Here is a 94283-nt window from a genome sequence, read left to right on the forward strand (position 1 = left end):
CCAGCACGGCGAGCGGCAGCACGACGAGGACGGCGACGGTGACGAGCACGCCCCCCAGCAGCGCCCACTGCCCGGCCCCGCGCGGGCGGCGCGCGGTGCGGGAGGCGTCCACCAGCCGCAGCGCCGTCTCGCGCCGCCGTACCGTCCAGGCGTGCACGGCGAGGATGGTGCAGACCGCGGCGAACTGGATCAGCGTCAGCACGGCGGCCGTGGACAGGTCGAAGATCTGCGAGGTCTGCCGGTAGATCTCCACCTCCAGGGTGGAGAAGGCGGGCCCGCCGAGGATCTGGACGACGCCGAAGGAGGTGAAGGTGAACAGGAACACCATCAGCGCGGCGGCGGCCACGGCGGGGGCGAGCGCCGGCAGGGTGACCCGTCGCCAGGCCCGCAGCGGGGAGGCGCCGAGCATCCGCGCGGCCTCCTCCTGGCGCGGGTCGAGCTGCGCCCACAGTCCGCCGACGGTGCGTACGACGACGGCGTAGTTGAAGAAGACGTGCGCGAGCAGGATGGCCCACACCGTGGTGTCCAGCCGGACGCCCCACAGCTCGTCGAGCAGTCCGCCCCGCCCGACGAGCGCTAGGAACGCGGTGCCCACCACGACCGTCGGCAGCACGAACGGCACGGTCACCACGGCCCGCAGCACCTGCTTGCCGGGAAAGTCGAGGCGGGCGAAGACGTACGCGCCGGGCAGGGCGATCAGCAGGGTGAGCGCGGTGGACGCGAGCGCCTGCCAGGTGGTGAACCACAGCACGTGCCGGACGTCGGACTGGGCCAGCACGTCCCCGATCCGCCCGAACCGCCAGACCCCGTCGACCTCCAGACCGCGCGCGACGATCGCGGCGACGGGGTAGGCGAAGAAGACCGCGAAGAACGCGACGGGGCCGGCCATCAGGGCCAGCCGCGCCGCGCTCCCGCGCCGCCGGGTGCCGGCGGCGCGGGCGGCCTCGGTCGCTTCGGTCGCTTCGGTCACTTCAGGAGGAGCGAGGTCCACGACTTGACCCACTGGTCGCGGTTGTCGGCGATCTTCTCCGGGTCCAGGGTCTGCGGGTTCTCGGCCTGCGGGCCGTACTTCACGAACTCCGGCGGGACCTGGGCCGCCTCGCGCACCGGGTGGACGAACATGTTCAGCGGCATGTCGTCCTGGAACTCCTTGCTGATCAGGAAGTCGAGCAGCGCCTTGCCGCCCTCGGGGTTCTTCGCGTTGCTCAGCAGGCCCGCGTACTCGACCTGGCGGAAGCAGGTGCCGGTGGCGACGCCCGTGGGCGCGGTGTCCGGCTTCGGGTCGGCGTAGATCACCTCGGCGGGGGGCGAGGAGGCGTAGGAGACGACGAGCGGGCGGTCGCCCTTCGCCTTCTTGCCGCCGGACGAGCCGGAGAACTCCTCGTTGTACGCCTGCTCCCAGCTGTCGACGACCTTGACGCCGTTCGCCTTCAGCTTCTTCCAGTACCCCTCCCAGCCGTCGTCGCCGTACCTGGCGGCGGTGCCCAGCAGGAAGCCGAGGCCGGGCGAGGAGCTGCCGGCGTCCTCCGTGACGAGGAGGTTCTTGTACGCGGGCTTGGCGAGGTCGTCGAAGGAGTCGGGCGGGGTCAGCTTGTGCTCGCTGAAGTACGCCTTGTCGTAGTTGACGCAGATGTCACCGGTGTCGATGGGCGTGACGCGGTGCCTGTCCTGGTCGACCCGGTACTCGGGAAGGATCATGTCGGAGCCCTTGGGCTCGTACGGCTGGAACAGGCCGTTGTCGAGCGCGCGGGACAGCAGCGTGTTGTCGACGCCGAAGAAGACGTCGCCCTGCGGGTTGTCCTTGGTGAGGATGGCCTTGTTGACGGCCTGTCCGGCGTCGCCGTCCTCGAGGACCTTGACCTTGTAGCCGGAGCTCTTCTCGAAGTCCGCGATGACGTTCTTGGACGCGGCCCACGAGTCGTGGCTGACGAGGGTCACGGTCTTGGAACCGCCGGCCCCCTGGTCGTCGCCGTCGGACGACGATCCGCAGGCGGCCAGGCCGCCGACGAGGCCGAGCCCGACGGCCAGGGCACTGACCTTCTTGGTGATGCTCACGGAATTCCTCCTGGGTCACCAGGAGAAGACGCGGCCCTGCCCGGGACCCCTGACGAGGTCCCGGGCAGGGCGCAACAGCTCGAGTGATGACCGATCTCCCTACCCAGAATGACCTGGGCCAGGTTCGGAGGGTCTGCGGCCGGTGCCGCACTCTCAGCGCTGTGGCGCTCCCCTGTCGGAATATGAAGATGTCTGAAAACGAGGACGTACGCCGGTCAGATTACCGCTCGCTCGCGGCGAGCTGACCACACGCCCCGTCGATCTCCTGTCCACGGGTGTCCCGGATGGTCACCGGCACACCGTGCGCCTCGATCGCCGCGACGAACGCCTTCTCGTCCTCGGGCCGCGAGGCGGTCCACTTCGAGCCCGGCGTCGGGTTGAGCGGGATGAGGTTGACGTGCACCGGCTTGCCCTTGAGCAGCCGTCCGAGCCGGTCGCCGCGCCACGCCTGGTCGTTGATGTCGCGGATCAGCGCGTACTCGATGGACAGCCGGCGACCGGACTTCGCCGCGTACTCGAAGCCGGCGTCGAGGACCTCGCGCACCTTCCACCGCGTGTTCACGGGGACGAGGGTGTCGCGCAGCTCGTCGTCGGGGGCGTGCAGGGAGATGGCGAGGCGGCACTTGAAGCCCTCGTCGGCGAACCGGTGGATCGCCGGGACCAGACCGACCGTGGAGACGGTGATGCCGCGCTGGGACAGTCCCAGCCCGTCGGGCTCGGGATCGGTGAGGCGGCGGATGGCTCCGACGACCCGGTTGTAGTTGGCGAGGGGCTCGCCCATGCCCATGAAGACGATGTTGCTCAGCCGCGCGGGGCCGCCGGGGACCTCGCCGTCCCTGAGCGCCCGCATGCCGTCGACGATCTGGTGCACGATCTCGGCGGTGGACAGGTTCCGGTCCAGCCCGGCCTGTCCGGTGGCGCAGAAGGGGCAGTTCATGCCGCAGCCCGCCTGGGAGCTGATGCACATGGTCACCCGGTCCGGGTAGCGCATGAGCACGGACTCGACGAGCGTCCCGTCGAACAGCTTCCACAGCGTCTTGCGGGTGGTGCCCTGGTCGGTCGACAGGTGCCGGACGACCGACATCAGGTCGGGCAGCAGCGCGTCCCGCAGCCCCTGGCGCGAACCGGCGGGGATGTCGGTCCACTGCTCGGGGTCGTGGGCGTACCGCGCGAAGTAGTGCTGCGAGAGCTGCTTCGCGCGGAACGGCTTCTCACCGATCGCGGCGACGGCCTCCTTGCGCTCGGCGGGCGTGAGATCGGCGAGATGCCTCGGCGGCTTCTTGGCTCCGCGCGGGGCGACGAATGTGAGTTCTCCGGGCTTAGGCATGACCTTCCCAGTGTCGCAGATCCACCGGGATGGCCCGGCCGCCCTCGGAACAGGCCCGTGATCAGGACGACCACGTCGCTCACATAGGTTTTCGTGCGGTACCACGCCCCGCAGTACCGCCGCGGCCGACGCCGGCCCTTCTGGCCGGGGAGCGCCTCGCACCGGCGGCAGGGCGGCTCCCCGTGGTACCTGCCGTCGTCCCCCAGCCCCGCCCGTGCCCTGAGGGGACCCTGGGCCCCGGCGTCCGACAAGCGACCGGGCCCTCGTCCCGCAGGAGGACGAGGGCCCGGCGCGGTCGTGCGCGAGGGTCAGCCCGAGCCGACGAAGATCACCAGCAGCAGCCACACCACCGGCGCCGTCGGCAGGAGAGAGTCCAGGCGGTCCATGATGCCGCCGTGGCCCGGCAGCAGCGTGCCCATGTCCTTGATGCCCAGGTCCCGCTTGATCATGGACTCGCCGAGGTCGCCCAGCGTGGCGCTGACCGCGACCGCGAGACCCAGCAGCAGGCCCTGCCACCAGGAACCGCCGTCGATCAGGAACTGCATGCACAGCGCGCCCGCCGCCATCGCGAAGGCCACCGCTCCGAGCAGGCCCTCACGGGTCTTGCCGGGGCTGATGCGCGGGGCGAGCTTGGTCCTGCCGAAGCGCCAGCCGACGGCGTACGCGCCGGTGTCGCTGACGACCGTCAGCAGCAGGAAGGTCAGGACGCGCCAGGGGCCGTCGTCGGCCGCCAGCATCATGGCGACGAACGTGGCCAGGAAGGGTACGTAGAAGGCCGCGAACAGGCCCGCCGTGACGTCCTTGAGGTAGCCCTCCGGCGGTTCGGTCATCCGCCACACGAGGACCGCCAGCGCCGTGAGCGCCATGACGACCCACGCGCCCTCGGCTCCGCGCACGTACCCGGCGACGACCATCGCCGCGCCGCCGGTCGCGAGCGGCACGAGGGGCGCCTTGATGTCCTTGCGCTCCTGGAGCCGCGTGGTCAGCTCCCACAGACCCACCACGACGGCTATCGCGATGACACCGACGAAGACGGCCTTGACGACGAACAGCGACGCGATGATCACCGCGCCGAGCCCGACGCCGACCCCTATCGCGGCGCCCAGGTCGCGCCCCGCGCTCTTCTTCTGCGGCTGCGGCTGCGCCGGCTGCTGGGCGTCGGGCATGGGCTCCGGATTCTGCGGCACCGCCGCATACGGCTGCGCCGACGGGGTCTCGCCGCGATACGTGTCGTCGCGGAACGGCTCGTCTCGGAACAGGGGGCCGCTCAGCCGAGCGGCCCCCTGGTCGCCATCCTGGTCTCCGCCGTGTTCGGGTACGTCGGGCACGATGGGCATGGGGCGAGTCTGCTGCGCGTTGTGCGCATCGTACGCGGGACCCGCCGGGGCCGTCCCCTGGGCAGGACCCTGGTCGGACGGCCCCCAGTACCCGGCTTGTGGCGGCGCTCCCCAGGAAGAGTCGTTCATCAGACCTCGAGCAGTTCGGCTTCCTTGTGCTTCAGGAGCTCGTCCACCTGGGCGACGTACTTGGCCGTGGTGTCGTCGAGCTCCTTCTCCGCGCGGCGGCCCTCGTCCTCGCCGACCTCGCCGTCCTTGACCATCTTGTCGATGGTGTCCTTGGCCTTGCGGCGCACGGAGCGGATGGACACCTTGGCGTCCTCGGCCTTGCCCTTGGCGACCTTGATGTAGTCGCGGCGGCGCTCCTCGGTGAGCTCGGGGAACACCACCCGGATGATGTTGCCGTCGTTGCTGGGGTTGACGCCCAGGTCGGAGTCGCGGATCGCCTGCTCGATGTTGCGCAGGGCGCTCTTGTCGAACGGCGTCACCACGGCCATGCGCGGCTCGGGCACGGAGAACGAGGCCAGCTGGTTGATCGGCGTCAGCGCGCCGTAGTAGTCGGCCACGATCTTGTTGAACATCGCCGGGTGCGCACGGCCGGTGCGGATCGCGGCGAAGTCCTCCTTGGCGACCACGACGGCCTTCTCCATCTTCTCCTCGGCCTCGAGGAGGGTCTCTTCGATCACCACTTGCTCCTGCGTGTCTTGAGTAGGCCCGGCGGCGGATCCTGTCGGAGCCGGGCCGGCTGCGTCGCGTCTTCTTCCTGCACGGTTCCCGACCGGCGGGACATTGTCCATCCCCCGGCCCGGCCCCGTCCCGTCCGTCCCCCGGACAGGTGGCGTCCGCGGGCAGGGGGTGTTCTTTGGTCAGTCCCGGTTTCCTTGGTCACCCACCAGCGTGCCGATCTTCTCACCCTTGACGGCGCGGGCGATATTGCCCTCCTTCAGCAGTTCGAAGACCACGATCGGGAGGTCGTTGTCGCGGCAGAGGGTGATGGCCGTGGCGTCGGCGACCTTCAGGTCGCGGGTGATGACCTCGCCGTAGCCGAGCGCGTCGAACTTCACGGCGTCCGGGTTGGTCTTCGGGTCGGAGTCGTAGACCCCGTCCACGCCGTTCTTGCCCATGAGCAGCGCCTCGGCGTCGATCTCGAGGGCGCGCTGGGCGGCGGTGGTGTCGGTGGAGAAGTACGGCATGCCCATGCCGGCGCCGAAGATGACCACGCGGCCCTTCTCCAGGTGACGCACGGCGCGCAGCGGGATGTAGGGCTCGGCGACCTGGCCCATGGTGATGGCGGTCTGCACGCGGCAGTCGACGCCCTCCTTCTCCAGGAAGTCCTGGAGGGCCAGGCAGTTCATCACGGTGCCGAGCATGCCCATGTAGTCGGAGCGGGCGCGGTCCATGCCGCGCACCTGCAGTTCGGCGCCGCGGAAGAAGTTGCCGCCGCCGATGACGACGGCGATCTGCGCTCCGTCGCGGACGACGGCTGCGATCTCACGGGCGATGGCGTGCACCACGTCGGGGTCGACGCCCAGGCCCCCACCGCCGGAGAATGCCTCTCCGGACAGCTTCAGCATGAAGCGGCCGCGTACTTTGCCGTCGTCGCTCTTCTCGGCCTTGGTGGTCATGGAGATCTCGCCTCTTTTACGTGGTTCACACATACGAAGGAGGCCATTGCCGGTGGATGGTTCGCATCCCGTGCGCGGCAATGGCCTCCTCGTCAGTTCTGCTGTCGTCCGCCGCCACGCGCGTCTGCCCGGAGGCGGACGGCGGCGGCACGGACGACTGCTGTCGACCCTACCGGGGTCGCGCGTCCGTCGCGGTACGGACTCAGATGCCGACCTTGATGCGCGTGAAGCGCTTCAGGGTGACACCGGCCTCGTCCAGCACCTTCTGGACGGACTTCTTGTTGTCGAGCGCGTAGGGCTGGCCCAGCAGCGTGGCGTCCTTGAAGAAGCCGTTGAGGCGACCCTCGACGATCTTCGGCAGGGCGGCCTCGGGCTTGCCCTCGGCGCGGGTGGTCTCCTCGGCGACGCGGCGCTCGGACTCGACGACCTCGGCCGGGACGTCCTCCTTGGAGAGGTACTTCGGCGCGAAGGCGGCGATGTGCTGGGCGACGCCCTTGGCGATCTCGGCGTTCGGCTTGTCCAGCTCGACGAGGACACCGATCTGCGGGGGCAGGTCGGGCATCGTGCGGTGCATGTACGCGGTCACGAAGCCGCCGGAGAACTGCGCGAAGCGGTCCAGGACGATCTTCTCGCCGAGGTTGGCGTTGGCCTCGTCCACGAACGCCTGGACGGTCTTGCCGGGCTCGATCTCGGAGGCGAGCAGGGCCTCGATGTCGGCCGGGGAGGCCTTGGCGACGTGCTCGGCGATGGCCGTGGCGACGTTCTGGAACTTCTCGCCCTTGGCGACGAAGTCCGTCTCGCACTTCAGCTCGACGAGGACGCCCGAGGTGTTGTCGTCGGCGATGATCGAGACGACGGCGCCGTTCTCGGCAGAGCGGCCCTCGCGCTTGGCGACGCCCTTCTGGCCCTTGATGCGGAGCGCCTCGACGGCCTTCTCGACGTTGCCCTCGGCCTCGTCCAGCGCCTTCTTGCAGTCCATCATGCCGGCGCCGGTGAGCTCACGAAGCTTCTTGACGTCGGCGGCGGTGTAGTTCGCCATGATTCCGGAATCTCTCTCGAAGTCTGAGGATCTACGGGCCGGACGGCGGGGACTGGTGTGGTCCCCGCCGTCCGGCACCCGAAGGTGGTGAGGGGTCAGGCCTGCTCGGCGTCCGCGGCAGGGGCCTCGGCGGCGGCCTCGGCTGCAGGGGCCTCGGCAGCGGCCTCGGCCGGAGCCTCGGCGGGCTTCTCCGCCTCGTCGGCCTTCTTCTCGCCCTCGAGCAGGTCACGCTCCCACGCGGCCAGCGGCTCGCCCGCGGCCTTGTCGCCCTTGCCCTCGGTGGCGGCACCGGAGCGGGCGATGAGGCCCTCGGCGACGGCGTCGGCGATCACACGGGTGAGCAGGGTGACGGAACGGATCGCGTCGTCGTTGCCCGGGATCTTGTAGTCGACCTCGTCGGGGTCGCAGTTGGTGTCGAGGATGGCGACGACCGGGATGTTGAGCTTCCGGGCCTCGCCGACCGCGATGTGCTCCTTCTTGGTGTCCACGATCCAGACGGCGCTGGGCACCTTCTGCATCTCGCGGATACCGCCGAGGGTCTTCTCCAGCTTGGCCTTCTCGCGGGAGAGGACCAGCAGCTCCTTCTTGGTGAGGCCGGAGGCGGCCACGTCCTCGAAGTCGATCTGCTCGAGCTCCTTCAGGCGCTGCAGGCGCTTGTAGACGGTCGAGAAGTTGGTGAGCATGCCGCCCAGCCAGCGCTGGTTGACGTAGGGCATGCCGACGCGGGTGGCCTGCTCGGCGATGGCCTCCTGCGCCTGCTTCTTCGTGCCGACGAACATGACCGTGCCGCCGTGGGCGACGGTCTCCTTGACGAACTCGTAGGCGCGGTCGATGTACGACAGCGACTGGAGCAGGTCGATGATGTAGATGCCGTTGCGCTCGGTGAAGATGAAGCGCTTCATCTTCGGGTTCCAGCGACGGGTCTGGTGACCGAAGTGGACGCCGCTCTCCAGCAGCTCCCGCATCGTGACGACGGCCATGGCCGTATCTCCTTGATTTTCTCGGTTGTGCCGCGGAAGCCGGACGGCTCCCGCGCCTGACGCCCGCGATGCGCCGTGCCACTGGGGACCGAGGGGCGCTGCCACGAGCCTGGGGCTTCGTGTCGGGGCGTGCGAAGTCGACCCGGTCACCCGGGTCGCCATCAGAAGTGTACGGGACCCGAGGGGCGACGGGTGACGCAGCTGTCCACAATCGGCGAGTGGTCCACAGGTCCGGGCGGCGGGCGGCCCCGGTGCGGGACGGTTCCCGTATGCGAGCGAGGCGATGTGCGGGTGTGTGTGCGTGGGTGGCGATGCTGCCGGCCGTCATGGCCCCGGGGCCGCCGCGACCGGAGCGGCCGGCACCGCCGGTGACGCCGGCGGCGGTCTCCGTGGCGGCCCCCCGGCGGGATCCGGGCCCCGCAGTGCCGGCCGTCGCCCGGTTCTGGCCGGTCGGCACCCGGCCCACGGTCCTGCGGGGCTGGGAGCCCCCGGCGACGCCGTACGGCCCGGGGCACCGCGGCGTGGATCTCGCCGTGCCGGCCGGGGCCCCGGCGCGGGCGGTCGCCGCGGGGAGGGTGTCCTTCGCGGGGCGGGTCGCGGGCAGGGGCGTCGTCTCGCTGGAACTGACGGGGACGGGCGGTCCGCCGCTGCGGACGACGTACGAGCCGGTGCGGGCGTCGGTGCACGAGGGCGACGAGGTCGCCGCGGGCGAGCCGCTGGGCACGGTGGAGCCGACGGGGCCCCACTGCTCGGCGTGTCTGCACTGGGGAGTGCTGAGAGGAGACGTCTACCTGAACCCGCTCGCGCTGCTGCCGCCGTGGCTGCTCGGTGCGGGCCCGTCGAGACTGCTGCCGGTGCTGGGAGTCCCCCTCCCCACCGGACCGCGGCCACAGGCGCCTGCCCCGTGCCCGAACGGGCCCGGAAGGTGCTCCGAGGAAGGTGAGGCCGGGCACCGCGGTCCCTCCGGAGCGGCCCCGTGACGCACGATCGCACCCGGCCGGGACGCGCCGCCGGGCGCCCGGTGCGCGCCGGGTCCCGGGCGGTCAGCCCCGGACGCCTCGCAGCGCCATGGAGACGGCCGCCTCCGTGATCACCGCCGGCTCCTCGGCCGCACCGAGCTCGATCCGCCGCACCGCCGCGTCCACGACTCCCTGGAGCAGCATCGCCGCCAGCCGCGGCTGTCCGTGTCCCATCTCGCCCAGCGCCTCGACGATCATCGCGACCAGGCCGCCGTGCGCCGCCCGGATCTTCTCGCGGGCGCCGGCGTCCAGTTCGCTCGCGGAGATGGCCACCACGGCCCGGTGCCGCCGGTCCCCGACCAGGTCGAGCTGCCGGCGCACATACGCCTCGATCTTGCCCTCGGGTGTCGTCTCACGCTCCATCGCCGCCTCGACCTCCTCGGCCCAGACGGGGAAGTCGACGGCGCACAGCTCCTCGACGACCGCCGCACGCGACCGGAAGTACTCGTAGACGGACGAACGGGCAAGCCCCGTCCGCTCGGCGAGGGCGGGGAAGGTCAGCGCCTCCGTCCCGCCGTCGGACAGCAGGGAGCGTGCCGCGTCCAGCAGGGCGGCACGCTGCATCGACCGGTGCTCGGCCACGGAGGCCGCTCGAATCCTTGGCACGTCACCACTTTACGGAGGCGTTCGCCCGTACGGGAGTCACCCACCCGGCCGCGTACCCGCGGCCCCGGCCGTCGGCGCGGTCGGACGGGGGCCGCGGGGCAGGTCAGCGGCCGAACGCCGCCAGCTTCGCACGCAGCTGCAGTACGGACTTGGTGTGGATCTGGCTGACCCTGCTCTCGGTCACGCCCAGCACGTTGCCGATCTCGGCGAGGGTGAGCCCCTCGTAGTAGTACAGGGTGACGACGGTCTTCTCCCGTTCGGGCAACGTGTTGATCGCCCGCGCCAGGAACCGCCGCAGTTCCCGGTCCTCGGCGACCTCCACCGGGTTGTCGGCGGCCGTGTCCTCCAGGGTGTCCATGAGGCTGAGCCGGCCCCCGCCCTCGCCCCCGGCGTGCAGCAGCTCCTCCAGGGCCACGACGTTGGCCAGCGACAACTGGCTGAAGACCGCATGGAGGTCCTCCACCGCGATCCCCATCTCGCCGGCCACCTCGCCCTCCGACGGGGTCCGCCGCAGCCGCGCCTCCAGCGTCGCGTAGGCCCGCTCCACGCTCCGCGCCTTCTGCCGCACGGAGCGCGGGATCCAGTCCAGCGCGCGCAGCTCGTCGATCATCGCGCCCCGGATCCGGGTGATCGCGTACGTCTCGAACTTGATCTCCCGGTCGACGTCGAACTTCTCGATGGCGTCGATCAGCCCGAACACCCCGGAGGAGACGAAGTCCGCCTGCTCGACGTTGGGCGGGAGTCCCACGCTCACCCGGCCCGCCACGTACTTCACCAGGGGCGAGTAGTGCAGGATCAGCTGTTCCCGCAGCCGCTCGTCCCCCGTCGCCTTGTACGACCGCCACAGCTCGTCGAGCGTCGAGGGGGCGGGCGGTCGCACGCTGCCACCGTCGCGGGCGGCTGGGGGGAGCGCCGCCCGGTCGGACCCGGAGGTGTGCTGGGGCATTCGTCGCCTTGTGCCGTTCTGCCGTGATGTGGTGTGCCTGGGGTGAGGCCGTCGGTCTGCTGTCTGGTTGTCGCCGTTGTCGCCTGTCCGCGCGGGGGGCATCGTGAGCGTAGCGTGACTGGGCTGTCGCGGTGTGCGAAGGACGGCCGGGGGGTCGTACGCAGATACGTTCCGCTGGACGCCCCACAGGGGGGACGCCGATCGCTCAGCGTGGTCATTCGAGTCCCCCAACTGCGGGAATCCCCAAGGGCATCGGGCTTCCCCCGGACGGACGAACACGCTCGGTCAGCACGGGCTCCGGCCGCCACGGACCGAGATCATCGCCTGGCGTGTCAACTTCCAGCCGTCGCCATGTCGTTCGACGTAACCCAGTGCTCGAAGCTCGTACAGTCTCGCGACCGCGTCGTCCTCGGTGGTCTGTGCGCGGCGCGCGACGTCGGCCGCCACCGCCGTCCCCCGCGCCGGGAGCCCGGCCAGCACCTGCCGGGCCCGGGGTTCCAGCAGGTCGGTGGGCAGCACCGGGCCCCGCCGGTCGGGGGCCAGCTCGCCCATGTCGCCGACCAGTTCGACGACCTCCGCGGCGTCGGTGACGAGTACGGCGTCGCCGCGCAGCAGCTCGTGCACCCCCGCGGAGAGCCCGCTGGTGGCCGGCCCGGGCACCCCCATGGTGTGCCGGCCCAGACGCTGCGCCGCCCGCGCCGTGACCAGCGAGCCGCTGCGCAGGGCTGCCTCGACGACGACGGTGCCCCGGGTGAGCGCGGCGATCACGCGGTTGCGCAGGACGAATCTGCTCGGTGTCGGGTGATCGCCCGGCGGCAGCTCCCCGACGACCAGCCCCTGCTCCGCGATCCTGGTGATCAGCCGGGTGTGCCCGGGCGGGTAGGGGCGGTCGACGCCGCAGGCGAGGACGGCCGCGGTGGCGCCGCCCGCGCCGAGGGCACCCCGGTGGGCGGCGCCGTCGACGCCGTAGGCTCCGCCGGACACCACGACCCAGCCGCGTTCGGCGAGGCCGGCGGCGAGGGCTGCCGCCATGTGGGCGCCGTACTCGGTGCAGGCGCGGGCGCCCACGACCGCCACCGACCGCAGCGCCCACATGCGCAGGCTGGGCCGGCCGCGCACCCACAGTCCGAGGGGCCGTGCGTCCCCCAGGTCGTCGAGTTGCCGGGGCCATTCGGCACCGCCGGGCACCACGAACCGCACCCCGGCCGTCCGGGCGGCGGCGAGGTCCCCGGACGGGTCGGCCCGAGCGGCCCGCGCGCAGAGCCCGGCCCACCGTTTTCCGCTCACCCCCGGCAGGGCGCGCCCGCCCTCCCGCAGCCGCCGCACCACCTCCGCGGCCCCGCGCTCCCGCACCCACCGTCCGCCGGTCTCGTCGCCGGGCTCGAGGACCCGGGTGAGGAAGACCCGTCCGAGCAGCTCGCCCTCCACGGCCTCGCCGCCCACCCGTTCCCCCCGGCCCGCGCCGCCCTCGCCGGCCCCCGTGCTCCCGCCGCCGTTCCCGACCACGCCGTCGTCCTCCCGGCCGGCCCAGCCGCTCCCGGCCGCCCCCTCTCCCCCGGTCACGTCAGTGTCCCCAGTTCCATGGGAACGCCGCGCGGCACCCCCGTGCGGAGCTGGAGCGCCAGGGCGACGTCCCTCGCGTCGGGCCGGTCGTGGCCGACGAGGTCCGCGACGGTCCAGGCCACGCGCAGGACCCGGTCGAGGCCCCGTGCGGTGAGCGCACCCCGTTCGAGGCAGCGTTCCGCGTCGTCCAGCGCGCCGGGTGCGGGGTGCCAGCGGCTGCGCAGCTCCCGTCCGGGCACCTCGCTGTTCGAGCGCCACGGAGTGCCGGCGAGGCGGGCGGCGGCCCGTTCACGCGCCCCGCGCACCCGGTCGGCGACCGTCGCGGTGGAGTCGCCCCGGGCGCCGTGCCCCGCGAGCTGCCTGCGCGTGACCCGGTCCACCTCGACGCGGAGGTCGACCCGGTCGAGCAGCGGGCCGGACAGTCTGGCCTGGTAGCGGCGGATCGACGCGGGCGAGCACTCGCACAGGTCGTCCTTCCGCGAGAAGCGCCCGCACGGACAGGGATTGGCGGCCAGCACCATCAGGAAGCGCGCCGGGAACCGCACCACGCCCGCGCTGCGCGCGATGACGACGTGCCCGGACTCCAGCGGCTGGCGCAGCGCGTCGAGGGCATGGCTGCTGAACTCGGGGGTCTCGTCGAGGAACAGGACGCCTCGGTGCGCGAGCGACACGGCGCCGGGCCGGCCCACGCCGGGGCCGCCGCCGACGAGGGCCTGCATCGTGGCGGAGTGGTGCGGCGCGCAGTAGGGGGCGACGTCGATGAGGGGTTTGCCCGGCGGCAGCAGGCCCGCCACCGAGTGCACCGCGGTGACCTCCAGCGACGCCTCCCGGTCCAGCCGGGGCAGGACGGCGGGCAGCCGCTCGGCGAGCATGGTCTTGCCGGCACCGGGCGGCCCCTCCAGGAAGAGGTGGTGTCCGCCGGCCGCCGCGACCTCCACCGCCGTACGGGCCGAGGTCTGGCCGACGACGTCGGCGAGGTCGTGGCCGTGGTCGTGCTGGGCCGCGCCCGAGCCGGGCATCCCCGTGGCCGCGCCCGTGCCGGGCACGCGCAGGCCGGCCATGAGCGGGTCGGGTCCGCCCCGCCGGTCCTGGTCCTCCTCCGGCACGGGTTCGTCGGCGAGGACGGCGATCAGCTGGCGCAGGCTGCGCACGCCGAGGACGGAGACGCCGGGCACCAGGGACGCCTCGGCGGCGGCGCACTCGGGCACGACCACCTGCTCGTACCCGGCCTCCGCCGCGGCCAGGACCGCCGGCAGGATGCCGCGCACCGGCCGCACCCGTCCGTCCAGGCCCAGCTCGCCGATCATCAGGATGTCGGCCAGCATCCGCGGATCGATCCGCTCGGCCGCGCCGAGCACGGCTGCCGCGACCGCGAGGTCGAAGCCGCTGCCGCTCTTGGGCACCGAGGCCGGGCTGAGCCCCACCGTCAGCTTCTTCTGCGGCCACTGGGCGCCCGAGTTCACCACCGCCGCCCGGACCCGGTCCCGGCTCTCGGTCAGGCTCTTGTCCGGCAACCCCACCAGCGTGAAGGCCGCCACGCCCGGTTCGAGGTCGGCCTGGACCTCGACCACCACGCCTTCGACGCCGACCAGCGCCACGGAGCACGTACGCGCGAACCCCATCACGCCACCCCCCGCGCGTGCTCGACGACGGGCGCGCCGCGCCGCGGCAGGAGCACGCCCACCAGGTCGATGCGGACGCCGCCGGGCGGGGCTCCCCCGTGGGCCTGGATCCAGCGCTCGGCGAGCCGGTGCAGCCGCTCCGCCTTGTCGGGGGTCACCGCGGCCATCGGGTGCTCGAAAGCGCCGCCCCTGCGGGTCTTGACCTCGCAGACGACCAGGACGTCCCCGTCCCGGGCGACGATGTCGATCTCACCCGTCCTGCCGCAGCGCCAGTTGCGTTCCAGGACCGTCAGTCCGGCCTCACCCAGCCGGCGGGCGGCGAGCGTCTCGCCGTACCTGCCCAGCGCACCTCGTGCGTTCATGTCGGCACCACCTCCGGCGCCAACGATCACGCAGACGTGACGGTCCCGTGACACACGGTGAACTACTCACCGGTTGTGGAAAACTCCGTCACCCGCCGGGAAGCTCCAGGTCGCTCTTGTTGAGCTCCTCGATGTTCACGTCCTTGAACGTCAACACCCGTACCTGCTTCACGAAGCGGGCCGGTCGGTACATGTCCCACACCCAGGCATCGGCCATGGAGACCTCGAAGAACACCTCGCCCTGGACCGAGTGCACCTGCATCTCGTAGTCGTTGGTGAGGTAGAAGCGCCGCTCGGTCTCGATCACGTATTTGAACAGACCGACGACATCGCGGTACTCCCGGTAGAGCTTGAGCTCCATCTCGGTCTCGTACTTCTCGAGGTCCTCGGCGCTCATGGCATGTTCCCCTTCAGCCGTGCGATCCCCCCATTGTGCGCCAGTCCCGTGCTCCCCTAGACGATTTCGGTGTCCAGGATCACCGGTCCGGCCGGGGGACCTTCGTCGAGCAGCGTGCGCAGCAGCTCGGCGAGTCTGGTCGGATACACCGTCTCATGTGCGCGGGCCAGTTCCCGACACGTCCACCAGCGCGCTCCGGCGACGCTGCGCCGCTCCAGCTCGGTCAGGCCGGCGGCCTCGATCGTGGTCTGGGCGGTGCGGGCCAGGTAGTACCACTCGTCCTGGTCCCAGCGGCGGCCCGCGAACAGGAAGGAGCACCGGCGCCGCCACAGCACGGGGCCGAGTTCGATGTCGGTGATGCCGGTCTCCTCCTCGAGTTCCCGCCGGGCGGCCTCCTCGCGGGTCTCGTCGCCCTCCACGCCGCCGCCGGGGGTGAACCACCAGTCGTCGGCCGGGTCGTCCGGTTCGTGGCCGTGCAGCAGCAGGATGCGGTCCTCGGGGTCGAGCAGCACCACCCGGGCGACCTTGCGCAGCCCGCCCTCGTAGGTCTCCCGGCCCGCCGGCGCCTCAGCGGCCACCGGTGGGCTCCGTCCCGGCCCGGGCGCGGGAGGCGGCGGCCCGCTTGGCGATCGGGCCGTACGCGGCGCCGCCGAGGATCAGGACGGCTCCGGCGATCACCAGTGCGACGACCGTGCGCAGCGGGCCCGGCGAGGAGAGGCCGCCCAGCGTCTCGAAGCCCGTCGGCCGCTCCAGCATGCCGTTCATGGGCCACACCACGGCGTCCACGCGGGCGTCCACGGCGCCGTGCGACACCGTGCCGCCCGCCGCGTCGGTGAGGTGGGCGGTGGAGTCCACGGAGTTGTCGCGCTCGTCGCCGAGCAGGAACAGGCGTCCCTCGGGGACGGTCACGGTCGGGAAGGCACTGATCTCGGCCGGCGTGCCGGCGGGCAGGTAGGGCTCGTCGATCGCCTTGCCGTTGACCTTGAGCCTGCCCTCCTGGCAGCAGGAGACGGTGTCCCCGCCGACGGCGACCACGCGCTTGACCATGGGGGCGTCGGCCCAGGTCGCGTCCTTGAAGACGACGACGTCGCCGCGGCGGACGTCCGTGCCGTCGATCCGCTGCGCGAGCACCCGGTCACCGGCGTGGATCGTCGGCGTCATGGAGCTGGTCGGCACGGTGTAGGGCCGGTAGACCACCGCTCCCCAGGCGAACCCGCCGAGGAACAGCACCAGGCCCAGCGCCACGGCGATGCCGGACAGCCGCTGCCCGGCCCTGCCGGCCGCCGGGGCCTTGCTCGCGCCGCCGCCGTGCGGGGCCGTACGTGTCGTGCTCTCGCCACCCATGGATCCGCACCCTACCGGGCGGTACCCGAACGGGGCAGCCCCTCCCGGCGCCGGAGACGGGCCGGCCCGGAGGGACGGGATCCGCGGTGCTTCAGCGGGTCTCGGCGGGGGCGGTCCGCCTGCGGCGCCACCAGACGACCGGGAGGACACCCGCGAGGGCGAGGCCCTCGGGGGCGACCGTGAGCGCCGCGGCGGCCGACGGCGGGTTCTTCAGGCCGTCCTGGTCGAAGGTCTCCGGCACCGGCAGGGTGTCCCAGTGGTTGACCGGCCAGGCGACCACGATGGCGCGGCCGACGACCTCCTTCACGGGGACCATGCCGCCGTGCTTGTCCGACTGGTTGTAGCGGGAGTCCGCGGAGTTCTGCCGGTGGTCGCCCATGACCCAGATGGAGCCCTCGGGGACCTTCACCTTGAACCGGCCGCCCTGGTCGTCGTCGCTGCACGGCGTGTTGCCGGGGTAGACGTACGGCTCATTGAGCGCCATGCCGTTGACCTTGAGCGGGCCCGTGCCGTTGCACTCGACCGTGTCGCCGCCGACTCCGATGACGCGCTTGATCAGGTCCTTCTCGTCCGCGGACGGCATCAGGCCGATCCAGCTGAGGACCGTCTGCAGCGCGTTCGGCTCGGGCGCCGGCTCGCCCGCCAGCCACTGGTCGGGGTCGTGGAAGACGACGACCTCGCCGCGCTCGGGCTCCGAGCCGAACCAGGGGGTGAGCTTGTCGACCAGAACCCGGTCACCCTCCGTGAGGGTGTTCTGCATCGATGCGGACGGGATCGAGAACGCCTGCACCAGGAAGGTCTTGATCAGCAGCGCGAGCACCAGCGCGATGCCGATGAGGATCGGCAGTTCCTTCCAGAAGGAACGCTGCTTCTTGGCCGCGGAACGTGCCGTGGGCGGAGTCCCGCCCACTCCTTCGTCCTCGGTCCCGTTCTGTTCGTCCGTCACCTTGCCGTCCTCGGCCGTCCCGGAGTCGTGCGCGAAGGCCTGGGCGCCGTCCGGGGGCGGGCCTGCCGCTTCCGTGGGGCGCCCCGGACGTTCCTCGCCGTCGTGACCGGACCGTGCGCCAACCGCCACATCCCCCACGCCAACTCCTTACTCTCTGCCACCGCCTGCCCCGTGCACGGCGCAGGCCCACCACTCCCATAACGAGCGGGAGTTCCGCAGGGGTCGGGAGTTGAATCATCGTGTTCGGATCGTCGGGGGCAACCCTATGCGACAGCGCGGAGGCAGCGGCCGAACCGGAGGCCGAGTCGGGCACGGACGCGTACGTTTTCGGTTCGTCCAGGGTGGCCCAGTGACCGAACGGCCAGGCGATCACCCTGGCCCGCCCCACCACCTCGTCCTCGGAGACCGTTCCGTGGTCGGTGTCCTGGTGGACGCGGGAGTCGGCGGAGTTGGACCGGTGGTCGCCCATCACCCACAGCCGTCCCTCGGGCACGGTGACGTCGAACGGCGTCGTGGAGGGGACGTCGCCGGGGTACAGGTAGTCCTCGTCCAGGGGGACGCCGTTGACCGTGATCCGCCCCTGGGTGTCGCAGCACTCGACGTGGTCCCCGCCGACGCCGACGACCCGCTTGATGAGGTCCTTCTCGTCGTCGGACGGCAGCAGGCCGATGAAGGCGAGGCCCTCCTTGACCTGCTTGACGACGACGGGGGCGTCCTTCTTGGCGGTCTGCTCGCCCTGGAGCCAGCCGCCGGGGTCGCGGAAGACGACGACGTCCCCGCGCTCCGGCCTGGAGCCGAACCAGGGGGTGAGCTTGTCGACCAGGACGCGGTCGCCGATCCGGATCGTCTGCTCCATCGAGCCCGACGGGATGACGAAGGCCTGGACGAGGAAGGTCTTCAGGACCAGTGCGATGAGGACGGCGACGCCGATGAGGAGCGGTATCTCCTTGACGGCACTGCGTCTGCGGCGCCGCTTGACCTTGCGCTGGAGCTTGCGGCGCTCGGCACGGGTCCGGCCGCCGGACGGGGCGGTGGCGCGCCGGGACCCGGTGGGCAGGAGGTCCTCCGTGGGACTGCTGGGCGCCCCGCGCGGCTTCCCCCGGCTACCCATCGGCGCCCTCGGCGGCCGGCGCCGGTGCGGGCACGCGCGTGTAGGCGTCCGGACGGCCGAGGTGGGTGGCGTGCCCGAAGGGCCAGACGATCCAGTCGGCACGGCCGATCACCTCGCCCACCGGGACCATGCCGCCGCCCGGTGAGCCCAGGTGGTCGCGCGAGTCGCTGGAGTCGCCGCGGTGGTCACCGAGGACGAAGAGGGTGCCGTCGGGCACGACGACGTCGAAGGCCACCGTGGAGGGACGGTCGCCGGGGTACAGGAAGGCCGACTCGTCGACCGGACGGTCGTTCACCCGGACCCTCCCCTCCTCGTCGCAGCACACCACATGGTCCCCGCCCACACCGACGACGCGTTTGATGTAGTCGCCGTGCCCGAACGACCCGGTGCCGTCGAACACGACGATGTCGCCCCGCTGCGGCCGGTCCCCGAAACGGTACGCCAACTTGTTCACGAGGACCCGGTCACCGATCCTCAATCCGCGCTCCATGGACCCGCTGGGGATCTGGAACGGCCGCAGCACGAAGGTGCTGAGCAGCAGCAGGGACATCAGGAGGGCGAGGAGGGCGACGGTGATCCGCCCGCCCGGTACCCGGTCGGCGATCCACGCCGAGAACGCGGAACGCGACCGGTCCTCCGGGCCCTCCGGGTCCGAGGTCTGCTCGGCGCCGGAAGGACGGGAGGAGCGGTCGCGCTCCGTGGGCTGTGCTTCGGTGTCCATCGGAGCCAGATGTTATCCGGCTCCGCCATGGACCTCGGAGTGCGCTCAGCTCTCGCGCTTCTCCTTGATCTTCGCGGCCTTGCCGCGCAGCTCGCGCAGGTAGTACAGCTTGGCGCGGCGGACGTCACCGCGGGTGACGAGCTCGATCTTCTCCACGATCGGGGTGTGCACCGGGAAGGTGCGCTCGACGCCGACGGAGAAGGAGACCTTGCGGACCGTGAAGGTCTCGCGCACGCCGGCACCCTGGCGGCGGATGACCACGCCCTTGAACTGCTGCACGCGGGAGCGGTTGCCCTCGATGACGCGGACGTGCACGTTGACGGTGTCGCCGGGGCGGAAGGCCGGGATGTCGCTGCGCAGCGACGCGGCGTCGACGGTGTCGAGCAGGTGAGACATTTCGTCTGCTTTCCTCGCTGATGCCACAGGTCATCAACGGAAACTAGGTGTGTCGGAATCGGGGCTGTGCGGGTCGGGACGGGCGTCGTGTCCCCCTGTGGCAGGGGCGCGCTCCGGACGGACGCACAACAGCGCCCTATTGTTCCACGCCCGGCGTCCTGCGCCAAAATCGGCCGTACGGTTCTCCGTCCGGGTCGGGTTCCCAGCCCAGGATCGAGAGCATCTCGCGGTCCTTCTTGTCGAAGGCCGCGGGCTCGCACCGCTCGATGAGGTCGGGCCGGTTGGCCGTGGTGCGCCGCAGGGCCTCGTCGCGGCGCCAGCGGGCGATCCTGCCGTGGTGGCCGCTGAGCAGTACGTCCGGGATGCCGCGTCCGCGCCACAGGGGCGGCTTGGTGTGGACGGGGCCCTCCAGGAGGCTCGCCATGGCGCCGGGGGCGAAGGAGTCGTCGCGGTGCGACTCGGCGTTGCCGAGGACGCCGGGCAGCAGCCGTGCCACGGCCTCGGTGATGACGAGGACGGCCGCCTCGCCGCCGGCGAGGACGTAGTCGCCGATGGACACCTCGTGGACGGGCATCCTGGTCGCGTACTCGTCGACGACGCGGCGGTCGATGCCCTCGTAGCGGGCGGGCGTGAAGATCAGCCACGGGCGCTCGGAGAGGTGGACGGCGAGTTCCTGGGTGAAGGGCCGGCCGCTGGGCGTCGGCACGATGAGGGCGGGCTCGCCGGAGCCCGTCTCGTAGCCGTCGGCCAGGACGGAGTCCAGCGCGTCGCCCCACGGCTCGGTCTTCATCACCATGCCGGGGCCGCCGCCGTACGGGGTGTCGTCGACGGTGTTGTGCCGGTCGTAGGTCCAGTCGCGCAGGTCGTGCACACGGACGTCGAGCTGCCCCCGCGCGCGTGCCTTGCCGACGAGGGAGACGTTCAGCGGGTCGAGGTACTCGGGGAAGATCGTGACGACGTCGAGCCTCATGCGCCGGCGTCCTCACCGCGGGAGGAGGCGATCTCGGCCCGGTCGTCGATCAGTCCCGGCGGGGGGTCGATGACCGCGCGCTGCTCCTCGAGGTCGATCTCGGTGACGATCTCGGACACGAACGGCACGTAGACCTCGCTGCCGTCGGGGCGCTCCACGACGAACAGGTCCTGGGTGGGCAGGTGGGAGATCTCGGTGATGCGGCCGACCTCGGTGCCGTCCTCGGTCACCACGTCGAGGTCGATCAGCTGGTGGTCGTAGTACTCGTCCTCCTCCTCGGGCAGCTCGTCGGGGTCGACGTCGGCGATGAGGAGGGTGTTGCGCAGCGCCTCGGCGGCGGTGCGGTCGCTCACACCGGCGAAGCGCAGCAGGAGGCGGCCGCTGTGGACCCGTCCGGTCTCGATGGTGAGCGGTCCGACGGAGGCGGGGTCGGTGGTCAGTACGGCACCGGGCCCGAGCCGCAGTTCCGGCTCGTCGGTGCGGACCTCGACGGTGACCTCGCCCTTGATCCCGTGGGCGCGGCCGATGCGCGCGACTACCAGCTGCACTGTGCTTGATCTCCTGTCATACGACTGCGGGCCGGGGACGGCCCAGTGGCCTTCCCCGGCCCGAGCCGGTGCTGCGTTGCGAAGCGTCAGCGGACGTGGTCCACGTCGACGAGGTCGACGCGGACGCCGCGGCCGCCGATGGCGCCCACGACGGTGCGCAGAGCGCGTGCGGTGCGGCCGTTGCGGCCGATCACCTTGCCGAGGTCGTCCGGGTGCACCCGGACCTCGAGCACACGCCCGCGACGCAGGTCGCGCGAGGCGACCTGCACATCGTCAGGGTTGTCGACGATGCCCTTCACGAGGTGCTCGAGAGCCTCCTCGAGCATGCTCAGGCCTCGGTCGACTCGGACTCGGCCGCGGCCTCGTCCTTCTTGTCGGCCTTCTTCTTCGGGGTGATGGCCTCGCCCTTGCCCTCGTCGTCGCCACCGAGCGCCTCGAAGGACGGACGGGCCGACTTCTCGGCCGGCTGCAGCAGCGGCGCCGGGGCGGGCTCGCCCTTGAACTTCTGCCAGTCGCCGGTCTTCTTCAGGATGGCGAGCACGGGCTCGGTCGGCTGGGCGCCGACACCGAGCCAGTACGCCACGCGCTCGGCGTCGACCTCCATCACCGACGGGTTGTACGTCGGGTGGTACTTGCCGATCTCCTCGATGGCCCGGCCGTCACGGCGGGTACGGGAGTCGGCGACGACGATGCGGTAGTGAGGCGAACGGATCTTGCCCAGACGCTTCAGCTTGATCTTGACTGCCACGGGAGTGGGTTCTCCTGGATTGACGTGGTTGGGCACGGCGAGAGAGCCGCGTGGGGTTGCGGTACCCGAGTGCCCGACGGACGCGTCAGCCGGAGGAGAGAGGGGTCCTGTTCGGCTGTCGAGTACAGCTAGCCATTCTGCCACACCCCGTCGGCCCTCCCGACCGGGGGCACTGCTCCACGGGCCGGCCGCCACGAGCGGCCGGATCGTCAGCCCGCCGCCGCGCCCACCGCCTCCGCGATGCGGAACGGCTTGCCGCAGCCGCCGCACACGATCGGGGCCTGCGCCAGGACCGACGGGACGACGCGCACGTTGCGGCCGCAGTCGCAGACCGCCTTCACCCGCACCCCGCCCCCGGAGGAACCGTGGCGCGCGGCCGGGCCGCGGAAGCTGCGGGCCGTGTCGGTCGCGGTGGCGGCGGTGTGGGCCTTCAGCGCGCGCTGGAGGCGCTCGATCGTCGGGCGGTAGCGGCGCTTCGCCTCGGGGGTGAGCGTGACCAGCGAGAAGCCGCTGCTGGGATGCGGCTCCTCGGGGTGGTCCAGGCCCAGCTCCTCGGCGATCGCGAGGAATCGTCGGTTGTGGTAGCGGCCGGCGCGGGAGGTGTCGCGTACTCCGCGCGCGGCGGCGATGCCGTGGACTGCCTCGTGAAGCAGTCGTTCGAAGGAGAGCTCGTGCCCGCAGGCGGACGACGACTCTCCGATCAGGGACTCGGGCGCGGCAAGATCGGGCAGCTCGGAGTGGTGCCGCTGAATGTCGGCCCACGCCTGCGCCAGCTCTGCGGCGAGAACAGGTGGTGTCGTGCTCACGTAATGACAACGAGCCGGGGTGCCGCTGTGTTCCTATTCCGGGGCATCCCAAATAATTTGCACGTACCCGTCAGTTGCCGCTGATGCGTCCCGACGAGGGCGGGTGCGCTGATCTGCGGAGAAGCGTCACAGCTCGTACCAAGCTGGTGCGTAGTCCGGCGTACGCGCCGGCGCGTGACCCCCGTCCACGCGCCGGGGTGCGTGGGGCTCGCGGACGCGCAAGGGGCGTTTCGGCCGCCGTCGGAACGGAAGGACACCGTCTGGGCGGGCGCGTCGACGGACGTGACGTTACCGGGTCGGCCGGCGGCGTGCGGCACCGCCCCGCCCCACGGCCGTTCCCGGCGCCGGGGGACGGCCGCGGGGACCGCCGGCCCTGGCCGAAAGGGCCTCCGCGGCACAGCCGCCACCCGTTGTCATCACCGACCGACACGATCAGGCCATCCGCCGCCGAGCCCGGGAAGGGGCCACCGGGCGTACCGCGCGGCCGGGCGCACGTTGCCGGGAAGTGAAATCTCGCCACTCGGACGGGGATCGGGCAAACCGGTCCTCGCTACCACTGGACGCCGCGGCGAGCCCGGAGTTACCTGACATACGGGGGGAGTGCGAGCGCACTGCACGGGGGCCATGGAATCGGGCACATCGGCAACGTTCGGCGATTGGGGCACTTTCCTATGACACCTACGCTCGTGCGGCAGCACTCATCCCACGCGAGGGCGACGCCCGGCGTGGACCTGGATGCACGCGCGCGTGACTGGTCCGAGATACAGGAGCGGATGCTCGTACCGCTCTACGAGGCCGTCTACGAGCGACTGGACGTCGGCGGCGGCACACGGATGCTGGGACTGGGCTGCGGTTCCGGGCTGGCCCTGCTGATGGCCGCCTCGCGGGGCGCGGCCGTGACCGGCGTCGACTCCGGCTCCCCGGAGCTCCTGGCCCTCGCACGGCGGCGGCTGCTGCCCGAGGCGCCCGCGGCACAGGACGCACACGTGCGCGCGGACGCCCGGATCGTCGACGGAGCCCCCCGCGACGCGCGGGATCCGTCGGCGCCCGCGTTCACCCTGGTGACCGCCTTCGAACCCATCGGATGCCTCGCGGGCGACTCGGAGGGCCTGGGCGAGCTGCTGGCGGAGGCGACGCCGCTCGCCGCACGGGGAGCGGCCGTGGTGCTGGCCGGCTGGGGCCCGCCGGAACGGTGCGCCACGACGTCCGTGCTGCGGGTGGCCACCAAGCTGGCGGATCCGCTGCGCAGCGCGGGCAGCTGGCGCCCGGCGCTGCGCGACGACCTGGAGGAGGTCGCCCACCGGACCGGACTCGCCCCGGACGGATCCGGCCGCGTGGCGTGCGCGTTCGGGTACGCCGACGTCGACAGCGCGGTGCGCGGGCTGCTGTCGACAGGGCTGTTCGACGCGGCGATCGCCGCCACCGACCGGGAACAGGTGGACAAGGAGCTGGCCGAGGCCCTGCACCCCCACCGGCGGCCGGACGGGACGGTGTGGATGCCGAACGTGTTCCGGTACCTCGTCGCCCGCACGCGCTGACGGCCCCACCGCGGCTCGCCCCGCCCGTCCCCGCCCCGGGCCCCACCGCGTGCGGGGGCGGGGCGGGGGCTCAGGCCCGCGGGTCGTCCTTCGTCAGCCGGGTGATCCCGGCGATCCGGTAGGCGTCCGCCTCGTCCAGCGTCTCGTTGGCCAGCAGCGCCTCGGCGAGGGCGTCGAGCTGCCCGCGGTGGTCGCGCAGCTTGCGGACGGCCTCCGCGTAGCACTCGTCGACGACCCGGCGCATCTCGTCGTCGATGGCGTCCAGGGTGCCCGGGGCGGCGGCCAGCCCGTAGGCCTGCTGGGCGTCGCCGGGCAGCGCGGAAAGCCGGCCGACCTGTTCGCTCATGCCCCAGCGGCCGACCATGCCGCGCGCGATCCGGGTGACCTGTTCGAGGTCGCTCTCCGAGCCGGTGGTGATCACGTCGTACACGACGTGCTCGGCCGCCATCCCGCCGAGCGCGCCGATGATCCGGCCGCGCAGGTACTCCTCCGTGTACGCGTACTTGTCCGCGTCCGGTGTCGACAGCGTCACGCCGAGCGCCCGCCCGCGCGGCACGATGGTGATCTTGCGTACGGGGTCGGCGCCCGGCTGCAGCATGCCCAGCAGGGCGTGCCCGCTCTCGTGGTAGGCGGTGCGCCGGCGCTCCTCCTCGGGCATCACCAGCGGGCGTTCGGCGCCGAGCTGGACCTTCTCCAGGGCCTCGGAGAGGTTCGCCTGCGTCACCCGGTCCTGCTTGCGCTTGACCGCGAGGAGGGCCGCCTCGTTGGCGAGGTTGGCCAGTTCGGCGCCCGTCATCCCCGGTGTCGTGCGGGCGACCTGGGCCAGGTCGACGTCCGGGGCGAGCGGGATCTCGCGGGTGTGGATCTCCAGGATGGCCTCCCGGCCGCCCCGGTCGGGGGGCGAGACGCTCACCACCCGGTCGAAGCGGCCCGGACGGGTCAGGGCCGGGTCCAGGATGTCGGCGCGGTTGGTGGCGGCGATGACGACGACGCCCTCGGCGCCCGAGAAGCCGTCCATCTCCGTGAGGATCTGGTTCAGGGTCTGTTCGCGCTCGTCGTGGCCGCCCATGCCGGAGCCGCCGCCCCGGGCCCGGCCGATGGTGTCGATCTCGTCGATGAAGATGATCGACGGCGCCACCTTCCGGGCCTCGGCGAACAGCTCCCGCACCCGGGAGGCGCCCACACCCACGATCATCTCGATGAACTCGGACGCGGACGCCGAGAAGAACGGCACCCCCGCCTCACCGGCCACCGCGCGCGCGAGCAGCGTCTTTCCGGTGCCGGGCGGGCCGGTCAACAGGACGCCCCGGGGCATCTTGGCGCCCATCCGCCGGTAGGCGCCGGGGTTCTTCAGGAAGTCGACGACGTCGTTGAGCTCGCCCGCCACCTCGTCGATGCCGGCCACGTCGGCGAAGGTGGTGCGCGGTTTGCCCGCCTCCAGCTCGACCGGTCTGGGCGGCGCCTTGCGGCCGAGCATGCCGCCCGCGCCGCCCATCGCCCCGCGCATCCTCCGCGCGATGACGACCCACAGGACGACCAGGATCAGCATCGGGGCCAGCGAGATCAGCAGGTTGGCCAGGAAGCTGCGGTGCTGGACGACCGGCTCGGCCGTGACGGTCACGTCGTTCTCGGTCAGAGCCGCCCAGAGCCGGTCGTCCGCGAAGGTCGGCCGCTCGGTCGTGAACTTGGTGTAGGTCCCCTTGCCCTCGGGATTGTCCCGGGCCTTCTTCAGCTGGCCCTGGATCGCGTCGCCCTTGGCGTAGATCTTGCTGACGTTGCCCTCGTCGACCTGCTTGCTGAACTCGGTGTAGGAGATCGTCGGCTCGTCGCCCTCGTTGAAGAACGACAGCACCAGGTTGGTGACGAGGTAGACGACCAGCGCGGCGAGGATCAGGTTCCACCAGCCGCCGCGGATCCGCCGTCCGCCGGACGGCGGCTTCGGCGGCTCGTCGGGCGTGCCCTCGGTGCGCCAGGGCGGCTCGGGGGCCTTGCGCGGCGGAGAGGGGTTGGTCATACCGGGACGTTACGACAGGAAAGCCGTGCGGGCATGTGCGTGTACGACGCCGGGGGCGTCCCCCACGACAAGGGGCGCCCCCGGCGGCGTACGACGGTGCGGTCCGTCAGCCCATGAACTTCTTGAACTCGTCCGGCAGCTCGAAGTCCTGCCCGCCCTGCTGCGGCAGCCCGAAGGCGCCCCCGCCCTGTGCGGCGGCGGCGCGCCGGGCGGCCTCCTCCTGCTCCTGCTGCTTGCGCTTCATCGGGTTGCCGGAGCGCTGCTTGCCCTTGGCTTTCTTCTGCTGCTTCTTCTGCCGGCCGGGGCCGCCGCCCATGCCGGGGATCCCCGGCATACCGGGCATGCCGCCGCCCTGGGCCATGCGGGACATCATCTTGCGGGCCTCGAAGAACCGCTCGACCAGGCCCTTCACCGCGCTGACGTCGACACCGGAACCCTTGGCGATACGGGCGCGGCGCGAGCCGTTGATGATCGTCGGGTCCTGACGCTCGGCCGGGGTCATCGACTTGATGATGGCGGCCGTGCGGTCGACGTCCCGCTCGTCGAGGTTGTTGATCTGGTCCTTGATCTGGCCCATGCCGGGCAGCATGCCGAGCAGCTTGGAGATGCTGCCCATCTTTCTGACCTGCTCCATCTGGGCCAGGAAGTCGTCCAGGGTGAAGTCCTGGCCCTTCTTGGACGCCAGCTTGGAGGCCATCTTCTCGGCCTCTTCCTGGCTGAACGTCTTCTCCGCCTGCTCGATCAGGGTGAGCAGGTCACCCATGTCGAGGATGCGGGAGGCCATCCGGTCCGGGTGGAAGGCGTCGAAGTCGTCGAGCTTCTCGCCGTTGGAGGCGAACATGATCGGCTTGCCGGTCACCGAGGCGATCGACAGGGCCGCGCCACCACGGGCGTCGCCGTCGAGCTTGGACAGCACGACGCCGTCGAAGCCGACGCCGTCGCGGAAGGCCTCGGCGGTGTTGACGGCGTCCTGACCGATCATCGCGTCGACGACGAAGAGGATCTCGTCGGGCGAGACGGCGTCGCGGATGTCCGCGGCCTGCTGCATCAGCTCCTGGTCGATGCCGAGGCGGCCGGCGGTGTCCACGATCACGATGTCGTGGACCTTGGTCCTGGCGAACTCGATGGAGTCCTGGGCGACCTTGACCGGGTCGCCGACGCCGTTGCCCGGCTCGGGCGCGTAGACCGCGACGCCGGCGCGCTCGGCGACGACGCTCAGCTGGTTGACGGCGTTGGGGCGCTGGAGGTCACAGGCGACGAGGAGCGGGGAGTGCCCCTGGTCCTTAAGCCACTTGCCGAGCTTGCCCGCGAGGGTGGTCTTACCGGCGCCCTGCAGACCCGCGAGCATGATCACGGTCGGCGGCTGCTTGGCGAAGCGCAGACGGCGGGTCTCGCCGCCGAGGATGGTGACCAGTTCCTCGTTGACGATCTTGAGGACCTGCTGGGCGGGGTTGAGCGCCTTGGAGACCTCGGAGCCCAGCGAGCGTTCCTTGACCTGCTTGATGAAGGCACGCACGACGGGCAGGGCCACGTCGGCTTCGAGGAGCGCGATGCGGATCTCACGTGCCGTGGCGTCGATGTCCGCCTCGGAGAGCCGTCCCTTGCCGCGCAGGTTCTTGAAAGTCGCTGAGAGGCGATCGGAGAGAGTATCGAACACGGCGGCGTCGGTCCTCGGGGTCGGTGGCAGTCTGAGCGTCTTCCAGGGTATCCGGCTCCGCAAGCCGTTCGTCCCCACCCGCCGCATTCCCGCGGGCGGGGAGGGCGGCCGTCACCCCCGCAGCGCCTCCTCGAGTCCCCGCGCCGTGGACGCCGCCTCCTCGCTCGCCAGGGGAGCGCCCTCACCGGTGGTGACGTAGAAGGCGTCCACCGCGTTGGAGCCCAACGTCGACACGTGCGCGCTCCGCACCCGCACCCCCGCCCCCTCCAGCGCCCGCCCGATGCGGAACAGCAGGCCGGGCGCGTCCTGGGCGCGGACCTCGATCACCGTGGCGTGGCGGGACGCGGCCGGCTCGACGCTCACCCGGGGCGGGGGCGGGAGCACGCCCCGGCGGCGCGGGTGGGCGGCGTCCCGCTCGGCGAGGCGGCCCGCGACGTCCAGGGTGCCGTCCAGGGCGCGGACCAGGTCGGCGCGCAGCCGGGCGGCCTGGGGCAGGGAGCCGTACTCGGCGGCGACCCGCCAGGTCAGCAGCAGGACGGAGCCCTCGACGCCGTCCGGCAACGGCAGGGAGCGCAGCTCGGCCGTGCGGACGGTCAGGCGGTGCACGGCCAGGACACCGGCGACGGCGGGGAGGACGCCCGCCTGGTCGGGCACGGCGATGAGCAGTTCCACGCCGAGGGGCTCCTGCTCGGCGGCCGGCGGCTCGGCCTGGGCCCGCAGGGACAGCACCGGGCCGCCCGTGCGGAACGCCTCGACGGCGAGCCGTTCCTGTTCGGCGGTGGGCGCGGGGGCCTCGGGTTCCTCCAGCGGCTCCCCGGCGAGGACCGCCGAGACGCGTTTGACCAGGTCGGCGACGAGGGAGGCGCGCCAGGCCGACCAGGCGGCCGGTCCGGTGGCCAGGGCGTCCGCCTCGGTCAGGGCGTGCAGCAGCTCCAGGGTGCCCTGGGTGCCGACCGCCCCGGCGACCGCGTGCACGGTGGCCGGGTCGTCCAGATCGCGCCGGGTGGCCGTCTCGACGAGCAGCAGGTGGTGGCGTACGAGGGTGGCGAGGACGTCGGCGTCCGCCCGGTCGAAGCCGATGCGGGTGGCCATGTCCCGCGCGATGGTCTCCCCCGTCACCGAGTGGTCGCCCGGCCAGCCCTTGCCGATGTCGTGCAGCAGCGCGGCGACCAGGAGCAGGTCGGGCCGGTGCACGCGGCGGGTGAGCGCGGAGGCGCGGACGGCGGTCTCGATGAGGTGCCGGTCGACGGTCCACAGGTGCACGGCGTTGCGCTGCGGGCGGCAGCGCACCCGCTCCCAGTCGGGCAGCAGCCGGGTGACCAGCCCCTCGGCCTCCAGGGCCTCCCACACGTCCACGGTGGGCCGGCCGGAGCCCAGCAGCGTCACCAGCTGTTCGCGCGCCTCCGCGGGCCAGGGCGCGGGCAGCGGGCGCGCGGTGGCCGCCAGGCGCCGCACGGCGTGCGGGGAGAGCGGGAGTCCGGCCTGCGCGGCGGCGGCCGCGGCGCGCAGCGGGAGGACGGGATCGCGTTCGGGTCGTGCGGTGCGGGCGAGCACCGCCTCGCCGTCCTGCTCGACGACGCCCTCGGCGAGCGGGGAGCGCTCGACGGCCTGCTTGCCGCCCAGCATGGCGCGCAGGCGGGGCCGCACGGACCGCGCGCGCAGCACGCGCCCCACCTCCCGCCAGGTGACGTCGCCGGCGTACGAGACGAGGCGTGCCGCCTCGTAGACCTGCCGCAGCAGCGCGTCGGCGTCCAGCAGGCCCAGCCCGGCCGCCACCTGGTCCTGCTCCTGGAGGGCCAGCCGGTCGGTCGCCCGGCCCGTCGCCAGGTGGAGCGCGTCGCGCACGTCGAGCAGGCGGCGCCGGGCGTCGGCGAGGCCCTCGCGGGGGGCGTCGGCGAGCCAGGAGGCGGCGACGGCGCGCAGGGCGGTGGCGTCGCGCAGGCCGCCGCGGGCCTCCTTGAGGTCGGGTTCGAGCAGGTACCGCAGCTCGCCCTGGCGTTCGGCGCGCTCGGCACAGAGTTCCCGGAGCTCGGGAAGGCGCCTGGGGGCCTGGTTGCGCCAGTCGGCGAGGACGGCGGTGCGCAGGGAGGCGGTCAGTCCCGGGTCGCCCGCGAGATGGCGGGCGTCCAGCAGGCCCAGGTGGACCTTCAGGTCCTCGCCCGCCGTCCTCCGGGCCTCCTGGGGCGTGCGCACGGAATGGTCGAGGGCGAGCCCCAGGTCCCACACGGGGTACCAGAGGCGGTCGGCGAGGGCGGCGACCGCCTTGTCGTCGCCGCCGTCGTGCAGCAGGAGCAGGTCCAGGTCGCTGCGCGGGGACAGCTCGCCGCGTCCGTAGCCGCCGACGGCGACCAGCGAGACCCCCGCGCGCCCCTCGGCGCCCGTGCCGAAGAGGCCCGCCAGCCAGCCGTCGGTCAGTGAGGCGAGGGCCGCACGGCGCGGCGGCCCGGGCTGCTCCCCCTCGGTGAGGAGGCGCAGCCGGGCCGCCGCGTAGCCGCCGGGTCCCGCGTCCTCTGCTTCGTTCGTCGGCTCCGTGCGCGTCACCCGGCGGCTCCTGTTCCGTCGTCCTGGTTCAGAGCGCGTCGGGGCCGCGCTCGCCGGTGCGGACCCGTACGGCCGTGTCGACCGGGACCGACCAGACCTTCCCGTCGCCGATCTTGCCGGTCCGGGCGGCCTTGACGACGACCTCGATCAGCTGGTCGGCGTCGTCGTCCTCGACCAGTACCTCGATGCGGATCTTGGGTACCAGGTCGACGGTGTACTCGGCGCCGCGGTAGACCTCGGTGTGGCCGCGCTGGCGGCCGTAGCCGCTGGCCTCGGTGACGGTGAGGCCGTGGACTCCGAAGGCCTGGAGGGCCTCCTTGATCTCGTCGAGCCGGTGCGGCTTGACGACGGCGGTGATGAGCTTCATGCGTCCACCTTCTTGCTCGGGGCCTCGGCGGCCGGTGCGGCGGTCCGGGCGGCGCCGCCGCCGGCGCCGCTGAAGTCGTATGCGGTCTCGGCGTGCTCGGCCCGGTCGATGCCGCTCACCTCGTCGTCCTCGGGGACCCGCATGCCGATCGTCCTGTCCAGGGCGAACGCCAGGGCCGCGGAGACGACCAGGGAGTAGGCGAGGACGGCGAAGACGCCGGCGCACTGCTTCCAGAACTGGTCCAGCCCGCCCCCGTAGAACAGGCCCTGGACGTCGGACTGGCCCTTGCCGCTGGCGAAGAGGCCGACGAGCAGGGAGCCGGCGATGCCGCCGACGAGGTGGACGCCGACCACGTCGAGGGAGTCGTCGTAGCCGAACCTGTACTTCAGGCCGACGGCCATGGCGCACAGCACACCGGCGACGGCGCCGACGGCGATCGCGCCGAGCGGGGAGACGGCGCCGCCGGCCGGGGTGATGGCGACCAGGCCCGCGACGGCGCCGGAGGCGGCGCCCAGCGTGGTGAAGGCGCCGTGGCGGATCTTCTCGTAGGCGAGCCAGGCCAGCATGGCCGCGCCGGTGGCGACCTGGGTGTTGACGAACATCAGCGCGCCGACGCCGTCGTCGTTGCCGAGCCACGAGCCGGCGTTGAAGCCGAACCAGCCGAACCACAGCAGGCCCGCGCCGAGCATGACCAGCGGCAGGCTGTGCGGGCGCATCGGGTCCTTCTTGAAGCCGATCCGCTTGCCGATGACGAGGATCACGCCGAGCGCCGCGGCACCGGCGTTGATGTGCACGGCCGTGCCGCCGGCGAAGTCGATCACGCCCAGTTCGAAGGCCCAGCCGCCCGCGCCCCAGACCCAGTGGGCGACCGGGAAGTAGACGACGGTGGCCCACAGGGTGATGAACAGGGCCCAGGCCGTGAACTTCACGCGGTCCGCGAGGGCGCCGCTGATGAGCGCGGGGGTGAGCACGGCGAACATCATCTGGAAGACCAGGAAGACGAAGACGGGGATGGTGTAGCCGTCCCACAGCTCGGTCAGGCCGATGTCGCTGAGGCCGACCCAGTCGGAGTTCCAGCCGATGACGCTCCCGGAGTCGGTCCCGAAGGCCATGGAGAAGCCGTACAGCACCCACAGCACGGTGACGACGCCGAGACTGATGAAGCTCATCATCAGCATGTTCAGGGTGCTCTTGACGCGGACCATGCCCCCGTAGAAGAAGGCGAGGGCCGGGGTCATGAGCATCACCAGGGCGGAGCAGATGAGCATGAAGCCCGTGTTGGCGGCGGAGAGCTGTGTCTCCGCGGCGAGCGTGATGGCTGGAGCCATCGGCGTCTCCTCGTCGTTGTACGGCCCCGTGCGGGCGAAGCCTGGGCGGCGTGAGGGGTGGGCCGGTTATGCGCCATGAGATTGGCGCAGCGCCGTTTCGTTGGGTGCCCCACGTTGTTTCGCCGCCGTGACGAAGGCGCCGTGCGTGTTACGCGTGGGTGAACCGCCGGTTCGCGGGCCGGATCGCCGATACCGTGACGCGGCCTCCCCGATGATCACCGCAACCACCAATTGAGCAACCCCGACGGCGAGCAACCGGGTCCGCGAGAGCGGCGCCGGCTTAGGCGCAAAAAGGAGTGCCGGCCGCGGCGGCCTTCCGAGTGACCTGGCATGGGGGAGCCGAGTCGGGCAGTTCGGGAGGGCCGGCCGCGGCCGGGGTCTGTGGGCGGTCAGACCGCTTCGGCGGTCTCGGGCAGTTCGGCGGCGAGCCGTGCGGTGAGGTCCGTGACCTCCGCCAGGTCGCCGAAATCGCGTACGGCCGTGTCGACGGTCTTGCGGATGCGGGTGTTGACGCGTTCGGAGCGGACCTTCTTGGCGATGGCCATGGCCTCGGTGGCGAGCACGGTGCTCTCCTCGGGCTCGCGCCGCAGCAGGTGCACGGTGGCCATGCCGATCAGGTTGAGCGCGTAGGAACGCTGGTGTTCCTCGTCCTTGGAGAAGAGCTCCACGGCCCGCCGCATCAGCGGCTCGGCCAGGGAGGCGTAGGTGGGGCTGCGGCCGGCCACGTAGGCGAGGTCGCGGAAGGAGTGGCTGTTCTCGCCGTACAGCTCGGCCTCGGAGAAGAAGCGGATCCAGTCGGGGTCCGGCTCGTCCCACTCGTCGGCCTCGGTGAAGGTCTCCTCGGCCATGCGCACCGCCCGCTTGCAGCGGCCGGGCTGCCCCATGTTGGCGTAGGCGCGGGCTTCCATCGCGTACAGCATCGACTGGGTGCGCGGGCTCGCGCAGTCCCGGCTGCCGTACTGCGCGAGGTGGATGAGTTCCAGGGCGTCGTCGGGCCGGCCGAGGTGGATCATCTGGCGGCTCATGCTGGAGAGGATGTAGGAGCCGAGCGGCCGGTCGCCGGCCTCCTTGGCGGCGTGCAGGGCGAGGACGAAGTACTTCTGCGCGGTCGGCTGGAGTCCGACGTCGTACGACATCCAGCCGGCCAGCTCCGCGAGCTCGGCGGCGACCTTGAAGAGCTTGGCGCGGGTGGTCTCCGTCTGGGGTTCCTGGAGGAGGTCGGTCACCTCGTGCAGTTGGCCGACGACCGCCTTGCGGCGCAGGCCGCCACCGCACTGGGCGTCCCAGCGGCGGAACATCACGGCGGTGGACTCCAGCAGCTCCAGCTCCGGCCGGGACAGCCGGCCGCGCGCACGCGTGGCGGGTGGCGTGTCGCGTTCGGACGGGGAGGCCGGCGGCGAGGGGACGAGCCAGCGCTGCATGGGCTCGATGAGGGACGGGCCCGCGGAGAGGGCCAGCGAGCTCCCGAGGAAGCCGCGCCGCGCCAGCATCAGGTCGCTGCGCGAGAACTCGCTGAGCAGTGCCACGGTCTGCGGGCCCGTCCAGGGCAGGTCGACGCCGGTCACGGAGGGCGACGGGCGGGTGGTGCGCAGGCCCAGGTCCTCGACGGAGACGACGACGCCGAAGCGTTCGGAGAACAGCTCGGACAGGATCCGGGGGATCGGTTCGCGCGGGTTCTCGCCGTCCAGCCAGCGGCGTACGCGCGAGGTGTCCGTGGAGATGTGGTTGGCGCCCAGCTGACGGGCCCGGCGGTTGACCTGCCGGGCGAGCTCGCCCTTGGACCAGCCGCTGCGTGCGAACCACGAGGTGAGCAGCTCGTTGGGGCGCTTGTCAGCGTGCGTCGCGCTGCCCGCGCCCGTGCCGCCTTCGCCGTTGCCGCTCACTGGAACGCCCCCATCCCTGAGACCACCTGTCGCCGAGTGCGCCAAGCCTTATCAGAATGCCGGTGCCCCGGCCCCTCCGTCCGGCGTACGCCACCCTCCGAACGGAATGCCGAGTTGCCTCCGGCATACCCACAAGTGCATGTGCCCCAAGGCTCCATGCACACAAAGTAATCCTACGATCACTGGCCCTGCCACGGTGATTCGGGAATCGCCACCATTCGCCACCCCTTCGGATGAACTACCGGTGACCTGCGCACGATTCACTTGACACAGGCCGACCGGGAGGTGGCGCAACGGTGTTCACCGGGGCGCGCGTCGCCGGGCGCACCACCCGGAATGCTTCCGGGCGCCGCCTGAAACTCACCGGACCAGGGAGTGGGAAACTCGGAGGCGACGCAGAGTCACATATCACGTCCGCTGCGTAACCGACGCCGCGTCGGACCCGTTGGAGGGGGCATGGGCTTCACGATCGGCATCGGGACCAGTCGGGGCACGCGCGACGTCCGGTCCGGCGCGCGCCGCCGCGGCCGCGCCTCGGAGGTCACCGCGGTGGCCGAGTTCACGGGACTCTGGGGCTGGGACGTGGTGCCGGGGGCGCGGGCCGCCGCGGGCGCCTGTTCCTGCGGCCGCCGCGGCTGTCCGGCGCCGGGCGCGCATCCGCTGGACTTCGCGCCCGAACTGCCGGCCGGGTCGACGCTGGACGAGGCGGGCGCGGCCTGGGCCGAGTTCCCGGGTGCCGCGGTGATGCTGCCGGTGGGGCGGACGTTCGACGTCATCGAGGTGGCCGAGGCCGTCGGACGCCGGACACTGGCGCGGCTGGAGCGCATGGGCCTGCCCCTCGGTCCGGTCGTGGCGACCCCCGAGGGCCGTGCCCACTTCTTCGTCGCCCCCGGCGCCGCCGCCGAGCTGCCCCGGCTGCTCTACCGCATGGGCTGGGACGATCCGGCCTCGCTCGACCTGCGCGGACTCGGCCCCGGTACGCACGTCACGGCCCCGCCCTCGGACCGCGGCGGTCTCGGCCCGGTGCGCTGGCTGCGTCCGCCGGCCCTCGACTCGGCGACGAAGCCGCCGGCGGCGCGACTGCTGCTGGGCGCGCTGGCGTACGTGGCCCACCGGTCTCGGGCGTAGGCCGGCGGGCCGCACGGCCCCGGCACACGCCCGGCACGGCGAAGCGCCCGTCCCCCGACTGCACCTCGGGGGCGGGCGCTTCTTCGTGTGCGCGCCGGCGCGGGCCGGCGGGTGTCACTCGCCGATGAGCGCGTCCACGAACGCCGCCGGCTCGAACGGCGCCAGGTCGTCGGGCCCCTCGCCGAGCCCGATCAGCTTGACCGGGACGCCCAGCTCGCGCTGGACCGCGATGACGATGCCGCCCTTGGCCGTGCCGTCCAGCTTGGTCAGGACGATGCCGGTGATGTTGACCACCTCGGCGAAGACGCGGGCCTGGATCAGGCCGTTCTGGCCGGTGGTGGCGTCGAGCACCAGCAGCACCTCGTCGAGCGGGGCCTGCTTCTCCACCACGCGCTTGACCTTGCCGAGCTCGTCCATGAGACCGGTCTTGGTGTGCAGGCGGCCGGCGGTGTCGATGAGCACCACGTCGGCGCCGACGTCCTTGCCCTCCTTGACCGCGTCGAAGGCGACGGAGGCGGGGTCACCGCCCTCCGGACCGCGCACGGTGTGGGCGCCGACCCGCTCGCCCCAGGTCTGCAGCTGGTCGGCGGCGGCGGCGCGGAAGGTGTCGGCGGCGCCGAGGACGACGCTGCGGCCGTCGGCGATCAGGACCCGGGCGAGCTTGCCGGTGGTGGTGGTCTTGCCGGTGCCGTTGACGCCGACGACCATCACGATGCCGGGCCCGCCGGTGGCGGGCTCGGTCTTGACCTCGCGGTCCATGTCGGGGCCGACCAGCGTGATCAGCTCCTCGCGCAGCAGGCCGCGCAGCTCCTCGGGCGTGCGGGTGCCGAGCACCTTCACACGCTCGCGCAGCCGCTCGACCAGCTCCTGGGTGGGCAGCACGCCGACGTCGGCGGTGAGCAGCGTGTCCTCGATCTCCTCCCAGGTGTCCTCGTCGAGATGCTCGCGGGAGAGCAGGGTGAGCAGGCCCTTCCCGAGGGCGTTCTGCGAGCGGGAGAGACGGGCACGGAGCCGGACCAGACGGCCGGCGGTGGGCTCGGGGACCTCGATCTGCGGGATCTCGAGCTCTTCGACGACGGGCGGCTCCTCGACACCGACGGGAGCGGTGCCGCCGTCCGGGAGGTCGACCTCCTCTATCGTCCGGCGCGTTTCGTCGCGGGGCGTCTCGGCCTCTTCGCCGACGTGCGGCTCGGCCGGAGGGGCGGTGATGTCGGGCGTCGAGGGAGGTGGCGGAGGCAGCTGCTTCTTGCGGCGACTGCCCACGACCAGCCCGCCGAGCGCGCCGATCACGACCACGGCGATGACTACAGCAAGGATGAGGATTTCCATAACCCGTCCAGTATCAGTCATGGGCTCTCGGGACTCCCGTTTGTGGCTTCCTCCGAAGGACAAAGGCCCCTGGAGGGAAGGAGTCGGTCCAAAGTACGATGGAGAAGGCCGCTTCAACGCGCGTAGAGTCCCGAGCACATCCTCTTCCCCACGATCGAGGCACGGACCCCCCACATGAGCAAGACCGCCGAGACAGAAGGCGCCCTGGAAACCCGGGGCATCGAGCAGGTGCCCGATCACGAGCGCACCGCCCGGACCCGCGAGCTCTTCCCGACCTGGGTCGGCGCCAACATCAGCGTGCTGCTGCTCACCATGGGCGCGAGCCTCGTCGTGGCGTACCACCTGAACTTCTGGCAGGCCCTGGTCGTCGCGGCCGCCGCGCCCGCGGTGTCGTACGGCCTGGTGGGCCTGATCGGCATCGCCGGCAAGCGCGGCGGCGCCCCCGGCATGGCGCTGTCCCGGGCGGTCTTCGGCCAGCGGGGCAACCTGCTGCCCGGGGCGCTGATCTGGATAGCCCGCTGGGGCTGGGAGACGATCAACGCGGTGACCGGCGCCTACGCCGTGCTGACCGTGCTGGACATCGTGTTCGGCATCGAGGCCAACAGCGTGCTGGACATCGTGACGCTGCTCGTCTTCGTCGTCGCGACGTTCGCGATCTCCGGGCTGGGCATCAACGCCGTGCAGAAGTGCAACAAGTACGCGGCGTACCTCTTCGGCGTCTTCTCGGTGCTGGTGCTGGGCTACCTGGTCGTCGACACCGACTGGTCGGCGGTCTTCGACCGGCCCGCCGGTTCGGTGGCCGCGATGATCACCGGCGTCGGGCTGATCGCGGCGGGCGGCGTGAGCTGGATCCCGTCCGCGCCGGACTTCACGCGGTACCTGCCGCGCACCGCCTCCTCCAAGGGCATCGTGGGCGTGACGGTCGGCGGCGCCGGCATCGTCGTGCTGCCCATGGTGCTGATGGGGATGGTCATGGCGGTCTCCACGCCGGACCTGGCCTCCGCCGGCGACCCGGTCTCCTTCCTCGGCGAGATCCTGCCGACCTGGATAGCGGTGCCGTACCTGCTGATCGCGCTGATCGGCATGCTGCTCATCAACTCCATGTCGATGTACTCGGCCGGCTTCACCGCCCAGACCCTCGGCTTCAAGGTCCCGCGGCACTGGGCGGTCTCGGTGAACGCCGTGATCTCGCTGGTCTTCGGCGGCGTGCTGATGCTGGTGGCGACCAGCTTCATGGGATCCTTCATCGCCTTCCTGTCGCTGCTCGCGGTCGCCTTCTCCGCCTGGGTCGGCGTCTTCGGCGCGGACATGCTGCGCCGCAAGGAGTACGACGGCGAGGCCCTGGCCGACACCGGCCGCACCAGCGCCTACTGGTACAAGGGCGGCTTCTCCCCCGCCGCCGTCGCCGCGTGGGCGGTCGGCCTGGTCGCGGGCCTGATGTTCACGACGTCCGACTGGTTCACGGGTCCGCTCGCGTCCGACAACGTCATCGGCGAGTACGGCCTCGGCTGGGTCGCCACGGTGGTGATCTCCGGCCTGCTGTACGCGGTGCTGCCGAAGCCGGCGATGGTCGTCCCGGCGGCGCCGGCCGAGCGGACCGAGCAGCCCGAGACGCTCGGCGTCTGACACCGCGTTCCCGCCCGCGTCCCCCTTCGCCCGTACGGCGGAGGGGGACGTTTCGCGTTGCCGGGGCCGGCCGGCCCCCGACCGGCCGGCGGACGCGCCGGGCGGGACCGGACGGGACCGGTGGGCGGTCACCGTCCCGCCGCCGGACCGCCGACCCGGCCCGGCGGGCGGTCGCCGTCCTCTCCGGGGCCGGGCGGACCCTCCCCGTCCACGCCCCCGCCGAAGCCCCGGCGGCCCGCCCCGCCCGCTCCGTGCCGGACCCTCCAGCCGGTCGCCTCTCCCCACTCGTCCCGCGCCGGACCCGGGTGCCCCTCCACCACCGCGCCGCCCCGGGACGCCCCTTCGCTCCTCCACTCCCCCGCCGGGTCTCCGCCGGTCCCGCCCGTGTCGACCGAGGGCGGCCCGGCGCGGAGGACCGGCCGCGCAGCCGGGTGCGTACGCGCTGCCGTACGCGCGGGGTCCCGGGCCCCGGTACCGGACCGCAAGAAGCCACCGCCCCCGTCCGGAGGGGACCGGACGGGGGCGGCGGCACGGCACGGGGAGAGGGGCAGCGGGGATGTGGCCCTTCCCCCCGAACTCGGGGAGGGCGGTCAGCCCATCTCCTCCAGGGCCTTGCCCTTCGTCTCCTTCACGTACTTCAGCACGAACGGGATGGAGAGCGCGGCGAAGATCGTGTAGATCACGTAGGTGGCGGACAGGTTCCAGTCGGCCAGCGACGGGAAGCTCGCGGTGATCGCCCAGTTGGCGATCCACTGCGCGGACGCGGCCACGCCCAGGGCGGCGGCGCGGATCCGGTTCGGGAACATCTCGCCGAGGAAGACCCAGACGACCACGCCCCAGGACAGGGCGAAGAACAGGACGAACACGTGGGCGGCGATCAGGGCGACCCAGCCCTGGGTCGCCGGGAGCTTGCCGTCGACCAGGTCGAAGGAGAAGGCCCAGGCCTCCAGCGCCAGACCGATCACCATGCCGACCGAGCCGACGATGGCCAGCGGCTTGCGGCCGACGCGGTCCACGAAGATCATCGCGATCACGGTGCCGACGATGTTGATGATCGACGTCGTGAACGAGTAGAAGAACGAGTCCGTCGGGTCGACGCCGACCGACTGCCACAGCGTCGAGGAGTAGTAGAACGCGACGTTGATGCCGACGAACTGCTGGAAGACCGACAGGCCGATGCCGATCCAGACGATCGGCTTGAAGAAGAAGCTGCCGCCGAGCAGGTCCTTGAAGGACGACTTCTCCTCGCGGTGCATGGCGTGCTCGATCTCGGCGATGCGCGCGTCGAAGTCCACGTCCTTGCCCTCGACCTCTTCGAGGATCGCCTTGGCGCGCTCACGCTTGCCCACGGAGACCAGGAAGCGCGGGGACTCCGGGATGGCGAAGGACAGCAGGCCGTAGAGGACGGCCGGGACGACCATGACGCCGAGCATGACCTGCCAGGCCTCCAGGCCCATCAGTTCACCGCGCTGGTCACCGCCGGCGGCGTTCAGCAGCCCCCAGTTGACCAGCTGCGACACGGCGATGCCGACGACGATCGCGGCCTGCTGGAAGGAACCGAGACGGCCGCGGTAGGCGGGCGGGGAGACCTCGGCGATGTAGGCGGGGCCGATCACCGAGGCCATGCCGATGGCGAAGCCGCCGATGATGCGCCACATGGCGAGGTCCCACAGCGCGAAGGGCAGGGCCGAGCCGATGGCGCTGACGGTGAACAGGACGGAGGCGATCTGCATGCAGCGGATGCGGCCGATGCGGTCGGCGATGCGTCCGGCGGTCGCGGCGCCGATGGCACAGCCGATCAGCGCGATGGCGATGACCTGGGCCAGCAACGCGGAGCCGACGTCGTAGCGGTCCCGGATGGCCTCGACGGCGCCGTTGATGACGGAACTGTCGTAGCCGAAGAGGAAACCGCCCATCGCGGCCGCCGCCGCGATGAAGATGACGTGCCCGAGATGATCGGGATGAGCCGTTCTGGCTCCTGGATTGGGTGCCTGCGCTGTGCTGGCCACGTGTACTCCTCGGGCTTCCGGCAACGCTGCCGGGGCGGTTCGCCTTCGAGGTGCCACCAAAGGGACCTGAAGGTAAAAGCAACGTTGCAGAGACTATGCCTTCAAGTTTCGAAGTCAATAGGGCGAGAGATGTGAGTTATCCGATGCCCTTGGCATCGGTGTGTTCAATAATTGAAGCTCACATGCCCGGCTTGTGACGTCCTACACGGGCTGACGCAGGCGCTGGCCGATGACCTTCGACACGCCGTCGCCCTGCATGGAGACGCCGTACAGCGCGTCGGCGATCTCCATCGTCCGCTTCTGGTGCGTGATGACGATCAGCTGCGAGGCCTCCTGCAGCTCCTGCATGATCCGGATCAGCCGCTGCAGGTTGGTGTCGTCGAGCGCCGCCTCGACCTCGTCCATGACGTAGAACGGGCTGGGCCGCGCCTTGAAGATCGACACGAGCAGCGCCACGGCGGTCAGCGAGCGCTCCCCGCCCGAGAGCAGCGAGAGCCGCTTGACCTTCTTGCCGGGTGGCCGTGCCTCGACGTCCACACCCGTGGTGAGCATGTTGCCGGGGTCGGTCAGCACCAGGCGTCCCTCGCCGCCGGGGAAGAGCCGGCCGAACACGCCCTCGAACTCCCGGGCCGTGTCCCGGAAGGCCTCCGTGAAGACCTGTTCGACGCGTTCGTCGACCTCCTTGACGACCCGGAGCAGGTCGGCGCGGGTCTTCTTCAGGTCCTCGAGCTGCTCGCTGAGGAACTGGTGCCGCTCCTCCAGCGCCGCGAACTCCTCCAGGGCCAGCGGATTGACCTTGCCGAGCTGCTGGTACGCCCGTTCGGCCGCCTTCAGACGCTTCTCCTGCTCGGCCCGTACGAAGGGCCGGGGGCGGTTGCGCGGGTGCTCCGGGTCCTCCGGGAGCTCTTCGCCCTCGGCGGGGGGCGAGGGCGGCACCAGTTGATGCGGCCCGTACTCGGTTTCGAGCCCCGCCGGTTCCACACCGAGTTCCTCCAGCGCCTTGGTCTCCAGCTGCTCGATGCGCAGCCGCTTCTCGGCGCCGAGTACCTCACCCCGGTGAACTGAATCCGTCAACTTGTCGAGCTCGGCCTTGAGGTCGCGTCCGGCGGTGCGCGCGGCGGCCAGCTCCTGCTCGCGCCGGGCCTTGGCGGTCTCGGCGGCGGTGCGCTCCTCGTCGGCGCGGACCAGGGAGACCTCGACGTGCGCCAGCAGCTGCCGGGCGCCCTCGGCGACGGCCCCGGCGACGGCCGCCTCGTGCCGCAGCCGCGCGCGCCGCTGCTCGGCACGCGCGCGTGCCTCGCGTTCGGCGCGGGCGGCCCGGTCGAGGGAGTCGGCACGTCCGGCCAGCGCCTTGACCCGCTCCTCGTGCGTACGGGCCTGGAGGCGGGCCTCCATCTCGGTCTGCCGTGCGTTGGCGCCGTCGGCGGCGAGCCGGTCGCGGACGGAGGTGTCGGGTTCCTCCTCCCCTCCGTCCCCGAAGGGGGCGCTCTCCTCCGCGACGGCGAGCCGTTCGGCCAGTTCCTCGGCCTCCATGAGCGCCTTGTCCAGCGCCTCCTGCGCCCGCTCCGCCGCGGCGGCGGACCGCTCGGCCTCACCGGCCGCGCCCCGCGCCTGTCCGGCGAGCCGCCCCAGCTGCTGGGCGACGGACGACTTCTCCCGCTCGGCGGCCCGGCGCCGCTCCCCCAGTTCCTCGACGAGCGCGGCACACTCCCGGCGCCGTTCGGCGGCCGCCTCCTGCGCCCCGGCCAGCTCCGCGCACCGCACGTCCAGCTCCGCCAGCTCGGCGGCGGCCTCGTCCACGGACGCCTGCACCTCCAGCAGGCTGGGCGCCCCGGCGGACCCGCCCTGCGCGAAGTGGGCCCCCAGCAGGTCGCCCTCGGCGGTGACGGCGGTCAGCCCGGGGTGGGCGCGGACGAGGTCCTCGGCCTCCTCCAGGGTGCCGACGACGACGATCCCGCGCAGCAGCCGTCGTACGGCGGGCATCAGGTCGTCGGGCCCCCGGACGAGGTCGGCGGCGTATGGCGGACCGTCGCCCCGCGGCTCGTGCGGTACGTCGTCGGGGGCGCCGGCGAGCAGCAGCGCGGCGCGGCCCGCGTCCTGCTTGCGCAGGTGCCGGATCGCGTCGACGGCGGCGGCCGGGGAGGCCATCACGAGGGCGTCGGCGGCGGCCGCGAAGGCGGCCGCCAGGGCGACCTCGTGGCCCGGCGCCACGGTGAGCAGTCCGGCGGCGGGGCCGAGCAGTCCGTCGAGGCCGTCCCCTGCGGCGAGCAGCGCACCGGTGCCGTCCTTGCGGCGCAGGCCCAGGGCGAGGGCGTCGTGGCGGGCCCGCGTCGCCGCGCGCTCGCGCTCCGCCGCGGTGGCCGCCTCGCGGGCGGCGCTCTGGGCGGCCTCCGCCTCGGCCAGCCGCTGCCTGGCGGCCACGTGCCGCTCGGCGAGTTCCCGGTCGCCGGCGTCGAGCCCGTCGACCTCGGCCCGGAGCGCCTCGTACTCCTCCTGGGCGACGGCGGCGCGCTCCCGGGACTCGTCGCGGGCGGCGGCCAGCCGCTCGATCTCGGCCTGCGCGAAGGCGGCACGCGAACGGGCGGCACCGACCTGGCCGCTGAGCCGGGCGAGCCCCTCGCGGCGGTCGGCGATGGCGCGGGCGACGTCCTTGAGGCGGCGCTCCTCCAGGGCCAGTTCGCGTTCGAGGTCGGCACGGTGGGCGACCGTGTCCTCCAGGGCGCGTTCGGCCGCCTCCAGGGCCGCCTCCAGCTCGGCCTCCTGCTCGCGCACCCGGGCGGCCTCGCGCTCCAGGTCCTCCGGGTCCCGGCCGCGCCGTTCCTCGGGCGGCGCGGAGGTGGCGCTCTTGACGCGGGCGTCGGCCAGCGAGATCGTGCCGCGCACCCGCTCCGCGAGCTGGGACAGCTCGTACCAGGTCTGCTGGGCCCGCTGCAGGCGCGGGGTGAGCCGGCGCACCTCGTCCTCCAGGTCCGCCTCCCGCCGCAGCGCCTTGCCCAGCTCCCGTTCGGCGGCCTCCTTGCGCTCCTTCAGGGCGGCCTCGTCGGCGATCTCGGCCCGGAGCGCCTCGCGCAGCCGTACGAGGTCGTCGGCGAGGAGCCTGAGCCGGGCGTCGCGCAGGTCGGCCTGGATGACGGCGGCCCTTCTCGCCACCGCCGCCTGCCGGCCGAGCGGTTTGAGCCGGCGCCGCAGTTCGTCGGTGAGGTCCTGCACGCGCGCGAGGTTGGCCTGCATCGCGTCCAGTTTCCTGAGCGCCTTCTCCTTGCGCTTGCGGTGCTTGAGGACGCCTGCGGCCTCCTCGATGAAGGCGCGGCGGCCCGTGGGGTCGGCGTGCAGGACGGAGTCGAGCCGGCCCTGTCCGACGATGACGTGCATCTCGCGGCCGATGCCGGAGTCGGAGAGCAGTTCCTGGATGTCGAGCAGGCGGCAGGTGTCGCCGTTGATCTGGTATTCGCTGCCGCCGTTGCGGAACATGATCCGCGTGATGGTGACCTCGGCGTACTCGATGGGCAGTGCGCCGTCGGAGTTGTCGATGGTGAGGGACACCTCGGCGCGGCCCAGCGGCGGACGGCCGGTGGTGCCGGCGAAGATGACGTCCTCCATCTTGCCGCCGCGCAGCGATTTGGCGCCCTGTTCGCCCATCACCCAGCTGAGCGCGTCCACGACGTTGGACTTGCCCGATCCATTGGGGCCGACGACGCAGGTGATGCCGGGCTCGAACCGGAACGTGGTCGCCGAGGCGAACGACTTGAACCCGCGGAGGGTCAGGGCCTTCAGGTGCACGCCGCCGGACTCTACCTTTCGGGGATGTCCACTTCATGAACCGGTGAACCAGGGCGGTTTCACAGGTGAACATGCAGGGCACATCAGTCGTTGAAGAGGGTGAAAGGATGCACGGGGGAAGGGCCGGGCCGGGCAGGAGCCGCGGACGGGACGGACGGGCGGGGGAAAGAAAGAAGGGACGCCGAAGCGTCCCTTGCAACTCAGACGACTGAGCGGTTGTGCGGGCGGCCCAACCACTGCTGTGCCGTCGTGGAGCGATGCAGTGATCAGGTGAGCGCAGGCTCCGCCTGGTGTGCGTCAACGCTCTCCATGCTCTCCATGATCCTGTCGTGAGAAGCGGCAGCCGCCAACGCGTCCTTCTCCGCCTGGATTCGTCCGAGCTCGGATTCCAGGTCCTGGACGCGCTGCTGGAGCCGTCGCATCTCGGCGAGGAGTCGAGGGTCGGAGCCGCCGACGTAACCGAGAAGCGCCTTTGCCATGATGGATGGTCCTCCACAATGAGTGACCGACCGAAGCGGTGTGGGTCGTGAGGGATTCGTACCCGCGGTGCTTGGCACTCTTCAGTTTTTACTGCCGTTCAACCATGCCAAACAGCTAAGGTGTGCGGGGCTTTCAGCGTCTCACCAAAAAGTTTGACGGTCAACACGATCACGCCCCGTATTGACAGGTGCCCGGGGCGCGCGGCCGGGAAACGGCGGCGCTGCGACTCCTGCGGGCCCCTGGGGGCGTGGCGATCATCCTGGGTGGGGAGCCTGCCATGAGGTCGGCGTTCTCCGCAACCACCTGCTCGTTCTCCTTCCCGCGCATCCTCGCTCCGGGCGCCGGACGGGCTCCGTCCGGTGCCGCGTCAACGGATCGCGAAGCCCTCGTAGCCGCCGCGGGGTGTGTCCCAGATCTCGGTGACACCGTCCACACGTCCGGGCGTGTCGCCGGCCCGCAGCCAGTCGAGGAGCCCCTCGCACCGCTCGCGCGGGCCTTCCGCGACCACCTGGACACGCCCGTCGGCCAGATTGAGAGCAAAACCACTCATGTCGCCGAGTTCCAGTGCCCTGGCCCGCGTGAACCAGCGGAAACCCACACCCTGGACCTGCCCGCGAACCCACGCGACCAGCCGTACGTCCTCGCTCATGAGTGCAACCTAACCAGTCAATGTCACTCCGGACACTTCACCCCCTGACACCATGCGGTACCGTCCCGACCCAATGAATCCCACCTGAAACTCACCCGATCGTGGGAGTACCGGGTGAACGCCAGGACACGTCGACCGCGAGGACGAGGAAGGCCAGGACATGGGACGCCACCGACGCTCCGCCGCCGGCCGCGCCGCCACCGGCCACGCCGCGGAGGGCCACCGGACGGACGGCTCCGCGGGGCAGGACCGGCACCCGGAGGCCCCGGGCCCGGACCTCCGTCCCACGATGGGCATCGCGCCCTACCTGAACCCCGAGGCGTACGCCGAGGCCCTCGCGAAGAGCGACGCCTACCTGTTCGGGCCGGACGACCGGGACGGCGAGGGCCACCCGGGCGCGGGCCGTACGGTCCCCTTCCCCAGCGGGGGCTTCACCCCCGACGACGGCCCGCGGCGCGCGGGTTCGCGGCGCCGCCGGAAGAACCGGGAGAACCGGAAGAAGGGGGCCGTCGCCCCGGTCCGCACGGGACTGCTCGGCGTCTCCGCCGCGGTCGCGCTCGGCACGCTCGCCGTGGCCACGGGCGCGGTGCCCGGCCTCGACAACTACCGCTTCGGCGGTGTCGGCGGCGGCGACCGGGTGCAGTCGGCCGACGTGCCGTCCAACAACCCGGCCGAGCAGGGCGGCGCCTACGGCAGTGCGGACACCGGCCTCGACGGCGGCGCGTCCACGAGCCGTGGCACGGGCCGCTCCGTCTCGCCGTCCGCCCCCGCGTCCTCCTCGCCCTCGGCCTCCCCCTCCCCGTCGGCATCGGCATCGGCATCGGCCGCGCCGACCGGTACGCCGTCGAAGACGCAGGAGCCCGAGGCCCCCACGCCCAGCCAGAAGCGGCAGTCCCCGCCCTCCCGCACCGCCACAGAGGCGCCGGAGCGGCCCGGTGCCCCCGCCGGCTCCATGTCCGAGCAGGCGGCGGCCGAGGCCCAGGTGCTCAAGCTCGTCAACGACGAGCGGGCCGAGGCGGGCTGCGGTCCGGTGGCCGCGAACAGCGCGCTGCGCGAACTGGCCGAGGACTTCAGCGAGGCCATGGCGGAACAGGACTTCTTCGACCACACCGACCCCTCCGGCGCCACGCCGTGGGACCGGGCCGAGGCGGCGGGGATAGGCAGCCTCGGCGGCGAGAACATAGCCCGCGGGCAGGCCGACGCCCAGGCCGTGATGGACGCCTGGATGAAGAGCCCGGGGCACAAGGCCAACATCCTGAACTGCGACTTCCAGACCCTGGGCGTCGGCGTCCACTTCGGCCCGGGCGGGCCCTGGTGGACGCAGGATTTCGGCTACTGAGCGACGCCGGAGCGCTGCCGCGGGGGCGGCGCGTTCTGCGGGGCAGCGCTGTGCTCACGTAGGCTGAAGACATGTCGACCACGCAGGAGCGCACGGAAGAGCAGGACCTCCCGTACGACGTGTTCTCCCGGGCCTGTCCCTCGCGCGGCACCCTGGAGCACGTCACGGGACGCTGGGGCGCGCTGACGCTCGGCGCGCTGTACGAGGGGTCCTTCCGCTTCAACGAACTGCGGCGCCGTGTCGACGGCGTGAGCGAGAAGATGCTGTCCCAGACCCTGCACGCGCTGGAGCGCGACGGTCTGGTGCACCGCGAGGCCCAGCCCACCAACCCGCCCCGCGTGGACTACGAACTCACCCCGCTGGGACGCGAGGTGGCCGGTCGGCTGATCGCGCTCATCCAGTGCCTGGAGGGGCACATGGACGAGGTGCTCGCCTCGCGTGAGCGCTACGACGCCCGGGGTCAGGACACCGCGCGCGGCGGGCGCTGACACTTCGGGCAGAAGTAACTGGAGCGGTTCATCCACGGCCTGCGGCGCATCGGCGTCGCGCAGCGGCGGCAGGGCAGGCCTTCGCGGCCGTACGCGTCGAGCGAGCGGTCGAAGTAGCCGGACTCCCCGTTGACGTTGACGTACAGGCTGTCGAAGCTGGTGCCGCCCACGGCGAGGGCCGCGTTCATCACGTCCCGGACGTGGCCGAGGAGTTCGGTGGTGCGGGGCCGGGTGAGGGTGGCCGTCGGGCGTTCGTAGTGCAGGCGGGAGCGCCACAGGGCCTCGTCCGCGTAGATGTTGCCGACGCCGCTGATCAGGGACTGGTCGAGCAGGGCCCGCTTGATGGTGGTGCGCTTGCGGCGCAGCGCCAGGTGGAACGCCTCGTCGTCGAAGAGCGGGTCGAGGGGGTCGCGGGCGATGTGCCCGATGACGTCGGGCAGGCCGTCCGGGGTGGTGTCGTGCAGGGAGAGACCGCCGAAGGTGCGCTGGTCGACGAAGCGGAGTTCGGTGCCGAGGCCGTCGGCGAAGCGGACGCGGATGCGCAGGTGCTTCTCGGCCGGTGCCTCGTGCGGCTGGACCAGCAGCTGGCCGCTCATGCCGAGGTGCGCGAGGACCGCCTGGCCGGTGTCCTCCAGGGGCAGCCACAGGTACTTGCCGCGGCGGCTGGGCGTGCCGATGCGGTGGCCCTTCAGACGCTGGGCGAAGTCGTCGCCGCCGGCGACGTGCCGGCGTACCGCACGCGGGTGCAGTACGTCGGCGTCGGCGACGGTCCGGTGGGCGATCCAGCGTTCCAGGCCGCGCCGTACGACCTCGACCTCGGGCAACTCGGGCATGGCTTCCCCTCGGACGGTCCGGTGGACGGCCCGAGCGCCCGCCCCGGTGCCGGGGCGGGCGCTCGGGCCGTGCTGTGCTGTGGTCAGGCGGAGGCCGACGGTGCGTCGGCGTTCGGCTCGGTGACGACGTCCGCGGCCGACGGGGTGTCCGTGGCCTCGGCGCGCTCGTCCGCCGCGGCGCGGATGGACCGCCACGCGGATTCCGCGGCCTGCTGCTCCGCCTCCTTCTTGCTGCGGCCGGTGCCGGTGCCGTACGAGACGCCTCCGACGCGGGCGGCAGCAGTGAAGGTCTTCTCGTGGTCCGGGCCGGTCTCCGTGACCAGGTACTCGGGGACGCCGAGTCCTTCGGTCGCGGTGAGTTCCTGGAGGCTGGTCTTCCAGTCCAGGCCGGCACCGAGGTTGGAGGACTTCTCGATCAGCGGGTCGAACAGGCGGTGCACCAGTTCGGAGGCCGCGTCGAGGCCCTGGTCGAGATAGACCGCGCCGATCACCGCTTCGAGGGTGTCGGCGAGGATGGACGCCTTGTCCCGGCCGCCCGTGCCCTCTTCACCGCGGCCGAGCCGGATGAAGGAACCGAGGTCGAGCCCGCGGCCCACCTCCGCCAGCGCACGCGAGTTGACCACCGCGGCCCGCAGCTTGGCCAGCTGGCCTTCGGGCAGGTCGGGGTGGGTGCGGTACAGCGTGTCCGTGACGACGAGGCCGAGGACGGAGTCACCGAGGAACTCCAGCCGCTCGTTCGTCGGCAGGCCGCCGTTCTCGTACGCGTAGGAACGGTGGGTCAGCGCACGCACCAGAAGGGCGGACTCGAGCTGATAGCCGAGCCGCCCTTCCAGAAGCGTGTGGGACGAGGCCTGGGTGTCCGCCTTCTTCTTGGCGTCTTCCGCCTTCTTGGGGACTGACACAGTGCCTCTCACCAGCCGCTCAGACCTCGAGGACCTGGCGCTTGTTGTAAGTGCCGCAAGACGGGCACGCGATGTGCTGCTGCTTGGGCTCGTGGCAGCGCTCGCACGCAACCAGGGTGGGGACCGCAGCCTTCCACTGCGACCGGCGGTGGCGCGTGTTGCTGCGCGACATCTTCCGCTTCGGAACAGCCACGGCTACTTCTCCTGCTTCTCGTCGACGCCAGGTTCGGCGCCGCTCATCTCGTCCTTCTCGCCGTCTTCGAGTGAACCGGCGAGTCCCTGCAAAGCCGCCCAACGGATGTCGACGGCGTCATGGTGGTGGTCCGGGTCGTCCGCCAGGCGCACTCCGCACTCGGAGCACAGACCCGGGCAGTCTTCCTGGCACACCGGCTGCATCGGCAGTGCGAGCACCACCGCATCGCGCAGCACGGGTTCGAGGTCGATCAGGCCGTCCTCGACGAAGAGCCTGTCCTCGTCTTCCTCGGCGTCGTCGGCCGGTTCCGCCTTCACGCGGCCCCGGTCGTCGGCGTCAGGGTACGAGAACATCTCCTGGAAGTCCGCTTCGAGCTGCTGCTCCAGCGGCTCCAGACACCTTACGCACTCCCCCTCGGCCTTGGCACGGGCGGTGCCTGTGACGAGCACCCCTTCCATGACCGATTCGAGCCGGAGCTCGAGCTCCACCGGGGCGCCTTCCGGTACCCCGATGACTCCCGCGACACCGAGGTCCCGGGGAGCGTCGATCGTGCGGTTCAGGCGCTGCAGCGCACCAGGACGCCGTCCCAGCTCGTGCGTGTCGAACACGAGAGGGTTTCGGTGGTCGAGGCGGGCGTTCAGGGCCATTCCTGCTTTCGTTCTTCGAGCTGGGGGAACGCCGCCCTGCGGTGTCCCCGGGCAGCGTTGATCGCGGACGTACGCGCGACCGAAGAGCCAGGATACTGGACCTTTCGCTCTCGGCCCAATCCGGCCCCGGGCCGGCACCCGGCCTAGAGCCCGCGGCCCTGTTCGTAGGCCCGCAGCTGCTCGGCACTGATCATGCTGGTGTCGAAGAGGCTGGTCTCGTCGAGGGTCGCCGGCTGGGCCGGCGGCAGCTGCGGGGGCTGGGCGTAGTCCTGGGTGTCGTAGGCCGGCTGCTGGGCGTCGTAGCCCTGGTACGCGTAGGGGTCGGCGGGCTGCTGCTGGTAGCCGTACGCGTCCTGCCGGTCGCCGTAGGGCTGCTGGTAGCCGCCGCCGTACGGGTCGGGCTGCTGCTGGGGGTAGCCGTACGCCGGCTGCTGCGTCGGCATCTGCGGCACGGCCGGTGCCTGTGCCGCCGCCGGCTGCTGCTCGCCGTACTCCCGCTGCCGGGGCTGCTCGGCGGGGTCGTCCGAGAGGGCCGCGAGGCCGGCGAGGTAGTCGGCGTCGCTGGAGTGCTGGACGGTGGTGAGGTCGTCGGCGAGGGCGCCGAGGTCGTCGGTGGCGATCCGGCCGTGCAGCTTCTGGCGGCCGCGGCCGACGGCCTCCAAGGTCTTGGCCAGGACCGCCTCGAAGGCGCCGAGCTTGGTGTCGACGTAGGCGTCGGCGTCGCGGCGCAGGGTCTCGGGGTCGTGGCTGCGCTCAGGGGCGTCCTCGTCCTCGTAGCCGTTCTCGTCGAGGCCGGGTCCGGTGCCCAGGAGCTTCTCCCGGCCCCGGCCGACGGAGCCGAGGGTCTTGGTGAGGACGACCTCGAAGTTGGCGAGCTTGGAGTCGACGTAGTCGTCGGCCTCGGCGCGGATCTCCTCGGCCTCCTGGCGGGCCTCGGCGAGGATGCGGTCGGCCTCGGCCTGGGAGCGGCGGGCCACCTCCGTGCCGGCGATCAGGGAGCCGCGTTCGGCGTGCGCGCTCTCGATGATCCGTTCGGCCTCCTGGCGGGCCTGCTCGACCATCTGATCGCGGTCGCCGATCAGCTCCTGGGCCTGGGCGAGGGAACCGGGGAGTTCGGCGCGCAGCTCCTCCAGCATCGAGAGGAGTTCGGCGCGGTTGACCACGCACGAGGCCGACATGGGCATGGCGCGGGCGCCGGAGACCATCGCGGTGATCTCGTCGAGCTTCTTCTGCACGTCCACCGTGTGCTCGCCACTCTCTACAGCTGTGTTGGAGACGGACGGGACGACTGTACGACCCTGGGGTGTCGCGGGGACACCGGGTGACGGATCGCCGGTCTCCGGGGGCTGGGCGAGGAGCGTGCCGGGGCGCGCTCAGTCCTTCCTCAGACGCTCCGAGAGGGCTTCGAGGACCAGCGGCGGCACCAGGTGGGAGACGTCGCCGCCCCAGGTCGCGACCTCCTTGACCAAGGAGGACGACAGGAAGCTGTAGGTGGGGTTGGTGGGGATGAAGAGGGTCTCCACGCCGGAGAGGCCGTTGTTCATCTGGGCCATCTGCAGCTCGTAGTCGAAGTCGCTGACCGCGCGCAGGCCCTTGACGATGGCCGGGATGTCGCGCTGCTTGCAGAAGTCGACGAGGAGGCCGTGGAAGGACTCCACACGGACGTTCCCGTACTCGGCGGTGACCTGGCCGATGAGGTCGATCCGTTCCTCGATCTCGAACAGGCCCTTCTTGGCCTGGTTGATCATCACCGCGACGTAGACCTCGTCATAGAGACTGGAGGCCCGGGCGATGATGTCGAGATGTCCGTTGGTGATGGGGTCGAACGACCCGGGACAGACGGCGCGGCGCACTTGAGTTCCCTCGCTCTCCGGTCCGGTCATCGTGCGTCTTCGCACGTAGAGGCGGCGCGACCGTACCAAAACGTTCCCTCGCCGTAGCGACGGGCCCGGATCGCCTCGAAGCCGTCGGGCCAGCCGAATGCGCCGCCTCTGGTGCTGCGCTCCACGGTGACGAGCGCTTGCTCAGTGAGCCACCCCTCCGTGCGGAGTGTGAGCAGGATCTCCCGAAGATCGTCGTCGGAGACGGCGTACGGCGGATCGAGGAAGACGATGTCGTACGGCTCGGCCGGGGCGGGGGTGCGGACGACCTGTTCCGCCCTGCCCGTCCTGACCTCGGCGCCGGGCAGGCCGAGGGACCTGGCGTTGTCCCGGACGGTGCGGGCGGCGCGGGCGTCGGCCTCGACGAGCAGGACGTGCCCCGCGCCCCGGGACAGCGCCTCCAGGCCGACGGCGCCGGACCCGGCGTACAGGTCGAGGACCCGTTCGCCGTCGAGGGGGCCGCCGAGCAGGGACTGCCAGGTGGAGAAGAGCCCCTCGCGCGCGCGGTCGGAGGTGGGGCGGGTGCCGGTCCCTGGCGGGACGGCGAGGCGGCGCCCGCCGGCCTTGCCGGCGATCACGCGGGTCATCTCTGTGTCCTTGTCGGTGTGCTCGGGTGGACGGACGGTGTCCGGTCCCAGTCTGTCAGCCCTTCTCCAGGTACTGCTCCCTCTCCTCGTCCACGAGGGCGTCCAGGGCCGTCCGCAGGCCGGGCAGGCCTGTCAGTTCCGGGTCGGCGGCGACCACCGCCGCCGCCTCCTGCCTCGCCTCGGCGATGATCTCCTCGTCCTCGATGACCGCGAGGACGCGCAGGGAGGTGCGGGCGCCGGACTGGGCCTGGCCGAGGACGTCGCCCTCGCGCCGCTGTTCGAGGTCGATGCGGGAGAGCTCGAAGCCGTCGAGGGTGCCGGCGACGGCGCCCAGCCGCTGCCGGGCCGCGCTCGCCTCGGGCATCTCGGTGACCAGCAGGCACAGGCCGGGTGCGGAGCCGCGGCCGACGCGGCCGCGCAGCTGGTGGAGCTGGGAGACCCCGAAGCGGTCGGCGTCCATGATCACCATCGCGGTGGCGTTGGGGACGTTGACGCCGACCTCGATGACGGTCGTGGCGACCAGGACGTCGGTCTCCCCGGCGGCGAAGCGGCGCATGACGGCGTCCTTGTCGTCGGGCGGCATGCGGCCGTGCAGCACCTCGACCCCGAGTCCCTGGAGCGGGCCCTTCGCGAGCTGTTCGGCGACGTCGAGGACGGCGAGCGGGGGCCGCTTCTCGGCGTCGCCGGCGGGCGGTCCGCCCTTCTTCGGGCCCTCGTCCTCGTCACCGATGCGCGGGCAGACGACGTACGCCTGGTGCCCGTTCGACACTTCCTCACGGACCCGTTCCCAGGCGCGCGCCAGGAAGTGCGGTTTGTCGGCGGCCGGGACGACGTGGCTGGCGATCGGAGAGCGTCCGGCCGGGAGCTGGTCCAGGACGGAGGTCTCCAGGTCGCCGAAGACGGTCATGGCGACGGTGCGCGGGATGGGCGTGGCGGTCATGACAAGCAGGTGCGGGGGCTGTTTGCCCTTGCCGCGCAGGGCGTCGCGCTGCTCGACGCCGAAGCGGTGCTGTTCGTCGACGACGACCAGGCCGAGGTCGTGGAACTGCACCTTGTCCTCGATCAGCGCGTGCGTGCCGATGACGATGCCGGCCTCGCCGGTGGCCAGGTCGAGCAGGGCGTGGCGGCGGGCGGCGGCGCCCATCGAACCGGTGAGCAGCACCACCTTGGTGGCGTGTTCGGCTCCGCCCAGCATGCCGCCCTCGGCCAGCTCGCCCATCATCTCGACGATCGACCGGTGGTGCTGCTGGGCGAGCACCTCGGTGGGCGCCAGCATCACGGCCTGCCCGCCCGAGTCGACGACGGCGAGCATGGCGCGCAGGGCGACCAGGGTCTTGCCCGATCCGACCTCTCCCTGGAGCAGCCGGTGCATCGGGTGGTCGGTGGCGAGGTCGTCGAAGATCTCGCGGGAGACCTTCCGCTGGCCGTCGGTGAGGGTGAAGGGGAGGCGCTCGTCGAAGGCCGTCAGCAGGCCGTCGGGGCTCGGTTTCCGCGGGACCGCGGGGAGTTGGGTCTCGGCGTGGCGGCGGCGGGCCAGGGCGACCTGGAGGACGAAGGCCTCGTCCCACTTCAGGCGGGCGCGGGCGTCCTCGATGTCCGCCTTGGTGTGCGGGCGGTGGATCTTCAGGAGGGCCTCGGGCAGGGAGACCAGGCCGCGGCCCTCGCGCAGCGAGGCGGGCAGGGGGTCGACGGCCTCCTGGGCGCTGGGCAGGATCGTCTGGACCGCCTTGCCGATCTTCCAGGACTCCAGCTTGGCGGTGGCCGGGTAGAGGGGGATCAGGGCGCCCGCCCAGGACTCGACGGGCTCGTCCCCGTCGTCGGTGCCGCCGCGCAGCAACTCGTACGCCGGGTGGGCCAGTTGGAGGCGGCGGTTGAAGACGGAGACCTTGCCCGCGAACATCGCCCGCGTGCCCGGCAGGAGCTCCTTGTGGGGCTTGTGGACGCCGTTGCCGAAGAAGACCAGCTGGAGGCGGCCGCTGCCGTCCGTGATGGTCACCTCGAGGCGCTGTCCCTTGCCGCGCGGGGCCTTGGAGGAGGCGAAGGTGTGCAGGCGGGCGTCGGCGACCTGGGCGACCACCGTGACGTGTTCGTCCATGGGGAGGTCGGCGAGGTGGGTGAGCTGGCCGCGCTCCTCGTATCTGCGGGGGTAGTGGTGGAGGAGGTCGCCGACGGTGTGCAGGCCGAGATGCTCGGCCATCACCTTCGCGGTGGCGGGGCCGAGCACCTTCTTCAGGGGTTCTTGCAGTGCGGGCACGGGATCCATTGCACACCACGCCACTGACAGAGCCGCCCGCCCCGCCGGAGAGGGGCGCGCTACTCCACGCCGATCAGGAGCAGCGCACCTTGCCGGCCGCCCCGGTAGACGACCGTGTCGACGGCGAGGTACGCCTCGCGGACGCGGGCCTCCAGGAGTCCGGCGAGGGACCCGGGGGCGTCGTCGCCGAGGACCAGCGTGACCAGTTCGCCGCCCGCGGCGAGCATGCGGTCCAGCACGGTCCCGGCGACGGTCGCGACGTCCGCGCCGATCACGGCCACGTCGCCGTCGATAAGGCCGAGGACGTCACCGGCCTGGCAGATGCCGGCCGTGGTCCAGGACCGGTGCTCGGCGACGGTGACCTCGGCGTGGCGGGTGGCGCCGGCCGCCGAGGTCATCGCCACGACGTCCTCGTCGAAGCGCCGCTCGGGTTCGTGCACGGCGAGCGCGGCGATGCCCTGGACCGCGGAGCGGGTCGGGATCAGGGCGACGCGGATGCCCTCGGTGCGGGCCTGCTCGGCCGCCGCGGCGGCGGTGTGGCGCAGTTCGGCGTCGTTGGGCAGCAGCACGACCTCGCGCGCGTGCGCCCGCCGCAGGGCCTGGACGAGCTCCCCGCTCGCGGGCGGCTCCCCGGCGCGCGCGAGCACCGCGGTGGCGCCGGCCTCCGTGTACAGCCCGGCCAGTCCCTCGCCGGGCACGACGGCGACGACGGCCCGCTGGGCCCGTTCCCGCGGCGGGCGCTCGGCGCCGGTGGTGTGCACGTCGCCCTGCCCGAAGTGGGTGATCCGGATCCGGTACGGCCGCCCGGCCTCGACACCCGCCTCCACGGCGGCGCCGGCGTCGTCGACGTGCACGTGGACGTTCCACAGTCCGTCGCCGCCGACCACGACGAGCGAGTCCCCGAGGGCGTCGAGCCGCTGCCGCAGCCGCGTCACGGCGGCGTCCTCGGCCTCCAGGAGGTAGATCACCTCGAAGGCGGGGCCGTCCGCCGCGGGGCACTCCCCGGTGGTCTCCGGGCCGGCGTGCTCCACGCGCGCGTGCGGCACGGTCACCGCTCCCGCCGCCGGCGTCCGCCCGGTGAAGGTCTCGACCAGGGCGGCGAGCACGGTCACCAGGCCGCGCCCCCCTGCGTCGACCACTCCGGCGCGTTCCAGGACGGGCAGCTGTCCCGGGGTGGCGGCGAGCGCCGCGCGGGCGCCCTCGTAGGCGGCGTGGGCCACGGCCGCGCAGTCGCCCTCGGCCCTCCCGGCGGCGTCGGCGGCGGCCGAGGCGACCGTGAGGACGGTGCCCTCGACCGGGTGGGCCACGGCCTGCCGGGCGGAGTCGGCCGCGTGCCGCAGGGCCAGCCGCAGGCCGGGACCGTCGGTGTGGGCGTGCTCACCCCGGGCGGTGAGCACCTGGGCCAGGCCGCGCAGCAGCTGGGCCAGGATGGTTCCGGAGTTGCCCCGGGCGCCGATCAGCGCCCCGTGCGCCATGGCGCCGACGGCGTCGGCGAGCGTGGGTCCGGCGGCCGCCCCGGCCGGGTCCGCGGCCGGCACCCGGCCGACCTCGTGCGCCGCGAACACCGCCTCCACGGCGGCGGCGGCGGACTCGACGGTCAGGTAGAGGTTGGTGCCGGTGTCCCCGTCCGCGACCGGGTAGACGTTGATGGCGTCGATCTCCTCGCGCGCCCGCCCGAGTGCGCGCAGCGACAGGCCGCACCAGGTGCGCACCGCCAGAGCGTCGAAGAACCTCTGCGGCACCTGCGCCACCTGCGCCTCCTTGAGCTGCTGGACGTGGCAGGCAGCGTAGACCCCGGGGGGGTGGCCGTCGGAAGAGGGCCGGGGGCGGGCCGCCGAACCGCCGTGGTAGTTTCGTTGTACGGGAGCAGCCGTTGTATGCTGCTCCGGTTGCCCGATCCGATCGGGCTCTCCCCCTGGCACCGCCACTCAGATCACGGACCGTTCGCGCTCGAGATCCTGTCCCGGCATGCCGGGATCAACCGTAAGTGCATCTGAAGTCTTTGGAGTGACCCGTGGCTGCCAACTGCGACGTCTGCGGCAAGGGGCCGGGCTTCGGCAACAACATCTCGCACTCGCACCGCCGTACGTCCCGCCGCTGGAACCCGAACATCCAGCGTGTACGTACCGTGGTCGGCGGGACGCCGAAGCGCGTGAACGCTTGCACCTCGTGCATCAAGGCCGGCAAGGTCTCGCGCTGACGCGTCAGCTGAGCGCGCGGCCACTGTCCGGTCCGCTGCACTGAGCCGGCCCACTTCGGTGGGCCGGCTTTTTGCCGTGCCCGGATCCTTCGGGAAACGCGGGTGCCTCCTGCTGTGCCCCGCGTGCCGGCCGCCTTCTTCCGGCGGCCGACGCGGAGGGGACGGCTCCCGGCATCACGCCGAGGGCGTGTCCCGCCGTAGCTCCCAGCCGTGGTCCACGGGGCCGATGCCGCCGCCGAGCGCGAATCCGGCCGCGATCGCGCCGGTGACGTACTCCTTGGCGGCCGTCACGGCCTGCGGGACCGACTGCCCCTTCGCCAGGCCGCAGGCGATGGCCGACGCGAGGGTGCAGCCCGTGCCGTGCGTGTGCCGGTTGTCGAGGCGCGGGGCGCGCAGCCAGTGCTCCTCGGAGCCGTCCGTGAGCAGGTCCACGGCGTCGCCCGACAGGTGCCCTCCCTTGATCAGCACCCACCGCGGCCCGAACTCCAGCACGGCGGCGGCGGCCCGGCGCAGGTCGGCGTCGGACCCGACGCGCACGCCGGTGAGTTGTGCGACCTCGTCGAGGTTGGGCGTGGCGACGGTGGCCACCGGCAGCAGCTCGGTGCGTACGGAGTCCAGGGCGGAGGCGGCGAGCAGCGCGTCGCCGTGCTTGGAGACGCCGACCGGGTCGACGACGGCCGGGGCGTCGGTGGAGCCGATCAATTCGGCGACCGTCTCGACGAGTTCCGCGGAGGAGAGCATCCCGGTCTTGACCGCCTGCACGCCGATGTCGTCCACGACGCTGCGGTACTGGGCCCGGACCGCCTCCACGGGCAGTTCCCAGGCGCCCTGCACGCCGAGGGAGTTCTGCGCGGTGACGGCGGTGAGCACGCTCATGCCGTGCGTGCCGAGGGCGAGCATCGTCTTCAGGTCGGCCTGGATCCCGGCGCCGCCACCGGAGTCGGACCCGGCCACGGTGAGGACCCGGGGCGGCCTCATGCCTCGACCTCCCCGCCGAAGTGGTCCCAGCCGCCCTTGCTGGTCCAGGGCGCCCCGTCGACGGTCACCTGGGGCAGCGCCGAGGGGTTGAGGACCTCGCCGATGACCTTCCAGCGGGCGGGCAGCTTCACGTCGGGCGGGAAGGTCGCCACGATCGCGTGGTCCTCTCCCCCGGTGAGCACCCACTGCATCGGGTCCACGCCGACGGCCTGGCCGATGTCGTTCATCTGGGACGGGATGTCGATCTGCCCCGAGCGGATGTCGATCCTGACCTTGCTGGCCTCGGCGATGTGGCCCAGGTCCGCGATCAGTCCGTCGCTCACGTCGCACATCGCGGTGGCGCCGAGTCCCGCGGCGGCCGGGCCCGCGTGGTACGGCGGCTCGGGGCGGCGGTGGGCCTCGACGAAGGCGCGCGGCGAGCGGAAGCCGCGGGAGAGCACGGCGAAGCCGGCCGCGGACCAGCCGAGCCAGCCGGTCACCGCGACGAGGTCGCCGGGCTGGGCGCCGCCCCGGGTGACGGGCTCCTGGTTGCGCAGGTCGCCGAGGGCGGTGATGGAGACGGTGATGGTGTCGCCGCGCACCACGTCGCCGCCGACCACGGAGGCACCCGCGACCTGACACTCGTCGCGCAGCCCGTCCATCAGCTCGGTCGGCCAGGTCACCGGGAGCTCGGCGGGCACGACCAGGCCGAGCAGCAGGGCGGTCGGCACGGCGCCCATCGCGGCGATGTCGGCGAGGTTCTGCGCCGCGGCCTTGCGGCCCACGTCGTACGCGGTCGACCAGTCGCGCCGGAAGTGCCGCCCCTCGACGAGGATGTCGGTGCTGGCCACGACCCGGCGGTCGGGCGCGGCGACCACCGCGGCGTCGTCGCCGGGGCCGACCCGGACCGCCGGGGTGGAGGTGAGACGGGAGGTGAGCTCCCTGATGAGCCCGAACTCCCCGAGCTCACCAACAGTGCCCTTCATTGCCTTACGCCCCTTCTGTCCCTGTCCGTGCCCGGTCGCGCGTCATCTCTGTCCTGGTTACGGTCGACATGGCCGTTGTCACGGCCGGCGTGGTCGTCGACCCGTCTCATCACAACATCCCGGCGCGCGGGCCCGGCGTCCCGCGGGTCTCCCCACGGAGAGCGACGACGCGATACCGTGGCGTTCCTTTTCCCCACATGATCCTCGTGGCCGCTGTGGAGGTTCCGTGGTACAGGCGTACATTCTGATCCAGACGGAGGTCGGCAAGGCGTCGACCGTCGCCGAGACGATCAGCAAGCTCCCTGGAGTGATCCAGGCCGAGGACGTGACGGGACCCTACGACGTCATTGTCCGCGCCCAGTCCGACACCGTCGACGAGCTGGGCCGCATGGTGGTTGCCAAGGTCCAGCAAGTGGACGGCATCACCCGCACCCTGACCTGCCCGGTCGTCCATCTCTAGCCCCCGTCTACGCTGGGCCGGTGAACTCCTACCGTCACCGGTGCCTCCGCCTGCCCGCTCTCGCGTTGTTGATCGCCGCCGCAGGCTGCTCCTCGGCAGACGACAGCGTGCCGGCGGCGGTTCCCAGCCCGGACGCGAAGGTCACCGAGCTGTGCCAGAACCTGGACGAGGCGCTGCCGTCGACGGTGGACGGCCTGAACCGTGAGGATCCCGAGCCCGCCTCCGCGCTGACGGCGGGCTGGGGAAACCCGCTGATCATACTGCGTTGCGGGGTGGAGCGGCCCGCGGAGATGAACGATCCGGAGGCCGACGGCGTCGAGGTCGACGGTGTGGGCTGGCAGCTGCAGAAACAGCAGGACGGGGCGTTCCGGTTCACCACGACGCTGCGTGAGGCGTACGTCGAGGTGACGATCCCCGCGGAGCGCGCCGGGGACGGGATGGCGCCGTTGGTCGACCTCGCCCCCGCCGTGAAGAAGGCGATCCCCGAGGGGATCGCCTTCTGAAGACAGCGGGGTCGGTCGTGGGTCAGCGCAGGCCCGTGGACCGCCGCAGCGCCGCCTGGACCAGCCGGTCCACCAGCTCCGCGTAGCCGACGCCGGTGGCCTCCCACATCTTCGGGTACATCGAGATCGGCGTGAAGCCGGGCATCGTGTTGATCTCGTTGATCACGAACTCGCCGTCCTCGGTGAGGAAGAAGTCCGCGCGCACCAGCCCCTCGCAGGAGGCCGCGTCGAACGCCCCGACGGCGAGGCGCTGGACCTCGGCGGTCTCCTCGGGCGTCAGCGGGGCGGGCACGACGCCGGGCGTGGAGTCGATGTACTTGGCCTCGAAGTCGTAGTACGCGTGCGCCGAGGGCGGCGGGATCTCGGCGGGGACGGAGGCCCTGGGGCCGTCCTCGAACTCCAGCACCCCGCACTCGATCTCCCGGCCGCGCAGGGCCGCCTCGACCAGGATCTTCGGGTCGTGGCGGCGGGCCTCCTCGATCGCCTCGTCGAGTCCGGCGAGGTCGTCGACCTTGGTGATGCCGATCGAGGAACCCGCGCGGGCGGGCTTCACGAACAGCGGCCAGCCGTGCTCGCCGGCGAAGTCCACGATCCTCCTGCGGGCGCCGGAACGGTCCTGCTCCCACTCGCGCGGCCGGATCACCACGTACGGGCCGACCTTCAGCCCGTAGGAGGTGAACACCGCCTTCATGTACTCCTTGTCCTGGCCGACGGCCGAGGCGAGCACGCCCGAGCCGACGTACGGCACGCCGGACAGCTCCAGCAGGCCCTGGAGGGTGCCGTCCTCGCCGTAGGGGCCGTGCAGCACGGGGAAGACGACGTCGACCTCGCCCAGCGCCTTGGGCACGGAGCCGGGTTCGCTGTAGACGACTTCGCGGCTCGCGGGGTCGACGGGGAGCACCACGGTGCCCTCGGCCGACTCGGCGAGCTGGTCGACGCTCGGGGTGCGCCGTTCGGTGATCGCCATGCGCTCCGGCTCGTCGGCGGTGAGCGCCCAGCGGCCGTCCTGGGTGATGCCGATCGGCAGGACGTCGTACTTCGTCCGGTCGATGGCCGCGAGGACGGCGCCGGCGGTGACCACGGAGATCCCGTGTTCGGAGCTGCGCCCGCCGAACACGACGGCCACACGCGGTCTGCGAGGCGGCTGCTCGGGGCTCTGGGGGAGGTTCTCGGTGCTCATATCGCGTCGAGAGTACCCGCCCGCAGGGCCGCGAGACAGCGTCGGCGGGGCCGCGTGGCGCGGCCGGCACCCGGGTGCCGGCCCGGCGTCGCTCAGCGTCGTTCGGGCTTCGCGCTGCGCGACATCAGCTCCTCGAGCGCGACCGACGGGGCCTTGCCCTCGTGCACGATGCCGACGACCGTCTCGGTGATCGGCATGTCGACGCCGTGCCTGCGCGCCAGATCCAGCACCGACTCGCAGGACTTGACGCCCTCGGCGGTCTGCCTGGTGACCGCGACGGTCTCCTCCAGGGTCATGCCCTTGCCGAGGTTGGTGCCGAAGGTGTGGTTGCGGGACAGCGGCGAGGAGCAGGTCGCCACCAGGTCGCCGAGACCGGCGAGTCCGGAGAAGGTCAGCGGGTCGGCGCCGAGGGCCACACCGAGCCGTGTGGTCTCGGCGAGGCCGCGCGTGATGAGCGACCCCTTGGCGTTGTCGCCGAGGCCCATGCCGTCCGCGATGCCGACGGCCAGCCCGATCACGTTCTTCACGGCGCCGCCGAGTTCGCAGCCGACGACGTCGGTGTTGGTGTAGGGGCGGAAGTACGGGGTGTGGCAGGCGGCCTGCAGGCGCTGGGCGACGGCCTCGTCCGGGCAGGCGACCACGGCGGCGGCCGGCATGCGGGCGGCGATCTCCCGGGCCAGGTTGGGGCCGGTGACCACGGCGATGCGCTCGGCGCCGACCTTGGCGACGTCCTCGATGACCTCGCTCATCCGCATCGCGGAGCCGAGTTCGACGCCCTTCATCAGCGACACCAGGACGGTGCCGGGTGCCAGCAGGGGCGCCCAGTCGGCGAGGTTGGCGCGCAGGGTCTGCGAGGGGACCGCGAGGACGGTGAAGTCGGCGTCCCGCGCGGCCTCGGCGGCGTCGGTGGTGGCCCGCAGGTTCTCGGGGAGTTCGATGCCGGGCAGGTAGTCCGGGTTGATCCGGGTGGAGTTGACGGCGTCGGCGAGGCCGGCGCGGCGCCCCCACAGGGTCACGTCGCATCCGGCGTCGGCGAGGACCGCGCCGAAGGCGGTGCCCCACGACCCGGTGCCGAAGACGGCCGCCTTGACGGGCTCGCTCACGTGCCCTGCCCTTCCGCCTGCTTCTCCTGCGGCGCGTGCGCCTGCGCCCGCTGGGCCGCCCGTGCCTGCGCCTGGGTCCGGCGCCGCTGCTCGATCCGTTCGCGGCGCGGGTCGTAGGGGGTCTCGGGCGCCTTCTCGCCGCGGATCTCCTCCAGCTGGCGGGTGACGGCGGCCATGATGACCTCCGTGGCCTCCTTCAGCAGGTCCGCGGTCATCTCCTTGTCGTAGAAGCGCGACAGGTCGACCGGGGGGCCCGCCAGGACGTGGTGGGTCTTGCGCGGCAGCAGGTTGGGCTTCTTGGCGTACGGGGGCAGCAGTTCGTTGCAGCCCCACTGGGCGACCGGGATCACCGGGCACTTGGTCTGCAGGGCGACGCGCGCGGCACCGGTCTTGGCGGTCATCGGCCAGCCGTCGGGGTCGCGGGTGAGGGTGCCCTCGGGGTAGAAGGCGACGCACTCGCCGCGCTCCACGGCGTCGATCGCGGCCCGGAAGGCACTGAGCGCGTCCGTGCTCTCGCGGTAGACGGGGATCTGCCCGGTGCCGCGCATCGCGGCGCCGACGAATCCCTTCTTGAAAAGGCCGCTCTTCGCGAGGAATCGCGGCACGCGCCCGGTGTTGTACTGGTAGTGGGCGTACGCGAAGGGGTCGATGTGAGAATTGTGGTTCACGGCGGTGATAAATCCACCGTCGGCCGGCATGTTCTCCATTCCCCGCCAATCCCGCTTGATCAGAACCACCAGCGGCGGTTTGCAGATCACCGCGGCGAAGCGGTACCAGAAGCCGATTCTGCGGCGGGGCACGCGGACACCTTTCCTCCAGGGCCTGGGGCCGGACAAGTGTCGCCCCGGGCCGCCCGTCTGTCGAGAACACCGTACGCCCCGGCGAGTGGACCGCCGGAGCCCCCGGGCGACAATGGCGGCGACGAGAGAAGGACGGAACGCTCGTGCAGTGGACCTTGGTCGTGCCCGTGAAGACCCTCGCCCGGGCCAAGAGCAGACTGGCCGACACCGTGGACGACGGGGTGCGGCCGGGTCTCGCGCTGGCGTTCGCGCAGGACACCGTGGCGGCCGCGCTGGCCTGCCCGGCGGTGGCGGATGTGGCAGTCGTCACGGACGACGTCCGGGCGGGCCGCGAGCTGGCGGACCTGGGCGCCCGGGTCGTTCCGGACGAGCCGGGCGGCGGTCTGAACGCCGCCCTGGCGCACGGGGCGGCGACCGTACGGGCGACCCGCCCCGAAAGTCCGGTGGCCGCCCTGAACGCCGATCTTCCCGCTTTGCGGCCGAGCGAATTGACGCGGGTGCTGGTGGCGGCCGCGCAATTCCGGCGCGCCTTTCTCCCGGACGCGGCGGGAATCGGCACGACCCTGCTGACCGCCGCGCCGGGCCGCGATTTGTCCCCCGCATTCGGCCCGGATTCCCGGGCCCGCCACCACGCGTCGGGCGCGGTGGAACTGCGCCTCGACGCGGTGGATTCCGTACGGCAGGACGTCGACACCGGCGGCGACCTGCGGACCGCGCTGGCGCTGGGGGTGGGTCCTCGTACGGCCGCGGTGGCGGCGCGGTTGCTGGTCCCCGGGCAGTAGGCTGCGGACATGCAGGCGACCGCATACACGTACGACCCCGACAGCCGCAGCGGACAGGTACTGCTCGACGACGGCACTCCGGTGCCCTTCGACGCCGCGGCGTTCGACGCGGGGGGCCTCAGGCTGCTGCGGCCCGGGCAGCGGGTGCGCGTCGAGACCGAGGGCACGGGCGCGGACCGCCGGATCACGCTGGTGACGCTGCAGACGTTCTGATCCGCCGGGCGCCGCACCGCCCCGGACACGCCGCGGGCCGGACTCCCGTGGGAGTCCGGCCCGGCGCGTGAGTGCCCCTCGGCCCGTCGCCCGTCACTTCTTGCGGGCGGTGGCCTTCTTGGCGGTGGTCTTGCGGGCGGTCGACTTCTTGGCCGGGGCCTTCGTGGCCGTCGCCTTCTTCGCGGGCGCCTTCTTGGCCGTCGTCTTCTTCGCGGCGGCCGTGGTGCTCTTGGCGGCGGACTTCTTGGCGGGCGCCTTCTTCGCCGCCGCCGCGCCGGTGGTCTTCTTGGCGGTCGTCTTCTTCGCGGCCGCGCTGGTCTTCTTCGCCGCGCCCGTGGTCTTCTTCGCCGCTCCGGTCGCCTTCTTGGCGGCGGCCTTCTTGCCCGCGGCCTTGGCGATGGTGGGCGACGGGCCGGACAGGCTGCCCTTGGGGGCCTTCTTGACCGCGATGTCGTTCTTCGGGAGCTTCTTCGAGCCGCTCACCAGGTCCTTGAAGCCCTGTCCCGCGCGGAAACGCGGCACCGAGGTCTTCTTGACCCGAACCCGCTCGCCCGTCTGGGGATTGCGGGCGTAACGGGCCGGACGGTCGACCTTCTCGAAGGAACCGAAGCCGGTGACCGAAACCCGGTCCCCAGCGACCACCGCACGGACGAGGGCGTCCAGGACCGCGTCGACAGCGTCGGCAGCCTGCTGCCTGCCGCCCAGCTTGTCGGCAATCGCTTCTACGAGCTGCGCCTTGTTCACGTCTTCCCCTTCGGAGACATCGCCAGAACGAATCTGTTCAAGCCTTTTCGCACGTTAGGCAGATATATACCGCAAATCAAACACGAAACGGGCTAATCACCCTTGTGCCGCAACGGACTCGGTGATCTCGGCCTGTTCAGCGTTCCCCTTCGGGGAATCGACCCTCGTCGAGGTCCGCCGCGAACCGGTCCAGACGCCTTGCCGCACCGGCGAGATCGTGTTTGGCCGCGGCCGTAATGACCAGCAGCTTCCGGGTCAGCGCCATCCGTACGCCCTCCGGGACTTGCAGTGCGCGCACTCTTGTGTGCGCTTCCTTGAGCCGGACCGCGACCGCCGCATAGAGCTCGAGTTGGCCGTCGTGTTCCATGCACAGATTGTGCCATCTGGGGCGAGTTGTCGCCTGCGCAGGGGGCAACTGCCGCCCCGGGCGGCCTTCCCGGCACCCGCGGAGTCTGGGGTTCCACAACACGTGTACCCCAGCAATCACAGCCGTAACGTGGGAAGTTGATCGTCCGGACGGGGGGCCCGGGTCCCGTCCGGGCCCGGACACGGCCGTACCCCCGATCGGGCCGATCGGGGGTACGGGGGGAATGCCGGGTGGCCGAAACTCGACCTTGTGCGCAGCCGGATCGGCCGCGGGTCAGACCTGGAGCGTCTGCGGCTTGAACGAGGGGCGCTTCGCCTCGTAGGCGGCGATGCCGGCCTCGTCCTGGAGGGTGATCGAGATGTCGTCCAGCCCGTTCAGCAGCCGCCAGCGGGAGTTCTCGTCCAGCTCGAAGGAGACGGTGATGCCCTCGGCGCGGACCTCGCGGGACTCCAGGTCCACCGTGATCTCGGCCTGCGGGTCCTTCTCCACCAGCTCCCACAGCGCGTCCACGGCCTTCTGGTCCAGGACCACCGTGAGCAGGCCGTTCTTCAGCGAGTTGCCGCGGAAGATGTCGGCGAAGCGGGAGGAGATCACGGTCTTGAAGCCGTAGTTCTGCAGCGCCCAGACCGCGTGCTCGCGCGAGGAGCCGGTGCCGAAGTCGGGGCCGGCGACCAGCACGGTCGCGCCCTGCCGCTCGGGCCGGTTGAGGACGAACTCCGGGTCCTTGCGCCAGGCCTCGAACAGCCCGTCCTCGAACCCGTCCCGCGTCACCTTCTTGAGCCAGTGGGCGGGGATGATCTGGTCGGTGTCGACGTTGCTGCGGCGCAGCGGGACGGCCCGGCCGGTGTGGGTGGTGAATGCTTCCATGACTCTCAGACTCCAGCGGGCGTGGGGGCGTCGGCGGCGGACAGGTCGGCCGGGGAGGCCAGGTGGCCCAGTACGGCCGTCGCGGCCGCGACCTGCGGCGACACCAGGTGGGTGCGGCCGCCCTTGCCCTGACGCCCCTCGAAGTTGCGGTTGGAGGTGGACGCGGAGCGCTCGCCCGGGGCCAGCTGGTCCGGGTTCATGCCCAGGCACATCGAGCAGCCGGCGTGCCGCCATTCGGCGCCGGCCTCCTTGAAGACCACGTCCAGGCCCTCGGAGACGGCCTGCAGACCCACCCGCGCGGAGCCGGGGACGACCAGCATCCGTACGCCCTCGGCGACTTTGCGGTCCTTCACGATCTCGGCGGCGGCGCGCAAGTCCTCGATGCGGCCGTTGGTGCAGGAACCTACGAAGACGGTGTCCACCTTGATGGAGCGCAGCGGCTGCCCCGCCTCCAACCCCATGTACTCCAGGGCCTTTTCGGCGGCGAGGCGCTCCGAGGCGTCCTCGTACGAAGCCGGGTCGGGGACGGCGGCGGAAAGCGGCGCGCCCTGGCCCGGGTTGGTGCCCCAGGTGACGAACGGCGACAGCTCGGCGGCCTCGATGACGACCTCGGCGTCGAACTCGGCGTCGTCGTCGGTGCGCAGCGTCTTCCAGTACTCGACCGCCGCGTCCCAGTCCGCGCCCTCGGGGGCGTGCGGGCGGCCCTGGAGGTAGGCGAAGGTGGTCTCGTCGGGGGCGATCATGCCCGCGCGGGCGCCGGCCTCGATCGACATGTTGCAGATGGTCATGCGGGCCTCCATCGAGAGCTTCTCGATGGCCTCGCCCCGGTACTCCAGGATGTAGCCCTGGCCGCCACCGGTGCCGATCCTCGCGATGATCGCGAGGATCAGGTCCTTGGCCGTGACCCCCTCGGGCAGCTCGCCGTCGACGGTGATCGCCATGGTCTTCGGGCGGGCCATCGGCAGCGTCTGGGTCGCCAGCACGTGCTCGACCTGGGAGGTGCCGATGCCGAAGGCCAGCGCGCCGAAGGCGCCGTGCGTGGAGGTGTGCGAGTCGCCGCAGACCACGGTGGTGCCGGGCTGGGTCAGACCCAGCTGCGGACCGACGACGTGCACGACGCCCTGCTCGACGTCGCCCAGCGGGTGCAGCCGGACGCCGAAGTCCGCGCAGTTCTTGCGCAGCGTCTCCAGCTGGGCCCGGGAGACCGGGTCCGCGATGGGCTTGTCGATGTCGAGCGTCGGGGTGTTGTGGTCCTCGGTGGCGATGGTCAGGTCGAGCCTGCGCACCGGGCGGCCGCTCTTGCGGAGGCCGTCGAAGGCCTGCGGGCTGGTCACCTCGTGCAGCAGGTGCAGATCGATGTAGAGGAGGTCGGGCTCGCCCTCGGCGCGCCGGACGACGTGGTCGTCCCAGACCTTCTCCGCGAGTGTCCTACCCATCGCTTTCCCTCCGGCCGGCGACGCGCGCCGACCCAACTAGAGATCTTGAGGAGGCGGCGCCCTCACCCCTGTTTCCGGGCAACCGCCGCCAGGCCCTTTCGTCACGGGCCGTTGGTGACTTCGTGCCATCCAGAGTGGCGGGTTCCACGGAAAATTGAACTTGCGTTTCACAGAGTGAGACGGGAGTATCGTTGCATGGACAACAGTAGCGGCGTCGGCGTTCTGGACAAGGCGGCCCTCGTCCTGAGCGCTCTGGAGTCCGGTCCGGCCACCCTCGCGGGATTGGTCGCGGCGACCGGACTGGCACGACCCACGGCCCACCGCCTGGCCGTGGCGCTGGAACACCACCGTATGGTGGCGCGCGACATGCAGGGCCGTTTCATCCTCGGCCCCCGCCTGGCCGAACTGGCCGCGGCGGCCGGCGAGGACCGTCTGCTCGCCACGGCGGGCCCGGTGCTCACCCACCTCCGTGACGTCACGGGCGAGAGCGCGCAGCTCTATCGCCGTCAGGGCGACATGCGCATCTGCGTGGCCGCGGCCGAGCGTCTGTCGGGCCTGCGGGACACCGTCCCGGTCGGCTCCACGCTCACCATGAAGGCCGGCTCCTCGGCACAGATCCTCATGGCCTGGGAGGAGCCCGAGCGACTGCACCGCGGCCTGCAGGGCGCCCGTTTCACGGCGACCGCCCTGTCCGGCGTGCGCCGCCGGGGCTGGGCCCAGTCGATCGGCGAGCGGGAGCCCGGCGTCGCCTCCGTCTCCGCCCCGGTGCGCGGCCCCTCCAACCGCGTGGTGGCCGCCGTCTCGGTCTCCGGCCCCATCGAGCGCCTGACCCGCCACCCGGGCCGGATGCACGCCCAGGCGGTCATCGACGCCGCCGGCCGTCTCTCCGAGGCCCTGCGCCGCACCGGCTGACCCACCACACCGGCACCCGGCCGGGAGGAGGGCCCGCCCCAACGCCGCGGCAGGCCCTCCTCCGGTCTCACGCATCCCGCGAGGCGGCCTCGCCGGGGCCCGCCTTCCCCCGCGACCGGTGGGCGAACCGGTCCCGCGCGCGCCTGCCCCGCGCTTCGAGCGGCACCCGCCCGTGGGCCGCGGCGAGCCCGAAGGCCGGCATGTCGGCGTAGGTCGACTCGTACGACCCCTCGGGCACGACGTACGTCTCGTGCCACAGCCCGACGTACCCGCGCACCCTCCCCGCCCGCTCCTCGCGGTCGACGGCCGCCCAGACCCGGTGGTGGAACATGCCGGGCGCGTGCGCGTACCGGTAGAGCTTCTCCTCGGACACCCAGTACTGGACGACGTAGTACGTGCGCGGCGAGCCCGTCAGCAGCACGTGGCCCAGGAGTCCCCGGTCCGGGTCCTTCGCGAGCTCCCGGAGCATGCGCGGCACGGCGAGGAGGACCGGCAGCCAGTGGTGCACCGGCCAGAACCGGTTGATCCGCATGCCGATCAGCAGGACGGTCACCTCGCCCTCGGCGGCGGCCGTGGTACGGCCCGCGGTGACGGACTGTCCTGGCACGACGCCTCCCCGTGTTGGCGAGCGGCACTGTCCGGCACCGCATACTTGGATAGTTCCGGTACCTGATGAAAGGCGCGAGGGATGCGACTGGCCGATCTGAGCAAGCGCAGCGGGGTCTCCACCGCGACGATCAAGTACTACCTGCGCGAGGGCCTGTTGCCGCCGGGCCGGCAGGTCAACGCGACCACGGCCGAGTACGACGAGGGGCATCTGCGCAGGCTGCGCCTGGTGCGGGCGCTGATCCAGGTGGGCAAGGTGCCGGTGGCGACCGCGCGGGAGGTGCTCGGGCACGTCGACGACGACTCCCTGGGCCGCACGATCCGGCTGGGAGCGGCCCTGTGGGCGCTGCCGCAGGACGCCGAGCCGGACGAGGAGGACCCGGCCGTGATCGCGGCGCGGGCCGAGGTGGACCGGCTGCTGGAGACGCTGGGCTGGGAGACCGCCCGGGAGATGGCCCCCCTCTCCCCCGTGCACCGTTCCCTGGTGGTGGCGGTGGCGGCGCTGCGGCGGCTGGACTACCCCTGGGACGCGGAACGGATGGCGCCGTACGGGGAGTTGATGCACGAGGTGGCCCGGCGGGACCTGGACTTCATGGAGAGCCAGGCCACGGAGGAGAAGGAGAAGGTCGAGCTGGCGGTCGCGGCGGCGGTGCTCTTCCAGCCGGTGCTGCGGGCGCTGCACCGGCTGGCGCAGGAGGAGGAGTCGGCGCGGCGGTACGGCATCGAGTGAACGCCGAAGGGGGCTCCCGCCTCAGCGGGAGCCCCCTTCGGACTCGTACCCCCGACCGGATTCGAACCGGCGCTACCGCCTTGAGAGGGCGGCGTGCTAGGCCGCTACACAACGGGGGCGTGGACTCTGCAAGCGTTGAATACTGCACCGCCGCAGGTCCGAGCTGGTCTACCTGGACTCGAACCAAGACTAACTGAACCAGAATCAGTCGTGCTGCCAATTACACCATAGACCAATGATGGTTTAGACCAGTCAGTACCCCCGACCGGATTCGAACCGGCGCTACCGCCTTGAGAGGGCGGCGTGCTAGGCCGCTACACAACGGGGGCCCTAGCGATCCTGCATCGAGGTCAGCGGGAGCTACCCTGACCGTCCTCGCGGGAAGGATCTGTACCCCCGACCGGATTCGAACCGGCGCTACTGCCTTGAGAGGGCAGCGTGCTAGGCCGCTACACAACGGGGGCTTTGCGGATGTTCTCCGCGGCGCAGATAAGCTCTGCGAGCTGGCCTACCTGGACTCGAACCAAGACTAACTGAACCAGAATCAGTCGTGCTGCCAATTACACCATAGGCCACTGGAACGCAAGCCCCAGAGGGGATCTTGTTCTAGCGTTGCGCTTCCGGTTCCCGGCCCTTTCGGCCCGCTCCCCGGCGGCGCAGGAAGAACATTACCCGAAGGTGGACGGGGCTCCAAAACGAGTATCGGCGCCGAGGAGCGCGGGGAGTTCGGAGAGGGACGCGATACGGCGCGGTCCGGCGGGCGGGTCGACGGTCGCACGGGCGCCGCCGCGGTCGATCCAGACCGACAGGAGCCCGGCGTCGTGGGCCCCGCGCCCGTCGATCTCCGGGTGGTCGCCGACGTAGGCGACCTCGCCCGGGGGCAGCGACAGGGCGTCGCAGGCCGCCAGGAAGGCACCGGGCTCGGGCTTGGAGACGCCCAGCTCGGCGGCGCACAGGACGGCCTCGAAGCGGTCGTGCACGCCGAGCACGCGCAGCTTGCGGTCCTGGACGGTGAGGCTGGAGTTGGAGAGCACCGCGTGCCGGTGGCTGCCGACGAGGGCGTCGAGGACGGGCATCACGTCCGGGAAGAGGGACCAGGCGGCCTCGTAGTGGCCGACGTAACGCTGGAACCAGGCGTCGGCCTCTTCGTCCGTCAGCCCGGGCCGGCCCAGGAAGACCCGGACGCGGTCGCGCCGCTGTGTGACGAAGTCGACCTCGCCCGCCGCGAAGCGTGCCCACTGCCGGTCGGTGATCTCCCGCCAGCGCACGAGCGCCTCCTCGGCCGATCCGTACCCGGCGAGCAGGCCCTCGGCGACCAGGTGGGCGCGCATGCCCTCGCGGTCGGCGGTGGTGTAGTCGAAGAGGGTGTCGTCCACGTCCCAGACCACGGCTTTGATCGGCATGGCGCCCAGCCTAGGCGGCCAGGGCCGTGGGCTGGGCCGTCCTTTCCAGCTCGTTGAAGATGACCTTGAGGTGTTCGAGTTCGTCCTCTGTGAACAGGTCGTCCGGGCCGCCGGGGGCGAGGTCGGCGAAGGAGTCCTCGTAGAGGTCCCCGAGGCTCAGGATTCCGCGCCTGACGACTGTGTCGATGATCAGTGTCAGGAAGTCGAGCTGGCGGGAGCTGAGCTGCTTGCCGGTGCAGAACGCCTCGAACGCCTTCTGTGCCGCCTGCCGGTCCAGTCCGCACAGCCCGCGGACGAACAGACCGAGGCCGCCGGATGACCGCACCTCGTCGAGGTCCTCCGGGGAGGCGATAGCCTCCGTGAGGAAGATCTCCTCCAGAGCCGCGAGATCGCGCTCGGTGATCTGCTCGTTCAGGCGCAGCTTGCGCACCACCGGCTGGTCCTCGTGGCGCAGGAGATAGGCCCTGGCCTTCTGCTTGAAGCGCTGCTCGTCCGTGCCCTGGGGCATCCCCTGGATCTCGGCCTCGGTGATGTCGCCGAGTTCGTCGATGAAGTCGGTGTAGACGACGTTCCGCTTGACCTTGGGGTCGGTGAGGCGGGCGAGCTTGCGCATGCGGCGCCGCATGTCCTCCAGCAGCGGGAGCGTGACGCCGTCCCACCACTCCTCGCCCGCGACCGCTTCGAGCAGCTCGGCCTGTTCGCCGACCGCCGGGATGTTGGTCTTGGTGAGCAGGTCGGAGGCGATGTCCTGGATCTTCGCGCGCAGTTTGGTGAACTCCTTGCCGCCCTCCAGCGCGGCGAGCTGGAGCCCGTACGCCATCAGGTCGAACCGCTTGGCCTCCTCGCCCGTCTCCTCGCCGTCCGGACGGAACTCGCTGGGCAGGCCGAGCACGTGCTCGCGGAGCGCGGTGTCCGCGTCGTCGTCCACCCGGTGCCAGCGGCTGAAGTCGCTGAAGACCTCGATCTCGCGGCGGTGCGGGCGGACCAGGAAGTTGTCCAGGTTCATGCCGGTGACGACGTGGTGCAGCCGGTGGGCCAGCGACCAGCGGATCTCCGCCTCGGTGCCGATGGCGTCGGGGCCGGCGTCCCGTGCCGGGTCGGGCTGCTGCCGCTTGTCCAGGACGCGGACGAGGTCGAGCTGGCGCTGGAGGAGCTTCTCGGTGAGGGTGACGGCCCTGCGTCCCTCCGACCGGTCGAGCTGGCTGTTGAAGAAGTCGATGTTGCCGCAGAAGTCGAAGACGTAGAAGTTCTGCTTGTTGTGGTCGGGGTTGTCGGGGTCGGGGCCGTAGAGGGCGGGGCGCAGGCGGGTGCCGCGGCCGATCATCTGCCAGAACTTGGTCTTGGAGAAGACCGGCTTGGCGAAGACCAGGTTCACCACCTCGGGCACGTCGATGCCGGTGTCGAGCATGTCGACGGAGATGGCGATGTCGGGGGCGTTCGGCGGGTTCTTCGGGTTGGAGAAGTCGTCGATGAGGGACTGGGCGTACGTCTCCTTGTAGGTGATCACGCGCGCCGTGTGGCCGCCGCCCTGCGGGTAGTTCGCGTTGTAGCGTTCCTCGATGTAGCGGGCGTGGTCGTTGTTCTTCGCGAAGATGATCGTCTTGCCGAGCCGGTCGCCGCCCTCGACGCGGTGTCCGCGCGTCATCAGCGTCTCCAGCATCTTGTCCACGGTGTCCTCGTTGAAGAGGAACTTGTTCATCTCGTGGCGGCCCACGGCGTCCGGGATGTCGCCGTCCTCGGTCCACTCCTTGGCGTCCCACTCCGCCTTCTCCTCCTCGGAGAGGTCGGCGTAGCGGATGCCCTGTTCCATGAACTTCAGCGGCACCTTCACCGCCTTGGGGAGGACGAGGTAGCCCTCGGCGGCGGCTTCGTGGAGGTCGTAGGAATCGGTCGGGACCCCGTCCTCCATGGCGAACAGCTTGTAGGTGTTGTGGTCGATCTCGTCCTTGGGCGTGGCGGTCAGGCCGAGCAGCAGCGAGTCGAAGTAGCGGAACAGCTCGCCGTACTTCGCGTACACGGAGCGGTGCGCCTCGTCGATGACGATCAGGTCGAAGTGGCCGGGGCCGAAGCGGCGGCGGCCCGCGCCGTCCACGACGTCGATCTGCTTCATCATCGTCTGGTACGTGGAGAGGTAGACGCGGGCCGAGGCGGCCTTGTCGTCGAGGAGGCTGGCCACGGGGGTGTTCGGCAGGTTTTCCTTGAACGCCTTCATCGCCTGGGTGACCAGCGCCTGCCGGTCGGCGAGGAACAGCACCCGCTGCGCCCAGCCGGCCTTCATCAGCTGGTCCACGAGGGCCACGGTGGTACGGGTCTTGCCGGTGCCGGTCGCCATGACGAGCAGCGCCTGACGGCCCAGGTCCCGCTCGAAGGTCTCGCCGACCCGCTTGATCGCGCGGAGCTGGTAGGGGCGGCCGGCGATCTTCACGTTCACGGGCGTGGCCGTGAGGGAGAGGCGTCCGGCGCGCTGGCGGATGCGCCAGTGGAGCTCGGCCTTGGTGAGGAAGCCCTGTACCCGGCGGGGCGGGTAGCCCTTCTCCTTGCCGGGTTCCTCGCTCCACGCGGCATCGTCCCAGAGGTAGGTCTCGTAGCCGTTGGTGTAGAAGATCACCGGGCGGCGGTTGAACTGCTTCCCCAGCGCGTCCGCGTACAGCTTCGCCTGCTGCTGTCCGTCGCGGGCGTCGCGCCGGGTCCGCTTGGCCTCGACGACGGCGAGGGGCTTGCCGTCGTCGCCCCAGAGGACGTAGTCGACGTAGCCCTTGCCCGTCTTGGTGGGCATCCCGGAGGCGATCGGGTACTCGGTGTCCTTGCCGGGGGTGAGGAGGTCCCAGCCGGCTTCTTTGAGGAGCAGGTCGATGAAGGCGTCCCTGGTCGCCTGCTCGTCGTAGTCGTGGGTGTCCCGCACGGACTGGTTGGCGGCCTTCGCGGCGGCGATCTGTGCCTTGAGCTCTTCGAGCTGGCGGGCGAGGTCCTCGTTCTGGGCCCGCTCGGCGGCCAGCTGCTCGGCCTGCTGCTTGAAGCGTGCTTCGTCCTCCGCCTCCTTGGCCTTGAGGTCAGCCTGCTTCAGCTCGCGGGCCTGGGGGGAGAGGGGGCGCGGTACGGCGCTGGTGTCGAACTCCAGCCCGGCGGGCGGCAGCGCGGCACCCTGGCGGGTGTAGGTACGGGCGAACCAGTAGAGGGAGTGGAACAGCTCCTTGACGCTGGCCTCGGCGACGGCCCTGGGGACCGGGGCGGCCTTGTGCACGGCGTTGTTGCCGTGCCGGCGGATGAGGTCCATCTTGGCGTTGACCGTCGGCCCGACGAGCTGCCGGAAGCTCGGCTCGTGGAGCATCGCCGCGAGGTCCTTCTTGTAGGGCTCGCTGAGGCTGCTGTCCTTGTCGTACATCCAGCGGGCCGCGATCTCGACGGCACGGCGGGCGTAGAAGCAGGCGGCACGGGGGTCGTGGTGGATCAGCCGCTCAGCGCGGATCGCCTCGTCGTAGAGGGCGGGCCACTCGGCACGGAGGAAGGCGAAGTTGCCGCCTGCGGTGCGGCCGATGCTGTCGGCGGCGGCGCGGTCGCGGGCCTGCTTGTCCTGCTGGGCCCGACCCTGGTCGTCGCCGTTCTGCTCGTTCCCCATGGCGTGTCCCTCCCCTGTTGCACGGCCCTGTCGTGCGGGTCCGGGGCGCCCGGACCCGCCTGAGGCCGACGTTTCTTGTCCGTCTCCTACGGCAGAACCGCCCCTGGGCCGGGCTCCCCTGCCCGGCCGCACGGGCGGCGTGTGACGCGGTCGGTACCGCGTGCCGTGCGCGACGAGAGCGGCTTACGCGGCTTCGCCGGTCGCTTCATGATCCCAGAGAGTGCCGGAGAAGGCACGGTGCTGGAGGGAGGTGAAGAGCTCGTCGAGGGTTGCTAGGTGGGCGCGGTGCGCAGAGCGCATCCTGTCGATGTGCTGGACACGCTCGGAAAACATCTGCTGCAACCTCTCGGGAGGAATACCGCAAGGAATTGCGAGAACTTTTGACTGCGAGATGTTCTTCATCGACCCACTCGTTCCGGACGAACGCTCACGAATCTGTCGGCGGAATTCTTTCTGCCGGAACAAATGCCGTACATACAGAGGGTAGCTTCCTCTTTCACGAGGCCACACGAAGCGCCACAACTTGTCCGGGAGGGCAAGCGTTCCGCATTCCTCCTCCACGAGCGCCACGGCACCGATCAGCTCTTCGGTGTTAGCTCGACTGAACAGCAAATCACCTTTTCGCACAAGATGATTCGGCGGGACCTTGCAGTGCGCGGGCAGCGGCTTGCTCTCCTGGCCCCGAAATTCTCCGGACGTTACCGCACTCACCTTGAGCACACGAAATTGCGATGCCTCATCACTGCCAGGCGCCACACTTTTCCCGCTTTCGAAGCCAGCAACGAGATCGGATACCGCCCCCGACGGCCACTTCCGCGAGTTGGCCGCAGGGTCGCCGAACATGTCTAGGAAGATGGACTGGGTGAGGTCGTCGAGGAGGGTGATGGCCTCGCGACGCTTGGCACGAAGGGTGTCCACCTGGTCGAGAACGGCGGCGATGCGCCCCTGCTCCGTAAGGGGCGGGAGAGGGATCCGCATTTTGGCCAGCTCTTTCGGCGCCAGACGTGGAAGATTCGCGCCTGTTGCGCGAGAGTTAGCAAGCTCGATTACGCCAGGTTGCCTCAAATAGTGCAGTAGGTACCTTGCTTGCAGATCACGCCCCGGGCGCACCGGAAGGATGTCAGTGCTGCACACACCAGCGAATTCAGGTGCGGCAATTTTCCCCAAATAAGGACGGAGCTTACCGTAGAGAATATCACCTGCATTGAACATGAACTTTGAGCTGGAGACTCCCTCCGACTCTACGGTGGAGTTGCCGATGATGCGTCCTCCACGCTCAATATGCTCCAATCCCAGGTACCTGGTATCCGGAGCAAGATCGCGCGGTTCGACCACAGAGCGAGAAATTCCCGCCACTTCCCCCAGGTAAACCTCTTTCCAGCGACTCATCCCAGCATCCCCTTCAACTCCGCCGTGCCCTTGGAGATCTCCTCGTTCAGTCGCTCCAAATCTGCAAGGATCTCCGACGGCGCCCGCGTCTCGATCTCCTCGTGGACAACCTCCTTGTAGCGATTCAGGGAGAGGTCGTAGCCCTGGGCCGCGATGTCTGCCTTGGGTACGCAGAAGCTCTGCTCGGTCCTCACTCGGTTCCTCTCCGTGCCGTCGCGTTCCTGCCAGCGGGTCAGGACGTCCGGGAGGTTGTTCTTCAGGAGTTCGTCCGACGTCAGCGGGTCGCCCTGTGGGCGGACGCCCAGGCGGTCCTCCGGAAGCAGCGGGTTGCGCTTGTCGTCCAGGCTCAGGCCGTCCGCCTGCACGTCGTAGAACCAGACGTGGTCCGTGCCGCCCGAGTCGGTCTTCGTGAAGAAGAGGATCGCCGTCGAGACACCGGCGTACGGCTTGAAGACCCCACTCGGGAGCTTGACCACCGCCTGGAGTTGCTGCTCCTCCACCAGGATGCGGCGCAGCTCCTTGTGCGCCTTCGTCGAGCCGAACAGCACACCGTCCGGGACGATGACGGCGGCCCGGCCACCGGGCTTCAAGAGGCGCAGAAACAGGGCCAGGAACAGCAGTTCCGTCTTCTTGGTCTTGACGATGCGCTGGAGGTCCACTGCCGTGGACTCGTAGTCCAGGCTCCCCGCGAACGGCGGGTTCGCAAGGATCAGGGAGTAGCGCTCCGCCTCGCCGGCCGCGTTCTCCGCGAGTGAGTCGCGGTAGCGGATGTCCGGGCTCTCGATGCCGTGCAGCAGCATGTTCATCGAGCCGATGCGGAGCATCGTGGAGTCGAAGTCGAAGCCGTGGAAGGTCTTCTCGTTGAAGCGTTTGCGCTGCTCGGCGCCGAGTAGCACCTCGCGGTGCACCCGCTGCATGTACGACGCCGCCTGCACCAGGAAGCCAGCCGTGCCGCACGCCGGGTCGCAGATCTCGTCGCGCGGCCCCGGCTGGGTCATCTCGACCATCAGGTCGATGATGTGGCGCGGCGTGCGGAACTGGCCGTTCTGGCCGGCCGAGGCGATCTTCGCGAGCAGGTACTCGTAGATGTCGCCCTTGGTGTCGCTGCTGTCCATCGAGATGTCGTCGAGCAGGTCGACGACCTTCGCCAACAGGTTGGGCCCCGGGATCGTGAAGCGGGCGTCCTTCATGTGGTGGGAGTACGTCGACTCGTCCCCGCCCATGCGACGCAGGTACGGGAAGACGCCGTCGGCGACGATCCCGTACATGATCTCGGGGTCCTTGACCTTGAAGTTCTGCCAGCGCAGATCCTGCTGGTCGGCCGAGAAGAAGGGGTCCGGGTCGGGCTTGCCCGTCGCGGCCGCCTTGCGGTCCTTGCGGGTCTGGATCTCGTCCAGCCGCTTGATGAAGAGCAGGTACGTGATCTGCTCCATCACCTCCAGCGGATTGGAGATGCCGCCCGACCAGAACGCGTCCCAGACGCGCCCCACCTTGCTCTTCAGCTCGCCCGTAATCACACAGAGGATCCTACGACTCTCCAGCCTCGGGCCCGACCGGCTTACAGTTCCTGAGCCAGCCCCACCAGGTACCTCAGATGTCGATCTCCGCGCGCACCGTTTTGCCCGGGCCTCCGTCTGTGCGCGGCATCACCGCCCAGCGGCTCGCCAGCGCCGAGACCAGGCAGAGGCCACGGCCCGACTCCGCGTCCGGCTCGGGCGGCAGTGAGGGTGACTGCGGTGGCAGGCGGTCGTCACGGGTGTCCGTCACTTCCACCCGTACGAGTCCTGCGGCCAGGTCGAGCCACAGGCACAGCCTGAAGTCACGACCGGGTACGCGACCGTGCGTCACCGCGTTGGCGGCGAGCTCGCCCACGATGAGGGTCACCGTGCGGTTCAGGTCGGACTCGTACGGGTGGCCCCAGGCGTCGAGACGGTGGGAGGCGAGCCGACGGGCCAGCCGTGCGCCACGCGGCGTCGAGGTGAACGCCATGCGGAACTCCCGCACGGGCAGCGGAAGTCGGTGAGTGTCCCCAGAAGAGTGCGTTTCTGTCGTCATGGCCACGAGCGTGGGCTGGCGCGCTTACCTTGACCAGCAACGACATCCTCACACAGCGTCGTTGTACGGCTGCGGTGGGTGCCCTGTCGGGGTCGGTGGTGAGCCATGTGTGGGAGGAAAGCCATGACGCAGATTCCGGAGCAGGCCGTGGCGCGGCGGAGCGAGGACCCGGCCGATGAGCTGCTGCGGTCGTTCGGCAGGCAGATCAAGATCCTCCGCGAGCGGGCCGGGCACACCCAGGCCGCTTTGGCGCAGCTTCTCGGATATAGCGAGGCGCAGATCGCAGCCATCGAGCAGGGACGGCGCATTCCACGGCCCGACACCATCGACAAGCTCGATCAGTTGCTGGAAGCCGAAGGCATGCTGCTAGTCATGAAGCGGCCCGTGGCGCTGACCCGGTACCCAGCGTTCTTCCGGGACGCGGCCCGGATCGAGGAGACGGCGGCCGAGTTCCATCAGTACGCCCCGCTGATCGTGCCCGGCATGCTCCAGACCGAGGAGTACGCCAGAGCCATGTTCACCGTCTGGCGTCCGCGACGGAGCGAAGCCGAGATTGAGCAAATGGTCTCGGCGCGGCTTGAACGACACAAGCTCTTCGACCGCAAACCCGCACCTGTGCTCAGTTTCGTGCTGGAGGAAGCAGTCCTCCAACGGCCCATCGGCGGAGTGGACGTCCTCCGGGGACAGTTGGAGCATCTGCTCCTGGCTGGGCAGAACCCCAACGTGGAGATCCAGGTGATGCCGACCCGAACGATCGACCACGCCTGTGTGGATGGTCCCTTCACCCTCATGGTGCCAGAGGGAGGCGAACAAGTGGCCTACCTGGAGAGTCAGGGGAGCGGTCGCGTTCTCAGCCATCGGGAAACCGTCCGGGGGATCGCCGCCCGGTATGGAATCATCCGGGCACAGGCGCTGTCCCCTCAGGAGTCTCAGCGCTTCATCGAAAAGTCGCTGCAAGGAGACCTATGAATACCGTGCAGTCCAAGGCTCTACAGCTCCGCTGGGTCAAGAGCAGCTACAGCGGAGGTTCGGGCGGCGATTGCGTCGAGGTCGCCGCCGCCCCCTCCGCCGTACACGTCCGGGACTCCAAGGACACCGAGCAAGGCAGCTTCGCCGTCGCACCGACCGTCTGGGCCGCCTTCCTCGGCCTCGCCCGCCGCGGCTGACCGAAACCCGACCCGCCGGTCAACCGTGCGTGACGTCCGACTTGACCGTCCGTAGCCGCCTTGGCACGATCGGGATCAGCAAGCAAAACACCGCGCATATGGCTGCGCAGACCCTGTGGCCGTCCCTTCGGGGGCGGCCACAGACGTGTTTCCGGGAGGTTCGGTGCATCTGTGCTACATCGACGAGGCGGGCAACGGGCAGACACTGGACCCTGCGAGACCCGACGCCCCTCCGGTGCTCGTCGTCGGCGGATTCACCGTGCCCCGGAACCACGTCAAGTCCCTCACCTGGGCTTTCCTCGACGTCAAGAAGCACTACCGGCCCCAGTTGCGGAACGCGGAGCAGCTCTCCGAGGTGATCCAGCACGAGATCAAGGGCGCGGACGTCCGCAAGAACCTCCGGGCCGGCAATCACGGCTGGCGACGTGCGGCCATGGAGCTGGTCTCCTCGCTGCTCGACATACTGGAGGCCCACGAGACCCGTGTCCTCGCCCGGGTGTGGATCAAGGAGGAGGGGCTGGCGTTCGACGAGTCCGGGGTCTATCCCGCCTCGATCGCCGCGCTGAACGAGACCTTCCAGGCCCAGCTCGCCCATGAGCACTCGCGCGGCATGATGGTGCTCGACAGCCGTACGAAGGTGAAGAACGCGCCCAATGTGCACTGCGTGACCACCCGTAAGTACCGTGCGGGCGGTGACAGTCTGCGCGGGGTCATCGAGTCACCGGTTTTCGGCCACAGTGACACGCACACGCTGCTCCAGCTCGCGGACCTTCTGGTCTCGTCGCTGCTGTTCCCCATCGCCTGTCACGCCTATCTCGGCGACGTGACGTGGAACGTGCACTGCGACGACGCCTACCGGCCGTTGCGTGAGCAGTTCGGCGAGCGGCTGAAGAAGCTCCAGTTCCGCTACCAGGATCCCGTGGGCAAGTGGCGTGGCGGAATCGTCGTGTCGGACCGGCGGACCCAGCAGTCGTCCGGTCTGATGTTCGGACCCAGCTCCGCGAAGACGGTCGCCGTACCGGCCACCGCGATCCCCGGGCAGCCTGGGGCTCCGGCTCCCGAGCAGTCCGGAGCCGCACCGGACGGCGGTCTGCCCCTCCTCCCGTAGCCGGGCGGCGCGCAGGGCGACACAGGGCGGGGCGGCAGCTTTCGCAGCTGCCGCCCCGCCCTGTGTGAGGAGCCTTACGCCGCGAGTCTCGCCAGGGCCGCGTCGACGCGGGCCAGCGCCTTCTCCTTGCCCAGGACCTCCAGGGACTCGAAGAGGGGCAGGCCGACCGTGCGGCCGGTGACGGCGACGCGGACGGGGGCCTGGGCCTTGCCGAGCTTGAGGCCGTGGGCCTCGCCGGCGGCCAGGACGGCCTCCTTCAGGGAGTCCGGGGACGCCCAGTCGGCCGCGTCCAGCTTCTCGCGGGCCGTGCGCAGGAGGGCGTCGCTGCCCTCCTTCATGGCCTTGGTCCAGGACGCCTCGTCGAAGACCGGCTCCGGCAGGAACAGGAAGTCGACGTTGTCCGTGATCTCGGAGAGGACCTTCAGCCGGGTCTGCGCGTGCGGCGCGATCGCCTGCCACTTGGCCTCGTCGAAGTCCTCGGGCGCCCAGGGGGCGGCGGGGGCCTTCAGCCAGGGGCGGCAGCGCTCGGTGAAGTCCTTCACCTCGAGCATGCGGATGTGGTCGGCGTTGATCGCCTCGCACTTCTTGAGGTCGAAGCGGGCCGGGTTGGGGTTCACGTCGGAGATGTCGAAGGCGGCGACCATCTCGTCGATCGTGAAGATGTCCTGGTCGGCGGAGAGCGACCAGCCGAGCAGGGAGAGGTAGTTGAGCAGGCCCTCGGGGAGGAAGCCGCGCTCGCGGTAGAGGTTGAGGCTCGACTGCGGGTCGCGCTTGGAGAGCTTCTTGTTGCCCTCGCCCATCACGTACGGCAGGTGGCCGAAGGCGGGGATCTCCTTGGCGACGCCGAGCTCGATCAGCGCCTTGTACAGGGCGATCTGGCGGGGGGTGGAGGAGAGCAGGTCCTCGCCGCGCAGGACGTGGGTGATCTCCATCAGGGCGTCGTCGACCGGGTTGACCAGCGTGTAGAGCGGCGCGCCGTTGGCACGGACGATGCCGTAGTCCGGGACGTTCTCCGGCAGGTAGGTGATCTCGCCGCGGACCAGGTCGGTGAAGGTGATCGTCTCGTCGGGCATCCGGAAGCGGACGATCGGCTCGCGGCCCTGGGCCCGGTACTCCTCGACCTGCGCGGCGCTCAGGTCGCGGCAGTGGCCGTCGTAGCCGGAGGGCTTGCCGGCGGCGCGGGCGGCCTCGCGGCGGGTGTCCAGCTCCTCCTGGGAGCAGTAGCAGTGGTAGGCGTGGCCGGCGTCCAGGAGCTTCTCGGCGACGTCCCGGTAGATGTCCATCCGCTGCGACTGGCGGTACGGCGCGTGGGGGCCGCCGACCTCGGGGCCCTCGTCCCAGTCGAAGCCCAGCCAGCGCAGCGAGTCGAGGAGCTGGTTGTACGACTCCTCGGAGTCGCGGGCCGCGTCGGTGTCCTCGATGCGGAAGACCAGCGTGCCCTGGTGGTGCTTGGCGAACGCCCAGTTGAACAGGGCGGTGCGGACCAGGCCCACGTGGGGGTTGCCGGTCGGGGACGGACAGAATCGGACGCGTACGGGGGAGCCGGGTGCGCTAGCCACGCTTGACAACCTTGTTGGTGAGAGTGCCGATGCCTTCGATGGTGACGGCGACTTCGTCGCCGACGTTGAGGGGGCCGACTCCGGCCGGGGTGCCCGTGAGGATCACGTCGCCGGGCAGCAGCGTCATGGCCTCGGAGATGTTGGCGATCAGGTCCGCGATGGGGTGGATCATCTCGCTGGTGCGGCCGAGCTGGCGCTGGGCGCCGTTGACCGTGAGCTGGATCGTGAGGTCGTCCGGGTCGAGGTCCGTCTCCACCCAGGGACCCAGCGGGCAGGAGGAGTCGAAGCCCTTGGCGCGGGCCCACTGCTTCTCGCGGCGCTGCACGTCGCGGGCGGTGACGTCGTTGGCGCAGGTGTAGCCGAGGATGACGTCCTTGACGCGCTCGCGCGGGACCTCGCGGCACATGCGGCCGATGACGACGGCGAGCTCGGCCTCGTGGTGCAGTTCCTCGGAGAAGGAGGGGTACTGGATCGGGTCCCCGGGGCCGACGACCGAGGTGGACGGCTTGAAGAAGGCGAACGGGGCGTCGGGCACCTCGTTGCCGAGTTCGCGGGCGTGCTCCGCGTAGTTGCGGCCGAAGGCCACGACCTTGTTGGGGAGCACCGGCGGCAGCAGCCGCACCTTGCTCAGCGGCACCTTGGTGCCGGAGAGCTCGAAGTCCGCGAAGGGGATGCCCTTGATGATGTCGAGGACGAGCTCGTCCGGCTGGTCGCCCTCGACCGCGCCGAAGGCGACGTTCCCGTCGATGGAGAACCTGGCGATGCGCACGGGTTGTGTGGCCCCTTGACTGAGCTGGCTGGAGTCTGACGCTCCAGGCTAACGCGGCAGGGGGCGGGCGCCTCGCGCATTGCTCGCCGTGGCTCTCCGGCTCTTCGCCGAGCTGCGTGCGCGGACGCCCGTGGGCCCGTGTCCGGCCGGCCGGCCGGAAGGCCGCGCGGCCGGGCGTCGTACTACTCTGCGGCGGAGGCCGCGACGGGGATCTCCATGAGGACCGTGCGCCGGGGGTTGGCGGTCTGGGCGGGGAGCTCGACGGCGTGCTCCGGCTGTTCCGGCGTCCGCAGTTCGTCGGCGCCGTCGAGGTGCGCCAGCGTCGTGCGCCGCGGGTTGGCGATCTTGTGGAACATCATCGTCGTCTTCACGGTTGTGCGAACCCTGTCGTGTGCGGGCGCCGGCAGGGGCAAGTGACCCCTGCGGGGGCGCGGGTTGTCGGTTTTGCCTTCTCTGTAAAGCGTCAGGCTAAACATGCAATTCCCCGCGAACCCGGGGAGAGCCGGTGAACGCTGTGTGAGTTTGCTCACTTATCAAGGGGCAAATCAGGCAATTCCGACTGGCGCCGCACCCAGACGAAACCGACATTGCCCACTCGAAGCGATCATTCCGCTCCTGATCATGTCTACTGGGACACCGCTTGCCCATCAGCGAAACGAGGGCATACGTCCGCTTTGCGGGTGATCGTTTTCTACCGCCCGTGAGCCGCTCCTCACGTGCTGTCATCTCTGCCCCGGCCTGACCCACGGGCCTTGTTGGAGATCCTGCACTGTGCTGGAATTCCACGGACCGCCGCAGGATCGAGCCGACGCACAGGGGGCGCACCACAGCGCCGAGCGGCGGCACGAAGGGGGAACCAGCGCCGGTCACTCACGACCACCACGGGGGCGTAATTCAGGGCGCCCCTATGACGCCGACACCGTGCTCAGCCGTTCACGCGGCCGGGTGCCTGGTCCAGAGGTTGCGACGCTAGTGCAGGGACGTTTCAAGAGGGATGGCAGCGCTTCGGCGGAGCCGGAGCCGCACGGCGGGAATGGCCCCAGGGCCGTCGGCTCCTCGCCCCAGCACGCCCAGAACCCGGGTCAGGCCCGGGCCGACGGCAGCGCCGACCGCTCCGGGCTCCCCGGCCAGGGAGCGGATCCGTCGGCTCCCGGCCAGAAGCCGCCCGCGAAGCCGGCCACGGGCCCGACCGGCCCGGGCCCGCGCATCGCCCTGCGCAACTGGCGGATCTCCACCCGCCTCGTGTCGCTGCTCGCCCTCCCGGTGGTCGCGGCCACCTCGCTGGGCGCGCTGCGCATCAACGAGTCGATGGACAGCATCCAGCAGCTCGACAACATGAAGCTGCTGACGGAGATGACCAAGCAGGCCACCGAGCTGGCCGCCGCGCTCCAGGAGGAGCGCGACCAGTCCGCCGGTCCCCTGGCGCACGGCTCGACGTCCAGCGCGATCGCCGTCAAGGGCGACCGGGAGAAGACCGACCGGGCGCTGAAGAACTTCCTCGACCAGTCCGAGGAGATCGACGCCGCCAGCAAGGACGGCAACCTCGTCGGTGTCCGCGACAGCCTCGTCGGCCTCGCGAGCGATCTGAACGACCTGAACAAGATCCGCAACACCGCGTACACGTCCAAGAAGAACTCGACGCAGACCGTCGAGGCGTACCACCGCCTGATCACCAACCTGCTCGACCTCTCGCAGGACATGGCGGAGGCGACCAGCAACCCCGAGATGATCCAGCGCACGCGCGCCCTGGCCGCCTTCTCCTCGGCCAAGGAGTACGCGTCCATCCAGCGTGCGGTCCTCGCGGCGGCCCTTCCGGCGAGCAACACCAGCAAGGGCGAGCTCTCCGAGAACGACCGGCTCTACGCGCAGTCCGCGCTGCAGAGCCAGACGTCCGAGCTCCGCAGCTTCAGCAGCATCTACGGCGACGGCGCCGAGGACCTCCTCAAGCCGATCTCCCAGGGCAACCCGGTGATCGAGTCGTCCGACGAGTACGCCGGCCGTGCCTTCAGCCGGATCAACGGCCTGGCCGACCTGGACGAACGGTCGTACCAGGACTGGCTGGACGACAGTTCCACCAAGATCCAGCAGATGAAGAACATCGAGCTGCGCCTGCTGGAGGACATGGAGCAGAAGGCCCGCGAGCTGCGCAGCGAGTCCGAACAGGAGGCGATCGTCTCCGGTGTGCTCATCCTGCTCGTGCTCGGTGTCTCGCTGGTCGGCGCGTTCGTCGTGGCCCGGTCCATGATCCGCTCGCTGCGCCGCCTGGAGGAGACCGCGACCAAGGTCGCCCAGGACCGCCTGCCCGAGCTGGTCAAGCAGCTGTCCGAGACCGACCCGCAGGACGTGGACACCTCGGTCGAGTCGGTCGGTGTGCACTCCCGGGACGAGATCGGCCGGGTGGCCGCGGCCTTCGACGACGTGCACCGCGAGGCGGTCCGCCTCGCCGCCGAGCAGGCCCTGCTGCGGGGCAACGTCAACGCGATGTTCACCAACCTCTCGCGCCGTTCCCAGGGCCTCATCCAGCGTCAGCTCTCGCTCATCTCCGAACTGGAGTCGCGCGAGGCCGACCCGGACCAGCTGTCCTCGCTGTTCAAGCTCGACCACCTCGCGACGCGCATGCGCCGTAACGGCGAGAACCTCCTCGTCCTCGCCGGTGAGGAGCCCGGCCGCCGCTGGACCCGCCCGGTCCCGCTGGTCGACGTGCTCCGCGCCGCCGCGTCCGAGGTGGAGCAGTACGAGCGCATCGAGCTGGCCTCCGTGCCGACCACCGAGGTCGCCGGCCGCGTGGTCAACGACCTCGTGCACCTGCTCGCCGAGCTGCTCGAGAACGCGACCTCCTTCTCCTCGCCGCAGACGAAGGTCAAGGTCACCGGTCACGCGCTGCCCGACGGCCGCGTCCTGATCGAGATCCACGACACCGGCATCGGCCTCTCCCCCGAGGACCTCGCGGCGATCAACGAGCGGCTCGCCTCGCCGCCGACCGTGGACGTCTCGGTCTCCCGCCGCATGGGTCTGTTCGTGGTCGGCCGCCTCTCGCAGCGCCACGGCATCCGCATCCAGCTGCGTCCGTCCGACTCCGGTGGTACGACCGCACTGGTCATGCTGCCCGTCGACGTCGCCCAGGGCGGCCGCAAGCCGCAGCCCAAGCCGGGCCAGCCGGGCACGGGCGGCGGCGGTCCGGCCGCGGCCCAGGCCGCGGCGGGCGCCGCGGCCGCGCGGCGCGGCGGGCAGGGCGGCGGCGCGCTCGGCCAGGGCGGCGGCGCCTTCGGCGGTGGTGGTGCCTTCGGCGGTGGCGGCGGTGCCCTCGGCGGCGGTGCGCAGGCCGGTGGCCGGCTCGCCGCGGGTCAGGGACCGCGGGCCGCGCTTCCCGGCCGGGACAACGGCGGCCGTCCGGGTGCGCCCGGCGGCGCGCGCGGACCCCAGGGCCCCGCGGGACCGGACCAGCAGGGCCGCCCGGCCCCGGCCGGCGCGGGTGCCGGTCAGGCGCCCGGCGCTCCGCAGGGTCTGCAGGCCGCGGGCATGAACGCCCCGCAGGGCCAGGACGCCTTCGGCGGCCGTGCCCCGGTGCCGCCGCAGCGCGGCAAGCGCAAGAACAAGGGCAACGGCGACGCCGAGCAGGGCCGTCGTCCGCAGCTGCCGCCGCGCGGCGGCCCGCGGGCCGAGCTGCCCGGCGGCGACCCGCAGCCGCGCGTGCCCAGCTGGAGCGACGAGAACGCGCAGCCGCCCGTGCCCCGTGCCTCGCTGGACACCCCGCGCGGCCACGAGGAGCCGGACCCGTCCCGGACGGACCGGGCGTCGCGCTTCGGTGACCATCAGGGTCCCGGCGCGACCGCCGAGATACCGGTGATCCCGCGGCACGACGAGCCGCAGGGCCCGGGCACCACGGCGGAGTTCGCCCGCCCGGACTTCGACGCCCCGGCCCCGCGCCGGGACGACGCGCAGACCACGGGCCGCTTCGACCGGCCCGCCGCGGCCCCGTACGGCCACGACGGCGTGAACGCCCCGCAGGGCGACCAGTTCGCGCAGCCCGGGCCGGCCGCCCCGCAGCACGAGGGCGGGCCGTTCGTCCGTCCGGACGTGTACGGCGCGCAGCCCGGCCACCAGGGGCCGAACGACCCGGCCACGACCGGCCGGTTCCCCGGCGCCCAGGCGTACGGCGACGGCTCGACCGGGCAGCACCGCCTGCCGGACCGGCAGGACCCGGCCGTCACCGGCCAGTTCGAGCGTCCGCAGGCCGACGTCGCCCGCGCGGGCGACGACTTCGGCGCCCCGCGTCCGCCGGCCCCGCAGCAGCACCCCGCCCAGCAGGAGCGTCCCGCGCAGCAGGAGCCCGGGCACGCGGCCCCGGCCCAGCAGCGGCCGGCCGACGGATGGGCCCTGCCGCCCGCCTCCGGTCCCGGCGACGGACGCACGCCGCTGTACGACACTCTGGAGACCAACTGGTTCCACGGCGAGCGCCAGGAGCGGGCGGAGAACCACGCCCCCGCGCCCACGCCCGCCCCGGAACCGCAGGCCCAGACCCAGACCCCGGCGGCCCCCCAGCGGCCCGCCGGCTCCGCCTGGCGCAGCTCGCCGAACGACGATCTCGTCCGGCAGGCCGAACGCGTCCGGCAGCCCGCGGCCGGCGGTGTCACCACCTCCGGCCTGCCCCGCCGGGTGCCCCGGGCCAACCTCGTCCCGGGCACGGCTCAGCAGCAACAGCACCAGAACGGTCCGCAGGTCTCGCGCGCGCCCGACGACGTGCGCGGCCGGCTGACCAATCTCCGTCGGGGGATCGCACAGGGCCGTCAGGCCGGTACCAACCAGACCGGCAGCTATCCGCGGCCCACTCACCAGCAGGAGCGTTAGTTGAGCCCGATGAGCCAGGCGGCACAGAACCTCAACTGGTTGATCACGAATTTCGTGGACAACACCCCGGGGGTGTCCCACACCGTCGTCGTGTCCGCCGACGGACTCCTTCTGGCGATGTCGGAAGGCTTCCCGCGCGACCGCGCCGACCAGCTCGCGGCGGTCGCCTCGGGGCTGACCTCGCTGACCGCCGGAGCGTCCCGGATCTTCGAGGGCGGCAGCGTGGCCCAGACGGTCGTGGAGATGGAACGCGGGTTCCTCTTCCTCATGTCCGTCTCGGACGGCTCGTCCCTGGCCGTTCTCGCGCACCCGGAGTGCGACATCGGCCTCGTCGGCTACGAGATGGCGCTGCTGGTCGACCGCGCGGGCGCGGTCCTCACCCCGGACCTGCGCGCCGAACTGCAAGGCAGTCTGCTTCACTGATCGGCCCCGGCACCACCCGTCTCACCAAATCACCGTCCGGCCGCCACAATCCCCCCACCGGCCCCGTCAGACGGCACGACTGACCGACCTGCTGTCCCGCCCGGAGGATCCATGACCCCGCCCACCGCCTCTCATGATCCGTACGCGGAGCCGTACGAGGACGAGGGCGACCAGCCGCTGGTACGTCCGTACGCGATGACCGGCGGCCGGACGAGGCCGCGCTACCAGCTCGCCATCGAGGCGCTGATCAGCACCACGGCCGACCCCGCAGTGCTCATGGGGCTGCTGCCCGAGCACCAGCGCATCTGCCACCTGTGCCGCGAGGTGAAGTCGGTGGCGGAGGTGTCGGCACTGCTGGCCATGCCGCTGGGTGTGGCCAGGATCCTGGTCGCGGACCTCGCCGAGGCCGGGCTCGTCGCCGTCCACCAGCCGGGCGGCGACGAGAACAACGGCGGCGCGCCGGACGTGACACTGCTCGAAAGGGTGCTCAGTGGACTTCGCAAGCTCTGACGGAGGCCGGGCGACCACCTCCGCGAAGATCGTGGTGGCCGGTGGCTTCGGCGTGGGCAAGACCACGTTCGTGGGCGCCGTCTCGGAGATCAACCCGCTGCGCACCGAGGCCGTGATGACCTCCGCCAGCGCCGGGATCGACGACCTCACGCACACCGGGGGCAAGACGACCACGACGGTCGCCATGGACTTCGGCCGCATCACGCTCGACCAGGACCTGATCCTCTACCTGTTCGGCACGCCCGGTCAGGACCGCTTCTGGTTCATGTGGGACGACCTGGTGCGCGGCGCCATCGGCGCCGTCGTCCTGTGCGACACCCGCCGGCTGGCCGACTGCTTCCCGGCCGTCGACTACTTCGAGAACAGCGGCCTGCCGTTCGTCGTCGCGCTCAACGGCTTCGACGGGCAGCAGCCGTACACCCCGGACGAGGTGCGCGAGGCGCTGCAGATCGGCCCCGACACGCCGATCATCACCACCGACGCCCGGCACCGGGCCGACGCCAAGAGCGCGCTGATCACACTGGTGGAGCACGCGCTGATGGCACGGCTGAGGTAGGTCCCGCGGCCGAGAAGATCCAAGTCGACAAGAAGCCACGGCAGTTGCCGTGGGCGCACCGGAGCCGGCTGTGTCCTTCGACACGGTCGACTCCGGTGTTCATAACGTTTCGGCAGAGGAATCGGGTGGTACCGCCACAGCTCGCGGTCGATCGGTGTCGCTGCGCGCACGAACGTCCCGTCTTTTGACGGGCCTCGCTCTTTATGACCGTTTTATCTGGGGCTTACCTCACGTGTGCCCCCCTCGTTCCACTGTTTGGAAGAGCGCAGGCCGTCGTGCTGGAATGCGAGAACTGCCCATGGTCAAAGACGTACTCATCAGTAGCACGTGCACGACGGCGAACTGGGCGCTGATACACAGCGGCACGACGTAGGTGCCGACCGCCGAGAGGTTGTTGGTCGAGTGAGGCGAAGCAAGAACAGTCCCGAGCCATCGGCCCGGGGCAACTTCACCCCGCCGCAGCGCGCAGCGGCACCCGCCCCCGCGCCCGCGTCGAAGCCCACGGCCGCACCCACTGCGAGCGGCGGCCGTCTCTCCCCGCGCAACTGGCGGGTGACCACCCGGCTGAACGCGATCCTGCTCATACCCGTGCTGGTCGGCCTCGTCATGGGCGGCTTCCAGGTGAAGAGCTCGATCGACACCTGGCAGGACGCCAAGGACGCCAGGAACACCGCGCGCCTGGTGCGCGCCTCCCTCGGCTACGCCAACGCCCTCTACAACGAGCGCGACCTCACCGCCGCGCCGCTGCTCCAGGGCAAGGGCGAGAAGGACGAGACCGTCGCCAAGGCCCGCCGGGCCACCGACGAGGCCGCCGACGCCTTCGACGAGGCCGCGCAGGACATGCCGGGCAAGGCCGGTCTGGAACGCCGGCTGAAGGTCTTCCGCGAGCAGGAGCCCAAGCTCCAGACGCTGCGCGCGACCGCCTACACCTCCAAGCTCAAGGGCGTGGAGACCGAGGAGGGCTACACCGGGATCGCCCACCCCCTGATGGAGTTCGCCAACGAGCTCGGTCTGGGCACCGGCAACATCACCTCCTACGGCCGTACCGTCTACGCGATCTCCCTGACCAAGGCCGCGCTCTCGCTGGAGCGCTCCATCGGCATGCACATGCTGGTCAAGCCGGGTCCGGAGCCGGGCCACCTGGCCAGCCAGCGCGTCGCCCTCTCCTCGTACGCCTACCTCGAGCGCATCGCCGTCGAGGAGTACATCGGCGGCGGCACCGAGGCGGACGCGCAGAAGCTCGAGGACGCCGAGGCGAAGCTCAAGGAGGACGGCGCGGCCATGGCCAAGGAGGCCAAGGCCAAGGACCCGGACTACGTGCCGCCGCCGGCCAACCCGACCACCATGATCTCCGAGCTGGCCGGACTGGACTCCACGGACGCCGGTGCCCGCGCCGAGCTGGCCGGGCAGGGCATCACCCCGGAGAACTGGTGGGCGGTCAACACCCTCAAGTTCGACGCCTACAGCAAGATCGAGTCGGACCTGGCCGACAAGGCGGTGGCCGAGGCCTCCGCCATCGCCGAAGACGCCGAGCAGGACGCCTACATCACCGGCGCCGTGGTCGTGATCGCGCTGCTCGCCGCGTTCATCCTGGCCGGCATGGTGGCCCGCCAGATGAGCCGCTCCATGCGCCAGCTGCGCAACGCCGCCTTCGGCATCGCCGAGCAGCGGCTGCCGATGCTGGTCGACCAGCTCTCCCGCACCGACCCCGGCCGGGTCGACACCCGGGTGGCCCCGATCCCGATCAGCTCGACCGACGAGATCGGCGAAGTCGCCCGCGCCTTCGACCAGGTGCACCGCGAGGCGGTCCGGCTCGCCTCCGAGCAGGCCCTGCTGCGGGGCAACATCAACGCGATCTTCACCAACCTCTCGCGCCGCAACCAGTCGCTGATCGAGGGCCAGCTGAGCCTGATCACCGATCTGGAGAACAACGAGGCCGACCCCGACCAGCTGGAGAACCTCTTCCGGCTGGACCACCTCGCCACCCGCATGCGCCGCAACGGCGAGAACCTCCTGGTCCTCGCCGGCGAGGAGCCCGGCCGCCGCTGGGACCAGCCGGTCCCGCTGGTGGACGTGCTGCGCGCCGCCTCCTCCGAGGTGGAGCAGTACGAGCGCATCGAGCTGCAGGGCGTCCCGGAGGCCGAGATCCACGGCCGGGCCGTGACCGACCTCGTGCACCTGCTCGCCGAGCTCCTCGAGAACGCCACCACGTTCTCCTCGCCCCAGACCAAGGTCCGCGTCACCGCGACCCGGCTGCCCGACGGCCGCGTGATGGTCGAGATCCACGACAAGGGCATCGGCCTGACCGCCGAGGACTTCGCGGACATCAACCACAAGCTGGCCAACCCGCCGACCGTGGACGCCGCGATCTCCCAGCGCATGGGCCTGTTCGTGGTCGGCCGGCTGTCCGACCGGCACGGCATCCGCGTCCAGCTGCGGCCCTCCGGCGAGCAGGCGGGCACCACCTCGCTGGTCATGCTGCCGGACGCCATCACGCACGGCGGTGGCGGCGAGCAGCAGGTGCAGCGCGACGAGTTCACCGTCTCGCAGATCATCCCCGAGCAGAACTTCCAGACCGAGGGTTTCGGCCAGGTCGGCCAGCCCATGCGGACCGCCGCGGAGCTGGGCTTCGACGACAGCCGCTACACCGAGGTCCCCGACGACATCCGCGAGCTCGACCCCGTCGGCCGCTCCCTGATGCGCGAGGAGCGCCGTGCGGCCCTGGAGGCCCAGGCGCAGCCCGAGCTGCCCGGCCCGGCGGACCCCGACGGCCACGAGAGCGCGGAGACGGCCGGCTACCAGGACCAGTTCACCGGGCAGCAGCCGGTCTACGGCCAGGGCCAGGGCGGGTACCAGGAGCAGCCGACCGGCACGTACGGCCAGCAGTCGGCCTACGCCGACCAGCAGCAGGCGTACGCGGAGCCGCAGCAGGCGTCGTACGAGGAGCAGTACTACGCGCCGAACGGCGGCCTGCCCCAGGGCGACGGCTACGCGCCGAACGGCGGTTACGCGGAGCCGGGCCCGAACGGGCACCAGCCGGCCGGATCCGGCGCCCAGGAGACCTACTCGGCCTTCGAGCAGCGGCGTCACCAGGACGACTGGCCCCAGCAGGACGGTTACCAGAACGGCTACCAGGACCAGTACGCTGCGGATGCTCCCGGGGCCGAGTCCGCGCAGGCCGCTGACGTGGCCGACGCGGACCGCGTAGGCTTCGACCGTCCGGGTCCGGCTTCCTCCGCCGCCCACGACCTCACCGACGCCGGCCTTCCGCGCCGCGGTTCCTCCGCGGGCGGCCCGGACGACGCGAGGCGCGTGGACCAGGAGGCACCGGCTCCGGCGGCGGGCGGCTCCGGCGACTGGCGCTCGGCCAACGACGAGCGCTGGCAGCAGGCCTCACAGCTGCGCAAGCCCAAGGCGGGCGGAGTGACCTCCTCCGGTCTGCCGCGGCGGGTCCCCAAGGCCAACCTGGTCGAGGGCGCCGCCGAATCCACTCCCCAGGGGGGCCCGCAGGTCTCCCGCGCCCCGGAGGACGTCCGGGGCAGGCTGAGCAACCTGCGGCGCGGCGTCGAACGGGGCCGCACCGCAGGCAGTGAAACGAACGGCCAGGACACAAGGAATGAACACCGTGGTCCTGACAGCACCTACAACCAGGAGCGTTAGTGTGAGCCCGATGAGCCAGGCGGCACAGAACCTGAACTGGTTGATCACCAACTTCGTGGACAACACCCCGGGGGTGTCCCACACGGTGGTGGTCTCCGCCGACGGACTCCTTCTGGCGATGTCCGAAGGGTTCCCGCGCGACCGCGCCGACCAGCTCGCGGCCGTCGCCTCCGGTCTGACCTCGCTGACCGCCGGCGCCTCGCGCATCTTCGAGGGCGGCAGCGTGAACCAGACGGTTGTGGAGATGGAGCGGGGATTCCTCTTCATCATGTCCATCTCCGACGGTTCCTCGCTCGCGGTCCTCGCCCACCCGGAGGCGGACATCGGCCTCATTGGGTACGAGATGGCCCTTCTGGTGGACCGTGCCGGCACGGTCCTGACCCCGGATCTGCGTGCCGAGCTCCAGGGGAGCCTTCTCAACTGAAGGACAGACGGTGCGTTTTGGCGTCCCGTGGCCGTAAAGTTTCGGGACGCGGCTTCCCAGTGTTGGATGCCAGGCACAGTCGGAGGAGGAGAAAGTGGCAACACCCCCAGGTGGTCCGTCTGCGGGCAACTGGTCGTACGGCCCTGCACAGGGGCAGAACGACGGCTCGGCGAACGGATACGGCTTTCCCTCCGCGCCGAGCCACCGGCAGCCGTACGTACCGCAGGGCCCCGGTCCTTCGCCGTACGAACAGCCGCACGGTCCGCGCATCCAGCCCGTGCAGCCGCAGCGCCGCACCCCTGAGCCGGCGCCCGCGGGGGCGTCGAACAACCCTCTGGTGCGTCCGTACGCCATGACGGGCGGCCGCACCAGGCCGCGGTACCAGCTCGCCATCGAGGCACTGGTGCACACCACCGCGCAGCCGCACCAGATGCAGGGCCAGCTGCCCGAGCATCAGCGGATCTGCAACCTCTGCCGGGAGATCAAGTCGGTGGCCGAGATCTCGGCCCTGCTGACGATCCCTCTCGGCGTGGCCAGGATCCTCGTCGCCGACTTGGCGGAGGCGGGCCTGGTCGCCATCCATCAGCCCGGCGGCGACGAGAACGCCGGCGGCCAGCCAGACGTGACACTGCTCGAAAGGGTGCTCAGTGGACTTCGCAAGCTCTAGCGGAGGGCCTTCCCGCTCCACCACGTCCGCGAAGATCGTGGTGGCGGGCGGTTTCGGCGTGGGCAAGACCACGTTCGTCGGCGCCGTCTCGGAGATCAACCCGCTGCGCACAGAGGCCGTGATGACGTCCGCGTCCGCGGGTATCGACGACCTCACCCACACCGGGGACAAGACGACCACGACGGTCGCCATGGACTTCGGCCGCATCACGCTCGACCAGGACCTGATCCTCTACCTGTTCGGCACGCCCGGTCAGGACCGCTTCTGGTTCATGTGGGACGACCTGGTGCGCGGCGCCATCGGCGCGGTCGTGCTGGTCGACACGAGGCGCCTGGCCGACTGCTTCCCGGCCGTCGACTACTTCGAGAACAGCGGCCTGCCGTTCGTCATCGCCCTGAACGGCTTCGACGGGCAGCAGCCGTACAACCCGGACGAGGTCCGGGAGGCGCTGCAGATCGGCCCCGACACGCCGATCATCACGACGGACGCACGCCACCGGGCCGACGCGAAGTCGACGCTGATCACTCTCGTGGAGCACGCCCTGATGGCCCGCCTGCGCTAGCGCTCCGCCCAGGCCTGCGGGCACCCGTGCCTCAAGGACCTGGGAGGTGCCCCCAGGGGCGGCACGAGTAAGCGCGGGCGGCGCCCCGTTGCGCCGGGTTGCGACACGCCCCCTGCGGCCACCGGGCTGCGGGGGGCTGTCTCGTCGCCGGATGCGGATGCTCCGTGGCTGGTCGCCCAGTTCCCCGCGCCCCTGGGGGAGTCGTCCCTGAGGACGTTGAGCAGAGGACACGCGAAGAGGCCCCCTCCTGGTGGAGGGGGCCTCTTCGTCGTGGTCAGCGCCAGCTGTGCGGGGCGCGGAAGCCCGGCTCGCGCTCCAGGCGGCGCCAGCCCGCGCGGACGCGGCCGCCGCCGTGGGGCGAGGCGATCTCGGCGGGGCGGGCGGCCGCACGGGCCAGCAGGAGGGCCGTGATGGCGGCGACTTCCTCGGGCCCGGCGTGGCCCTTCTCGACGCGGATGTCGGGAGTGGACATGGGAGTGGCTCCTCGGATCACTGCGGCGGGTTGCCGTGCTTGCGGGAGGGCAGGTCGGCGTGCTTGGTCTGGAGCATCGCCAGGGAACCGATGAGGACCTCGCGGGTCTCGGCGGGGTCGATGACGTCGTCCACGAGGCCGCGCTCGGCCGCGTAGTAGGGGTGCATCAGCTCGGCCTTGTACTCCTTGACCATGCGGGCCCGCGTGGCCTCGGGGTCCTCCGCGTCGGCGATCTGGCGGCGGAAGATGACGTTGGCGGCGCCCTCGGCGCCCATCACGGCGATCTCGTTGGTGGGCCAGGCGTAGGTGAGGTCGGCGCCGATGGACTGG

The 94283-nt window shown here is 71.4% G+C and carries 88 protein-coding genes, 5 tRNA genes, 1 pseudogene and 1 riboswitch (1 of these 95 only partly in view); of the genes and pseudogenes, 24 read left to right on the forward strand and 70 right to left on the reverse strand.

The window, feature by feature from the left end:
• The 8 genes from ACZ4V6_RS28315 to rpsB form a co-directional block, all read right to left on the reverse strand.
• A protein-coding gene (locus ACZ4V6_RS28315) for an ABC transporter permease (protein ID WP_467833147.1) crosses the window boundary here: on the reverse strand, window positions 1-889 show its 5' portion. Its footprint begins 713 nt before the window's first position; only the first 889 of its 1602 coding nucleotides appear in the window; it begins with the start codon at window positions 887-889; the stop codon falls past the left edge of the window.
• Between the two features lie 77 nt (window positions 890-966).
• On the reverse strand, window positions 967-2055 hold the full coding sequence (locus ACZ4V6_RS28320) for a thiamine ABC transporter substrate-binding protein (RefSeq protein WP_467832962.1): 1089 nt from the start codon (window positions 2053-2055) through the stop codon (window positions 967-969).
• A 78-nt stretch (window positions 2056-2133) separates the two neighbouring features.
• Window positions 2134-2239, reverse strand: a riboswitch (TPP riboswitch).
• Window positions 2240-2275: 36 nt separating this feature from the next.
• Entirely contained in the window at window positions 2276-3382 is a 1107-nt protein-coding gene (gene rlmN, locus ACZ4V6_RS28325) for a dual-specificity RNA methyltransferase RlmN (protein ID WP_467832964.1), read from the reverse strand.
• 308 nt (window positions 3383-3690) lie between these two features.
• Window positions 3691-4848 (reverse strand): phosphatidate cytidylyltransferase, encoded by a 1158-nt coding sequence (locus tag ACZ4V6_RS28330; protein WP_467832966.1) that lies wholly within the window; start codon window positions 4846-4848, stop codon window positions 3691-3693.
• Complete coding sequence (frr, locus tag ACZ4V6_RS28335; RefSeq protein ID WP_467832969.1) at window positions 4848-5405, reverse strand: ribosome recycling factor; 558 nt, start codon at window positions 5403-5405, stop codon at window positions 4848-4850. The genes ACZ4V6_RS28330 and frr overlap by 1 nt, the downstream gene beginning before the upstream one ends.
• Window positions 5406-5585: 180 nt before the next feature.
• A complete protein-coding gene (gene pyrH / locus ACZ4V6_RS28340) occupies window positions 5586-6344 on the reverse strand; it encodes a UMP kinase (protein WP_467832972.1) in 759 nt (252 codons plus the stop codon).
• A 202-nt stretch (window positions 6345-6546) separates the two neighbouring features.
• Window positions 6547-7383, reverse strand: a complete 837-nt coding sequence (gene tsf, locus ACZ4V6_RS28345) for a translation elongation factor Ts (protein ID WP_467832974.1) — start codon at window positions 7381-7383, stop codon at window positions 6547-6549.
• A gap of 95 nt (window positions 7384-7478) precedes the next feature.
• The gene (gene rpsB / locus ACZ4V6_RS28350; RefSeq protein WP_467832976.1) at window positions 7479-8363 is read right to left on the reverse strand and encodes a 30S ribosomal protein S2; all 885 of its coding nucleotides are present in this window, start codon (window positions 8361-8363) and stop codon (window positions 7479-7481) included.
• A 311-nt stretch (window positions 8364-8674) separates the two neighbouring features.
• On the opposite strand from rpsB, the gene ACZ4V6_RS28355 reads away from it, so the two are divergent.
• A complete protein-coding gene (locus ACZ4V6_RS28355) occupies window positions 8675-9343 on the forward strand; it encodes a M23 family metallopeptidase (protein ID WP_467833150.1) in 669 nt (222 codons plus the stop codon).
• Between the two features lie 63 nt (window positions 9344-9406).
• On the opposite strand, the gene ACZ4V6_RS28360 is transcribed toward ACZ4V6_RS28355, so the two are convergent.
• The 17 genes and pseudogenes from ACZ4V6_RS28360 to ACZ4V6_RS28440 all read right to left on the reverse strand — a co-directional run bounded on the left by ACZ4V6_RS28360 (window position 9407) and on the right by ACZ4V6_RS28440 (window position 22468).
• The gene (locus ACZ4V6_RS28360) at window positions 9407-9964 is read right to left on the reverse strand and encodes a TetR/AcrR family transcriptional regulator (RefSeq protein WP_467833155.1); all 558 of its coding nucleotides are present in this window, start codon (window positions 9962-9964) and stop codon (window positions 9407-9409) included.
• Window positions 9965-10091: 127 nt separating this feature from the next.
• Entirely contained in the window at window positions 10092-10934 is an 843-nt protein-coding gene (whiG, locus tag ACZ4V6_RS28365; protein ID WP_351016594.1) for an RNA polymerase sigma factor WhiG, read from the reverse strand.
• Between the two features lie 285 nt (window positions 10935-11219).
• Entirely contained in the window at window positions 11220-12377 is a 1158-nt protein-coding gene (gene dprA, locus ACZ4V6_RS28370; protein ID WP_467833159.1) for a DNA-processing protein DprA, read from the reverse strand.
• Between the two features lie 116 nt (window positions 12378-12493).
• Window positions 12494-14119, reverse strand: a complete 1626-nt coding sequence (locus ACZ4V6_RS28375) for a YifB family Mg chelatase-like AAA ATPase (RefSeq protein WP_467832980.1) — start codon at window positions 14117-14119, stop codon at window positions 12494-12496.
• Complete coding sequence (locus ACZ4V6_RS28380) at window positions 14119-14481, reverse strand: YraN family protein (RefSeq protein WP_467832983.1); 363 nt, start codon at window positions 14479-14481, stop codon at window positions 14119-14121. Before ACZ4V6_RS28380 ends, ACZ4V6_RS28375 begins: the two co-directional genes overlap by 1 nt.
• Before the next feature lie 88 nt (window positions 14482-14569).
• Window positions 14570-14878: a DUF2469 domain-containing protein gene (locus tag ACZ4V6_RS28385; protein ID WP_003965949.1), complete on the reverse strand. Its 309-nt coding sequence runs from the start codon at window positions 14876-14878 to the stop codon at window positions 14570-14572.
• Between the two features lie 56 nt (window positions 14879-14934).
• Window positions 14935-15456: an NUDIX hydrolase gene (locus ACZ4V6_RS28390; protein WP_467832987.1), complete on the reverse strand. Its 522-nt coding sequence runs from the start codon at window positions 15454-15456 to the stop codon at window positions 14935-14937.
• Window positions 15446-16222, reverse strand: a complete 777-nt coding sequence (lepB, locus tag ACZ4V6_RS28395) for a signal peptidase I (RefSeq protein ID WP_467832990.1) — start codon at window positions 16220-16222, stop codon at window positions 15446-15448. Before lepB (ACZ4V6_RS28395) ends, ACZ4V6_RS28390 begins: the two co-directional genes overlap by 11 nt.
• 91 nt (window positions 16223-16313) lie before the next feature.
• The gene (gene lepB / locus ACZ4V6_RS28400) at window positions 16314-17306 is read right to left on the reverse strand and encodes a signal peptidase I (RefSeq protein WP_467832992.1); all 993 of its coding nucleotides are present in this window, start codon (window positions 17304-17306) and stop codon (window positions 16314-16316) included.
• A pseudogene (gene lepB / locus ACZ4V6_RS28405) lies at window positions 17200-18279 on the reverse strand (signal peptidase I); the annotation flags it as partial. The gene lepB (ACZ4V6_RS28400) and the pseudogene lepB (ACZ4V6_RS28405), both read right to left, overlap by 107 nt.
• Window positions 18272-19000: a signal peptidase I gene (gene lepB / locus ACZ4V6_RS28410; protein ID WP_467832995.1), complete on the reverse strand. Its 729-nt coding sequence runs from the start codon at window positions 18998-19000 to the stop codon at window positions 18272-18274. The pseudogene lepB (ACZ4V6_RS28405) and the gene lepB (ACZ4V6_RS28410), both read right to left, overlap by 8 nt.
• Window positions 19001-19045: 45 nt before the next feature.
• Window positions 19046-19396: a 50S ribosomal protein L19 gene (gene rplS / locus ACZ4V6_RS28415; protein ID WP_077798892.1), complete on the reverse strand. Its 351-nt coding sequence runs from the start codon at window positions 19394-19396 to the stop codon at window positions 19046-19048.
• Between the two features lie 136 nt (window positions 19397-19532).
• Window positions 19533-20366, reverse strand: a complete 834-nt coding sequence (gene trmD, locus ACZ4V6_RS28420; protein ID WP_467832997.1) for a tRNA (guanosine(37)-N1)-methyltransferase TrmD — start codon at window positions 20364-20366, stop codon at window positions 19533-19535.
• Complete coding sequence (gene rimM / locus ACZ4V6_RS28425; RefSeq protein ID WP_467833000.1) at window positions 20363-20914, reverse strand: ribosome maturation factor RimM; 552 nt, start codon at window positions 20912-20914, stop codon at window positions 20363-20365. The genes trmD and rimM overlap by 4 nt, the downstream gene beginning before the upstream one ends.
• A gap of 86 nt (window positions 20915-21000) precedes the next feature.
• On the reverse strand, window positions 21001-21240 hold the full coding sequence (locus ACZ4V6_RS28430) for an RNA-binding protein (RefSeq protein WP_005479813.1): 240 nt from the start codon (window positions 21238-21240) through the stop codon (window positions 21001-21003).
• Window positions 21241-21242: 2 nt separating this feature from the next.
• Window positions 21243-21662 (reverse strand): 30S ribosomal protein S16, encoded by a 420-nt coding sequence (gene rpsP, locus ACZ4V6_RS28435; protein WP_077798895.1) that lies wholly within the window; start codon window positions 21660-21662, stop codon window positions 21243-21245.
• A 209-nt stretch (window positions 21663-21871) separates the two neighbouring features.
• Window positions 21872-22468: a hypothetical protein gene (locus tag ACZ4V6_RS28440; RefSeq protein ID WP_467833003.1), complete on the reverse strand. Its 597-nt coding sequence runs from the start codon at window positions 22466-22468 to the stop codon at window positions 21872-21874.
• 671 nt (window positions 22469-23139) lie between these two features.
• Here ACZ4V6_RS28440 and ACZ4V6_RS28445 point away from each other — a divergent pair.
• Entirely contained in the window at window positions 23140-24006 is an 867-nt protein-coding gene (locus ACZ4V6_RS28445; protein WP_467833005.1) for an SAM-dependent methyltransferase, read from the forward strand.
• Window positions 24007-24076: 70 nt separating this feature from the next.
• On the opposite strand, the gene ftsH is transcribed toward ACZ4V6_RS28445, so the two are convergent.
• The 6 genes from ftsH to nsdA all read right to left on the reverse strand — a co-directional run bounded on the left by ftsH (window position 24077) and on the right by nsdA (window position 33796).
• The gene (gene ftsH / locus ACZ4V6_RS28450; RefSeq protein ID WP_467833008.1) at window positions 24077-26020 is read right to left on the reverse strand and encodes an ATP-dependent zinc metalloprotease FtsH; all 1944 of its coding nucleotides are present in this window, start codon (window positions 26018-26020) and stop codon (window positions 24077-24079) included.
• A 106-nt stretch (window positions 26021-26126) separates the two neighbouring features.
• The gene (gene ffh, locus ACZ4V6_RS28455; RefSeq protein WP_467833010.1) at window positions 26127-27677 is read right to left on the reverse strand and encodes a signal recognition particle protein; all 1551 of its coding nucleotides are present in this window, start codon (window positions 27675-27677) and stop codon (window positions 26127-26129) included.
• 111 nt (window positions 27678-27788) lie between these two features.
• Window positions 27789-30218, reverse strand: a complete 2430-nt coding sequence (locus ACZ4V6_RS28460; protein ID WP_467833013.1) for a [protein-PII] uridylyltransferase — start codon at window positions 30216-30218, stop codon at window positions 27789-27791.
• 28 nt (window positions 30219-30246) lie between these two features.
• The gene (locus ACZ4V6_RS28465; protein WP_376363186.1) at window positions 30247-30585 is read right to left on the reverse strand and encodes a P-II family nitrogen regulator; all 339 of its coding nucleotides are present in this window, start codon (window positions 30583-30585) and stop codon (window positions 30247-30249) included.
• On the reverse strand, window positions 30582-31913 hold the full coding sequence (locus ACZ4V6_RS28470) for an ammonium transporter (protein WP_467833017.1): 1332 nt from the start codon (window positions 31911-31913) through the stop codon (window positions 30582-30584). Before ACZ4V6_RS28470 ends, ACZ4V6_RS28465 begins: the two co-directional genes overlap by 4 nt.
• Window positions 31914-32302: 389 nt before the next feature.
• Window positions 32303-33796 (reverse strand): transcriptional repressor NsdA, encoded by a 1494-nt coding sequence (gene nsdA, locus ACZ4V6_RS28475; RefSeq protein ID WP_467833019.1) that lies wholly within the window; start codon window positions 33794-33796, stop codon window positions 32303-32305.
• Between the two features lie 456 nt (window positions 33797-34252).
• Here nsdA and ACZ4V6_RS28480 point away from each other — a divergent pair, with 456 nt between their 5' ends.
• Window positions 34253-34924, forward strand: a complete 672-nt coding sequence (locus ACZ4V6_RS28480; RefSeq protein WP_467833021.1) for a bifunctional DNA primase/polymerase — start codon at window positions 34253-34255, stop codon at window positions 34922-34924.
• 114 nt (window positions 34925-35038) lie between these two features.
• Here the strand turns inward: ACZ4V6_RS28480 and ftsY are convergent, their stop codons facing one another.
• Window positions 35039-36253, reverse strand: a complete 1215-nt coding sequence (gene ftsY, locus ACZ4V6_RS28485; protein ID WP_467833024.1) for a signal recognition particle-docking protein FtsY — start codon at window positions 36251-36253, stop codon at window positions 35039-35041.
• Between the two features lie 174 nt (window positions 36254-36427).
• On the opposite strand from ftsY, the gene ACZ4V6_RS28490 reads away from it, so the two are divergent.
• Complete coding sequence (locus tag ACZ4V6_RS28490) at window positions 36428-37879, forward strand: cytosine permease (protein ID WP_467833026.1); 1452 nt, start codon at window positions 36428-36430, stop codon at window positions 37877-37879.
• 590 nt (window positions 37880-38469) lie between these two features.
• Here the strand turns inward: ACZ4V6_RS28490 and ACZ4V6_RS28495 are convergent.
• The 4 genes from ACZ4V6_RS28495 to ACZ4V6_RS28510 form a co-directional block, all read right to left on the reverse strand.
• Window positions 38470-39888 carry a sugar porter family MFS transporter gene (locus ACZ4V6_RS28495; RefSeq protein WP_467833028.1) on the reverse strand — a complete coding sequence of 473 codons (1419 nt, stop codon included), beginning with the start codon at window positions 39886-39888 and terminating at the stop codon, window positions 38470-38472.
• Window positions 39889-40089: 201 nt separating this feature from the next.
• Window positions 40090-43668: a chromosome segregation protein SMC gene (gene smc / locus ACZ4V6_RS28500; RefSeq protein WP_467833031.1), complete on the reverse strand. Its 3579-nt coding sequence runs from the start codon at window positions 43666-43668 to the stop codon at window positions 40090-40092.
• 266 nt (window positions 43669-43934) lie between these two features.
• Window positions 43935-44147, reverse strand: a complete 213-nt coding sequence (locus tag ACZ4V6_RS28505) for a hypothetical protein (protein ID WP_030188592.1) — start codon at window positions 44145-44147, stop codon at window positions 43935-43937.
• 368 nt (window positions 44148-44515) lie between these two features.
• On the reverse strand, window positions 44516-44797 hold the full coding sequence (locus ACZ4V6_RS28510; RefSeq protein WP_467833034.1) for an acylphosphatase: 282 nt from the start codon (window positions 44795-44797) through the stop codon (window positions 44516-44518).
• Between the two features lie 160 nt (window positions 44798-44957).
• Between ACZ4V6_RS28510 and ACZ4V6_RS28515 the strand changes: the two genes are divergently transcribed.
• The gene (locus tag ACZ4V6_RS28515; protein ID WP_467833036.1) at window positions 44958-46136 is read left to right on the forward strand and encodes a CAP domain-containing protein; all 1179 of its coding nucleotides are present in this window, start codon (window positions 44958-44960) and stop codon (window positions 46134-46136) included.
• 71 nt (window positions 46137-46207) lie between these two features.
• Window positions 46208-46624: a winged helix-turn-helix transcriptional regulator gene (locus tag ACZ4V6_RS28520; protein WP_467833038.1), complete on the forward strand. Its 417-nt coding sequence runs from the start codon at window positions 46208-46210 to the stop codon at window positions 46622-46624.
• On the opposite strand, the gene mutM is transcribed toward ACZ4V6_RS28520, so the two are convergent.
• From mutM to ACZ4V6_RS28565, 9 genes are all read right to left on the reverse strand, one after another.
• Entirely contained in the window at window positions 46597-47457 is an 861-nt protein-coding gene (mutM, locus tag ACZ4V6_RS28525) for a bifunctional DNA-formamidopyrimidine glycosylase/DNA-(apurinic or apyrimidinic site) lyase (protein WP_467833040.1), read from the reverse strand. The two genes, ACZ4V6_RS28520 and mutM, sit on opposite strands and share 28 nt — an antisense overlap.
• A gap of 83 nt (window positions 47458-47540) precedes the next feature.
• A complete protein-coding gene (gene rnc, locus ACZ4V6_RS28530; protein ID WP_467833042.1) occupies window positions 47541-48371 on the reverse strand; it encodes a ribonuclease III in 831 nt (276 codons plus the stop codon).
• Window positions 48372-48378: 7 nt separating this feature from the next.
• Entirely contained in the window at window positions 48379-48552 is a 174-nt protein-coding gene (gene rpmF, locus ACZ4V6_RS28535) for a 50S ribosomal protein L32 (protein WP_003951102.1), read from the reverse strand.
• A 2-nt stretch (window positions 48553-48554) separates the two neighbouring features.
• On the reverse strand, window positions 48555-49199 hold the full coding sequence (locus ACZ4V6_RS28540; protein ID WP_467833045.1) for a YceD family protein: 645 nt from the start codon (window positions 49197-49199) through the stop codon (window positions 48555-48557).
• A 143-nt stretch (window positions 49200-49342) separates the two neighbouring features.
• Window positions 49343-50440 (reverse strand): ATP synthase F0 subunit B, encoded by a 1098-nt coding sequence (locus ACZ4V6_RS28545; RefSeq protein ID WP_467833047.1) that lies wholly within the window; start codon window positions 50438-50440, stop codon window positions 49343-49345.
• A 132-nt stretch (window positions 50441-50572) separates the two neighbouring features.
• A complete protein-coding gene (gene coaD, locus ACZ4V6_RS28550; protein WP_467833162.1) occupies window positions 50573-51052 on the reverse strand; it encodes a pantetheine-phosphate adenylyltransferase in 480 nt (159 codons plus the stop codon).
• A 26-nt stretch (window positions 51053-51078) separates the two neighbouring features.
• Entirely contained in the window at window positions 51079-51666 is a 588-nt protein-coding gene (gene rsmD, locus ACZ4V6_RS28555) for a 16S rRNA (guanine(966)-N(2))-methyltransferase RsmD (RefSeq protein WP_467833049.1), read from the reverse strand.
• A gap of 55 nt (window positions 51667-51721) precedes the next feature.
• A complete protein-coding gene (recG, locus tag ACZ4V6_RS28560) occupies window positions 51722-53929 on the reverse strand; it encodes an ATP-dependent DNA helicase RecG (protein WP_467833051.1) in 2208 nt (735 codons plus the stop codon).
• Window positions 53930-53979: 50 nt separating this feature from the next.
• Window positions 53980-55671 carry a DAK2 domain-containing protein gene (locus tag ACZ4V6_RS28565; protein WP_467833053.1) on the reverse strand — a complete coding sequence of 564 codons (1692 nt, stop codon included), beginning with the start codon at window positions 55669-55671 and terminating at the stop codon, window positions 53980-53982.
• Window positions 55672-55934: 263 nt separating this feature from the next.
• Here ACZ4V6_RS28565 and rpmB point away from each other — a divergent pair, with 263 nt between their 5' ends.
• The gene (rpmB, locus tag ACZ4V6_RS28570; RefSeq protein ID WP_003993230.1) at window positions 55935-56120 is read left to right on the forward strand and encodes a 50S ribosomal protein L28; all 186 of its coding nucleotides are present in this window, start codon (window positions 55935-55937) and stop codon (window positions 56118-56120) included.
• A 174-nt stretch (window positions 56121-56294) separates the two neighbouring features.
• Here the strand turns inward: rpmB and thiD are convergent, their stop codons facing one another.
• Window positions 56295-57098: a bifunctional hydroxymethylpyrimidine kinase/phosphomethylpyrimidine kinase gene (gene thiD, locus ACZ4V6_RS28575; RefSeq protein WP_467833056.1), complete on the reverse strand. Its 804-nt coding sequence runs from the start codon at window positions 57096-57098 to the stop codon at window positions 56295-56297.
• Window positions 57095-58063 (reverse strand): thiamine-phosphate kinase, encoded by a 969-nt coding sequence (locus tag ACZ4V6_RS28580; RefSeq protein ID WP_161166296.1) that lies wholly within the window; start codon window positions 58061-58063, stop codon window positions 57095-57097. Before ACZ4V6_RS28580 ends, thiD begins: the two co-directional genes overlap by 4 nt.
• A gap of 226 nt (window positions 58064-58289) precedes the next feature.
• On the opposite strand from ACZ4V6_RS28580, the gene ACZ4V6_RS28585 reads away from it, so the two are divergent.
• On the forward strand, window positions 58290-58523 hold the full coding sequence (locus ACZ4V6_RS28585; RefSeq protein ID WP_003973433.1) for an Lrp/AsnC family transcriptional regulator: 234 nt from the start codon (window positions 58290-58292) through the stop codon (window positions 58521-58523).
• Window positions 58524-58543: 20 nt separating this feature from the next.
• Window positions 58544-59026, forward strand: a complete 483-nt coding sequence (locus ACZ4V6_RS28590) for a DUF3515 domain-containing protein (protein WP_467833059.1) — start codon at window positions 58544-58546, stop codon at window positions 59024-59026.
• Window positions 59027-59048: 22 nt separating this feature from the next.
• On the opposite strand, the gene ACZ4V6_RS28595 is transcribed toward ACZ4V6_RS28590, so the two are convergent.
• The 3 genes from ACZ4V6_RS28595 to ACZ4V6_RS28605 form a co-directional block, all read right to left on the reverse strand.
• Window positions 59049-60206: a D-alanine--D-alanine ligase family protein gene (locus ACZ4V6_RS28595; RefSeq protein ID WP_467833062.1), complete on the reverse strand. Its 1158-nt coding sequence runs from the start codon at window positions 60204-60206 to the stop codon at window positions 59049-59051.
• A 92-nt stretch (window positions 60207-60298) separates the two neighbouring features.
• A complete protein-coding gene (locus ACZ4V6_RS28600) occupies window positions 60299-61309 on the reverse strand; it encodes an NAD(P)H-dependent glycerol-3-phosphate dehydrogenase (protein ID WP_467833065.1) in 1011 nt (336 codons plus the stop codon).
• On the reverse strand, window positions 61306-62109 hold the full coding sequence (locus ACZ4V6_RS28605) for a lysophospholipid acyltransferase family protein (RefSeq protein WP_467833068.1): 804 nt from the start codon (window positions 62107-62109) through the stop codon (window positions 61306-61308). The genes ACZ4V6_RS28600 and ACZ4V6_RS28605 overlap by 4 nt, the downstream gene beginning before the upstream one ends.
• A gap of 143 nt (window positions 62110-62252) precedes the next feature.
• On the opposite strand from ACZ4V6_RS28605, the gene cofC reads away from it, so the two are divergent.
• The gene (cofC, locus tag ACZ4V6_RS28610) at window positions 62253-62891 is read left to right on the forward strand and encodes a 2-phospho-L-lactate guanylyltransferase (protein WP_467833072.1); all 639 of its coding nucleotides are present in this window, start codon (window positions 62253-62255) and stop codon (window positions 62889-62891) included.
• A 9-nt stretch (window positions 62892-62900) separates the two neighbouring features.
• Entirely contained in the window at window positions 62901-63104 is a 204-nt protein-coding gene (locus tag ACZ4V6_RS28615; RefSeq protein WP_077798928.1) for a hypothetical protein, read from the forward strand.
• A 93-nt stretch (window positions 63105-63197) separates the two neighbouring features.
• On the opposite strand, the gene ACZ4V6_RS28620 is transcribed toward ACZ4V6_RS28615, so the two are convergent.
• The 4 genes from ACZ4V6_RS28620 to leuC form a co-directional block, all read right to left on the reverse strand.
• On the reverse strand, window positions 63198-63848 hold the full coding sequence (locus ACZ4V6_RS28620; RefSeq protein WP_467833075.1) for an HU family DNA-binding protein: 651 nt from the start codon (window positions 63846-63848) through the stop codon (window positions 63198-63200).
• Window positions 63849-63984: 136 nt separating this feature from the next.
• A complete protein-coding gene (locus ACZ4V6_RS28625) occupies window positions 63985-64215 on the reverse strand; it encodes an SCO5555 family protein (RefSeq protein ID WP_467833077.1) in 231 nt (76 codons plus the stop codon).
• A gap of 273 nt (window positions 64216-64488) precedes the next feature.
• Window positions 64489-65082 carry a 3-isopropylmalate dehydratase small subunit gene (gene leuD, locus ACZ4V6_RS28630; protein WP_467833080.1) on the reverse strand — a complete coding sequence of 198 codons (594 nt, stop codon included), beginning with the start codon at window positions 65080-65082 and terminating at the stop codon, window positions 64489-64491.
• A 5-nt stretch (window positions 65083-65087) separates the two neighbouring features.
• Window positions 65088-66518, reverse strand: coding sequence for a 3-isopropylmalate dehydratase large subunit (leuC, locus tag ACZ4V6_RS28635; protein ID WP_467833083.1), 1431 nt, complete (start codon window positions 66516-66518; stop codon window positions 65088-65090).
• A gap of 195 nt (window positions 66519-66713) precedes the next feature.
• Between leuC and ndgR the strand changes: the two genes are divergently transcribed.
• Complete coding sequence (ndgR, locus tag ACZ4V6_RS28640; protein ID WP_010984119.1) at window positions 66714-67430, forward strand: IclR family transcriptional regulator NdgR; 717 nt, start codon at window positions 66714-66716, stop codon at window positions 67428-67430.
• Window positions 67431-67497: 67 nt separating this feature from the next.
• Here the strand turns inward: ndgR and ACZ4V6_RS28645 are convergent, their stop codons facing one another.
• Complete coding sequence (locus ACZ4V6_RS28645; RefSeq protein ID WP_467833085.1) at window positions 67498-68037, reverse strand: DUF4188 domain-containing protein; 540 nt, start codon at window positions 68035-68037, stop codon at window positions 67498-67500.
• An 81-nt stretch (window positions 68038-68118) separates the two neighbouring features.
• Here ACZ4V6_RS28645 and ACZ4V6_RS28650 point away from each other — a divergent pair, with 81 nt between their 5' ends.
• On the forward strand, window positions 68119-68766 hold the full coding sequence (locus ACZ4V6_RS28650; RefSeq protein ID WP_467833088.1) for a MerR family transcriptional regulator: 648 nt from the start codon (window positions 68119-68121) through the stop codon (window positions 68764-68766).
• A gap of 46 nt (window positions 68767-68812) precedes the next feature.
• Here the strand turns inward: ACZ4V6_RS28650 and ACZ4V6_RS28655 are convergent.
• The 10 genes from ACZ4V6_RS28655 to ACZ4V6_RS28700 all read right to left on the reverse strand — a co-directional run bounded on the left by ACZ4V6_RS28655 (window position 68813) and on the right by ACZ4V6_RS28700 (window position 77163).
• Window positions 68813-68885, reverse strand: a tRNA-Glu gene (locus tag ACZ4V6_RS28655).
• Between the two features lie 44 nt (window positions 68886-68929).
• Window positions 68930-69001, reverse strand: a tRNA-Gln gene (locus tag ACZ4V6_RS28660).
• 21 nt (window positions 69002-69022) lie between these two features.
• Window positions 69023-69095, reverse strand: a tRNA-Glu gene (locus tag ACZ4V6_RS28665).
• Between the two features lie 62 nt (window positions 69096-69157).
• Window positions 69158-69230 (reverse strand) — tRNA-Glu (locus ACZ4V6_RS28670).
• 39 nt (window positions 69231-69269) lie between these two features.
• Window positions 69270-69341: transfer RNA gene (locus tag ACZ4V6_RS28675), tRNA-Gln, on the reverse strand.
• 93 nt (window positions 69342-69434) lie between these two features.
• The gene (locus tag ACZ4V6_RS28680; protein ID WP_467833090.1) at window positions 69435-70169 is read right to left on the reverse strand and encodes an HAD family hydrolase; all 735 of its coding nucleotides are present in this window, start codon (window positions 70167-70169) and stop codon (window positions 69435-69437) included.
• 10 nt (window positions 70170-70179) lie between these two features.
• The gene (locus ACZ4V6_RS28685) at window positions 70180-73785 is read right to left on the reverse strand and encodes a DEAD/DEAH box helicase family protein (protein ID WP_467833092.1); all 3606 of its coding nucleotides are present in this window, start codon (window positions 73783-73785) and stop codon (window positions 70180-70182) included.
• Between the two features lie 183 nt (window positions 73786-73968).
• Window positions 73969-75174: a restriction endonuclease subunit S gene (locus ACZ4V6_RS28690; RefSeq protein ID WP_467833095.1), complete on the reverse strand. Its 1206-nt coding sequence runs from the start codon at window positions 75172-75174 to the stop codon at window positions 73969-73971.
• Window positions 75171-76691, reverse strand: a complete 1521-nt coding sequence (locus ACZ4V6_RS28695) for a type I restriction-modification system subunit M (protein WP_467833096.1) — start codon at window positions 76689-76691, stop codon at window positions 75171-75173. Before ACZ4V6_RS28695 ends, ACZ4V6_RS28690 begins: the two co-directional genes overlap by 4 nt.
• Window positions 76692-76764: 73 nt before the next feature.
• Window positions 76765-77163, reverse strand: coding sequence for an ATP-binding protein (locus ACZ4V6_RS28700; RefSeq protein ID WP_467833098.1), 399 nt, complete (start codon window positions 77161-77163; stop codon window positions 76765-76767).
• 189 nt (window positions 77164-77352) lie between these two features.
• Between ACZ4V6_RS28700 and ACZ4V6_RS28705 the strand changes: the two genes are divergently transcribed.
• The 3 genes from ACZ4V6_RS28705 to ACZ4V6_RS28715 all read left to right on the forward strand — a co-directional run bounded on the left by ACZ4V6_RS28705 (window position 77353) and on the right by ACZ4V6_RS28715 (window position 79503).
• Window positions 77353-78198: a helix-turn-helix domain-containing protein gene (locus ACZ4V6_RS28705; RefSeq protein WP_467833101.1), complete on the forward strand. Its 846-nt coding sequence runs from the start codon at window positions 77353-77355 to the stop codon at window positions 78196-78198.
• Window positions 78195-78395 (forward strand): DUF397 domain-containing protein, encoded by a 201-nt coding sequence (locus ACZ4V6_RS28710; RefSeq protein ID WP_467833104.1) that lies wholly within the window; start codon window positions 78195-78197, stop codon window positions 78393-78395. The genes ACZ4V6_RS28705 and ACZ4V6_RS28710 overlap by 4 nt, the downstream gene beginning before the upstream one ends.
• Window positions 78396-78558: 163 nt before the next feature.
• Window positions 78559-79503 (forward strand): DUF3800 domain-containing protein, encoded by a 945-nt coding sequence (locus tag ACZ4V6_RS28715; protein ID WP_467833106.1) that lies wholly within the window; start codon window positions 78559-78561, stop codon window positions 79501-79503.
• Window positions 79504-79577: 74 nt separating this feature from the next.
• On the opposite strand, the gene gltX is transcribed toward ACZ4V6_RS28715, so the two are convergent.
• The 3 genes from gltX to ACZ4V6_RS28730 form a co-directional block, all read right to left on the reverse strand.
• The gene (gene gltX, locus ACZ4V6_RS28720) at window positions 79578-81062 is read right to left on the reverse strand and encodes a glutamate--tRNA ligase (protein ID WP_467833108.1); all 1485 of its coding nucleotides are present in this window, start codon (window positions 81060-81062) and stop codon (window positions 79578-79580) included.
• The gene (locus ACZ4V6_RS28725; RefSeq protein WP_467833111.1) at window positions 81055-81831 is read right to left on the reverse strand and encodes a fumarylacetoacetate hydrolase family protein; all 777 of its coding nucleotides are present in this window, start codon (window positions 81829-81831) and stop codon (window positions 81055-81057) included. Before ACZ4V6_RS28725 ends, gltX begins: the two co-directional genes overlap by 8 nt.
• A 182-nt stretch (window positions 81832-82013) precedes the next feature.
• Entirely contained in the window at window positions 82014-82202 is a 189-nt protein-coding gene (locus ACZ4V6_RS28730) for a hypothetical protein (protein WP_467833114.1), read from the reverse strand.
• A gap of 601 nt (window positions 82203-82803) precedes the next feature.
• Here ACZ4V6_RS28730 and ACZ4V6_RS28735 point away from each other — a divergent pair.
• The 8 genes from ACZ4V6_RS28735 (at window position 82804) to ACZ4V6_RS28770 (ending at window position 93481) form a co-directional block, all read left to right on the forward strand.
• Window positions 82804-86679: a sensor histidine kinase gene (locus tag ACZ4V6_RS28735; RefSeq protein ID WP_467833117.1), complete on the forward strand. Its 3876-nt coding sequence runs from the start codon at window positions 82804-82806 to the stop codon at window positions 86677-86679.
• A 9-nt stretch (window positions 86680-86688) separates the two neighbouring features.
• Window positions 86689-87102, forward strand: coding sequence for a roadblock/LC7 domain-containing protein (locus ACZ4V6_RS28740; RefSeq protein WP_003993189.1), 414 nt, complete (start codon window positions 86689-86691; stop codon window positions 87100-87102).
• A gap of 111 nt (window positions 87103-87213) precedes the next feature.
• Window positions 87214-87612, forward strand: coding sequence for a DUF742 domain-containing protein (locus ACZ4V6_RS28745; RefSeq protein ID WP_077801851.1), 399 nt, complete (start codon window positions 87214-87216; stop codon window positions 87610-87612).
• The gene (locus ACZ4V6_RS28750; protein WP_403522441.1) at window positions 87593-88168 is read left to right on the forward strand and encodes a GTP-binding protein; all 576 of its coding nucleotides are present in this window, start codon (window positions 87593-87595) and stop codon (window positions 88166-88168) included. The genes ACZ4V6_RS28745 and ACZ4V6_RS28750 overlap by 20 nt, the downstream gene beginning before the upstream one ends.
• A 402-nt stretch (window positions 88169-88570) precedes the next feature.
• Window positions 88571-91828, forward strand: coding sequence for a sensor histidine kinase (locus ACZ4V6_RS28755; RefSeq protein ID WP_467833122.1), 3258 nt, complete (start codon window positions 88571-88573; stop codon window positions 91826-91828).
• Between the two features lie 10 nt (window positions 91829-91838).
• Window positions 91839-92252, forward strand: coding sequence for a roadblock/LC7 domain-containing protein (locus ACZ4V6_RS28760; RefSeq protein ID WP_004983065.1), 414 nt, complete (start codon window positions 91839-91841; stop codon window positions 92250-92252).
• 94 nt (window positions 92253-92346) lie between these two features.
• Entirely contained in the window at window positions 92347-92919 is a 573-nt protein-coding gene (locus ACZ4V6_RS28765) for a DUF742 domain-containing protein (protein ID WP_467833125.1), read from the forward strand.
• Complete coding sequence (locus tag ACZ4V6_RS28770) at window positions 92900-93481, forward strand: GTP-binding protein (protein WP_026243582.1); 582 nt, start codon at window positions 92900-92902, stop codon at window positions 93479-93481. Before ACZ4V6_RS28765 ends, ACZ4V6_RS28770 begins: the two co-directional genes overlap by 20 nt.
• A gap of 274 nt (window positions 93482-93755) precedes the next feature.
• Here ACZ4V6_RS28770 and ACZ4V6_RS28775 read toward each other — a convergent pair whose 3' ends face one another.
• Window positions 93756-93953: an acyl-CoA carboxylase epsilon subunit gene (locus ACZ4V6_RS28775; RefSeq protein ID WP_467833130.1), complete on the reverse strand. Its 198-nt coding sequence runs from the start codon at window positions 93951-93953 to the stop codon at window positions 93756-93758.
• 17 nt (window positions 93954-93970) lie between these two features.
• Window positions 93971-94283 (reverse strand): carboxyl transferase domain-containing protein (locus tag ACZ4V6_RS28780; protein WP_467833132.1); only part of this gene is annotated, 313 nt, incomplete at its 5' end.

Source organism: Streptomyces sp. NPDC029152 (assembly GCF_055564355.1).

Coding starts and splice junctions, on each gene's coding strand:
- rlmN (WP_467832964.1), bottom strand. CDS start 3,382: ATGCCTAAGCCCGGAGAACTCACATTCGTCGCCCCGCGCGGAGCCAAG.
- ACZ4V6_RS28330 (WP_467832966.1), bottom strand. CDS start 4,848: ATGAACGACTCTTCCTGGGGAGCGCCGCCACAAGCCGGGTACTGGGGG.
- pyrH (WP_467832972.1), bottom strand. CDS start 6,344: ATGACCACCAAGGCCGAGAAGAGCGACGACGGCAAAGTACGCGGCCGC.
- tsf (WP_467832974.1), bottom strand. CDS start 7,383: ATGGCGAACTACACCGCCGCCGACGTCAAGAAGCTTCGTGAGCTCACC.
- rpsB (WP_467832976.1), bottom strand. CDS start 8,363: ATGGCCGTCGTCACGATGCGGGAGCTGCTGGAGAGCGGCGTCCACTTC.
- ACZ4V6_RS28355 (WP_467833150.1), top strand. CDS start 8,675: ATGCTGCCGGCCGTCATGGCCCCGGGGCCGCCGCGACCGGAGCGGCCG.
- whiG (WP_351016594.1), bottom strand. CDS start 10,934: ATGCCCCAGCACACCTCCGGGTCCGACCGGGCGGCGCTCCCCCCAGCC.
- ACZ4V6_RS28375 (WP_467832980.1), bottom strand. CDS start 14,119: ATGGGGTTCGCGCGTACGTGCTCCGTGGCGCTGGTCGGCGTCGAAGGC.
- ACZ4V6_RS28380 (WP_467832983.1), bottom strand. CDS start 14,481: ATGAACGCACGAGGTGCGCTGGGCAGGTACGGCGAGACGCTCGCCGCC.
- ACZ4V6_RS28385 (WP_003965949.1), bottom strand. CDS start 14,878: ATGAGCGCCGAGGACCTCGAGAAGTACGAGACCGAGATGGAGCTCAAG.
- lepB (WP_467832990.1), bottom strand. CDS start 16,222: ATGGGTGGCGAGAGCACGACACGTACGGCCCCGCACGGCGGCGGCGCG.
- lepB (WP_467832995.1), bottom strand. CDS start 19,000: ATGGACACCGAAGCACAGCCCACGGAGCGCGACCGCTCCTCCCGTCCT.
- rplS (WP_077798892.1), bottom strand. CDS start 19,396: ATGTCTCACCTGCTCGACACCGTCGACGCCGCGTCGCTGCGCAGCGAC.
- trmD (WP_467832997.1), bottom strand. CDS start 20,366: ATGAGGCTCGACGTCGTCACGATCTTCCCCGAGTACCTCGACCCGCTG.
- ACZ4V6_RS28430 (WP_005479813.1), bottom strand. CDS start 21,240: ATGCTCGAGGAGGCTCTCGAGCACCTCGTGAAGGGCATCGTCGACAAC.
- ACZ4V6_RS28445 (WP_467833005.1), top strand. CDS start 23,140: ATGACACCTACGCTCGTGCGGCAGCACTCATCCCACGCGAGGGCGACG.
- ftsH (WP_467833008.1), bottom strand. CDS start 26,020: ATGACCAACCCCTCTCCGCCGCGCAAGGCCCCCGAGCCGCCCTGGCGC.
- ACZ4V6_RS28465 (WP_376363186.1), bottom strand. CDS start 30,585: ATGAAGCTCATCACCGCCGTCGTCAAGCCGCACCGGCTCGACGAGATC.
- ACZ4V6_RS28470 (WP_467833017.1), bottom strand. CDS start 31,913: ATGGCTCCAGCCATCACGCTCGCCGCGGAGACACAGCTCTCCGCCGCC.
- ACZ4V6_RS28480 (WP_467833021.1), top strand. CDS start 34,253: ATGGGCTTCACGATCGGCATCGGGACCAGTCGGGGCACGCGCGACGTC.
- ftsY (WP_467833024.1), bottom strand. CDS start 36,253: ATGGAAATCCTCATCCTTGCTGTAGTCATCGCCGTGGTCGTGATCGGC.
- ACZ4V6_RS28490 (WP_467833026.1), top strand. CDS start 36,428: ATGAGCAAGACCGCCGAGACAGAAGGCGCCCTGGAAACCCGGGGCATC.
- ACZ4V6_RS28505 (WP_030188592.1), bottom strand. CDS start 44,147: ATGGCAAAGGCGCTTCTCGGTTACGTCGGCGGCTCCGACCCTCGACTC.
- ACZ4V6_RS28510 (WP_467833034.1), bottom strand. CDS start 44,797: ATGAGCGAGGACGTACGGCTGGTCGCGTGGGTTCGCGGGCAGGTCCAG.
- ACZ4V6_RS28515 (WP_467833036.1), top strand. CDS start 44,958: ATGGGACGCCACCGACGCTCCGCCGCCGGCCGCGCCGCCACCGGCCAC.
- ACZ4V6_RS28520 (WP_467833038.1), top strand. CDS start 46,208: ATGTCGACCACGCAGGAGCGCACGGAAGAGCAGGACCTCCCGTACGAC.
- mutM (WP_467833040.1), bottom strand. CDS start 47,457: ATGCCCGAGTTGCCCGAGGTCGAGGTCGTACGGCGCGGCCTGGAACGC.
- ACZ4V6_RS28540 (WP_467833045.1), bottom strand. CDS start 49,199: ATGGCCCTGAACGCCCGCCTCGACCACCGAAACCCTCTCGTGTTCGAC.
- rsmD (WP_467833049.1), bottom strand. CDS start 51,666: ATGACCCGCGTGATCGCCGGCAAGGCCGGCGGGCGCCGCCTCGCCGTC.
- recG (WP_467833051.1), bottom strand. CDS start 53,929: ATGGATCCCGTGCCCGCACTGCAAGAACCCCTGAAGAAGGTGCTCGGC.
- thiD (WP_467833056.1), bottom strand. CDS start 57,098: ATGAGGCCGCCCCGGGTCCTCACCGTGGCCGGGTCCGACTCCGGTGGC.
- ACZ4V6_RS28580 (WP_161166296.1), bottom strand. CDS start 58,063: ATGAAGGGCACTGTTGGTGAGCTCGGGGAGTTCGGGCTCATCAGGGAG.
- ACZ4V6_RS28595 (WP_467833062.1), bottom strand. CDS start 60,206: ATGAGCACCGAGAACCTCCCCCAGAGCCCCGAGCAGCCGCCTCGCAGA.
- ACZ4V6_RS28615 (WP_077798928.1), top strand. CDS start 62,901: ATGCAGGCGACCGCATACACGTACGACCCCGACAGCCGCAGCGGACAG.
- ACZ4V6_RS28625 (WP_467833077.1), bottom strand. CDS start 64,215: ATGGAACACGACGGCCAACTCGAGCTCTATGCGGCGGTCGCGGTCCGG.
- leuD (WP_467833080.1), bottom strand. CDS start 65,082: ATGGAAGCATTCACCACCCACACCGGCCGGGCCGTCCCGCTGCGCCGC.
- leuC (WP_467833083.1), bottom strand. CDS start 66,518: ATGGGTAGGACACTCGCGGAGAAGGTCTGGGACGACCACGTCGTCCGG.
- ndgR (WP_010984119.1), top strand. CDS start 66,714: ATGGACAACAGTAGCGGCGTCGGCGTTCTGGACAAGGCGGCCCTCGTC.
- ACZ4V6_RS28650 (WP_467833088.1), top strand. CDS start 68,119: ATGCGACTGGCCGATCTGAGCAAGCGCAGCGGGGTCTCCACCGCGACG.
- ACZ4V6_RS28680 (WP_467833090.1), bottom strand. CDS start 70,169: ATGCCGATCAAAGCCGTGGTCTGGGACGTGGACGACACCCTCTTCGAC.
- ACZ4V6_RS28685 (WP_467833092.1), bottom strand. CDS start 73,785: ATGGGGAACGAGCAGAACGGCGACGACCAGGGTCGGGCCCAGCAGGAC.
- ACZ4V6_RS28690 (WP_467833095.1), bottom strand. CDS start 75,174: ATGAGTCGCTGGAAAGAGGTTTACCTGGGGGAAGTGGCGGGAATTTCT.
- ACZ4V6_RS28700 (WP_467833098.1), bottom strand. CDS start 77,163: ATGGCGTTCACCTCGACGCCGCGTGGCGCACGGCTGGCCCGTCGGCTC.
- ACZ4V6_RS28705 (WP_467833101.1), top strand. CDS start 77,353: ATGACGCAGATTCCGGAGCAGGCCGTGGCGCGGCGGAGCGAGGACCCG.
- ACZ4V6_RS28710 (WP_467833104.1), top strand. CDS start 78,195: ATGAATACCGTGCAGTCCAAGGCTCTACAGCTCCGCTGGGTCAAGAGC.
- ACZ4V6_RS28740 (WP_003993189.1), top strand. CDS start 86,689: ATGAGCCAGGCGGCACAGAACCTCAACTGGTTGATCACGAATTTCGTG.
- ACZ4V6_RS28745 (WP_077801851.1), top strand. CDS start 87,214: ATGACCCCGCCCACCGCCTCTCATGATCCGTACGCGGAGCCGTACGAG.
- ACZ4V6_RS28760 (WP_004983065.1), top strand. CDS start 91,839: ATGAGCCAGGCGGCACAGAACCTGAACTGGTTGATCACCAACTTCGTG.
- ACZ4V6_RS28775 (WP_467833130.1), bottom strand. CDS start 93,953: ATGTCCACTCCCGACATCCGCGTCGAGAAGGGCCACGCCGGGCCCGAG.